This window comes from Neobacillus sp. FW104-15D2 (assembly GCF_058790155.1).
On the sequence record NZ_JBYTCJ010000014.1, the window covers coordinates 1,064 to 116,406 of the forward strand.

General features: G+C 39.2%; 95 protein-coding genes and 2 tRNA genes (1 of these 97 cut by a window edge). 68 read left to right on the forward strand and 29 right to left on the reverse strand.

What is annotated here, in order from left to right; genetic code table 11:
• Positions 1–218: 218 nt before the first annotated feature.
• The 8 genes from AC3WR0_RS12530 to AC3WR0_RS12565 all read left to right on the forward strand — a co-directional run bounded on the left by AC3WR0_RS12530 (position 219) and on the right by AC3WR0_RS12565 (position 7,847).
• Positions 219–294 (forward strand) — tRNA-Asp (locus tag AC3WR0_RS12530).
• A gap of 9 nt (positions 295–303) precedes the next feature.
• Positions 304–376: transfer RNA gene (locus AC3WR0_RS12535), tRNA-Phe, on the forward strand.
• Positions 377–818: 442 nt separating this feature from the next.
• Positions 819–2,204, forward strand: a complete 1,386-nt coding sequence (locus tag AC3WR0_RS12540; protein ID WP_492552631.1) for a peptidoglycan DD-metalloendopeptidase family protein — start codon at positions 819–821, stop codon at positions 2,202–2,204.
• Positions 2,205–2,400: 196 nt separating this feature from the next.
• Positions 2,401–3,108 (forward strand): response regulator YycF, encoded by a 708-nt coding sequence (yycF, locus tag AC3WR0_RS12545; RefSeq protein WP_492552632.1) that lies wholly within the window; start codon positions 2,401–2,403, stop codon positions 3,106–3,108.
• A 9-nt stretch (positions 3,109–3,117) separates the two neighbouring features.
• On the forward strand, positions 3,118–4,944 hold the full coding sequence (gene walK / locus AC3WR0_RS12550) for a cell wall metabolism sensor histidine kinase WalK (RefSeq protein ID WP_492552633.1): 1,827 nt from the start codon (positions 3,118–3,120) through the stop codon (positions 4,942–4,944).
• On the forward strand, positions 4,941–6,263 hold the full coding sequence (locus tag AC3WR0_RS12555) for a YycH family regulatory protein (protein ID WP_492552634.1): 1,323 nt from the start codon (positions 4,941–4,943) through the stop codon (positions 6,261–6,263). Before walK ends, AC3WR0_RS12555 begins: the two co-directional genes overlap by 4 nt.
• Entirely contained in the window at positions 6,250–7,038 is a 789-nt protein-coding gene (locus tag AC3WR0_RS12560; RefSeq protein ID WP_492552635.1) for a two-component system regulatory protein YycI, read from the forward strand. The genes AC3WR0_RS12555 and AC3WR0_RS12560 overlap by 14 nt, the downstream gene beginning before the upstream one ends.
• Before the next feature lie 14 nt (positions 7,039–7,052).
• Positions 7,053–7,847 carry an MBL fold metallo-hydrolase gene (locus AC3WR0_RS12565; protein WP_492552636.1) on the forward strand — a complete coding sequence of 265 codons (795 nt, stop codon included), beginning with the start codon at positions 7,053–7,055 and terminating at the stop codon, positions 7,845–7,847.
• A gap of 189 nt (positions 7,848–8,036) precedes the next feature.
• Here the strand turns inward: AC3WR0_RS12565 and AC3WR0_RS12570 are convergent, their stop codons facing one another.
• On the reverse strand, positions 8,037–8,534 hold the full coding sequence (locus AC3WR0_RS12570; RefSeq protein WP_492552637.1) for a GNAT family N-acetyltransferase: 498 nt from the start codon (positions 8,532–8,534) through the stop codon (positions 8,037–8,039).
• 221 nt (positions 8,535–8,755) lie between these two features.
• Here AC3WR0_RS12570 and AC3WR0_RS12575 point away from each other — a divergent pair, with 221 nt between their 5' ends.
• From AC3WR0_RS12575 to AC3WR0_RS12620, 10 genes are all read left to right on the forward strand, one after another.
• Complete coding sequence (locus AC3WR0_RS12575; protein ID WP_492552638.1) at positions 8,756–10,024, forward strand: S1C family serine protease; 1,269 nt, start codon at positions 8,756–8,758, stop codon at positions 10,022–10,024.
• A 166-nt stretch (positions 10,025–10,190) separates the two neighbouring features.
• Entirely contained in the window at positions 10,191–10,349 is a 159-nt protein-coding gene (locus AC3WR0_RS12580) for a CxxH/CxxC protein (protein ID WP_492552639.1), read from the forward strand.
• 101 nt (positions 10,350–10,450) lie between these two features.
• Positions 10,451–10,930: a 23S rRNA (pseudouridine(1915)-N(3))-methyltransferase RlmH gene (rlmH, locus tag AC3WR0_RS12585; RefSeq protein ID WP_492552640.1), complete on the forward strand. Its 480-nt coding sequence runs from the start codon at positions 10,451–10,453 to the stop codon at positions 10,928–10,930.
• 101 nt (positions 10,931–11,031) lie between these two features.
• Positions 11,032–11,712 carry an N-acetylmannosamine-6-phosphate 2-epimerase gene (locus AC3WR0_RS12590; RefSeq protein ID WP_492552641.1) on the forward strand — a complete coding sequence of 227 codons (681 nt, stop codon included), beginning with the start codon at positions 11,032–11,034 and terminating at the stop codon, positions 11,710–11,712.
• Between the two features lie 21 nt (positions 11,713–11,733).
• Positions 11,734–12,096: a hypothetical protein gene (locus tag AC3WR0_RS12595; RefSeq protein ID WP_492552642.1), complete on the forward strand. Its 363-nt coding sequence runs from the start codon at positions 11,734–11,736 to the stop codon at positions 12,094–12,096.
• Between the two features lie 306 nt (positions 12,097–12,402).
• The gene (locus AC3WR0_RS12600) at positions 12,403–12,774 is read left to right on the forward strand and encodes a DUF956 family protein (protein ID WP_492552643.1); all 372 of its coding nucleotides are present in this window, start codon (positions 12,403–12,405) and stop codon (positions 12,772–12,774) included.
• Positions 12,775–13,157: 383 nt separating this feature from the next.
• Positions 13,158–14,129 (forward strand): mannose/fructose/sorbose PTS transporter subunit IIA, encoded by a 972-nt coding sequence (locus tag AC3WR0_RS12605; protein WP_492552644.1) that lies wholly within the window; start codon positions 13,158–13,160, stop codon positions 14,127–14,129.
• Positions 14,130–14,163: 34 nt separating this feature from the next.
• Positions 14,164–14,970, forward strand: coding sequence for a PTS mannose/fructose/sorbose transporter subunit IIC (locus tag AC3WR0_RS12610; RefSeq protein ID WP_027323624.1), 807 nt, complete (start codon positions 14,164–14,166; stop codon positions 14,968–14,970).
• A gap of 18 nt (positions 14,971–14,988) precedes the next feature.
• Positions 14,989–15,900 (forward strand): PTS system mannose/fructose/sorbose family transporter subunit IID, encoded by a 912-nt coding sequence (locus AC3WR0_RS12615; protein ID WP_027323623.1) that lies wholly within the window; start codon positions 14,989–14,991, stop codon positions 15,898–15,900.
• A gap of 196 nt (positions 15,901–16,096) precedes the next feature.
• The gene (locus tag AC3WR0_RS12620; protein WP_492552645.1) at positions 16,097–17,113 is read left to right on the forward strand and encodes an oxidoreductase; all 1,017 of its coding nucleotides are present in this window, start codon (positions 16,097–16,099) and stop codon (positions 17,111–17,113) included.
• Between the two features lie 198 nt (positions 17,114–17,311).
• On the opposite strand, the gene rluF is transcribed toward AC3WR0_RS12620, so the two are convergent.
• The gene (rluF, locus tag AC3WR0_RS12625) at positions 17,312–18,028 is read right to left on the reverse strand and encodes a 23S rRNA pseudouridine(2604) synthase RluF (RefSeq protein WP_492552646.1); all 717 of its coding nucleotides are present in this window, start codon (positions 18,026–18,028) and stop codon (positions 17,312–17,314) included.
• An 824-nt stretch (positions 18,029–18,852) separates the two neighbouring features.
• Here rluF and AC3WR0_RS12630 point away from each other — a divergent pair.
• A complete protein-coding gene (locus AC3WR0_RS12630; RefSeq protein ID WP_027323615.1) occupies positions 18,853–19,209 on the forward strand; it encodes a nucleotide excision repair endonuclease in 357 nt (118 codons plus the stop codon).
• Positions 19,210–19,303: 94 nt separating this feature from the next.
• Here the strand turns inward: AC3WR0_RS12630 and AC3WR0_RS12635 are convergent, their stop codons facing one another.
• Positions 19,304–20,134 (reverse strand): TetR/AcrR family transcriptional regulator, encoded by an 831-nt coding sequence (locus tag AC3WR0_RS12635; protein WP_492552647.1) that lies wholly within the window; start codon positions 20,132–20,134, stop codon positions 19,304–19,306.
• A 99-nt stretch (positions 20,135–20,233) separates the two neighbouring features.
• Here AC3WR0_RS12635 and AC3WR0_RS12640 point away from each other — a divergent pair, with 99 nt between their 5' ends.
• Positions 20,234–23,317, forward strand: coding sequence for an efflux RND transporter permease subunit (locus AC3WR0_RS12640; protein ID WP_492552648.1), 3,084 nt, complete (start codon positions 20,234–20,236; stop codon positions 23,315–23,317).
• A 239-nt stretch (positions 23,318–23,556) separates the two neighbouring features.
• Here AC3WR0_RS12640 and AC3WR0_RS12645 read toward each other — a convergent pair whose 3' ends face one another.
• From AC3WR0_RS12645 to AC3WR0_RS12665, 5 genes are all read right to left on the reverse strand, one after another.
• Positions 23,557–24,531: a hypothetical protein gene (locus AC3WR0_RS12645; protein ID WP_492552649.1), complete on the reverse strand. Its 975-nt coding sequence runs from the start codon at positions 24,529–24,531 to the stop codon at positions 23,557–23,559.
• Positions 24,531–25,472, reverse strand: coding sequence for an ABC transporter permease subunit (locus AC3WR0_RS12650; protein WP_492552650.1), 942 nt, complete (start codon positions 25,470–25,472; stop codon positions 24,531–24,533). The genes AC3WR0_RS12645 and AC3WR0_RS12650 overlap by 1 nt, the downstream gene beginning before the upstream one ends.
• 112 nt (positions 25,473–25,584) lie before the next feature.
• Entirely contained in the window at positions 25,585–26,013 is a 429-nt protein-coding gene (locus tag AC3WR0_RS12655) for a DUF1284 domain-containing protein (RefSeq protein ID WP_492552714.1), read from the reverse strand.
• 190 nt (positions 26,014–26,203) lie between these two features.
• The gene (locus tag AC3WR0_RS12660) at positions 26,204–26,908 is read right to left on the reverse strand and encodes a DUF421 domain-containing protein (protein ID WP_492552651.1); all 705 of its coding nucleotides are present in this window, start codon (positions 26,906–26,908) and stop codon (positions 26,204–26,206) included.
• Positions 26,909–27,048: 140 nt separating this feature from the next.
• Positions 27,049–27,966, reverse strand: a complete 918-nt coding sequence (locus AC3WR0_RS12665; protein ID WP_492552652.1) for an aldo/keto reductase — start codon at positions 27,964–27,966, stop codon at positions 27,049–27,051.
• Between the two features lie 321 nt (positions 27,967–28,287).
• Here AC3WR0_RS12665 and AC3WR0_RS12670 point away from each other — a divergent pair, with 321 nt between their 5' ends.
• Positions 28,288–29,352: a tellurite resistance/C4-dicarboxylate transporter family protein gene (locus tag AC3WR0_RS12670; RefSeq protein WP_492552653.1), complete on the forward strand. Its 1,065-nt coding sequence runs from the start codon at positions 28,288–28,290 to the stop codon at positions 29,350–29,352.
• Between the two features lie 133 nt (positions 29,353–29,485).
• Here AC3WR0_RS12670 and AC3WR0_RS12675 read toward each other — a convergent pair whose 3' ends face one another.
• Complete coding sequence (locus tag AC3WR0_RS12675) at positions 29,486–30,760, reverse strand: YeeE/YedE family protein (RefSeq protein WP_492552654.1); 1,275 nt, start codon at positions 30,758–30,760, stop codon at positions 29,486–29,488.
• 85 nt (positions 30,761–30,845) lie between these two features.
• Positions 30,846–31,679, reverse strand: a complete 834-nt coding sequence (locus tag AC3WR0_RS12680) for a hypothetical protein (RefSeq protein WP_492552655.1) — start codon at positions 31,677–31,679, stop codon at positions 30,846–30,848.
• A 335-nt stretch (positions 31,680–32,014) separates the two neighbouring features.
• Here AC3WR0_RS12680 and AC3WR0_RS12685 point away from each other — a divergent pair, with 335 nt between their 5' ends.
• From AC3WR0_RS12685 to AC3WR0_RS12700, 4 genes are all read left to right on the forward strand, one after another.
• Positions 32,015–32,206 carry a hypothetical protein gene (locus AC3WR0_RS12685; protein WP_027323604.1) on the forward strand — a complete coding sequence of 64 codons (192 nt, stop codon included), beginning with the start codon at positions 32,015–32,017 and terminating at the stop codon, positions 32,204–32,206.
• 244 nt (positions 32,207–32,450) lie between these two features.
• Positions 32,451–33,647 carry a class I SAM-dependent rRNA methyltransferase gene (locus AC3WR0_RS12690; RefSeq protein ID WP_492552656.1) on the forward strand — a complete coding sequence of 399 codons (1,197 nt, stop codon included), beginning with the start codon at positions 32,451–32,453 and terminating at the stop codon, positions 33,645–33,647.
• A 362-nt stretch (positions 33,648–34,009) separates the two neighbouring features.
• The gene (locus tag AC3WR0_RS12695; RefSeq protein ID WP_492552657.1) at positions 34,010–35,293 is read left to right on the forward strand and encodes a GntP family permease; all 1,284 of its coding nucleotides are present in this window, start codon (positions 34,010–34,012) and stop codon (positions 35,291–35,293) included.
• Between the two features lie 26 nt (positions 35,294–35,319).
• Positions 35,320–36,096: a 3-hydroxybutyrate dehydrogenase gene (locus AC3WR0_RS12700; protein ID WP_492552715.1), complete on the forward strand. Its 777-nt coding sequence runs from the start codon at positions 35,320–35,322 to the stop codon at positions 36,094–36,096.
• Between the two features lie 105 nt (positions 36,097–36,201).
• Here AC3WR0_RS12700 and AC3WR0_RS12705 read toward each other — a convergent pair whose 3' ends face one another.
• From AC3WR0_RS12705 to AC3WR0_RS12720, 4 genes are all read right to left on the reverse strand, one after another.
• Positions 36,202–36,741, reverse strand: a complete 540-nt coding sequence (locus AC3WR0_RS12705) for an NAD(P)H-dependent oxidoreductase (protein WP_492552658.1) — start codon at positions 36,739–36,741, stop codon at positions 36,202–36,204.
• 137 nt (positions 36,742–36,878) lie between these two features.
• On the reverse strand, positions 36,879–37,415 hold the full coding sequence (locus AC3WR0_RS12710) for an NAD(P)H-dependent oxidoreductase (protein ID WP_492552659.1): 537 nt from the start codon (positions 37,413–37,415) through the stop codon (positions 36,879–36,881).
• A gap of 93 nt (positions 37,416–37,508) precedes the next feature.
• Positions 37,509–38,156: an SDR family NAD(P)-dependent oxidoreductase gene (locus AC3WR0_RS12715; protein ID WP_492552660.1), complete on the reverse strand. Its 648-nt coding sequence runs from the start codon at positions 38,154–38,156 to the stop codon at positions 37,509–37,511.
• Positions 38,157–38,327: 171 nt separating this feature from the next.
• Entirely contained in the window at positions 38,328–38,750 is a 423-nt protein-coding gene (locus AC3WR0_RS12720; protein WP_492552661.1) for a MarR family winged helix-turn-helix transcriptional regulator, read from the reverse strand.
• Between the two features lie 896 nt (positions 38,751–39,646).
• On the opposite strand from AC3WR0_RS12720, the gene AC3WR0_RS12725 reads away from it, so the two are divergent.
• The gene (locus tag AC3WR0_RS12725) at positions 39,647–40,819 is read left to right on the forward strand and encodes an Alp7A family actin-like protein (protein WP_492552662.1); all 1,173 of its coding nucleotides are present in this window, start codon (positions 39,647–39,649) and stop codon (positions 40,817–40,819) included.
• 14 nt (positions 40,820–40,833) lie between these two features.
• Entirely contained in the window at positions 40,834–41,439 is a 606-nt protein-coding gene (locus AC3WR0_RS12730; RefSeq protein WP_492552663.1) for a hypothetical protein, read from the forward strand.
• 90 nt (positions 41,440–41,529) lie between these two features.
• Here the strand turns inward: AC3WR0_RS12730 and AC3WR0_RS12735 are convergent, their stop codons facing one another.
• On the reverse strand, positions 41,530–42,447 hold the full coding sequence (locus tag AC3WR0_RS12735; protein ID WP_492552664.1) for a MerR family transcriptional regulator: 918 nt from the start codon (positions 42,445–42,447) through the stop codon (positions 41,530–41,532).
• Positions 42,448–42,597: 150 nt separating this feature from the next.
• On the opposite strand from AC3WR0_RS12735, the gene AC3WR0_RS12740 reads away from it, so the two are divergent.
• Together AC3WR0_RS12740 and AC3WR0_RS12745 are read left to right on the forward strand one after the other, a co-directional pair.
• Positions 42,598–42,798, forward strand: coding sequence for a DUF378 domain-containing protein (locus AC3WR0_RS12740; RefSeq protein WP_492552665.1), 201 nt, complete (start codon positions 42,598–42,600; stop codon positions 42,796–42,798).
• A gap of 146 nt (positions 42,799–42,944) precedes the next feature.
• Positions 42,945–44,459, forward strand: coding sequence for a methyl-accepting chemotaxis protein (locus tag AC3WR0_RS12745; RefSeq protein WP_492552666.1), 1,515 nt, complete (start codon positions 42,945–42,947; stop codon positions 44,457–44,459).
• Positions 44,460–44,580: 121 nt separating this feature from the next.
• Here AC3WR0_RS12745 and AC3WR0_RS12750 read toward each other — a convergent pair whose 3' ends face one another.
• Positions 44,581–45,489 (reverse strand): Gfo/Idh/MocA family protein, encoded by a 909-nt coding sequence (locus AC3WR0_RS12750; RefSeq protein ID WP_492552667.1) that lies wholly within the window; start codon positions 45,487–45,489, stop codon positions 44,581–44,583.
• A gap of 121 nt (positions 45,490–45,610) precedes the next feature.
• A complete protein-coding gene (locus AC3WR0_RS12755; protein WP_492552668.1) occupies positions 45,611–46,489 on the reverse strand; it encodes a LysR family transcriptional regulator in 879 nt (292 codons plus the stop codon).
• A 493-nt stretch (positions 46,490–46,982) separates the two neighbouring features.
• Here AC3WR0_RS12755 and AC3WR0_RS12760 point away from each other — a divergent pair, with 493 nt between their 5' ends.
• The 19 genes from AC3WR0_RS12760 (at position 46,983) to AC3WR0_RS12850 (ending at position 73,570) form a co-directional block, all read left to right on the forward strand.
• The gene (locus tag AC3WR0_RS12760) at positions 46,983–47,918 is read left to right on the forward strand and encodes a 3-hydroxyacyl-CoA dehydrogenase family protein (protein WP_492552669.1); all 936 of its coding nucleotides are present in this window, start codon (positions 46,983–46,985) and stop codon (positions 47,916–47,918) included.
• A gap of 229 nt (positions 47,919–48,147) precedes the next feature.
• Positions 48,148–48,807, forward strand: coding sequence for an acetate CoA-transferase subunit alpha (gene atoD / locus AC3WR0_RS12765; RefSeq protein WP_492552670.1), 660 nt, complete (start codon positions 48,148–48,150; stop codon positions 48,805–48,807).
• Positions 48,807–49,463, forward strand: a complete 657-nt coding sequence (locus AC3WR0_RS12770; RefSeq protein ID WP_492552671.1) for a 3-oxoacid CoA-transferase subunit B — start codon at positions 48,807–48,809, stop codon at positions 49,461–49,463. The genes atoD and AC3WR0_RS12770 overlap by 1 nt, the downstream gene beginning before the upstream one ends.
• 61 nt (positions 49,464–49,524) lie before the next feature.
• Complete coding sequence (locus AC3WR0_RS12775; protein ID WP_492552672.1) at positions 49,525–50,709, forward strand: acetyl-CoA C-acetyltransferase; 1,185 nt, start codon at positions 49,525–49,527, stop codon at positions 50,707–50,709.
• 256 nt (positions 50,710–50,965) lie between these two features.
• Positions 50,966–52,399 (forward strand): GntP family permease, encoded by a 1,434-nt coding sequence (locus tag AC3WR0_RS12780; protein ID WP_492552673.1) that lies wholly within the window; start codon positions 50,966–50,968, stop codon positions 52,397–52,399.
• Positions 52,400–52,448: 49 nt separating this feature from the next.
• Positions 52,449–53,234, forward strand: coding sequence for a 3-hydroxybutyrate dehydrogenase (locus AC3WR0_RS12785; protein ID WP_492552674.1), 786 nt, complete (start codon positions 52,449–52,451; stop codon positions 53,232–53,234).
• A 187-nt stretch (positions 53,235–53,421) separates the two neighbouring features.
• Positions 53,422–54,834: a sigma-54 interaction domain-containing protein gene (locus tag AC3WR0_RS12790; protein WP_492552675.1), complete on the forward strand. Its 1,413-nt coding sequence runs from the start codon at positions 53,422–53,424 to the stop codon at positions 54,832–54,834.
• A gap of 124 nt (positions 54,835–54,958) precedes the next feature.
• Positions 54,959–56,611, forward strand: a complete 1,653-nt coding sequence (locus AC3WR0_RS12795) for a M20/M25/M40 family metallo-hydrolase (protein WP_492552676.1) — start codon at positions 54,959–54,961, stop codon at positions 56,609–56,611.
• Positions 56,612–57,286: 675 nt separating this feature from the next.
• On the forward strand, positions 57,287–58,294 hold the full coding sequence (locus tag AC3WR0_RS12800; RefSeq protein ID WP_492552677.1) for a sugar-binding protein: 1,008 nt from the start codon (positions 57,287–57,289) through the stop codon (positions 58,292–58,294).
• Positions 58,295–59,767: a sensor histidine kinase gene (locus tag AC3WR0_RS12805; RefSeq protein ID WP_492552678.1), complete on the forward strand. Its 1,473-nt coding sequence runs from the start codon at positions 58,295–58,297 to the stop codon at positions 59,765–59,767.
• Positions 59,736–61,331, forward strand: a complete 1,596-nt coding sequence (locus AC3WR0_RS12810; protein ID WP_492552679.1) for a response regulator — start codon at positions 59,736–59,738, stop codon at positions 61,329–61,331. The genes AC3WR0_RS12805 and AC3WR0_RS12810 overlap by 32 nt, the downstream gene beginning before the upstream one ends.
• A gap of 266 nt (positions 61,332–61,597) precedes the next feature.
• Positions 61,598–62,653: a galactose/glucose ABC transporter substrate-binding protein MglB gene (gene mglB, locus AC3WR0_RS12815; RefSeq protein ID WP_027323584.1), complete on the forward strand. Its 1,056-nt coding sequence runs from the start codon at positions 61,598–61,600 to the stop codon at positions 62,651–62,653.
• A gap of 203 nt (positions 62,654–62,856) precedes the next feature.
• Complete coding sequence (gene mglA, locus AC3WR0_RS12820; RefSeq protein ID WP_492552680.1) at positions 62,857–64,359, forward strand: galactose/methyl galactoside ABC transporter ATP-binding protein MglA; 1,503 nt, start codon at positions 62,857–62,859, stop codon at positions 64,357–64,359.
• 12 nt (positions 64,360–64,371) lie between these two features.
• A complete protein-coding gene (gene mglC, locus AC3WR0_RS12825; RefSeq protein WP_492552681.1) occupies positions 64,372–65,385 on the forward strand; it encodes a galactose/methyl galactoside ABC transporter permease MglC in 1,014 nt (337 codons plus the stop codon).
• Positions 65,386–65,710: 325 nt separating this feature from the next.
• The gene (gene lacZ / locus AC3WR0_RS12830) at positions 65,711–68,752 is read left to right on the forward strand and encodes a beta-galactosidase, LacZ type (protein WP_492552682.1); all 3,042 of its coding nucleotides are present in this window, start codon (positions 65,711–65,713) and stop codon (positions 68,750–68,752) included.
• A 101-nt stretch (positions 68,753–68,853) separates the two neighbouring features.
• Positions 68,854–69,906 (forward strand): aldose epimerase family protein, encoded by a 1,053-nt coding sequence (locus tag AC3WR0_RS12835; protein ID WP_492552683.1) that lies wholly within the window; start codon positions 68,854–68,856, stop codon positions 69,904–69,906.
• 192 nt (positions 69,907–70,098) lie between these two features.
• A complete protein-coding gene (htpG, locus tag AC3WR0_RS12840; protein WP_492552716.1) occupies positions 70,099–71,979 on the forward strand; it encodes a molecular chaperone HtpG in 1,881 nt (626 codons plus the stop codon).
• A gap of 146 nt (positions 71,980–72,125) precedes the next feature.
• Positions 72,126–72,986, forward strand: coding sequence for a KPN_02809 family neutral zinc metallopeptidase (gene ypfJ, locus AC3WR0_RS12845; protein WP_492552684.1), 861 nt, complete (start codon positions 72,126–72,128; stop codon positions 72,984–72,986).
• Positions 72,987–73,273: 287 nt separating this feature from the next.
• Positions 73,274–73,570 carry a hypothetical protein gene (locus tag AC3WR0_RS12850; RefSeq protein WP_492552717.1) on the forward strand — a complete coding sequence of 99 codons (297 nt, stop codon included), beginning with the start codon at positions 73,274–73,276 and terminating at the stop codon, positions 73,568–73,570.
• A gap of 257 nt (positions 73,571–73,827) precedes the next feature.
• On the opposite strand, the gene AC3WR0_RS12855 is transcribed toward AC3WR0_RS12850, so the two are convergent.
• The gene (locus AC3WR0_RS12855; RefSeq protein WP_492552685.1) at positions 73,828–75,552 is read right to left on the reverse strand and encodes an ABC transporter ATP-binding protein; all 1,725 of its coding nucleotides are present in this window, start codon (positions 75,550–75,552) and stop codon (positions 73,828–73,830) included.
• Between the two features lie 67 nt (positions 75,553–75,619).
• Entirely contained in the window at positions 75,620–76,072 is a 453-nt protein-coding gene (locus AC3WR0_RS12860; RefSeq protein WP_492552718.1) for an RDD family protein, read from the reverse strand.
• 295 nt (positions 76,073–76,367) lie between these two features.
• Between AC3WR0_RS12860 and AC3WR0_RS12865 the strand changes: the two genes are divergently transcribed.
• Together AC3WR0_RS12865 and AC3WR0_RS12870 are read left to right on the forward strand one after the other, a co-directional pair.
• Entirely contained in the window at positions 76,368–77,585 is a 1,218-nt protein-coding gene (locus tag AC3WR0_RS12865; RefSeq protein ID WP_492552686.1) for a MerR family transcriptional regulator, read from the forward strand.
• A 113-nt stretch (positions 77,586–77,698) separates the two neighbouring features.
• Positions 77,699–78,979 carry an MFS transporter gene (locus tag AC3WR0_RS12870; protein ID WP_492552687.1) on the forward strand — a complete coding sequence of 427 codons (1,281 nt, stop codon included), beginning with the start codon at positions 77,699–77,701 and terminating at the stop codon, positions 78,977–78,979.
• A gap of 51 nt (positions 78,980–79,030) precedes the next feature.
• Here AC3WR0_RS12870 and AC3WR0_RS12875 read toward each other — a convergent pair whose 3' ends face one another.
• From AC3WR0_RS12875 to AC3WR0_RS12885, 3 genes are all read right to left on the reverse strand, one after another.
• Positions 79,031–80,677, reverse strand: coding sequence for a M4 family metallopeptidase (locus AC3WR0_RS12875; protein WP_027323571.1), 1,647 nt, complete (start codon positions 80,675–80,677; stop codon positions 79,031–79,033).
• 309 nt (positions 80,678–80,986) lie between these two features.
• On the reverse strand, positions 80,987–82,513 hold the full coding sequence (locus AC3WR0_RS12880) for a solute symporter family protein (RefSeq protein ID WP_492552688.1): 1,527 nt from the start codon (positions 82,511–82,513) through the stop codon (positions 80,987–80,989).
• 2 nt (positions 82,514–82,515) lie between these two features.
• Positions 82,516–82,860, reverse strand: a complete 345-nt coding sequence (locus tag AC3WR0_RS12885; RefSeq protein WP_492552689.1) for a DUF485 domain-containing protein — start codon at positions 82,858–82,860, stop codon at positions 82,516–82,518.
• 286 nt (positions 82,861–83,146) lie between these two features.
• Here AC3WR0_RS12885 and AC3WR0_RS12890 point away from each other — a divergent pair, with 286 nt between their 5' ends.
• The 6 genes from AC3WR0_RS12890 to AC3WR0_RS12915 all read left to right on the forward strand — a co-directional run bounded on the left by AC3WR0_RS12890 (position 83,147) and on the right by AC3WR0_RS12915 (position 89,379).
• The gene (locus AC3WR0_RS12890) at positions 83,147–84,358 is read left to right on the forward strand and encodes an MFS transporter (protein WP_492552690.1); all 1,212 of its coding nucleotides are present in this window, start codon (positions 83,147–83,149) and stop codon (positions 84,356–84,358) included.
• Between the two features lie 439 nt (positions 84,359–84,797).
• Positions 84,798–85,964: an ABC transporter substrate-binding protein gene (locus AC3WR0_RS12895; RefSeq protein ID WP_027323567.1), complete on the forward strand. Its 1,167-nt coding sequence runs from the start codon at positions 84,798–84,800 to the stop codon at positions 85,962–85,964.
• A gap of 88 nt (positions 85,965–86,052) precedes the next feature.
• Positions 86,053–86,931, forward strand: coding sequence for a branched-chain amino acid ABC transporter permease (locus tag AC3WR0_RS12900; RefSeq protein ID WP_027323566.1), 879 nt, complete (start codon positions 86,053–86,055; stop codon positions 86,929–86,931).
• A 12-nt stretch (positions 86,932–86,943) separates the two neighbouring features.
• Complete coding sequence (locus tag AC3WR0_RS12905) at positions 86,944–87,918, forward strand: branched-chain amino acid ABC transporter permease (protein ID WP_027323565.1); 975 nt, start codon at positions 86,944–86,946, stop codon at positions 87,916–87,918.
• The gene (locus AC3WR0_RS12910) at positions 87,893–88,672 is read left to right on the forward strand and encodes an ABC transporter ATP-binding protein (protein WP_492552691.1); all 780 of its coding nucleotides are present in this window, start codon (positions 87,893–87,895) and stop codon (positions 88,670–88,672) included. Before AC3WR0_RS12905 ends, AC3WR0_RS12910 begins: the two co-directional genes overlap by 26 nt.
• Positions 88,672–89,379 carry an ABC transporter ATP-binding protein gene (locus AC3WR0_RS12915; protein WP_492552692.1) on the forward strand — a complete coding sequence of 236 codons (708 nt, stop codon included), beginning with the start codon at positions 88,672–88,674 and terminating at the stop codon, positions 89,377–89,379. The genes AC3WR0_RS12910 and AC3WR0_RS12915 overlap by 1 nt, the downstream gene beginning before the upstream one ends.
• Positions 89,380–89,469: 90 nt before the next feature.
• On the opposite strand, the gene AC3WR0_RS12920 is transcribed toward AC3WR0_RS12915, so the two are convergent.
• From AC3WR0_RS12920 to AC3WR0_RS12935, 4 genes are all read right to left on the reverse strand, one after another.
• On the reverse strand, positions 89,470–90,213 hold the full coding sequence (locus AC3WR0_RS12920) for an amino acid ABC transporter ATP-binding protein (protein WP_492552693.1): 744 nt from the start codon (positions 90,211–90,213) through the stop codon (positions 89,470–89,472).
• An 11-nt stretch (positions 90,214–90,224) separates the two neighbouring features.
• Positions 90,225–90,890, reverse strand: a complete 666-nt coding sequence (locus tag AC3WR0_RS12925) for an amino acid ABC transporter permease (RefSeq protein ID WP_492552694.1) — start codon at positions 90,888–90,890, stop codon at positions 90,225–90,227.
• A 58-nt stretch (positions 90,891–90,948) separates the two neighbouring features.
• Complete coding sequence (locus AC3WR0_RS12930; protein WP_492552695.1) at positions 90,949–91,731, reverse strand: transporter substrate-binding domain-containing protein; 783 nt, start codon at positions 91,729–91,731, stop codon at positions 90,949–90,951.
• Between the two features lie 1,360 nt (positions 91,732–93,091).
• Positions 93,092–94,879, reverse strand: a complete 1,788-nt coding sequence (locus tag AC3WR0_RS12935; RefSeq protein WP_492552696.1) for a TIGR04190 family B12-binding domain/radical SAM domain protein — start codon at positions 94,877–94,879, stop codon at positions 93,092–93,094.
• Between the two features lie 502 nt (positions 94,880–95,381).
• On the opposite strand from AC3WR0_RS12935, the gene AC3WR0_RS12940 reads away from it, so the two are divergent.
• The 11 genes from AC3WR0_RS12940 to AC3WR0_RS12990 all read left to right on the forward strand — a co-directional run bounded on the left by AC3WR0_RS12940 (position 95,382) and on the right by AC3WR0_RS12990 (position 112,268).
• Positions 95,382–99,866 carry a glycoside hydrolase family 2 TIM barrel-domain containing protein gene (locus AC3WR0_RS12940; protein ID WP_492552697.1) on the forward strand — a complete coding sequence of 1,495 codons (4,485 nt, stop codon included), beginning with the start codon at positions 95,382–95,384 and terminating at the stop codon, positions 99,864–99,866.
• 544 nt (positions 99,867–100,410) lie between these two features.
• Positions 100,411–102,276, forward strand: coding sequence for a GAF domain-containing sensor histidine kinase (locus AC3WR0_RS12945; RefSeq protein WP_492552698.1), 1,866 nt, complete (start codon positions 100,411–100,413; stop codon positions 102,274–102,276).
• Positions 102,251–102,895 (forward strand): response regulator, encoded by a 645-nt coding sequence (locus AC3WR0_RS12950; RefSeq protein ID WP_492552699.1) that lies wholly within the window; start codon positions 102,251–102,253, stop codon positions 102,893–102,895. Before AC3WR0_RS12945 ends, AC3WR0_RS12950 begins: the two co-directional genes overlap by 26 nt.
• Before the next feature lie 251 nt (positions 102,896–103,146).
• A complete protein-coding gene (locus AC3WR0_RS12955; protein ID WP_492552700.1) occupies positions 103,147–105,606 on the forward strand; it encodes a S8 family serine peptidase in 2,460 nt (819 codons plus the stop codon).
• A 667-nt stretch (positions 105,607–106,273) separates the two neighbouring features.
• Positions 106,274–106,726: a hypothetical protein gene (locus tag AC3WR0_RS12960; RefSeq protein ID WP_492552701.1), complete on the forward strand. Its 453-nt coding sequence runs from the start codon at positions 106,274–106,276 to the stop codon at positions 106,724–106,726.
• Positions 106,727–107,058: 332 nt separating this feature from the next.
• Entirely contained in the window at positions 107,059–108,720 is a 1,662-nt protein-coding gene (locus AC3WR0_RS12965; protein ID WP_492552702.1) for a glycoside hydrolase family 13 protein, read from the forward strand.
• Between the two features lie 153 nt (positions 108,721–108,873).
• Positions 108,874–109,350, forward strand: coding sequence for a Cys-tRNA(Pro) deacylase (gene ybaK, locus AC3WR0_RS12970; RefSeq protein WP_492552703.1), 477 nt, complete (start codon positions 108,874–108,876; stop codon positions 109,348–109,350).
• A 216-nt stretch (positions 109,351–109,566) separates the two neighbouring features.
• Positions 109,567–110,670: a PRK06851 family protein gene (locus tag AC3WR0_RS12975; RefSeq protein ID WP_492552704.1), complete on the forward strand. Its 1,104-nt coding sequence runs from the start codon at positions 109,567–109,569 to the stop codon at positions 110,668–110,670.
• A 211-nt stretch (positions 110,671–110,881) separates the two neighbouring features.
• Complete coding sequence (locus tag AC3WR0_RS12980; RefSeq protein WP_492552705.1) at positions 110,882–111,331, forward strand: hypothetical protein; 450 nt, start codon at positions 110,882–110,884, stop codon at positions 111,329–111,331.
• Positions 111,332–111,343: 12 nt separating this feature from the next.
• The gene (locus AC3WR0_RS12985) at positions 111,344–111,652 is read left to right on the forward strand and encodes a DUF2653 family protein (protein WP_492552706.1); all 309 of its coding nucleotides are present in this window, start codon (positions 111,344–111,346) and stop codon (positions 111,650–111,652) included.
• 133 nt (positions 111,653–111,785) lie between these two features.
• Positions 111,786–112,268 (forward strand): hypothetical protein, encoded by a 483-nt coding sequence (locus AC3WR0_RS12990; protein ID WP_492552719.1) that lies wholly within the window; start codon positions 111,786–111,788, stop codon positions 112,266–112,268.
• Positions 112,269–112,593: 325 nt separating this feature from the next.
• On the opposite strand, the gene AC3WR0_RS12995 is transcribed toward AC3WR0_RS12990, so the two are convergent.
• Positions 112,594–112,743 carry a hypothetical protein gene (locus tag AC3WR0_RS12995; protein WP_492552707.1) on the reverse strand — a complete coding sequence of 50 codons (150 nt, stop codon included), beginning with the start codon at positions 112,741–112,743 and terminating at the stop codon, positions 112,594–112,596.
• Positions 112,744–112,999: 256 nt separating this feature from the next.
• On the opposite strand from AC3WR0_RS12995, the gene AC3WR0_RS13000 reads away from it, so the two are divergent.
• Positions 113,000–113,857, forward strand: a complete 858-nt coding sequence (locus tag AC3WR0_RS13000) for an HAD family hydrolase (protein ID WP_492552708.1) — start codon at positions 113,000–113,002, stop codon at positions 113,855–113,857.
• 227 nt (positions 113,858–114,084) lie between these two features.
• Here the strand turns inward: AC3WR0_RS13000 and AC3WR0_RS13005 are convergent, their stop codons facing one another.
• Together AC3WR0_RS13005 and AC3WR0_RS13010 are read right to left on the reverse strand one after the other, a co-directional pair.
• Positions 114,085–114,735 carry a TetR/AcrR family transcriptional regulator gene (locus AC3WR0_RS13005; protein ID WP_027323546.1) on the reverse strand — a complete coding sequence of 217 codons (651 nt, stop codon included), beginning with the start codon at positions 114,733–114,735 and terminating at the stop codon, positions 114,085–114,087.
• A 20-nt stretch (positions 114,736–114,755) separates the two neighbouring features.
• A protein-coding gene (locus AC3WR0_RS13010; protein WP_492552709.1) for an ABC transporter permease crosses the window boundary here: on the reverse strand, positions 114,756–115,343 show its 3' portion. Its footprint extends 441 nt past the window's final position; only the last 588 of its 1,029 coding nucleotides appear in the window; the start codon falls outside the window, past its right edge — the gene reads right to left on this strand; the stop codon is at positions 114,756–114,758.

Consider the following 115,343-nt stretch of genomic DNA (forward strand, 5'->3'; position numbering starts at 1 on the left):
TCTATGAATTGACTGGAAGAGGAAGAGACAGTAGGGCTCTATAAATGAGCATCTCATAATATTTTTTTATTAAAATGGTCCCGTGGTGTAGCGACGAGCGAAGCTTCGGTGAACAACAGCGAGTTGTCTCGACGCATCCGCTTCTATGAATTGACTGGAAGAGGAAGAGACAGTAGGGCTCTATAAATGAGCATCTCATAATATTTTTTTATTAAAATGGCCCCGTGGTGTAGCGGTTAACATGCCTGCCTGTCACGCAGGAGATCGCCGGTTCGATCCCGGTCGGGACCGCCATAAATAATTGGCTCGGTAGCTCAGTCGGTAGAGCAAAGGACTGAAAATCCTTGTGTCGGCGGTTCGATTCCGTCCCGAGCCATTACAAAAAGAAACTGTCTCAGTTAATTGAGGCAGTTTTTTTGTATATTTAAACCCAAGAATTCACAAGATCTTCAAATATTACCTAATTTAATAGATTTGAAAACGGGCCATTTTATTTATTTTTAGAATTTGTAATCATTTTGCAAAAAATAATCCAGTTTAATTCCAAATATAAGGTAATTTGTCTAATTTAGGTTTACGCTGACAAAAACCTCTTCAAGCCTTGGTATTGTAAGGGTTTTCTTTTATATGGAAAAGCTAACCGGCACTTTTAACTCCCATTTCCCTCCCACGAAATGTATAAAAATGTAAGTTTATATACATTTTTGTTACATTCATTGAACATATAATTTATTCAGGAACTTTTATGATAAAGTTTTTAATAGATAAAAAGAACTATAGAATAGAGAGTTTGTTTCATGGTATTAGGGAGGAAAGATATGAAAAGTCTTAGTAAAATGTTGCCAAAAATTAAAAAAGCAGCTTTTATCAAAAAAACTGCAGTAACGATCCTTGCAGCCGCCGCTTTAACTTTTAGTGTGGATTATGCCGTACTTGCTGATAATAATACAACACAGACAAATACATATTTAAATGATTCTTATATCGGATCTATTACCCACAAAGATATTATTAAAAAAATGAAAGCGGGTAAAAAGGCAGAAACGGTTCAGGAAACTAATTACATAGAAGAACATACAGCAAAAAAACAGGAAAAACAGGAGCTTCAGGTTGACGCGGTTGCGATCGCAGTAGATGACCAGCCTGTTGTATACGTAGCAAACAGTCAGACTGCTGAAAACGTGGTTAAAAAGCTAAAGCTTACATATGTAACAGAGGAACAGTTAGATGAGCTAGAAGCTCGCAAGGCAGCTTCTAATCCGGTTTTGCCAGAGTTGAAAGAAAATGAATCTCGTATATTAGACGTTCACTTTACCAAAAGTGTTTCTGTAAAAGAGGATAAAACTGTTGCTAGTAAAATTTTAAGTGCAGAAGATGCTGTTACTTACCTTGAACGCGGTACTTTAGAGGACAGAAAATATAAGGTTCAAGAAGGCGATGTTCTTGGAGACATTGCTAACCGCAATAGTCTTAAGCTAAGTGACTTACTAGTTTTAAATCCTGGCATACAGGAAGATTCTGTACTTAAAATCGGTCAGGAATTAAATATTACCGTAACAGTTCCGTTTGTAGAGGTAGCTGTAGATAAACAAGTAAGCGAGAAACAAACGATTGCCTATCAAACAGAGGTAAAAGAAGAAAATTCTCTTCCTAAAGGGGAAACGAAGGTTCAGCAGGAAGGGCAGACTGGCAGCAAGCTGGTAACATATACGATTTCACAGCAAAATGGCCGTACTTTGAAAAAGGAAACTCAAAAGGAAGTCATTCAGGCTCAGCCAGTCAATAAGATTATCATTAAAGGGACAAAGGTAATCCCCTCCCGTGGACAAGGACATTTTACCTGGCCTGCAGTTGGCGGTTATATTTCCAGCAAATTAGGTTATCGTGACGGCAAGATGCATAAAGGGATTGATATAGCACGCCCAAGCAACCGTACAATAAAAGCAGCAGACAATGGAGTTGTTGTGTCAGCTGGCTGGGATAATGGCGGATATGGAAATAAAGTAGTAATTGATCATCAAAATGGTTTACGTACAGTCTATGGACATATGGCATCCCTCAGTGTCCATGCTGGGCAGAATGTTGAGCAAGGAACAGCAATTGGAGTAATGGGAGCAACCGGTGACGCTACTGGAATCCATCTTCACTTTGAAGTTTATAAAAATGGAGCTCTCCAAAATCCGTTAAATTACATTGGAAAATAAAATTACTAGATTAAAAGCCTCCGGTTTACCTGGAGGCTTTTTCATATAATCCGCTGTACATGCTCTATCATACTGACAACTTTTGTTAAAAGGTGAATTCATTCGTATAAAATGGTAAAGTAGACTAGAGGACATATGACTTTTTACTTTCATATGAAATGAAATAGATTTATTTTATGTAAAGGAGACAGGGGCCATGGAAAAAAAGATTCTTGTCGTTGATGATGAAAAACCAATTGCAGATATTTTGCAGTTTAACTTAAAAAAAGAAGGCTACGATGTTTATTGCGCATATGATGGAAATTCTGCTATCAGCATGGTGGAGGAGGTTCAGCCGGACTTAATCCTGCTGGATATTATGCTTCCGCAAAGAGATGGCATGGAGGTTTGCCGGGAGGTCCGGAAAAAACATGAAATGCCAATCATTATGCTGACAGCTAAGGATTCAGAAATTGATAAAGTTCTTGGACTTGAGCTTGGAGCAGATGACTATGTAACAAAGCCATTTAGCACCAGGGAACTAATCGCACGGGTAAAAGCCAATCTGCGCCGCCATCAGGCTGCATCTCAGGCTGGTATTGAAGAAGAATCAAATGAGATTGAAATTGGTTCACTTACAATCCATCCAGATGCTTATGTAGTTTCAAAACGTGGTGTAACAATTGAACTTACCCATCGTGAGTTTGAATTATTGCATTATCTTGCAAAACATATTGGACAGGTTATGACAAGAGAACATTTATTGCAAACTGTCTGGGGCTATGATTACTACGGAGACGTAAGGACAGTTGACGTTACCGTAAGAAGATTGCGTGAAAAAATAGAAGACAGCCCTAGTCATCCGGCATGGATTGTAACCCGAAGAGGAGTCGGGTATTATTTGCGCAATCCAGAACAGGAGTAATGGGCTGGAATGAGAAAAGTAGGTTTTTTCAAATCCATCCATCTTAAATTCGTTATTATATACGTTTTGCTCATTCTGATTGCCATGCAGATTATTGGCGTTTATTTTGTGCGGCAGCTGGAGGAGACCCTTCGGACGAATTTCCAGACATCCATAAAAGAACGGGTTAACCTGCTCGCCTATAATGTTGTACAGGCAATGGATAAGGACCGTACTAAGGAAGATCCGCCTCTTGAAGATGATGTAAAAAAGATGCTGAGAGACTTTGCAGCAGGTGATATTACAGAGGTTAGGGTCATAGACGCACAATCTCTAAAAGTACTGGGTACCTCAGAAGCCAATAATCAGGGTATCGTTGGACAAAGAACAACGGAACTTAGGGTAAAGCGTTCCATTGTCATGGAAGAAGAGCAAAGCAGCATTATGATCGATCGGCAGACGGGAAACAGGATTTGGGTGTTGTCCTCCCCAATTAAATCCGGTCACAAAGTCATTGGTGCCATTTATCTTGTTGCAAAAATTGAAAGTGTTTTTGAACAGATGAAAACGATCAACAGTATATTTATCAACGGCACGGCTATTGCATTAGTAATAACCGCAGTTCTTGGTATTTTGCTTGCCCAGACGATCACCAAGCCAATTTCTGATATGAAAAAGCAAGCTTTGGCTATGGCCAAAGGAAATTTTTCAAGGAAAGTAAAAGTCTATGGCAATGATGAAATAGGAACGCTTGCCATGACCTTTAATAACCTGACTAAAAAATTGCAGGAAGCACAGGCGACGACAGAAGGCGAGAGAAGGAAGCTATCATCCGTCCTTTCATATATGACGGATGGGGTTATTGCAACGGACAGAAAAGGCCGTGTTATTTTGATAAATGACCCCGCAGCCGAAATGCTGGGTGTTTCACGTGAAACAGTCCTATCACAGCCAATCGTGTCCTTGCTTGATGTCGAAGAGGATTACACCTTTGAAGATTTACTAGAGGTAAACGATTCGTTAATCCTGAATTATAGTACAAAAAATAAACCTTACGTTCTAAGGGCCAATTTATCAGTCATACAAAAAGAAACAGGTTTTGTAAATGGTTTGATTACTGTTCTCCATGATATTACCGATCAGGAAAAAATTGATGCCGAGAGAAGAGAATTCGTAGCGAACGTGTCTCATGAGTTAAGAACACCTTTGACAACCATGAGAAGCTATTTGGAGGCGTTGGCTGAGGGAGCATGGAAGGATGAAGAAATTGCGCCTAACTTCCTCGAGGTTACACAAAATGAGACAGAGCGGATGATTCGTCTTGTTAATGATCTTCTCCAGCTTTCTAAAATGGACAGCAGAGATTATCGACTAACAAAGGAATGGGTGGATTTTGTCGATTTCTTTGATAGGATAATTGACCGGTTTGAATTAACCAAAGATGAAACTATTTCTTTTAAGAGAAATTTACCTGATGCACGAATGTTTGTAGAAATTGATGAGGATAAACTCACCCAGGTTCTTTATAATATCATTTCGAATGCATTAAAGTATTCTCCTGAGGGAGGCCAGCTAACCTTCTCTGTTGAGGAACGGGAGGAGCATATCCTGGTGAGTGTTAAAGATCAGGGTATGGGTATTCCAAAGGAGAATATCGGAAAAATATTTGAACGTTTTTACAGGGTTGATAAGGCCCGGACAAGAAAACTGGGCGGAACAGGACTTGGGCTTGCAATCGCCAAAGAGATGGTTCAGGCCCATGGGGGAAGAATCTGGGCAAACAGTGAGGAAGGAAAAGGAACTGAGATTGCCTTTACCCTTCCATATGAACGGTCTGATGAGGATGAATGGGAATGAGATATGAAAATATAAAATCTGCCATTTTGATTTTTTTGGTATTGTTCAGCATCGTTTTAACGTGGAATCTTTGGACATATCAGCCCGATTTTAAAACGATAGATAATAAAAACTACGTTGAACAGGTTTCTATTAGCGAACAAAAAGAGTTAAAGAAAATTGTTAAGCCGGACAGGATATATTTCCATGTAAATGGAAAGCATTTTGGCACCGAAAACAGCTTAGAAATTGACAGGCTTGTGAGGGAAATTGGCCGATGGGTAGTTTCCGATGTGAAAAACAATTCAGAGAAGGCTGGAAGTATAAAGGATTTACCTGAAAAGGGCCGGGCAGTTGAAATTGCTTTTCCTGCAAAGGTTCCGGTTGAAATTTACCGGAATATCCTCAATATTGACCAGAAGAAAATTCCACCTTTTAACTTTGATAGAATAGTGGTTAATATGGACAGTACCAACAAGGAAAACGGAAGTGTATACTTTGTTTCTTCTGAAACCCAGCAGGTTTATTCCGCCCAGATCCCACTTTCCTTTTTAAATGATTTTAATAAAAATTTCTTTAAAAATGCGACCAATTATCCGGCGTACTTTGCATTTAAACCTACGGACAGGCGGACCATCTACCTGCCAGAGAAAGAAACCAATATGTTAGTTTACAAATATCTTCCCGCTAAGCTTGATTCAGAATTATTCAAGGAAGCCCTATTCCGTGATCCGAGCTTTGTACGAAAAAGCGTGATCGATGGAGGGGAAGAGTATACAAATGACTCCAGTAAAATGAATATCGATGATTCAACTAATATACTCACTTATGTTAATCCGACAGAAAATAATACGTATGTTGGAAATTCCTATGATCTTTTGAATAAAAGCATTGACTTTGTTAATGGGCATGGTGGATGGACTGATTCCTATAGGTACGTTTCAATGGATGAGCTTAATCAAAAGGTGACATTCAGGCTATATAGTACTGAAGGATATCCTGTTTTTAATGAAAGAGGAATGTCTGAAGTTACTGAAGTATGGGGAAGAGATGAAATAAACAAATATATCAGGCCAAGCATAGCTCTTGATTTTGCCATTCAGTCTGAAATGGCAACTGTTTCTCTTCCTTCCGGCCATCAGGTATTGGAATATCTGCAGACAAAAAAGAACTTTAAAATCAGTCATTTAGAGGATATTGTCCTTGGATACCAGATGCAAAAGGATTTGAAATCAGAACAACTTATTACACTTGAGCCAACCTGGTTTTATCAATATAATGGCTCCTGGGGACAAGTTACTTCTGAGGATTTGGGAGGTTTGAAGCATGGATTGGAGTAAGATAAAAACCATCTTTATTCTAACCTTCCTCATTTTGGATGTTTATCTGTTATACCAATTCTTATCGATTACGGATACAAATAAATACGAATTTATTACAGAAGCCTCTACTGAAGATAAATTAAAAGCTGATGAAATTAAGTATGTTGACATGCCAAAGGTACCTCTGAAGGACCAATATATTAGTGCGAAAACGAAAACCTTTAAGCAGGCAGATACAGAAAAACTTGAGGGTCAGACGGTTACACTTCTTGAAGAAGATAAGGAAATTTATTCGAAATTTAAGAATCCTCTTCAGCTACCTGACAAAATACAGCCGTCTGATGTCGATGCTTTTTTAAAGGATAATATACTTTATCCGGAACACTATCAATTTGGAAAACTAGATAGGGATAAAAGGGAAATCATATACTATCAGGTATACGAAGGCAGACCTTTTTATGAAAATGATAGTGCTATGGTAAAATTAACTTTTAATGATAAAAATCAGATTATCTCATATGAGCAAACTTATCTGGAAAGTATCGAGAAAATGAAGCACAAAGAAGAAATCCAGCAGGCTCTAGAGGCAATGGAGACACTTCATAAGCAAGGGCTTCTAAAGGCCAAAAGCAAGGTTACGAAGGTAGAATTGGGTTACTCCACTCTTATACCACTGGCGGCTTCACAAGTAATGGCACCAACCTGGCACTTTGTTGTGGACGACAAGAAGAGTTTATATGTCAATGGATTTGAAGGGCAAGTTATAGATTTAACAGCCAAGAAAAAAATGTAGTGGAGTGAATGAATATGTCTTTGCATTTTAGTGTTCTTGCAAGCGGGAGTACAGGAAATGCGATTTATATAGAGTCGGATCAGCATTCTTTTTTAGTAGACGCGGGGTTAAGCGGAAAGCAAATGGAAGGTCTTTTTCAAAAAATAGACCGTGATATGAGCAAGCTTTCCGGTATCTTTGTTACTCATGAGCATAGTGATCATATAAAGGGATTGGGCGTTGTTGCAAGAAAGTACAAGCTTCCGGTTTACGCCAATGAAAAGACTTGGCAGGCAATGGACGGATTAATTGGTGAAGTGCCTGTTGGGCAAAAATTTGTTTTCAATATGGAAACAGTTAAAAGCTTTGGGTCAACAGACATTGAATCATTCGGGGTTTCACACGATGCGGCTGAGCCAATGTTTTACGTCTTCCATAATGGCGATAAAAAGCTGGTGCTTATTACTGATACAGGATATGTAAGTGACCGGATGAAGGGGATCATCTCCAATGCTGACACATATGTCTTTGAAAGCAATCATGATGTCCAAATGCTAAGAATGGGCCGTTATCCATGGAATATTAAGAGAAGGATTCTAAGTGATGTTGGCCATGTATCCAACGAGGATGCTGCCATTGCCATGAGTGACGTAGCAGGGGATCATACGAAAAAAATCTACCTGGCCCACTTAAGTCTAGATAATAATATGAAAGAACTGGCACGAATGTCTGTAGCACAGACGCTAGAAAGCCAAGGAATAAAGATTGGTGAACAGTTTGATATTTATGATACGGATGCAAAAACACCAACAATTTTAACTGCGGTATAAAATAAAGAAGGAATGAGAGCAAAGGCTCTCATTCCTTCTTTATTTTGACATTGTTTTATAAAAATCTCTGTTAACTTGCCTGTTGATTTCCCGCAGGACATTGAACTAGCATCCTTGTATAATCACCGCACGAATGAATTTTCTAGTCAGAGATCACTTTGTCAACAGCATCTTTTATATGAGCTTTATTTAAAAATATATGGCCATGAGGTCTTCATCGTAGTATCGGTTATTTATTTTTAACGCTTTAATATCTTTGCCATAGGTTGTAAAGCCTAATGACAGGTAAAGCTTTATAGCAGCTACATTGGTGGAAGTAACAGATAAATATATCTGTTCAATCCCTTCAAGCTCCTTGGCCTTCTTGATTGCTTCCTCCAGCAATTTTTTTCCTGTTCCGGATCGTCGGTATTCAGGATCAACATACATCGCTGCAATAGTTGCTCTATGTTTCAGTTTGTTTCTTCGTTCTGTTACCAGTGTGACTATCCCGATTAATTGATCCTCCATTATGGCGCCAAAGGTGAAAGAAAAGTCTTCATTTAATCTGCTTGAGAACCGTTCCAGGGTGTATGCTGATTCTTCTTCAAAACTCGAACTAAATGCTTCCGGGTGGACCTTTAATGCTTGCAAACGGATATCTCTATATAATCCTGAATTTTCCGGACCTAAAATGATGATTTTCACCGACTCTTCCCCCTTTTTCATTTAATTTATCATATCAGTCAGTCTTTAATTTTGTAAATATACGAAGGTTCATGAAAAGTAAGACTAAACTATGAACAAACGTTTAAAAAAATCATAAAGATCGCCTTTTTTTTAGAAAATTGGATACGAAAGAGTATAATGATGGGTATAGAGCCAGAATAAAACTTAGCTATTCTTTTAAGAGAGAGGGATGGTATAGAATGGGTTATTATGACCAGGATGATCAAAGTCGTTATAAGGAGACTAAACAAAGGAGAGGCGGAGTTTTTCTCCCAAGTCTGTCAGGAGCAATTATTGGTGCTTTACTCGTAGTTCTTGCAGTGCCTGCTTTATCCGATTATGGTGTCCTTCCATATAAAATTCAGTCATCAGAGCAGCAGGTCGCCGATCAATCAGCTATTCCAGATACAAGTAATCCTGTAACTCAAAAGGTTTCATTGGATGTCGAAAATGACACGACTAAAGCTGTTAATAAAGCAGGCGATGCGGTTGTGGGTATTACTAATATTCAATCATCAGGCGGCGGGGGCAACGGCTTCTGGTCTGATGGCAATGGTCAGCAGGATCAGCAGGGTCAGCAGGAACAAGCCGCAGGTACTGGATCTGGGGTTATTTATAAAAAAGCAGGTAATAAAGCATATGTAGTAACAAACCATCATGTTGTTGAGGATGCAACAAGGCTCGAAGTAACTTTTACGGATGGATCAAAGGTTCCAGCAAAGTTGCTTGGCAGCGACGTATTAACAGACTTAGCAGTTCTGGAGTTTGACGCCGCCAAAGTAAAAAAGGTTGCTGAGTTCGGTAATTCAGATAAATTAAAGCCAGGTGAACCTGTTATCGCAATTGGAAATCCACTAGGAACAACATTTTCAGGTTCTGTAACAAAAGGGATTGTATCAGGTCTGCAAAGGACTATTCCCGTCGATATTAACCAGGATGGAGTGGTAGACTGGCAGTCAGAGGTTATTCAGACTGATGCTGCGATAAATCCTGGAAACAGCGGTGGTGCGCTTGTTAATGCTGCCGGCCAAGTTATTGGGATTAATTCGATGAAAATTTCTCAGGAATCTGTTGAAGGAATCGGGCTTTCCATTCCAATCAATTCAGCTATACCAATTATTAATGACCTAGAAAAGTATGGTAATGTAAAACGTCCATATATGGGACTTGATTTAAAATCAGTAAATGAAATTCCTGCTTATTATCAGCAGGAAGCACTCAAGCTGCCAAAGGATGTGGATTATGGTATTGCCATTCGCCAGGTAGTACCAGGCTCACCGGCAGACAAAGCTGGACTAAAGGAAATGGACGTTATTGTTGAGCTTGACGGACAAAAGGTAAAAGACGTTCTTGAGCTTCGGAAGCATTTGTATACTGATAAAAAAGTAGGCGATAAAATGACATTGAAATTTTATCGTGAAGGTAAATTACAGGAAGTTACACTTAAGTTATCAGGTGAAAGCTTATAAGTGAAAGGAGGGGGCATGTATAATGCCTCCTTTTTTGTTGATAACTTTTTTTCTGAAATTATTTTGTCGTTTACAGGTTATATTGTGGATAAGTTGAAAAGCATGTCCTGTAGAAGAATAGTGTACAATAAGAAAAAGAAAACGAGACTTAGGAGATGAATAAAAGTTGATTTATTGCTGTGAAGAACATATAGACCTAGCCCTTGATACGATCGTTGATGAGTATGAAACCTTTCCAGTTATGACAAAAATGGATGTGGATAATTTATCAACAGCCTGTGAATATTGTCGAAATATGGCTGTATATATTGTAGCAAACAAATGATCCCATACAAGATGTGGATAAAAAATGTGGATATGTGGATAAACCCTGTGGATATCTTGTTTGTAAACTGTTTGTAATCTTTTTGTAAAGGGCTGTGGATTGTGAATATCTCTATTGTTACTGTCGGGAAATTAAAAGAAAAATACTTAAAACAAGGAATAGATGAATATCTAAAGAGACTGACTTCCTATGCAAAGGTGGAAGTGATAGAAGTTTCCGATGAAAAAGCGCCTGAGGAATTAAGTGAAACGGAAATGGAGCAGGTCAAACAAAAGGAAGGGGAAAGAATACTAGCTAAAATTGGCGATGACGTACATGTCATTGCCTTAGCTATAAATGGGAAGATACGCTCTTCTGAAGAGTTAGCGGACACACTCGATAAACTTGCAACCTATGGAAAAAGCAAAATTGCTTTTGTGATAGGCGGATCACTGGGTCTCAGTGATCAAGTCCTGACTCGTGCAAATGAAAAGCTTTCTTTTTCGAAAATGACCTTCCCCCATCAGCTTATGAGGCTGATATTAGTCGAACAGATATACAGGACATTTCGGATTAACCGGGGAGAACCTTATCATAAGTAGAGGGAGTTTTTTTGTTTATTTTTATTTTGCTATTAAAAATTCTGCAGTACCTGAGGAAACCAATATCATAAATGAAGTGGAAGAAATGGAAGGTGAATAAGATGCTGAATGAAATTAAAGGACGATTAGTTGTTTCTTGCCAGGCATTGGACGAAGAACCCCTTCACAGTTCATATATCATGGGGAAAATGGCCCTGGCGGCAAAAGAAGGCGGTGCCTCTGGAATTCGAGCAAATACAACAGAGGATATTATCGCCATTAAAGGGGAAGTTTCACTTCCTGTCATCGGTATTGTGAAAAGAAATTACGAAGACAGTGAAATCTATATAACGGCTACAAAAAGGGAAATTGATGAATTAATTGAAAGTTGCTGTGAAATGATTGCCTTGGATGCTACCATGAGAATACGTCCGGGAAATCTTTCACTTGCGGAGCTTGTTTCCTATGCTCGGGAAAAAAGCCCGACCGTGGAGCTTATGGCGGATATTGCATCCATTGAAGATGCCATAAATGCTGAAAAACTAGGGTTTGATTGTGTAGGAACGACCCTTTTGGGATATACAAAAGAAACTAATGGCCGTAAACCATATGATAATGACTTTGCCTTTTTAAAAGATGTTTTAAAAGCAGTGTCGATTCCAGTCATTGCTGAGGGGAATATCAACACACCTAAAATGCTAAAAAGAGTCCTTGAAATAGGGGCACATGCTGCGGTTGTTGGAGGAGCGATTACACGTCCGCAGCAAATTACGGCACAGTTTGTGGCAGAAATTTCAGAATAAAAGGGATTTTGGTCATTCTTCGTGCCTAATGAGGTTCAGAGTAAATTCTACAAAGTTCCGGCAGGACTGAAGAACGCAGCGGCAAGTTCCACTGAATCTCACCAATCGGACTTTTACGGGCTGTTTATTTCAAAACTTGATGAATACACAAAGGATAAAGATTTTGATGAGATTCAAGCTAATGTAATGATTTTGGTTTATCTAAATAAAAATGAATATATAACTCGTAAAGAAATAGAGAGACTTTGCGGATTTTCACCAGCAACAAGCACACGAATATTAAAAGATTTAAGAGAGCAAGAGAAAATAGTTTTAGAAGGTCAATCTAAATCCAGTAAATATAAATTAAAGAAATGGGCCGCAAATGAGCCCGTAAGGCCTTAAAATGTATTAGTATAATTTGGCGAAAATTTAACTGTAAGCCCTATCCTATGAATACTCGGATAGGGCTTTAATGCACTTTTTTACAGGACTGATCCGCAAAAATAAAATTGAGCAGGATCTATCCAACTAACAAAGGTATTTACCACTAAGAATTTAACAATGTTGTGTTTCTACGTGAATGAGAAAACACTTAAACATATGATGAGGAGGGCTTTCTATAGTGGAAGGCGTCCCCAGTATTTTTTGCTTAAAGTGAAAAAGTGCGTATAATAATTATTATTAAAAGAAAGAAATGGAGTACATCAAATGGTCCAATCAATCAATACAAAAGTAGATTTAGTTATTGATGCAACCGCACATATGGGAATTTCGGAATATGGTAAAATCATGATTGGAGACAAAGGATTTGAATTCTTCAATGATCGTGATGCTCGTAAGTTTATTCAAATTCCTTGGGAAGAAGTTGACAATGTGATCGCTTCAATCATGTTCAAAGGGAAATGGATCCCGCGTTATGCTTTCAAAACTAAAAGAAATGGGACGTATACATTTTCTTCTAAAGAGCCGAAAAAAGTTTTGCGAGCCATTCGTGAATATGTTGATCCGAATCATATGGTTCAATCATTAAGTTTCTTTGATATTATTAAACGCGGCTTGAAGAGAAATTTTAAAAAGTAAAGGTTTACATATAAGGCAGGTCGGCACTTGTCTAAAAAAATAGCTTCCCTCTTGAAAGAGGAATATCGGTGTGCTATAATCTCACGTGTAAGCTCAATAAAGTGATGCAGCAAACATAGTATTTGATAAAGATGCTGTTTATTTAACACTCTATTTACAGCATTGCAAAATAAATTTAAATAGCCATTATTTTTTACGTGTTACTGATTCGATCAGGCATGAGTGAAAAGTAGGATTGAAATGAAGTAAAAGGGGTAATCTATACCCTAACTCTCATTCAATTAACTTTTTGCTCATGTCTTTTTTGTTGTTTATTTTGTTGAAACTGTAACCGCTTTAGATGAGCTGAAAAAGCTGTATCAATAATAATAGGAGGTAAAAAGATGGTAGGGATTATCATTGCTAGTCACGGCGAATTTGCCAATGGTATCTTGCAATCTGGAGCGATGATCTTTGGAGAACAAGAAAATGTAAAAGCTGTTACATTGATGCCGAGCGAAGGACCTAATGATGTAAAGGCAAAAATGGAAGAAGCAATCGCCTCTTTCGACAACCAAGACGAAGTATTATTCTTAGTCGACCTTTGGGGTGGAACTCCTTTCAACCAAGCTAACAGCTTGTTAGAAGAACACAAAGACAAATGGGCAATCGTAGCTGGTTTGAACTTGCCAATGGTGATTGAAGCTTATGCATCGCGCTTCTCAATGACCACAGCTCATGAAATTGCCGCGCATATCTTGGGCACGGCTAAAGAAGGGGTTAAAGTAAGACCTGAAGAATTAGAACCAGCAGTCGTCACTGCAACAGATGCTGCTAAGCCAGCAAATGCAGGCGCCCCTGGTAAATTTGAATACGTGTTAGCACGGATTGACTCTCGTTTACTTCACGGACAAGTAGCGACTGCTTGGACAAAAACTACACAGCCTACAAGGATCATCGTTGTATCAGACGTAGTAGCTAAGGATGAGCTTCGTAGGAAATTGATTCAACAGGCTGCACCTCCAGGTGTAAAGGCACACGTTGTTCCTATCGATCAAATGATCAAACTTGCAAAAGATGATCAACACTTTGGCGGCCAGCGTGCATTACTTCTTTTCGAAAACCCACAAGATGCGCTTCGAGCAGTTGAAGGCGGCGTTCCATTGAAGACTATCAACGTTGGCTCCATGGCACACTCACCTGGTAAAGTTCAGCCGAATAAGGTGCTGGCCTTTAGCCAAGCGGATATTGATACTTTCGCTAAGTTAAAGTCGGCCGGTTTGAACTTCGATGTACGTAAAGTTCCGAACGATTCAAAAGGCAACATGGACGAAATTGTCAAGAAGGCCCAAGAGGAATTAAACAAACAAAAGTAATCCTAATTATTAAAGAAAACGGAGGATTAATATCATGGATTTGAATATTATTCAAATAATATTAGTCATTATCGTAGCATTTTTAGCTGGTATAGAAGGAATTTTAGATGAATTCCAATTCCACCAGCCAATCATTGCTTGTACGTTAATTGGCTTAGTTACAGGAAACTTAGTACCATGTCTTATCTTAGGTGGTACTCTTCAACTGATTGCTTTAGGTTGGGCAAACATCGGAGCTGCCGTAGCTCCAGATGCTGCGTTAGCATCCGTTGCATCTGCCATTATTTTAGTTTTAAGTGGACAAGGTAAAGCTGGTGTGGCTTCCGCAATTGCGATTGCTGTTCCGCTCGCAGTTGCTGGCCTTTTATTAACAATCATCGTCCGTACTCTTGCTACAGCATTGGTGCATTTTATGGATGCAGCGGCTAGTGAAGGGAACATCAGAAAAGTTGAATTCTGGCAAATCATCGCTATCTGCCTGCAAGGGTTACGTATTGCAATCCCAGCTTTATTAATTGTAGCGATTGGCGCAGCTCCAGTTAGAGACTTACTTACATCTATGCCAGCTTGGTTGACAGGCGGTTTAGCAATCGGTGGGGGAATGGTCGTAGCGGTTGGTTATGCAATGGTTATTAACATGATGGCTACAAAAGAAGTATGGCCATTCTTCGCGATTGGTTTCGTATTAGCGACTGTTTCACAAATCACACTTATCGGTCTAGGTGCTATCGGTGTGGCTCTTGCACTTATCTATTTAGCGCTTTCTAAACAAGGCGGTTCAGGTAATGGCGGAAACACAAACTCTGGTGACCCGCTAGGCGATATTATTGATAGTTACTAAGAAGGAGGGAGCATAAAAATGGCTAATGAATTGAGATTATCAAAAAAAGATCGTGTTTCTGTTTGGTGGCGTTCAACCTTCATTCAAGGTTCTTGGAACTATGAACGTATGCAGAACGGTGGTTGGGTATATGCGATGATTCCTGCAATCAAAAAATTATATAAAACAAAAGAAGATCGTGCTGCTGCACTAAAACGTCACTTAGAATTCTTTAATACACACCCATATGTAGCTTCACCTATTATTGGTGTAACTTTAGCGCTTGAAGAAGAACGTGCAAATGGTGCACCGGTTGATGACACAGCCATTCAAGGGGTTAAAGTCGGTATGATGGGGCCTTTAGCAGGTATTGGGGATCCAGTTTTTTGGTTCACGGTTAGACCAATCCTTGGTGCGTTAGCGGCTTCTCTTGCTTTGACCGGTAACATCCTTGGGCCGATTATTTTCTTTGTTTTATGGAACATCATTCGTATGGGATTCACGTGGTATACGCAAGAATTTGGTTATAAAGCGGGTTCTAAAATTACGGAAGACTTATCTGGCGGACTACTTCAAGATATTACTAAAGGTGCATCAATCCTAGGTATGTTCATCCTGGGTGCATTAGTTAACCGTTGGGTATCTGTAAAGTTCACGCCAATTGTATCTACAGTAAAACTTGCCAAAGGTGCTTTTATTGATTGGAGTAATTTACCGTCTGGCCCACTCGCGATTAAATCTGCGTTGGAACAGCAAGCTGCTGGTCTTTCATTAGAACCAGTTAAAGTAACTACTTTACAAGGCAACTTAGATAGCTTAATTCCTGGTTTAGCTGGATTGGTGATAACACTTCTTTGCATGTGGCTGCTTAAGAAGAAAGTTTCTCCAATCGTTATGATTCTTGGGTTGTTTGTGGTTGGTATTATATTCCACCTAATTCACTTAATGTAATAAACAAAGAATCATGTCTAGGTTTATCAAAGATCAAATGTAAGCCTGTATTCGAACAACTCATACAAATAGTACAGCACCTCCTAGTATGATAAACTTATCATTTTAAGAGGTGCTTTTCATATTTAAGATAGTTATGAAGTCTAAACAGTTGCAACAGAAGATAATAAATATAAATAAATTTCAGGAGGTTGCTATGCTTACTATTGGGTATATTGGAAATGGGAAAAGTACGAACAGATATCATCTGCCGTTCGTACTGCAAAGAGAGAATATAAAGGTAAAAACAATTTATCAAAGAAATCCTAAGCATGAAAGCTGGGTTAGGATTGCAGGAGTAAATTATACTTCTGATTTAGATGAATTATTAAATGACAAAGACATTCAACTCATTGTGATTTGCACAAGAACTGACAGTCATTATGAATACGCAAAACTAGTGTTAGAACATAATAAGAACTGTTTAGTTGAAAAGCCTTTTATGGAAACCTCAGAACAGGCAAAAGAAATTTTTGCATTGGCAAAAGAGAAAGAATTAATTGTTCAGACGTATCAAAACAGACGTTTTGATAGTGACTTCTTAACAGTTCAAAAGGTCATTGAAGAAGGAAAAATAGGAGACTTGCTGGAACTGGAAATGCATTATGACTATTATCGACCCGAAGTACCTGAGTCTGTTCATTCCTTTAATCCTGTTGAGTCATTCTTATATGGACATGGCTGTCATACACTGGATCAGGTTATTAGCTATTTTGGTAAGCCGGATCATATAGATTATGATGTAAGGCAATTACTAGGACAAGGAAGAATGAATGATTATTTTGATTTAGATTTATATTATGGCAAGTTAAAAGTATCTGTAAAATCCAGTTATTTTAGACTTAAAGAAAGACCCAGCTTCGTCGTTCATGGCAAAAAGGGATGTTTTGTGAAAGAAACCAAGGATCGTCAGGAAGAACATTTAAAGGTATTTTACATGCCTGATAACAAAGATTTTGGTATAGATACATTAAAACATTATGGTGTACTTACATATGTTGATGAAGAAGGTACAATTCACGAAGAAAAAGTGAAATCCGTAAATGGTGATTATGGAAGAGTATATGATGATTTATATGAGACAATCATAAATGGTAAAGATAAAACCATTACAGACGAACAGACACTACTGCAAATGGAAATATTAGAAACTGGAGTTAAAAACTTAAAGTAATATTAAAGGTGATTCTGTTGTAGATGTTCTTGATTCATGAAAAACTGCCGGTATCGTAGGTGCGGTGAACCGTATCATAAGTAAATGAGGGTTTTTTATTATAGTTTTGAGAAACCTCATAAAGAAGTAACTAGCATCCTTTAAAAACAAAAGAGAGTGGGCCGAAACTGTTTTATTCCGGCCGACTCTCTATTTATTTCACCATTCTTTTGGCTCGTAATTTAGATCGTTAAATAATTGAGTGCGTTCTTTCTTTGATAAATCCCTCCATTGTCCAACTGGAAGGTTACCTAAAGGAATATTCATAATACGAGTTCGTTGCAGGCGACAAACCTCATATCCAAGTGCTGAACACATACGGCGAATCTGCCGGTTTAAGCCTTGTGTTAAAATGATTTGAAAAACATACTTAGATAGCTGTTCAACTTTACAAGGCAGCGTTTTTGTATCTAGTATTTCTACTCCTCCTGCCATTCTTTTTAAAAACTCTGGAGTAATTGGCTTGTCTACTGTAACGATATATTCCTTTTCATGCTTATTTTCAGCACGTAAGATTTCGTTAACTATGTCTCCGTCATTAGTTAGGAGGATAAGACCTTCTGAATCTTTATCAAGCCGCCCAATATGAAATATTCTTAATGGATGGTTGACTAAATCAATAATATTTCCTTTTATATGTCTTTCTGTCGTGCTAGTAATACCAACGGGTTTATTTAGGGCAATATAAACGTAATTTTTTGCCACTTTGATCGGATTTCCACCGAGACGAACATCATCCCCTGGCTCAACTTGGCTTCCTAATGTGGCCACTTTTCCGTTAATAGTGACTTTTCCTTCACTAATCAATTTATCTGCTCCGCGCCTGGATGTTTTTCCAGACTCTGAAATAAATTTATTTAATCGCAGATTAAACACATCCTTAAAGGAGATATTGATATAAGAATATCCAACTAATCCTGTATTTTCAAGAGGTTATTAAAACTTCATTTAGAAGGATAGCGGTGAACCCTATCATAAGTAATTGCGAAAAAGCTTGTCATAATTAGAGAGAAACCTTATATAAGTGTAGCCTATATTAAAATAAATGAAACCAACTCTAAAAGTAGAGTTGGTTGTTACATTATATATATAATGGTTTATGCAAAACAATACTCTCACCTGAAAAACTATACAGCAGGATTCAAAAAAAGATGCTCCCTATCTAGTGCAGGGACCATCTTTTCGTATGGTGTAACGCTTTTCTAATTAATTTTTCTTAGCTGCAGTTGCGGTGTAGGTTCTTGTATTTGAATTATAATTTACTGTTATAGTGTAAGTTAATCCATCAATTGTATAATCTTTGGTGCTAGAATTCTGTTCAGAGAGGTTGGGTTTGCAATATTCTCATCTAATATTGTATGTGTCACCGTCCTTAGGTGTTAGAGCTGGTTTCATACTTTATCGGTTCTTACCCAATGTTTTGTCCATCAAGTCTTTTCATTGCTCTAATTAAATTCCTAAACCGAAAAAGAAAAACACAGAAGCTATCGATAATTAACACAATATCAAATTAAACTTTATGTGCAGGAAAGGAGAAAGGAGGGATATTTCGCTAAATTCTCTTTCGATGTTAGAAGGGTTCCAGTGAACCTTACAATAAATAAATGTGCTTTTTAACATTGACTAAGTAACAAATACAAGGTAAATACTACTTATTATGGTAACATAACAGTAAATAAGGAAAGAGGAAGTGAATGTAGTTGATAAATATAACGATTCCAGACCCAAGTGTTACAATTACAAAACAGAATAATCCTGAGCTCAGCGATATTTATGGGTTTACTGATTTTCATCTTATCCCTCGGGATAAGGGAGGGATTTTTATGTTTTATAACAATAATAAGGAGCTATTGTTTGTTGGGAAGGCTAGGAAGTTAAGACAAAGAATCAAAAAACATTTTGAGGATAACGTATCTCCAATGAAAATGCACAGAGATGAGGTTGCTAAAATTTCTGTTTGTATAATTGAAGATCCTGTACATAGAGAAATTTACGAAACGTATATTATTAATGAACTCGAAGCAAAGTACAATATAGATAAAGTGTTTTTCAAATAAACAAGATTAAATAAAAGCAATAAGTGCAGTCAGTCCAGACTTCACTTATTGCTTTTTTCTTTTTAGCGGTATTCTGCTTAAAGTTTATAGTTTTTTAAAACCCATAATAACTTTGAAGTAAATAGGCAGTCCATTTACAATGTGGATGATTTCGTATATTTTCTATTAATCCTTTCACAATAGCAGGACTAAGGGTCGGTTCTAGCAGCTGCTGCTTTAGTAGTTGTAAGGATTCTTTTTCAATTGACTCTTCCATTTCTTCTATCTTTGTTTGAATGTTTTCGAGAATCTGTTCCTTAGAGTCTTCTTCAGTCATCGGCTGCTTTATCACTTGCATCAGTTCCTCTGAAATAAACGGCAGTTTTGTATGGCGCGCTAATAGATTTGTTTTTTCCACAAGTGATTCTGACAATAGATTGAGATTTAACGGAACATTATAGAATAGAAACAAGTGGGAATATGTATTTATAAAGCCTTTAATACAATACATCAAATCATATTTAGTCTGTCTGACCTCTTCCCCATAAAACCGTTCAATCATCAATAAGATGATTTTTTCTGTCTGCCGGTCGTAGTAATGCATTTTTTTAATTAGTTCTTCATTAAAAGTTTGCGTTTGCTCTTTCATAAGAATTTTTGCAAAATCAGAATGCTGGTGAAAGGAATAAAAGGCTGCAAAATAAAATTCATATAAAAGATTTTCATTGTTCGTTTTTCTGACTGTGTAGTCAATGTCAGAAGTGAATTGCATCATAAAGTGATCAATCAATCCTAAAATCAATTCATCTTTGGACTTGAAGGATAAGTAAAAAGCACCTTTGGATATACCGCAGTATTCTGTTATTTGTTGAACAGTTGTAGCCTCAAACCCTTGTTTAGCGAAAAGTTCTAAAGCTTTTTCCATAATTAATTGTTTTTTTATCATTTTATTTTTTCGCTCCTAAGGTAATTCGTTGACAATTGACTGGATGGTCATTATTATAAGTAAATGAGCTCGATAAGTCAATTTAGGGTAGGTGTAGTAGTGAAAGGTGTAGTCAATTTTGTCCTAAGGAATAAATTAGCCGTATGGCTGCTGACCATTATCATTACAGTGTCTGGAATTTACTCTGGTACACGTATGAACATGGAGACAATTCCAAATATATCTATACCATACTTAATGGTCATGGATGTATATCCTGGTGCCACTCCAGAAAAAGTAATGGAAGATGTGTCCATGCCGATTGAGAAAGCGGTAGAAGGACTTGAAGATGTAAAAGCTGTTTACTCAAATTCATATTCTAACATGTCCAGTCTTCAAGTTGAATATGAATACGGTATTGATATGGCTGAGGCCAAGAGAGCCTTAGAATCTGCGTTAGATTCAGTAAAATTACCCGATGGAACACAAGAGCCGAAGGTGACGGCAATTAACATGAATATGATGCCTGTTGTGGCTCTCAGTGTAAGTAGTTCAAAGGAAGATATTGTTGGATTAACCTCGACAGTTGAGGATAACCTTCTTCCAAAAATTGAAAAAATCGACGGTGTGGCGTCTGCCACGACTACTGGCCAGCATATTGAAGAAGTAGACCTTACGTATAACAAAGCAAAGTTAACTGAGTTTGGATTAACCGAAGATAAAGTGAAGCAAATGATTCAGGCAAGTAATATGGCCGTTTCACTAGGACTTTATCAGTTTAAACAGGGTGAACAAGCTGTCGCTATTGACGGCAAGTTCATGACAGCTGAGGAATTAAAGAATATGCTGATTCCTGTTACTCCATCAGCAGCCCATCCATCCCCATTTGTAAAGCTCAGCGATATTGCCGCGATTGATGTAGTGGGTAAAGTTAAATCGTTATCACGCACAAATGGTAAAGAGGCTATTGCTATTCAAATTGTTAAAGAGCAGCAAGCCAACACAGTGGATGTGGTCAACAATGTGAAAAAGGTAATCAAGGAACAAAAAACAAAAATTGATGGACTGACCATTGATGTAACACTTGACCAGGGTAAACCGATTGAAGAATCCGTTAGAACCATGGTGGAAAAGGCTTTATTTGGTGGTTTGATTGCGGTGTTAATCATTCTGCTATTTCTTCGTGATTTTAAATCTACGATTATTTCGATCGTGTCTATTCCAGTCTCCATTTTCATGGCCTTACTGATATTAAACTGGATGAATATTACGCTTAATATTATGACCCTTGGTGCAATTACGGTGGCCATTGGCCGTGTTATCGATGACTCAATAGTCGTTGTTGAGAATATCTACCGTCGCCTTCATTTAAGGGAAGAAAACCTAAATGGACGCGCCCTTGTTCGCGAAGCGACAATTGAAATGTTCAAACCAATTCTTTCATCGACGTTAGTAACGGTTGCGGTATTTGCACCACTTATTTTCGTTGGCGGCATGGTCGGGGAGCTGTTTACCCCATTTGCCTTAACAATGACCTTTGCGCTCGGCGCTTCATTACTAGTGGCGATTACGGTTGTTCCGGCACTTTCTCACTTCTTATTTAAGAAAAAGTTATATGGTGAAAAAACAGAAAAAAGTCATAAAGAGGCAGGAAAGCTAGCTAACTGGTACAAAGGGGTTCTGAATAAGGCATTAAACCATAAAGTGATCACTTCAATCATTGCTATCGTCCTATTAGCAGGAAGTTTGGCGTTAACACCATTAATTGGTTTTAGCTTTATGGGCAGCGAAGAAGATAAAGTGATGTATTTAACGTACACCCCGCAAGCAGGCGAGCTGCCTGATGAAACCATGGCAAACGTTAAAGTGGTAGAAGAGAAAATGCTCAAACGGGATGATATTAACATCGTTCAAATGTCACTCACCGAAAAGGGCGATGAAATGGCTGCGATGATGGGTGGCGGAGGAGGCGGTGCCTTAATGTACCTCATCTTTGATCCTGACATGGAAGATTTCCCTAAAGTTCGTGATAGAATTGAAGACTATGTTAAAAATCTCGGCCAGTCAGGAGAGTGGAAGTCACAGAACTTCTCTCCAACTTCGATGAATTCAAATGAGGTCAGCTATACCTTCTACAGTGATAATCTAGATAAACTAAACAAGTCGGTTAAGATGGTAGAAAACGTACTGGATAAGAGAAAAGATTTAAAAGACGTTACTTCTAGTGCTGAGGATGCTTACGTTGAGTATACCTTTAATGTGGCACAGAACGATTTAATCAAGTATGGGTTAACGACAGGGCAGATTGTCATGATGTTAAACCCTAATAAAACACAGGATGTTCTAACCACAATTGAAAAGGATGGAGACACTTTAGATGTCATTGTCCAGCAGGAACAATCTAAAAGACCAGAATCCATTAATGATATTCTGTCAACGCCAGTTCCAACAGCGCTTGGTACAACCATGCCTCTTTCTGATCTTGTAACCGTGAAGAAAGGTACAACACTCAATACGCTGGCCCGTAGTAAGGGTGAATACTACGCCAATGTATCAGGAACGATTCTTGGTAAGGATGTTTCAAAAGTAACTTCTAAAGTCGATAAAGAAGTTCATAAGCTGGATTTACCGAAAGGTGTTACAGTTGGAACGGCCGGTGTACAGGCGGATATGACAGAAACCTTTACACAGCTTGGGGTAGCGATGCTTGCGGCAATCGCAATTGTGTACTTCATCCTTGTTGTAACCTTCCGTGAAGGTGTTGCACCATTTGCGATTCTATTCTCGTTGCCATTTGCGGTAATTGGTTCATTTGTTGGTTTATTAATAGGCAAGGAAACAATTTCGGTATCTGTCATGATGGGTCTATTAATGTTAATCGGTATAGTGGTAACGAATGCCATCGTGCTGGTAGACCGTATAATTCATATGGAACGTGATGGTATGGCTATGCGAGAGGCGGTTCTAGAAGCCGGTGCAACGCGTCTGCGCCCCATACTAATGACAGCAATTGCCACAATCGGTGCATTAGTTCCATTAGCACTTGGCTCAGGCGGAGGCGGATTAATCTCAAAAGGTCTTGGTATTACTGTCATCGGTGGTTTAACAAGCTCAACGTTATTAACGTTAATTGTTGTACCAATCGTTTTTGAAGTACTATCTAAGCTATTCAAGAAAAATCGCCGAGAAGAAGAAGAAAATTAATTCATTGGCCCTGCAAGTTGATTCGTCATCTTGTAGGGCTTTTTTTGGCTAATAAGAATTTATATACATAACTTCTGAACGCACGACGGACAGGTTAAGGAAAGCTTCGGCATTTTAAAGAAAAGGAATAGGGGTTAATTGAATAATGGAAAAGCAGATAATAAGGACAATACGATAACCTGGTGGGGAAAGAATACAGCAAATAAACAAAGGGGTAGTAGGCCCCTTTGTTTTTTTAATTAAAGTTTTATGTTAGCTGTTTCCTTTTTTCTTAAACGTGGTAAAAAGGGTTTCCTCGGTGGTCCCATAGAAATTAATCCTCTTTGTTTTCTTAAATGGTAGTCTAATATACCCTCGCCCAAACAAACGAAAGAAAACATGGATAAGGTAATAAATAAAGAGCTAAATAAAGGTATCCATGGAAATGCATCAAAGTCTATTAAAACATCGAATAAAAACATTGGCCAAACAAGAGCTGTATTATCGATTGAATACGAAGGATGTTCCCCTTGAGCCAAAGACTGAGAAATAAAAATTCCGAAAATCCCTAACTGTCCCAGTAAAAATAGCATACTGCCCAAATGCTGAACAAAATAGGCAACCCACTGCGGATAGCAGCCCGGCCAATAATATCTTTTCCACAGTCCATATGGCTTAGAGCCAGATATAATTCCAGCCTCATAATAAGTTGTTTTTTGAATAAGACTGACACCTTTGTAAACAACGTCACCAACTTTTCCAAGTTCAAATATTATTAAAAAACTAACCATCCAAATTGCCCGGTGAGGGGAAAATATAAAAAAGGGAATGGTAGAAACGATAATGATGTAAAAAAATACAGGTATTCTTGAAAATAAATAATTCCATGCCTGTAATAATAGCCGGAAAAAGGTCAAATGTGCTGCCGCGATGCCAAAAGGAAGTGCCAATAAAAAGGTAGAAAGGGAAATGGCAAAAACGGTTGTTAACGTCCCGCGTGTGCCCATAATTAAGGCACTGTATATATCTCTTCCATGTTTGTCTGAACCTAATAAAAAGTCTTTATTTGGTGTATAGGGAGGGAGAATAAAATCAAGATTGCTCTCTGGACCTACAACATAACTATGAGGAGGAACGTTTTTATCAACATGTGGCAAATAAGGACCAAAAACAAAAAAGATGGCGAGCATACTGCACCCTATTATACCAATCCATAAAGAAGGTATTTTCTTCATTAAAAATCCCCTCCTCTTTTTGGATCCAGGACATAATTTAGGATTTGGTTTATCCATTGTGCAAGAAGCAATAGAACCATTAATAATAGGCTAAAACCTATAACAGCAGGTGCATCAATCGGCAAAGGTTCGCCTGCCATGATTGAATATCTAATGTGTATAGCAGTGATTAAACGCCATCCAATGCCGTGATATAAGGTTAAAAATTCCACAACAAACATACCGGAAAATAACATTAATATAATAGGCATAAAGTGCTGAAGTAATTTAGGATAGCAGTTTCCAAGAATATGTTTCCAAAGTACTACTCGGTCAGGAACACCTTTTGCTTTTGCTGTTTTAATATAATCCATTTCATCTTCCTCTTCCAATGCCTGGAAGGTGTATCTTGCGATAACAAATGCAGGATACATGGATAAAAAAATGATTGGAAAAAAGAAACTATACCAAACATCATTACCGAACATATGTATTTTTGGAAAGCCATGGTTCATTGCCACAGATAAAAAAGTCTGGAATAGGAAAATCAGAAAAAAGTCAGGTACTGCCTGGCCCATCCAGGTAGAGCCTCTTCCAAAAAACTGTCCTAATTTATGGGCTTGAAACCGGTAATCAAAAACACCTTTGCATATCCCGAAAAATATACTCAGAACCATTGCAGGAAGCAAAACAATAATACTCCTCTTAAAGTAAAATAACAGCTCAGATTCCACAGGCTGATCAAATTTAGTGGTCCCGAGGCTTTTTTTCGTTTTTACTTCCTCAAAATAATCATCAATATTTTTTTCATAGTTTTTCCAGGTGAAATGATAGGACATAATATCCTTCACACCAACCCGGTGTGATACCGTATCCCGTGGCAGTAAAACGATTAATATAACAATTGTTGCCATACAAACCCAAAGTAACAGACTGCTTAATAAGCGTAAAAAAAGATTCAATTCATTTTCCTCCCCTAGGAAAGCAAGGTGGAGTTCCCTATATTAATAGTATTACAAATTATTGAATTATTTCAATATATTTTCCAAAAAGCTAAAGTCTTACTAAAAAAGGTTATCTAAGTTCTTGATAGTCATATTTCTCCCGAAGCTCTGAAATTCCCTCTTTACAAACTCCATAGGGAAGCCAGGAGCAGCCTTTACATATAAGATCCAAATCATTTGGCTTCACTTTTTCTGCTGTTAATTGAACTAAAAAGGATTTTTTATAAACAGTACCTTCGCTTAAACCAAGGTGCTGAATAACATTGTGGTCCATTGATAATACATGTTCATTAGAGTCTTCGTTTGCCTCACAGGTGGTTTTTCCTTTATGAGGGCAAGCTCCGCAAGTATCGTCTAATGCTGCCACCACTTTTATTTGAAAGTCGTTACTATCATCTCTTATTTCTTCTACAACACTGCTCATTTTTTTTACAAACTCCGGGCTATATCCCATACCACGAAAACCATGAACGCATAATAAATGGTGACCTCTTAACATCAAATCCAACCCTATCACTCCTTATATAAAATTATATCAGTTTTTTCTGACACCTTTATATAATTTATGAAGAGATTATTTTAGACTGGATTTTCTTTTTGCGGGGAAAGCCGATAAAAGGAGACCCCGCTGCACATAGCGCAGAGGAGTCTCCTTTTCCAGGAATCAATATGCAAATCTAAGTGCCTAACTACTTATATAAAAAAACCTTCAAGTTATCTTTTCCATCAAGAGTTGCAAGCAGAACGTTTTTTACTTCAGTATGATATAAACTTTCTAACCTGGATGTAACCCAGACTTCGTCTTTCTTAATTTGTTTTAATTCCATGGAGTTAATTTTACCTTCCTTAATAACTATACACGGCAGGTTGAAGGGTTCTGTCTCCATATTGAAGGATGCAGGTGTAAGTGGCTGGTATTTTGGATTTAAAAAAAACGAAATTTTTCCATCCGCTTCCCAAATTGCAAGGGATACTTTCTTTACATCATCTACTTTTTCTTCACGAAGCTCTTCTAAAAGAACATCAATTGATATTCTTGCTTTTTTTAATCCTTGATAAATAATTTCTCCGTCTTTCACAATGGTGACTGGCGCATGGTTAATTAGTTTTCTAAACCATGGACATTTAAGAGTCATAAAAATGCCCCCGAGATACAGCACCACCAATACAATGGTTGATATAACAGAACCTTTAAGTCCAATATGTTCATCTGATAATGGATGAGCAATAATATTTCCTATTACCAGGGCAATAACAAAATCAAGAAGTCTTAATTGGGAGATAGCCCGCTGGCCCAAAATTTTTGCAACTAATATTAAAAATAGAAAAGCTACTAAAGCCCGAAGAACCCACTCAAATGCGGTAAGCGTATCCTGGCTTTGAAAAAAATCCATTTAGGACACATCCTTTAACCCAATAAGCTATCAATTAGTTTAACACTAATGTTATTTTTATAACCCTCAATCGCCGGTAAACAGTCCTTTGAGCCAATAAAAAAACGAGTCACTATTGTGCCTCGTTTAAAAAACTATATTTACGGAAGGATATTGCCTGCAGCGCGATAAATACTATACCATTCTTCTCTTGTAAGACGTACTTCGCTTGCTTTTACGCAGTCCTTTAGCCTGTCAACATTCATAGTGCCGATAACGGGCTGCATTTGAGCAGGGTGGCGTAAAAGCCAGGCAATGGCGATAGTCGTGTTGCTTACCCCGTATTTTGCGGCAACTTCATCAATCTGTTGGTTTAATTCGGGAAATTTATCATTACCAAGGAATACACCTTCAAAGAATCCATATTGGAAAGGGGACCATGGCTGAATAGTGATATCGTTCAGCCTGCAAAAATCAAGGATACTGCCATCCCGGTTTATGGCTGAATCATTTTCCATATTTACATTGATTCCATTAGAAATCATATTGGCATTAGTAATACTTAATTGCAGCTGGTTTGCAATAATAGGCTGCTTTACAAATTTCTTTAGCAGCTGAATTTGCATTGGATTTTGATTAGAAACTCCAAAATGACGTACTTTACCTGAAGTTTCAAGGATATCAAAGGCTTCAGCCACTTCTTCGGGTTCCACAAGAGTATCCGGACGGTGCAAAAGCAAAACATCAAGATAGTCAGTTTTCAAACGCTGAAGAATTCTATCTACAGATTCTAAGATATGTTCTTTTGAAAAATCAAACATTCCCTTGCGAATTCCACACTTTGATTGGAGAATAATTTTCTCTCGAATATCTGCGTTCATATGGATGGCATCTGCGAAAATTTCCTCACATTCTCCTCCACCATAAATATCCGCATGGTCGAAGAAGTTAGCACCTTCTTCTAAAGCTGTTTGGACGAAGCGCTCAGCCTGTGGTTTTTCTAGCGAGTTAATTCGCATACAGCCAACGGCTACTACAGGAACCTCTAAAGAACTACTTCCCAGTTTCATTTTTCTCATGGACCATTTCCTCCAATGTTTAGAGTTGGTTGACTTAGTGGAATGGTAAAAAGATTTATTGATCCTTTTACATCCAGCCTAAATACCTGAATGATTGAAACACTTAGATATCGTACCTATTTTGACACACTAGTATGATAACTATCAATATTTATGCTGGGAGGAAAATCTTTTCGTGAGAACATGATGAAAAAACGTTAATATCTAACCAGTTTTATCCTCACGGAGCAACTTATAAACTGTGATAAAATAGGCATAGAGTTTGAAAAAATCTTTACTATTATTTTAGATAAATAAAAACTTATATTTAGGAGTGAGAAAGTGTTTTCCTTTTTAAAACAAAAAGCTGTAAATCTTTCTCCAGGATACTTTGCACTCGTGATGGCAACGGGGGCATTATCAATAGGAACCTTTCAGCTTGGAATGGAATTACTTCCAAAGATATTATTGTATATTAATATAATTGCTTATCTTTTATTATGGATACTTACTCTTATCCGTCTTTTTGGCTACTTTCCCAGGGTATTAGAGGATCTAACAAGCCATACAAAGGGACCAGGTTTTTTTACGTTAGTTGCAGGGACCTGTGTTCTTGGCAGTCAGCTAATTATTGTTGATAGAAACTATTCTGCAGCGATTTATTTATTGGTCCTTGCTGTACTTTTATGGCAAATTATTATGTATACTTTTTTTGCGGCCGTTACAGTAAGAAAGGATAAGCCGGCCATTGCAGATGGAATGAATGGGACATGGCTGATTGCAGTGGTGGCAACACAGTCCATTTCAATACTTGGCACGCTCGTATCATCCCATGTGGATGCTGGACGGGGAATAATCCTGTTTGTTACTTTATGCATGTACTTTCTTGGATGTATGTTATATATCAACATGATTACTCTTATTTTTTATCGTTTTACTTTTTTAAGACTTGAATACTCTGAACTTACGCCACCTTACTGGATTAATATGGGGGCAGTGGCCATTACCACACTGGCTGGTTCAACACTGATCTTAAATTCGCGGCTTTGGCCCTTACTTGTTGAAATTACGCCATTTTTAAAAGGGTTTACTTTATTCTTCTGGATCATGGGTACATGGTGGATCCCATTGTTATTTATACTTATGATTTGGCGTTATCTTTATCATCGTTATCCGCTTTCTTATGATTCGCAGCTTTGGGGAATGGTTTTCCCACTTTCGATGTACACAGCAGGCACCTTTCAGCTATCAAAGGCCTTAAACATTCCTTTTTTAATAGTAATTCCCCATATTATGGTCTATATCGCAATGGCAGCATGGATATGGGTATTCCTTGGATTCACCAAACATTTATTTGATAGTTTAAGAAACTCTTCAAAATCAATGGCTAAAAAAGAGAAATCATAAAAAGGAGACCATTAAAAAGGTCTCCTTCGTTTTTGCTATGCCTTTACCTCACTTAATAAGGCATTGTAGATATTAGCTAAAAAAGGCTTGCAGAGTTAACTTTCTGCAAGCCAAAATCCTAATTATTATTTCATTAACAGAATGTGTCTTTAGAAGATGGAACTTTCAATCCAAATAATGGGCGAATAAATAACGCTGCAAATGTTCCAAGCATCGCCATAATGGCCCAAACCCATCCGTGAAGACTAAAGGAAGAGATTCCGCTGAAATAGGCTCCTATGTTACAGCCGAATGCAAGGCGGGATCCATATCCCATCAATAATCCTCCAAGAATGGCCGCTCCAGCTACACCCAGCTTAATTTTTTTAGGTTTAAAAGTACCCTGGAAAGAAGCTGAAATAAAGGCTCCCAAGATGATTCCAAAGTTCATGACACTTGTAGAATCAGCTAAGACTGTGTTTTTAAGTGCCTGTCCATTAGGTCCAGCAAAATATCCCCAGCTGGAAACATCGACACCTGCTGCATTAAGGAATTTTCCACCCCATAGAGCAAAGGCTGAGGTTATTCCCCAAGGATTTCCGCGAACAGTAAGAACTAAAGCATTGAGTACTGCCAATACAATCGCAGCAGTGAATAATGGCCATGAACCACGTAAAACCTTTTTCCATCCTGTTGTTGTCGGAAGTGGTTTCATCATTGGCGGATTTTTCTTTTTAGCAATTTTTACAGTAACCCAGTAAATGGCGATGAACACTACCATTTGAAGGAGCCAGGCACCAAAATACCCCAGACCTGTTGTTTCAGCTAAAGAAATAGCTGGGAGAGTCGGAGTGTTATTCCAAAACGGAAGGTGATAAGCTCCAAGAGTTGAACCCGCAATAAAGGAGATAAGAGTAAAAATCATGGAAGATGAACCTCCACCTAAGCTATACAAGGTTCCTGAGGCGCAGCCATTTCCAAGCTGCATGCCTATTCCAAAAAGAAAGGCACCGAATATTACGCTGACACCAACAGGGGAAACGTAGCCCTTTGGTGCAATTCTGGTAAAGCTAAAACCGGTACTTAATATAATTGCAAATAATGTAGTTGAGACAGCAAACATAAGCATATGCGCTTGAAGCCCTTGGACATTTCCTACTGAAACAAGTCTGCGGAAAGCTGATGTGAAACCAAAGCGGGCATAAAGCAATGTTGCACCCAAAAGTAAACCTATAATGAATAAGCTGCCTTGTGTCCAATTGGATGAATGGACAATAGTAAATAATAGTATAAGAGATATCATAATCCCGACAGCTACCAATCCCTTTTGCATTGGGCTTAAGTTAGTTACAAAAGTGGTTGATTGGGATTTTTGATTTAATGGTTTAGTAGTACTTGCTACTGTTTGTGACAATTTATTTACCCCCATAACCGATAGATTTAGTATGAATTTATGACTTAACTATACTAATACAATTTTAATTAAAAGTAAAGGAGTAAGAACGTTCCAAATTTTAGGTTGCAAAAACAGGGTAAAAAGTTCGAATGCTTTTTCCATCAGGGCTTTTAATTAGTTCAAGCGTGTAAGTGGCACCGTTAATTATTGAGTCAACAGGAGCATTAGGCATAGCCCGAACAGTTCCTATTGCTAAAAGTCCCTCAGGGCTCAGGCCAACAAAGAATGCACATTTTTTCTTTAATACCTTTATAAAACGTCTTTTGGCAAAATCGTAAGCCTTTAAATGGCAGCCAATTGTAACTACAATGGGTGCTGCGGGATTTTGTTCCTGTTGATTGACAGCAGTATCTAGTTGTTTCTTATTATTTATAACATTACTATCTTCAAGCCAGTATTTATACCAAAAATGATGGCCTACCAGCTTTCTTCCTTTTTGTTCCCCAATAAAGACATGCTCAAAGCCAGATAAATCCTTGCCACTATCCCAATCAAATTGCCGAAACCATAGTTCGTAAAGAAGTGAATACCACTCGGAGGAAGTTAATTCAATTTGGTTATTGTCCTCAATAAGCTTTTTAGCTATTACCATTGGAGGAGAGCTTATGGCCATTAATAAAAAGTCTTCCACCTCCTTAGCTTCATTCTTTGTATTTTTTTCTTTACTTGTTTGATTTAGTGAAAAGTTATCCAGAAGCTTTTCGAACATAAGGTAGCTGCTTCTTTTTTTATCCGGTATATGTATATCTCTTAAAATAAAATGTTGAGAATGGCCGTCTTCCCTATCTATAACAACGAATCCTTTTGAAATATCACCTTTTTCATTAGGCAAGATTGACGGGATACCATTGCCTCTCATATCTGCGTCCCAAATAGCCTGGTAGATATTCATATCAGATCCTCCTTAATCACGCGCTGAACTTAATTAAAAATTAAGCCGATTTACTTTATATAGTAGTTAAAAACAATTAGTCTAAAGGTAATCCTTTTTATTTTGGCTGATATTAACCCTTTCATTCAGACGAGTAATAATGGTAAAGATTGTCCTGTATTTAATTAAAAGGTAAATTGAATGGTGATATCCTTCCTTGAACAGTATTATGAGCCCCTAATTCGGGTAGTATATCTTGGAGTTCAATGCTTAAGGGACTAATCGACGTTATTAATATAAATGAACTGGGGTCAAGGCTGAGATAAATTTGAAGTTGGAAGGGAGTTTGGTAAGTAATGAAATATGTACAAACACAAATGCAAAAGCTTGTTAAGGATAATAAAGAATTACAAAAGAGACTAAAAGAGATGATGAAAGAACATGAGCTGGAGAAAAGCTTTGCTCTAAAAGCGCTGTATCACGCAGAAGTGGCTGCAGGCGGAAAATTTCAGTCAGCATATCAAGCACTTGACTTGCCTAAAGGGTAAGTCGTTTTTTTTAGTACTCTTGTGTTAGCTAACTATAGTTGTACGTAACTTTCAATAAACGTAACATCTCTAATTTCTGGATCTGTGGTAGAGCCATTAGATTCTGGTGTATTTGCAACTAAATTCCTTCAAAAGGTATAATTAAGAGGAGTTATTGCAATAGATATTGCCCAGATCTATAAGGTTTTATAATAAATAGATTAGTTTTTCCGTTATGATCGGTGTCTTCAGAAGGGATGACAAGATGAATAGAGAAATTACGTTAAAGTTAAAAGGTAAGTTTGTAAATAAATATAAAAATGGTTATCCGCTCATTATGAAGGAAGCAATAATAAACCTAAACGATGCTTCTGAAGAGGGGGACATTGTCCAGCTTGTCGATGAAAAGAATCATTTTATAGCAAAAGGCTATTATGGCAAACAAAATAAAGGTTATGGATGGGTTCTCAGCAGAAAAGAAAAGGAACAAATCGACCAAGTTTTTTTTACTAATAAAATCAGAGATGCGATTGAGTTGAGGGAGCCGTTTTTTCAAAGCGAGGATACTAATGCCTTCCGGATTGTGAATGGCGAAGGTGATGGTTTGGGTGGGTTAACCATTGAATATTTTGATGGATACTATTTAATCAATTGGTACAGCAAAGGTATTTACGAGTTCCGAGACTATATTATAAATGCTTTGAAAGAGCTAACTGAATTTAAAGCCATATATCAAAAGAAAAGATTTGATGTCAGTGGAAAATATATCGAAGATGATGATTTTGTAACAGGAGAAAGAGGAGCTTTCCCGATTATTGTAAAAGAAAATGGTGTGAATTTTGCTGTTTATTTAAATGAAAGTGCCATGGTCGGTGTATTTTTAGATCAAAGGGATGTCAGAAAAAGAATCCGGGATGCTTATGCGAACGGTAAGAATGTTCTAAATACCTTTTCCTATACGGGTGCTTTTTCGGTGTTTGCTGCCTTGGGGGGCGCTGCAAAAACAACAAGCGTTGACTTAGCAAACCGAAGCCTAAGCAAAACCATAGAGCAGTTTAGCTTGAATGGAATCGATTATGAATCACAGGATATAAAAGTCCAGGATGTCTTCCATTACTTTAAATACGCAGTAAAACATCAGCTGAAATTTGATATGGTCATACTTGATCCGCCAAGCTTTGCCAGATCTAAAAAGATGGTATTTAGCGCGGAAAAGGACTATAAGAATCTTTTAATGGAAGCTATTGCTATTACTGAAGATCAAGGAATTATAGTAGCTTCCACCAATTCAAGTGCTTTTAATATGAGTAAATTTAGAGGCTTTATTGACCAGGCATTTAAGGAAACAAATAAAAGTTATAAGATAGTAGAAGAATTTTCTCTGCCGAAAGATTTTAAAACTATTAAAGAATTTCCGGAAGGCAGCTATCTGAAGGTTGCGTTTATAAGGAAAATGTCATAAGGAAAAAGTTACCCACATTTGAATAGTATTCCTCCTTTGGAAATACAGCCAAAAAGAAAGTCTTACTTATGGTAAGGCTTTTTCTATTTCCCAAAATCCCTAAAAATAGGAATGGCCTAAAAAATCCCGATGTCTCCGGTATGAAAATTTTATATTTGAAGATTGTATAAAACAAGTCAATAGGAGGATAACGATCTTTTAGTTTCCAACCTTTTTCCTATAGATATATTGAATACCTATTATAGAAATAATTCATTTTACTTATTTATTTAGTAGGAGTAAAATCGCCTTTGTTCCTTTTAAATGCGAGGGAACAACAAGGGATGGTAGGAAAAAAGCGGAATAGATTAGGGGGAAAGTGAATGCTAAGTATCGTGATAGGCTTAGTGCTGCTAATGGTTTTAGCCTATCTAGGTTGGTCGATTATATGGGTCGCTCCAATTGTAGCTGGAGTTGTAGCCTTACTAAGCGGCTTAGATTTAATGCATACCTATACAGACACCTATATGGGAGGATTCGTGGATTTCACGAAAAAGTGGTTCCCAATATTTTTACTAGGCGCTGTTTTTGGAAAATTAATGGAAGAAACAGGTGCAGCCAAGTCTGTTGCCTATCAAATCACCAAATTTATAGGAAAGAAACGTGCTATATTAGGGGTTTTGGTTTCCTCAGCCATTTTAACATATGGCGGAGTAAGTCTTTTCGTGGTGGTTTTCGCGATTTATCCTATTGCGATTGCTTTATTTAAAGAAGCAAATATTTCACGTACATTGATAGCACCGACCATTGTTTTAGGAGCCTTTACCTTTACGATGACGTCTATGCCAGGTACCCCACAAATACAAAATTTAATCCCAATGGCTTATTTCCATACAACACCAATGGCAGGTTCAATTATGGGAATAGCAGCGACGATTGTTATGGCTGTTGGAGGATATTTATGGCTTACCTTCCGAGAGAAAAGGATGACTAAAGCCGGGGTTACTTTTAAAGATATTGAAGGAATAGCAGAAAGCGATTCAGAAACTGAATCTATGCCAAACTGGATTTTATCTTTAATTCCACTGCTTCTAGTCGTTGTTTTACTTGATATTGTAAAGCTGGAACCAATTCCTTCTTTATTGGCAGGTATCATTGCCATTTTTATTATCAATGTTAAACAGTATAAAAAGTTTATTCCTTCCATTAATGAAGGCGGCAAGGGATCAGTTATGGCGATTATCAATACAAGCGCCGCAGTTGGTTTTGGTGCTGTTGTCACTGCTGTACCAGAGTTTAAACATATTACTGAAATGCTGTTAGGGATTTCCAGCAACCCACTTGTTTCAGAGTCATTAATAGTTCAGATTCTGGCAATGATTACCGGTTCTGCTTCAGGCGGAATGGGGATTGCTCTGCAGGCCTTGGGACATACTTATGCTGGTTTGGCGCATTCTACTGGAATTAATCCTGAAGCCTTCCACAGAATGGCTTCAATTGCTTCAGGGGCGTCTATTCTGCCTCATAATGGTGCATTGTTAACATTGCTTGCTGTTACAAAGGTAACACATAAGGATTGCTATAAAGATGTTTTTATGGTTGGTCTTGTTATTCCTACTATCTCAATGATTGTTGCAATAATCTTAGCAAGTATTGGCCTTATTTAATTTGAATTAAAGGAGAGATTTACATGTTGGTTGAAAATAAAGTTGTAGTTATTACAGGTTCTGCAAGCGGAATTGGTTACGAAATTGGAAAAACATTTGCTGAAAATGGAAGTAAAGTGGTTTTAACAGACTTAAATGCAGAAGGTGTAGAAACAGCTGCTGAAAATCTTCGCAGCCTTGGATACGAAGCAATTGGTCTAAAAGCAGATGTAACAAGTGAAGAAGATATTAAGAACATGATCGAGACTGCCCATAAAAAATATGGCCGTGTAGATGTATTGATTAATAATGCAGGCTTACAGCATGTATCTCCAATTGAAGAGTTTCCAACTGGTAAGTTCGAATTAATGATCAAAATCATGCTTACAGCACCATTCATTGCAACAAAATATGCTTTCCCTATCATGAAAGAACAAGGCTTCGGACGTATTATCAATGTTGCATCCATTAATGGACTAGTAGGATTTGCAGGAAAAGCTGCTTACAATAGTGCGAAACACGGCGTTATTGGCCTGACAAAAGTAGCTGCATTGGAAGCTGCACCGTTTGGCGTTACTGTTAATGCTATCTGCCCAGGATATGTTGATACACCACTTGTTCGTGGTCAGCTTCAGGATATTGCTAATACAAGAAACGTTGCTTTGGACAAAGTTCTTGAAGAAGTTATTTATCCATTGGTTCCACAAAAACGTTTATTAGATGTTAGTGAAATTGCTGATTATGCAATGTTCATTGCAAGTGATAAATCTAAGAGTGTAACAGGACAGGCTATTGTAATCGATGGCGGTTACACAGCACAATAAGTTTAAACTCAATCTATATTCTGTGGTAAATCGCCACAATTAAAAACCTCGGCATAGTTTTATGCCGAGGTTTTTGTTTATAAAGTATTAATTGCGAAGGGTAGTTTAGCGTCCTGCACGCAAATTTGGGTTAGTTACATAAGCAGCAAGGGTTTCTGCGCTTTCTTGAAGTCGTTCTTCAGTTAATGTCATCATTCCTTGTAAAAGGAATGAGGGCAGGAAATGCATACCGCATAGGTTTGCTGTTGCTTGGAATGGCCGGGTTAACTCACTCATGGAATATTGGTTGTAACCACCTGCCTGGTAAGCCTCAGCTGGACCGCCAGAGGAAATCACTAACATTAACTCTTTCCCTTGCAGTCTGGTTCCTTTTGAGCCGTAAGCAAAACCGTATGTTAAAACGACATCCTCCCACTGCTTTAATAAAGCAGGGGAGCTGTACCAATAGAATGGGAATTGCAGAACAATACGATCATGTTCCAATAATAGCTGCTGCTCTTTTTCTACATCGATTTCAAATGTTGGGTAATGTGCATATAGATTATGGACTGTTACATTTTCTTCTTGTTGAAGACGGTTCATCCACGTTTTATTTACTTTTGAGCGCTCCAGGTTTGGATGAGCAACGATGACTAAGGTTTTCATAAAAAAACACCTTTCTGGTTGAGTTGAGTTGAGTTATAACTTGTTTGTACATGCAATTAAATATTGATTTTAAATGAAAATATTTTTTTATTAAATGTATTTTTGAGAAAGAAATATCGCTCTTTCGTACTTTAAAATTAAGCTTCCATCAAGGAAGGCTGAAGAACGTAATCAACATATGCTTTGGCGTTATCTGTAAGCTCTGTATCTGAAACATGCATAACACCATTCAGCACGAATAATGGCATAAATCGAGTACCAATAAGATTGCTAGTTTGTTGTAAAGGAGTGGTTAAGGTCTCCATGGTAAAATGATTATACCCAGTCTGCTGATAAGAATTTGTTGGACCAAAGGTTGAAATCGCAAGGCCTAGTTCTTTCCCGTGAAGCTTGTCACCGCCTTCTCCATATGCCCATCCGTAGGAAAGAACTTCATCCTGCCATTGTTTCAGCAAAGGCGGTGTGCTGTACCAGTAGAAAGGGAATTGAAGAATAATACGGTCATGTGATGCTAACAGGCTTTGTTCGTGTTCTACGTTTATTTTTCCATCTGGATATGCTTGATAAAGAGTATGAAGTGTAATCTCTTCATGCTTTTGCAATTCCTCCATCCAGGCACGATTAATTCTCGATTGATCAAGATTAGGGTGAGTGATGATGACGAGTGTTTTCATAATTTAGTCTCCTTTTGAACTTCTTGAATAGTTTTCGATTCGTTTTTTCTTCCATACATCTAATTTCTGGCCGAAGTTATTAGTTATCCAATTTTACTTTTCTTCAAAGATAATTTCTGGTTCTGTTTGATTTTCAAACATGCTAAAAAACGAATTCGCAATATTTTCAGGGGAGAAATAGGTACCTGGTTTAACAAATCCTTTAATTGTTAATGTGCCAACATAAATACCTTGCTGATTCAACTCCTGATGCAAGCTGTATGCTAGACTGCGTAAACCTGCTTTTCCAATAGATAATGAAGAAAAATCAGCATATGGATAAAGTGCCAGCCCGCCGCCTGTTAAAAGGATAGTTCCTTTTTCCATATGAGGGACAACTTCTTTAACACTTGTTAGTGCTCCAGCAACGTTAATGTTAAAATCATTAATTAAATCATCTGCACTTAATTCTGTTGGTTTGCCTGCCTTTCCTGAAAACGCATTGTATAAGAGAACATCAACTTTTCCGTAAGTTTCAAAAACAGCTTCCATCGCTGCCTTTAAGGACTCTGCTGAGGATACATCTCCAGCAAATCCTTTTGCCTCAATTCCATCACTCTGCAGTTCTTTTTCATATTGCTGCAATGCTGTTAAACGACGTGCAATGAGAGCTACTTTAAAACCTTCCTTGCCAAATTTCCTGGCAGTACTTAGGCTAATGCCTGATCCTGCACCCACAATGAGTATTACTTTTTCTGACATGAATGGACCTCCTGCTTTCAATATTTGTATATACAAATGAAAAAACAAAAAAAATCAAATTAATTTTATAAAGATCATTGCCCTCCTAATCTCCTTGTTTGTACAAGCAACTATAAAGGAAAATCCTTTTAATGAATACATTTTTAATATTCATTAAAGGATAATGTACTACTATTTTTCAAGTTTAGAGCCTGCCTCATTGACTAATTTATTTAATGCTTTTCCTTCTTCTTCACCTAAAACATCCGAGTAAGCCCGATATAGAATTTTCCAGCCATCCTTTATATCTTTGAGAATAGCTTCTCCATTTTCAGTTGGAAAATTTAAAGATCTCTTACCCTCTGTTTTTCGCTCAATCAAACCTTTTTCGACGAGCTTATCAACAAATCGAGTAATAGTAGAAGGCTTCAAATGCAGAGCGTCTGCTAACTCTGACTGTGAGATGCCTGGCTTATCAATAACTAGCATCATTAAAAATGCATGAGTGGGAGATAAACCTGTTTTTTTAAAGGAATCTTCAGCCATTTTTGTAATGGCACGAGAAAGCTTATTGACTGTGAAATACAGGCAATTGTCAAAAAAGTCATCTATCATAATTAAAACCCCTTACGTTTTGCTTGTACATACAAATTACATCAATCCATACTTTTTGTCAAACAGGCATTAACAGCACTTTACAAAACAATCTTTTCTTAAAGACAAAAAAAGAAGGGGCAGGTTCTGAATCACTTGTTGAGGAACTGAATGACAGCAACGCAACTGTTACAACCCTATGCCCGGGTAATGTGTGCTTGAAAAAGGAGGATTAAATAAGGCAGGTTCTCTTTAGAGCAAAGCTTATGCCAAGAAGCCTGGCCGCCAAGCTTGCTAAGTATGGTGCAGGGGAAAACTAATATTTTGAACAAAAGTTGATAAATGAATTATAGAGCAAATGGCAATTGATGTATTCAGAGCGTGGATTCTTTAATTCTCTATTTTTGAATACTTCCCTTTTGATCTGAACCTTCTTCTTAGAGACTTACATTTTGGTGAGGTCTTTTTTTATTAATGGGATTGGGTATATGGTTAAAACTTCGATAGTAAATATCAAAACTAACTTTTTTATTTTATGAGAAAAAGAAAAGTAGGGAGCAACCCTCCTAATTCATACAATGCTCGATTGGTAGAAAAAAGAAAACAAACACTTGTTTACGAAATTGTATACACGTTTACGAAATGTAAACATCGTGTATACAATTAGGTTTACGTGTATACAAACATGTATACATCCCGTAAATACGCTATGTATACGGTTATGTAGACAATGTTTACAAAATTGTATACCATAACACTTTTTAGTTTACAAGGTGTTTACAGGTTTACATTTTTATTTCTTTTCACATAAGTTTATTGAAGTAACTAGTAAACTCCTATAACATTAAAATAGAAACAAATATACATAACCGCCAATAAACATAAATCTATTAATTGAAAAGGAAGGATGTATTTTTATGTCAAATACTAGAATTGCCGCTGTAGATGTTGGAAACGACTCAATTAAAGCTTTATTTGGAGAATTAGAGTACGAATTAAACATTCCTAACATTGTTGCGAGAGATACAGAAGATCGACCGGTTATTGGAATAGAAGAATTAGATAGTAAGAATCCACTGGATGGAATTCATATCAAGGTTCACTCCCCTGCCTTGAAAGAGAATAATGCTATTTATCGTGTGGGTAATTTGGCAACCAAGAGCAGCAATGCTACAGAATTAGATCCAGGCAGTGCGAAATCAGAAGAGGATCAGACATTGGTAATGCTTTTTGCTACTTTGGCATTAGACGCCGTCAAAGATGAAACATCAGAAATTTTTCCGCGTGCCAAAAATGTAATCGATGCAAACTACACCCTTGGAACAGGTCTTCCACTTCGAGAAGTAAAGGAAGGCAAGGATGCTGGATACCGCTCTAAATTGGTTGGTTCTGTCCATCAGGTAGAATTCCTTGTAACACCAAAGTATCAGGGATTAAAAGTAAATATTAAATTCAATGAAGTAAAGATTTATCCTGAAGGATTTGCTGCGTATATTAATCTTGTCATGGATAATCAATTGAAGATCATAAATAAGGATTTAATTGATAAAAGAATTTTAATTCAGGATATTGGCGGATTATCAACTGATATCGCCGTCATTAAAAACAGAAATGTGGATGATGATAAGGCACAAGGATTTAATCTAGGGGTTTCTGAATCGTTAGAGGCTATTAGAGAAGAAATCAGAACAAAACATGGGGTTGAATTAGACAGCCGCCGTGATGTGGTTGAAATTATAACACGTAAAAATGACCGCAATCATATTATGGTTAAAGGCAGCAGGACAAGCGTTCATGATATTACAGACCGCATTTTGCTAGAACTTGCTAAAAAAGAATATCGTTTATTACGCAATGTTTGGCAGAAAAACTCTCAAACCGAAATCTGCTACTTTGTTGGCGGCGGGGCGAATGTTCTAAAGGAATATCTTAAAACATTAAATAATAATTTAGATGGTTATAATATCGAATTCTTTGAAGATGAAAAAGAGAGTATTTGGATGATGGCTAACGCTTATTATAAGCTTATCACTGACTTTGTCAGGAAAACAGAAAAGCCAAAGGCAGTCAAAGAACCAGTAAAGAACTAATATAAGGTGATTATATGAAAAAGTCTGCCTCAATTGAGAGGGGCCAAGCCATTTCGTTTAGGGTTCCTTCTGATACACCGGATCATTTATTAAAGCATTTGCAAAAGCTAAAGGAAGTAGAAAGAAGGAACTTTTCCAGTAAGATTGCTGAGTTTGTGATGCAGGGAGTTGGCCATTCTTCTAAAAGGGAACGGGAAACCATTGCGATTCCCCTTCCCCATAAATTAAGTAAATCGCAACGAGACTGGTTAAAGCATGAACATTCAGAGGCGCTGCTTGGCAGCATTATTTACCAGCTCTTAACAGATCCCGTACGTGCTACTTCTTTACTAGCTTCTTTAAATAGCAGCTCATTGGATATAGATGAGGCCTTGTACCTCCAAGAAGATGTACCGATAGAAGAAGATTCTGTTATACCATCGGCTATTTCAGATAATGTGAATTCCTTAGAAGAAACAGCTTCTTCACAAGAATTAGATGACTTTGATGATGATTTGGATTCATTCGATTGGGAAAAAGCAAAACAAAACGAACCAGATATGGTGGAAGATGAAAATGAAGAGGAGGAAAATGACCTGGATAGTCTTTTAGGGGATTTTCTTTCTAAGATGAATAAGTAAAAAAACAAACAAAATTAAAGGACTACTTAGAGGTATTGTTAATAAACAACCTTTGAGTCAGTCCTTTTTTGTTTATTTTTTAATCAATCTTTATGACTGCTTATGATCGGGGTTACTGGATCTAGAAAGGAGAAAGGAGTAATACCAGTCATCCCAATCTAAATGGTTATCAAGAATCGTTGTTTTTGAAGGAGGTTCCTTGATATCTTTATGGCCTTTGCCGCCAAGTATAAAGGCTAAATCTAAATTTTCATGCTGGCACTTTTGTATCCACTTCATTAACGGCTTAACATGTTTTGAATGAGTAAGTGAAGCAGCAACAGCAGAGATATTCTTTAGTTTAATAAGATCTATTAAACCTTCATATGGTGTATTTGCCCCTAAATACATAACATCTAAGCCCCTTTTTTTCAAAAATAAGCTAAAGAGGAGGAGACCCATTTGGTGAGACTCACCTTCCGGGCAAAAAGCCACCACTTTTGGAAGCTGGGGATTAGTGGGCAAAATTCTAAAAAAATGTGTGACTCTTTGCATGATTAACTCGGTAGAGAAGTGTTCCTGTGCTACGGTAATTTTTCCGGATTCCCATTCAGTTCCAATCAGGTGAAGCACCGGCGTCAGTACTTTATGAAAAACATCTTCATAGGAGTAAAGGGAAAATGCCATATCAATGATTTGGTTGGCTTGGTTGGCATTTAAATTAACCAAGGCATGATAAAGCCTTTCTTTATCCTCCTTATAATTTGGGACAGATATATGTTCAAAAGGAGTAAGCGCAGGAAGTGATTTTGCATTATCATTTAATAACCGCGCAGCCTCACCTATTTTTAGTCCTCTTGTTTCTAATTGCTCCTTAAGCCATTTAAGCTTATCGATGTCTGTCTGACTATATAAACGATGGCCTCCATCGCTTCTTTGTGGAGTTATGATATGGTATCTGTTTTCCCAGGCCCGTATCGTAACGGTGGGAATACCCACCAATTCAGAAACCTTTTTAATGGTGTACATATCCTCTTCTCCTTTCAAAAATAATTATACACAAATTATACAAAAACATTAATTTTAAAAAAATATATTTAAATATTGCATTTTTTGTATAAGTTTTGTATATATAGTATATATAAAGTTATACAAAAACTATACAAAGGAGTGTTTAGAATGAAGACGTTAAATATTGTTTCCTTGGTATTATTAATTATTGGAGGATTGAATTGGCTATTGGTAGGGCTTTTTGAATGGGATTTAGTGGGGGGACTCTTTGGCGGGATGGACAGTGTCCTGTCGAAAATCATCTATATTCTTGTAGGGTTAGCAGCTATCTACAGCTTGCGCCTAATTCCTAAAATGAATAAAGAATAGATTAGTAGCAAAGATGAATTTTAGAAGAGCCCATTAGGTTTTAACTGTAAAGGTTATTGCCTAATGGGTCTTCATTATACTTTGTCGGAGAGTTTAATAAAGAATGAATGTTTATTGGGCTCGTTTTACGAAGAAAGGTTAAGAAAATGGATATTAGTAAAAATCGATTAATGATTATATTATCTCTCGGAGCTGTAATTTTTACCGGAGTAGTATTTACACTCCATAGATTTAACATAATGAATTTAATGAGCACAGAGTCCGTCAGCAGCCATTCCATATCGATCGTAAGTTTGTTGGTCCTTATTGCATTGGCAATTTTAACAATAATTTTTTATAAAGTAGACAAAGACCATCCTATGGTTCCCTTACTTGTTACACTCACACTCACCTTTTCGAGTATAGGTACAGTTATTAGTGGAGAAGGAATGGTGGAGTACCATTTCTCTATTTTTATGGTAGTGGCAATTCTATCCTATTATGAAAATGTTAAATTGATTTTTTTAATGACAGGCATTTTTGCAGTTGAGCACATTACAGGATATATCGATCCTTTTTTCACAAAAATAATCTTTGGTGTTCCACATTATACATTCTCCATGCTTTTAATCCATGTGGTATATCTGCTGGTTACATCAGGAGCAACCACTTGGCAAATCCTTAATAAAAAGAAATATACAAATCGCCTGGAAAAAGAGAATGAAGATAAACAACTAACAATCGAAGAGATAATAAACAAACTTTCAGATACGGGGCAGAGTGTTCTGCAAACTGTGAAGAACCTAAAAGGAAATTCTGATCATTTTCAGCATGAAATCCATCAAATAACGGCGGCTATTCAGCAAATGGCTGCAGGTGCGGATACACAACTTAGAATGTCGTATGATAGTGGAAAGTTATTAGGTGATATGACAAAAGGTATTAACCAGATGGCTTTAAGCGCTTCTGTCGCAGTAGAAGCCTTTAGTCAAACATCAGAAAAAGCTGATTATGGAAAGGTTACAGTTCAAAAGTCAATTGAACAAATTGATACTATTTTTAAGTCTTTCGGAAGTTTATCAGAAATCATTAATAACTTAGAAAAACGTTCCGCTAAAATTAATGACATCATTCAAGTTATTTCAGATATTTCTGTTCAGACAAACTTATTGGCATTAAATGCAGCTATAGAAGCTGCCAGGGCCGGAGAATTTGGAAAGGGCTTTTCTGTGGTTGCTGACGAGGTAAGAAAGCTTGCTGTAAACTCAAATGATTCTGTTGAAAAAGTAGCCAAGTTAATAAACGAAATACAACAAGATACTAGTGATGCCATAGATGCTATGAAAATAGGGACCGAAGAAGTGAATAATGGGATAGTATTAATTAATCAAACAGAGGAAGTGTTTGAAAGAATTCTTAGAGAAACTAAAAATGCTTACGAACAAATTATTAAAACATCCACGATATCAGAGAAGCTTTCTACTGGCTCTGAACAAGTAGTCGTAGCCGTTCAGAATATGACAGAAGTTGCTAAAGAGACAGCTTCGAGCAGTGAAAGTATAGCCAAATCCTCCGAAAAACAATTGGAGTCGATTTCAGATATCAATCAGATTGCAGGCTATCTTAAAGGCCTTGTTGACGAGTTAAACAATCTTACCTCTGCACTACATAAAGAGCCTTAGGGACAGCAGAAATACTTATAAAAAAAGCAAAGCTGCTAAGTAAGGATTGATAACGATTTGCAGTCAAAAGAAGACAGAGATACAGTGATATCTCTGTCTTTCTTATTGGGGAAACCCTTTATTAAACTTCCGAGTCTATGGATTTAACGATTCTTTCGCAAATTTCATGAGTGATATAAGAATCATCAATTGATGGATTGGGGGTCTTGTTATTTTGCACGCAGTCGATAAAGTGGTCAGTAATTTGGTAGAAGCCACGTTTGTAAAGTGTCGGCTCCCAGTCACCAAATTTAGTAAAACTTATTTCTTTATTATGATAATGAGTGGTTTCAACAAGACTGTTTACAACATATTTATCATGGCCAGTCATATATTCAATGATTTCCTCCGTTACACCGCCATTTCTGTTCATTACCCCTATAGCGATACAGCCCTCACCAATAAGCTGGATGACCAGATTATCAAGCATTTCACCATTCCTAAGGTACTCTACTTTTACATCCTTGACCTCTGTATCCATCAGGAATCGAAGAGTATCGATTACATGAATGAAGTCCTCTACAACGAATCGTCTTACATAGTCAGGAGATGCAAATCTATTTTTTTGCATGATAATCAGGCTTGCTTTGCCATGCTCCTTCAGCTCTTTCACTCTTGGTATAAATCTTCTGTTGAAGCCTACCATCGCTATGACACCGTTATCCTTTGCCAGCTGAACAATTCTCTCAGTTTCCTGGAAACTCATTGATACCGGCTTGTCTATGTAAATATTTATGCCATTTTCAATTAACTTTTCAGCCATTTCAAAATGCGCCTCTGTCGCAGAACTCACAAAAGCTGCATCAATGTCCTTTGTTAACAGTTCATCAACTGTCTGGACCCTTTCCAGAATTCTATATTTCTCGGCCAATCTGTTCAGAGTATCCTCATTTCTAGTACAAAGCACAAGCTCTATACCTTCTTTTTCAGATAGTACAGGTAAATAGGCCTTTTTCGCAATATTGCCCAAGCCTATGATTCCGATTTTCAAAATAAACACCCCATCCTGTTAAAGAATTTTGATATAATTCATAATTTAAATGAGTATACAATTAGAAAATATCTTAGCACCTTTAAAATTACTTTTCCAAGAACAGGCCTTTCAAAAAGGTTTATTTTTCCTGTAATAAATTAATAAAGTTCTCCACACTCCGCTTATGTTTCATGATGGGAGAGAATACATAGGAAAGTGTTCTGGTAAAAGACTTATCCTTAATGGGAATTACAGAAAGGTCTCCATTCTTTACTTCTCTTTTAATAACGCTGCGGGAGAGTAGGGAGAGACCCATCCCCTGTATGACACTTTCTTTAATGCCCTGGTTACTGCTTATTGTAATTAACGACTTAACGGTTAAACCAGTGGAACGGATGACATGGTTTAAGTATTCTCTCGTTCCAGATCCTTGCTCTCTGGAAACCCAGGCTTGATTTTGGAGGTCCGCAATTCCTAATGGTCCCTTAGATGCAAGAGGATGTTCATTAGATGCAATAATAAATAACTCATCCTCCATAAATGGATGTACAGATACTTCGGTGTCGTTGGTTTGGCCTTCTATTAATCCGATATCCACTTGCAAAGAACGCACACTTTCGACAATTTCATGAGTATTCCCAATGATAATCTGAAGCTCAAGGGCAGGGAAATCTTTTTGCAGCTTTGATAGTAATGACGGCAAAATATATTCGCCGATTGTAAAGCTTGCTCCAATAATTAATTCTCCCTGTACGGAGTTATGATGTTCGAGAATGTCTTCCTTTGCCTGCTCGTAAATGGCAATAATTTGCTTAACGCGCTTATATAATATCTCTCCCGTTGGTGTTATTTGCACCAGCTTAGGAGAACGAACAAATAACTCTGTTTGAAACTCTCTTTCTAAATTCTTTATGTGTAAGCTGACACTTGGCTGGGATATGTGGAGTATTTCTGAGGTCTTTGTAAAATTACCTACTTCGCAAAGGGTTACGAATGTTTTTAAAGAATCATATTGCATCTATAATCACACCTAATTATTAAAAATATTAATAGCAATTCTTATTGATATACATTTTACTAATAATATTCCATTAAGAAAAGAACAAACCCACTTAGCATATGCGAAGTGGGTTTGTTGTTTAGCATTGTTTTGGATAACGCCAGGCATAACCAAATTCCAGGGTAGTGATTCCATTAACATCTATAAAGCTTACCAGTCCGTATTCTATTGTTAAGAACTGGTTTCCCAGGTTATGTTAGAGCACATTAGTGATTTTGACACCATGGTGATTGGAGCGGAAAGCGAGCGCCAGAGTGAAAATCAACAGGCAAGTCTAACAGAGCCAAACTGAAAGTAATTCCATAAAAGACCAAAGAATTCCTGTTTAAAATGATAGGCCTTTCCCAAATTTTTACCTGTTATAAAGAAAAACTAAATACTGGTTAATTGGCATAGATTTTGCAAGAATTAGAGAGAAAAGACGACATAAAAAAATCGGGGAGGAAGAATTATGACTAAAAATATTGCGGTTATTGGTTCAGGGGTTATGGGGAGCAACATTGCCCTGTCTTTTGCAGTGGGTGGTTATCATGTGACGGTAAATGATATAAAAGAAGAGTTCTTAACAAAAGCCAAGTCCCGAATCGAGGAAAATCTCTCTTTGCTCGTGGAAGAGGATAGCTTGAGTGAGGAGAGTAAGGAAGCAGCTTTAAGAAATATTACCTGTACTACGGATTTAGAGGAAGCAGCTCATGAAGCTGATTTTATTATTGAGGCGATACCTGAAGTGATTGAGCTGAAGTGGGATCTTTTTTCCAGGCTTGCGGAGATCATTAAGCCGGATACTATCGTGGCATCTAATACATCTACTTTTCCTATTTCCCGATTAGCGGAAAATTCCTCATTTCCGGAACAAATGGTGATTACTCATTTCTTTAATCCTGCCCATTTGGTTCCTTTGGTTGAAATTGTTCAGCATCCGAAAACAAGATCTGAGGTGACTGATTCCGCAATGGAACTTATCCGCAGCATTGGCAAATCGCCAATCCTTCTTAAAAAAGAAGTGACAGGCTTTATTGCAAATCGTCTCCAGACAGCATTAATGCGTGAGGCATTTTATTTATTAAAAGAAGGCGTAGCGAGTGCACGCGATATTGATACGGCTATTACCGCAGGTCCTGGATTCCGCTGGGCATTTACGGGGCCAATTGAAATTGCTGATTTTGGCGGCCTCGATACATGGCAGCGGGTATTTGATAATATTGCTCCCGAATTGGATGAAAGCAAGGAAGCACCTGCACTGATTCGCCAGCTGGCAGAGGCAGGGAAGCTTGGCACAAAAACTGGAGAAGGCATTTATTCATATTCAGAGGAGACAGTATCTGAAAAACTTAATCAGCAAAGCAGAGACTTTATTAAGCTTGGTAAAATCAAGGGTAATAAGTAAAGAAGAAATAAAGACAGCTCTTTAAAAAAATATTTTTGAATAGTCGAGATAAAGCCTGCTGTTGATTTTTTTCACTATGTTGACTAGAGCGGGTGTAGTGAGAAAATCAACAGTCAATTTTTAAAAGAGTGTTTTTTAAAAAGAAATCTATCAACTTGGCACACTTCTTGCATTAAGAAAAGGGTGTAAGGGTTTACATTTCCCTTTGATTATTTAGGAGGTGCTGTAAGTGGATAAAATCATTTCTAAGGAAGAAGTTTCATCTATTTTCAAGGATGGAATGAGTGTTATGGCTGGAGGATTTATGGGAGTAGGAACTCCGCAGGGTCTTGTATCTGCCATACTAGAGGCTGAAGTGAAAGATATTACTTTAATTGTAAATGATACCGCTTTCATAGAATCGGGCGTTGGACCGCTAATTTCTAACGGACGGGTGAAAAAGGTCATTGCTTCACATATAGGTACAAATCCGGAAACAGGAAGACAAATGATTGCTGGTGAATTGGATGTAGAATTGGTTCCCCAGGGTACACTGGCTGAACGTGTACGGGCCGGCGGGTCAGGTCTTGGCGGTGTGCTGACACCAACCGGAGTTGGCACGGTAGTAGAAGAGGGTAAAGAAAAGATTACTGTGGACGGAAGAGAGTTTTTGCTGGAAAAACCATTGCGTGCAGAAGTAGCACTTCTTAAAGCATACAAGGCGGATAAAGCAGGAAACCTGATCTATCATCGTTCCGCAAGAAACTTCAATCCGTTAATGGCCCTTGCTGCAGACTTGGTGATTGTACAGGTAGAGCAAGTAGTTGAAATCGGGGAAATTGACCCTGATGAAGTTATGACGCCGGGAATCTTGGTCGATAAAATTTTTGTTCAGGGAGGTTGCTGTTAATGGTTAGCACTCAATTAAACTCAAAACAAATTATTGCGGCCCGCGTTGCAAAGGAAATGAAGGACGGGGATGTCGTAAACCTGGGTATTGGTCTTCCAACAATGGTACCAAGCTTCCTGCCGCCAAGTGTAAATGTTATTCTACAGTCTGAGAACGGTTATATTGGGCTTGGACCACTTGATGGTGAAGTGGATCCGGACCTTGTTAATGCAGGTGGACAGCCGGCAAGTATCCTTCCTGGGGGAGCTTTCTTTGACAGCCTCTTCTCCTTCGAGCTTATCCGTGGCGGGCATGTAGATGTTACGGTTCTTGGGGGTCTTGAAGTAGATGCAGAAGGAAACCTAGCCAACTGGATGGTTCCGGGAAAAATGGTTCCTGGCATGGGAGGTGCAATGGACCTTGTAACCGGTGCCAAGAAGGTAATTGTAGCAATGGAACATACAGCAAAAAATGGCTCATCTAAGATTTTAGAACAATGCAGATTGCCTTTGACTGGTAAAGGTGTCGTTGACCTTATCGTAACTGAACTGGCTGTATTCAGAGTAACCGATGAAGGGCTGGTTCTTGAAGAATTGCAGGATGGGATTGACCTGAAAACTGTACAAGAAAAGACAGAAGCTTCTTTTAAGATCAACCAGGCTATTTTAGAAAACTAAAATACTATTTTCATAGAAAATGTCTTGAAGACATATCAAACCAACAGGGGGATCATTTATTATGCGTGATGTAGTAATTGTAAGTGCTGTTCGTACAGCAATCGGTAGCTTTATGGGAACTTTAAGCAGCACACCTGCAACAGAGCTGGGCGCACTTGTTATTAAGGAAGCTGTTAACCGTGCCGGAATTACGGGTGAACAAGTCGACGAGGTTATTATGGGTAATGTACTTCAAGCGGGGCTTGGCCAGGGACCAGCCCGTCAGGCAGCTCTTAAAGCAGGATTGCCAATTGAAACAACATCAATGGCAGTTAATAAGCTTTGCGGGTCCGGTTTAAAGGCAGTCCATCTCGGAATGCAGGCAATCCAAACAGGAGATGCAGAGATTGTGGTAGCTGGTGGAATGGAAAATATGAGTCTCGCACCACATCTCTTAAAGGGAGCACGTGATGGCTTGCGTATGGGAGATGGAAAACTAAGTGACAGCATGCTTGAGGACGGCCTTTTGTGTGCAGTGAATTCCTATCATATGGGTGTAACAGCAGAAAATATTGCCGAACAATACAGCTTAACACGTGAAGAGCAAGATGAGTTTTCTGCCTGGAGCCAGCAAAAAGCAGAAAGTGCTATAAATGAAGGCAGATTTGCAGATGAAATTGTGCCAGTCGTGATTCCTCAGCGTAAAGGTGAGCCAATCGTTTTCGATACGGATGAGTTTCCTCGTGCAGGTGTAACAGCAGAAAAGCTTGCTAAATTAAAGCCAGCTTTCAAAAAGGATGGAACAGTAACTGCAGGTAATGCTTCCGGTATTAATGATGGAGCTGCTGCGCTGGTTCTTATGAGCCGTGAAAAAGCGGAAGAACTTGGAATTAAACCAATGGCAGTTATTCGCGGAAATGGAGCAGCCGGTGTAGATCCACGAATCATGGGTATTGGCCCTATTCCAGCTACCAAAAAGGCACTCGAAAAAGCAGGCTTGTCCATGGAGGATATCGACCTGGTTGAAGCAAATGAAGCTTTCGCTGCACAATCTCTTGCGGTTGGCCGCGACTTGGAGATTCCACGTGAAAAATTGAATGTTAATGGCGGTGCGGTTGCACTGGGCCATCCTATTGGAGCAAGCGGCGCTCGAGTGCTTGTAACCCTTCTCCATGAAATGAAGCGAAGAGGCTCACAATATGGCCTTGCTACACTTTGTATTGGCGGCGGCCAGGGAGTTGCCACAATTGTAGAGATGGAGAAGTAATAAATAGCCATCATTCCGCAAAATAGGAAAATTCCTTTTTTGCGGAATATATTAATTCCCAAAAACGGGAATGTAAATATGAATTTAAGCTTTATTCCCAAGCTTAAAGATAAACATCTCAGATTTTCATCTTGGCACGAAAATTGCTAGAAATAAAAGAGAAGAGATTTTTCAAAAGAGAGGCAAGAATATTTTTGAAAACGCTTACCTTGGGAGGGGTACAGCGTATTGTCCAATTATCTAGAGGGGGATTTATATGGAGTTATTCGTTATTCTTTTGTCGCTGGGTCTATTAATGTTTGTGGCCTACCGCGGTTTTTCGGTTATTTTATTCGCACCAATTTGTGCACTCCTTGCTGTTGTATTAATTGATCCAAGCCATGTATTGCCGTTCTTTTCCGGTGTATTTATGGAAAAGATGGTTGGTTTTATTAAATCTTATTTCCCGGTCTTCTTATTAGGTGCAATCTTTGGTAAGGTTGTAGAAATGTCCGGAATTGCTGAATCAATTGCAAAAACAATTGTTCGTTGGCTTGGAGCAAAACGTGCAATGCTGACGATCGTTTTATTGGGAGCTATTTTAACATACAGCGGCGTAAGCTTATTCGTAGCTGTTTTTGCTATCTATCCATTTGCAGCTCAAATGTTTAGGCAAGCTGACATTCCTAAAAGACTTATTCCTGGTACAATCGCTTTAGGTGCTTTCACCTTTACCATGGATGCATTGCCAGGTACACCCCAAATTCAAAACGTTATACCTATCGCTTTCTTCAAAACAGACATTTATGCAGCACCCACGCTGGGTATCATTGGGGCTATCTTCGTATTAGTAGTTGGTCTTTTATATCTTGAAATGAGAAGAAGAAAGGCTGAAAAAGCAGGCGAAGGATATTACGGCTTAAAATCAGAGACAGCTGCAGCAGCTGAAGCATATAAGGTTGATGAAGTCGCTGCTCCGGATTTAACTACTCAAGTCTCTGTCGGCAAACAAATCTTGGCATTTATCCCGCTCATTCTGGTGGGTGTAACAAATAAATTATTCATCACTTATATTCCTAAGTGGTATCCAAATGGATTTGACTTCTCTGCTATTGGATTAAAAACGTATACCGTTGATGTAACTGCTAGTGCTGCAGTCTGGGCGATTGAAATGGCGTTGGTTGTCGGAATAATAACATCACTGGCCTTTGATTGGAAACGTGTAACATCAAATCTTAAAGAAGGTTTAAATCTAAGTATTGCTGGTGCTTTACTAGCAACAATGAATACTGGATCTGAATATGGATTTGGAGGAATTATCTCTTCTCTTCCTGGATTTAGTAAAATCAGTGATGGAATTTCTCACACTTTCACTAACCCGCTTGTAAATGGAGCCGTTACAACCAGCTCATTAGCAGGTATGACAGGATCCGCATCCGGTGGAATGGGTATTGCTTTGGGAGCAATGGCTGATAAATATAATCAGGCAATAGCTGCCGCAAATATTCCGCCAGAAGTTATGCACCGTGTTGTTGCGATGGCATCAGGCGGTATGGATACTCTTCCTCACAATGGAGCGGTTATTACGCTGCTTGCTGTTACTGGATTAACACATAAGCAATCCTACCGTGATATATTCATGGTTACACTTATTAAAACATTGGCAGTGTTTGTTGTTATCGGTATTTACACATTATTCGGTATAGTTTAATAGAAAAGTATTCTTACAGATAAAACAGTCACAGAGGAGGATATAAAAAGTGCAAAAATTACTAGAAGGCAAAGTAGCATTTATTACTGGATCTGCGAGTGGTATTGGGCTTGAAGTGGCAAGGAAATTTGCCCAGGAAGGTGCTAAGGTTGTTATTTCCGATTTAAATAAGGAAAAGAGCAATCAGGTAGCAGAGCTTTTGAAGGAAGAGGGCTTTGAAGCTTTTTCTGCTCCTTGTGATGTTACGGATGAGGAAGCTTTCAAAAATAGCATTGACCAGACGGTTAAAACATTTGGAACTATTGATATTTTAATCAACAACGCTGGCATGCAGTATGTATCTCCAATCGAAGAGTTCCCAACTCAAAAATTTGAGCTGCTTGTAAAAATCATGCTGACAGCACCATTCATCGGCATTAAGAACGTGTTCCCTTTTATGAAAAAGCAGGGATTCGGAAGAGTTATCAATATGGCTTCTATCAACGGAGTAATCGGTTTTGCTGGCAAAGCTGCTTATAACAGTGCCAAGCATGGTGTAATTGGTTTAACAAAGGTTGCCGCTCTTGAAGGTGCAGCCAATGGAATTACCGTAAATGCTTTATGCCCCGGATATGTAGACACTCCATTGGTTCGCGGCCAATTGCAGGATCTTGCTACAACAAGAAATGTACCACTTGAAAGTGTACTGGAAGAAGTAATCTATCCGCTAGTTCCTCAAAAAAGGCTTTTATCCGTTGAGGAAATTGCTGATTATGCAGTATTCTTAGCAAGCGATAAAGCAAGAGGCGTTACAGGCCAGGCTGTTATCATGGACGGAGGATATACAGCTCAATAATAGCTTTACAGAAATCCTATTCGGTTCTGCTGAATAGGATTTTTTTAGTCCATTTCTCATTTTTGAAGTTGACCAAAAAGTTAGGTAAACCTCCTTATGTTGTTTCTGTGAACGTCAGCCCGATCTGCCACATACCCTTGACTTCCTTTGATATAATAAAGGTTATCAATTGTTTAAGGGTGATAAGATGGTATATCAAGGCTTTGATGAGATCCCCTATAATTGGCATGAGCAAATTATGAATCTTCTCGCAGAACGTATAGTCATCGTTGATCGGGATGGCATTATTCTTTATATAAATGAGTCATATTGTGAGTTTTTAGGCACAACCGTTGAAGAGGCCCTTCACAAGCCTGTCGATGAGGTTATAGAGAACTCACGTATGCATATTGTTGCCAAAACGGGCCAAAAGGAATTGGCTGCCATTCAACCTATTAATGGGAGCGAAATGATTGCTAACCGTTTTCCTCTCTTTGAAAATAGCGAGGTAGTCGGAGCCCTTGGAACAGTTATGTTCCGAAACCCGGAAGAGTGGCGGATGTATAGGAGTAAAATTCAGCATCTTGTTGAAGAGCTGAAATATTATAAAACAAAAGTTCAGCCGGATTTAAAAAGCAAACATCATTTTAATGATTTAATTGGGAACAGCCCCTCTTTCCTGTCAGCAAAAAAATTGGCCAAGCGGATTTCCGGCAGTGATTCATCAGTCTTATTAATCGGAGAATCCGGAACAGGAAAAGAGTTATTTGCCCATTCTATCCATAACGATAGCAGCCGTTCAAGTTTGCCATTTGTGGCGATCAATTGTGCTTCCATACCGGAGCATTTACTTGAGTCTGAACTGTTTGGATATGAGGAAGGTGCCTTTACGGGGGCAAAAAAAGGCGGTAAAAAGGGTCAATTTGAAATAGCCAATAATGGAACACTTTTTTTGGATGAAATTGGAGATATGCCTCTCTCCATGCAAAGCAAGCTTTTAAGAGTGCTTCAGGAAAAAGAAATCCAGAGAATTGGCGGACAAAAATCTATTCCTGTTAATGTCCGGATTATAGCCGCAACACATCGGGATCTGGAAAAGATGGTGGAGGAAGGAAAGTTCCGTCAGGACTTATATTACAGGCTCAATGTAATAAAAATTGACATTCCTCCTCTTAGAAAACGTAAAGATGATATTGAATTAATTTCCATGAGCCTGCTTAAAAAGCTGGAAGGAAGGTTTTATCGAAAGGGAATTGAACTTTCCCCAGAGGTAATGGAGAAGCTAATGCAGCATTCATGGCCCGGAAATATTCGGGAGCTCGAGAATGTACTGGAACGCTGTATTAATGTGTTAGATGGGAAAACAATCGAATTAGAACATCTGCCTCTATATTTAAAAGACCAGGAAGGAAAAGGGCAGGGATCAAAGAAAACGATGGTTCATAACCCTGACCTGCCTTCATTTCCTGTTCAGCCTTTAAAAGAAACACTCGCTGCAGTCGAAAAACAGGCCATTGAAAATGCACTTGGACTCACAAATGGAAATAAATTAGAGGCAGCTAAACTATTGGCAATCAGTAAAACAAATTTTTATGAAAAATGTAAAATGTATCATTTATAGTATCTAAAAGGGCCGCAGGTTTTTACTGCGGCTCTTTTTATAAAAACAATGAAGTATTATAATGAAAAAAGAATTCTATTAATTTAAACTGTTAAAACTATATTTTACTCTAGGGGGCCGCAGTATGTTCCGATGCCGTGAAGAGGTTCTTGCCTTTACTAAACAACTTGTAAATATTGAAAGTATTGTTAACACCGATGGTGAAAAGGTAATTGCCCATTCTCTTTACACCTTAATTTCTTCGTTGCCCTATTTTGCTCAAAATCCAGCACAGGTGGTCATTGAAAAAACAATCGATGATGAACAGGAAAGATATAATGTACTGGCTTTTGTGAAAGGGACAAAAGGAAACAGCAACCGGGCTGTCATCCTAATGGGGCATATGGATACAGTCGGCATTGAAGATTTTAATCAGTTAAAAGAGTTAGCCTGTTTTCCTGAAGAGCTTATGGATGCATTAAAGAATGAAGAACTTTCCGGTTCTGCTAAGCAGCATTTGGAGTCAGATGATTGGCTGTTTGGCCGGGGTTCTCTTGATATGAAGAGCGGTGTGGCCAGCCATTTATACCTATTAAAATATTATTCTGAGCATCCAGAGGAGCTAGATGGCAGCCTTGTTCTTGTCGCCGAGTGCGATGAAGAAGACAGCTCGCATGGAATTCTTTCTGCATTAAAGGTGTTAAAAAACTGGAAAGAAGAACACCACTTTGAATATGTCGCAGCCATAAATGCTGATTTTGTATCTCCCCGTTATGCAGGGGATGATAACAGGTATATCTATAAGGGTACTGTTGGAAAGCTGCTTCCTTCATTTTTTATTACAGGAGCTGAAACGCATGTGGGCTCCTGTTTTGAAGGGCTGGATCCCAATTTCCTGGCGGCTGAATTGACAAAGCAAATTAACTATAATCCTGAGCTCTGTAATGAGGCTCTCGGCGAAACCACAGTTCCGCCTGTTTCACTGAAACAGACAGACCTGAAGCCTTCCTATACTGTTCAAACTGCTCTTTCCGCCTATGTTTACTATAACTTTTTTATTAACTCCTGGTCGCCGAAGGATGTACTTGAAAAACTAAAAGAACAGGCCTATATTGCTTTCGGCAATGCTTTAAGTTCCTTTGAGGAAAGATACAGGCAATATTGTGTGATGAGCGGGGAAACTTATGTAGATTTCCCATGGAAACCAAGAGTTTTTACTTACGAGGAAATGGAAGAGTTGCTGATCAGTGAAAATGGAGAAGTGTATAAAAATCATATGGACCAATTTAAAGAATCCCTTTTACAGCAAAAGGATTTGGATATCCGTATGTTTGCTGCACGTGTAGTGGAGGAAGCCTGGAAATGGATGAAGGACAAAAATCCAGCTATGATTCTTTTCTATTCTTCCCTCTATTCTCCAAGGATTGAACTTACGGGAAGGACAAGTAATGAACAGATCCTAATAGAAGCACTGGACGAAGCGGTGGAGGCTGTACAGCCATCCTATGAATATCCGATTGTGACACGGAACTTTTTCCCTTATATCTCTGATATGAGCTTTGTCGCACTGAGTGATGATGAAGAAGGCACTAATGCGGTTTCGAAAAATAATCCAGGCTGGGGAACCAAACACTTTATAGACTTTCAGGACATCCGGGATATTAATGTTCCAGTAATCAATATCGGCCCATATGGCCAGGATGCACATAAGAAGTACGAAAGAATGGAAATGACTTACTCCCTTGAAATAGTGCCAAATCTAACAAATCTGGTTATCAAAAAGGTTCTAAATTCCTAATAGGTTAAAAGGTTATCTAGTGATAACCTTTTTTTTGATCTTATGGATAAACCGAAACAAAGTTATTGGAGGCCAGGTTCAGCACTCAGTTTTCCTTGGGAATATGCTTCTTTGAATATCTTGTGAGGGAGATTAGAATTGCTAGGATGACTGCGTGATTCGTCTGATGCCTGTCGGAGGCCTAAAATACGTGGGAATTTTATTCATTCATCATCTGATCTGGGCGCTTGCGGGATTTTTTCAGTATACCCATCTGGGTAATTTGGGAGTGCAGCAACTATTTTTTGATGTTTTTCAATCAAAAAAGCAATTCTTATTAAGGTTTTTATAAAAAAAGAGTCATTTCCTTTTGTAACTGGCTGTAAAAATGGAGTTGCAAAGGGGTATTGGCAGCTGAATACCCCTCTGCGAAAATTTAAATGCACGATTTCAGTGACAGAATGCACGAAATCAGAGAGTAAATGCACGAAATCAATAAGTAAATGCACGAAATCAACGTGTGAATGCCCGAAATAACAGTGGAATGCCTGCCGGCAGGTAGATATGCCCGGCCGCAGTTTGACATCCACGTGTTCCTTCGGATTGTCCACTATCAGAAAATAAATCTCATTGCCGGCTTCCACAATTGCTTATATAATAGCCTTAATCTTACGAATAATTAGATTGGGGAAATTTATGAGCAGACTATCTATCACTGCATACTCCTTAGGGATTTTACTTTTTTTAATAAGTTGCTCATTATCTATTTTTTACGGATATAAAGTTGTCACTCACCACTTGCCACAAGAGCAAGTGGCTAATAAAAAATACCAATATCATTTTGTTCTCATACCTGAAGAACTGGACAATGAATATTGGCGGCTTGTTGAAAAAGGTGCCAGGGCCGCTGCAAAGAAACATGGTGTCCTGCTGGAGTATGTGGGCCCTAAACAGGCGAACTTGGATGATCATTTGAAAACGATTGAAATGTCCGCAGCCTCCAAGGTGGATGGCATTCTCACACAAGGATTGAGTGATGCTCAATTTAATCCGCTGATTAATAAGGTAGTTGAAAAAGGAATACCGGTTATTACCGTTGATACAGATGCACCAAACAGTAATAGAATGGCCTATATAGGAACGGATAATTATTACTCCGGTTTTTTGGCAGGCAAGGAAATGATAGCGGATACAAAGGGTAAGGTTAACGTTAACGTGGCGATTATTACGGGAAGCTTTTATAAAAACCATCAGCAGCAGAGGGTAAAAGGCTTTAAGGATGCTGTGAAATCTGAAAAAAATATTAATATTATTGATATAGAAGAATCTGAGATTAGCAGAGTAAGAGCTGCTGAGAAGGCTTACCAGATTATCGCTGAACATCCTGAGGTTAATGCTTTTTTTGGGACAAGCGCCCTTGATGACATTGGGATTGCGCAAGTAGTAGAGAAATATAATAAGCAAAAGCAAATTACTATTATAGGGTTTGATACATTACCGGAAACACTTGATTACATAAAAAAAGGAACGATAAAAGCAACTGTGGTTCAGGAGCCCTACAAAATGGGATATGGGGCCGTGGAAATGATGCTCAACTTGCTTAAAGGAAAAACGGTGCTTCCGATTGTTCATACAAAGACTAGTATTCTAACAGCAGAAGATTTGCCTCTTGGTCCCTTAGGCAGACTGGAGGAGAATAAATAAATGTTATTCCGGATTCGATCAAAGCTCCTTCTTTACTTTATTGTCCTTGTTGTTTTATTAACGTCTGTGGGCCTCTTTTTTTATAACAGCAGTGAGAAGCTTGTTAGTGAGTATGATAACAGCTTTGAACGCTTTCTGTTGCTTAATGATATTTCACAAAGAACCAATCTGGTTACCGAAAAGCTCCATGCTTATATTTTAGATAAAGATATACCATATTTAGACCAATATCGAAAGGAAAAGGCGAAGCTTCTTAATGACCAGAAAAGACTAAATAAGGTAATGGAATCAAACGATATTACTCTGGTTAACTATAAAAATATGATAGACAGTTTTTTAAAGGAAAGCGATGAAACGGTAAAAGCCTTTGAAAAGGATGATATCAATCAATACCCAGACCATTTTAACGAGGTATTAAAAATAGGATCCTTTTTGCATGAGAGTACTCTTGGCCTTTTAAATAATAAACTGACTGATTACCGAAAATTTTATAATCAAATGGAAGAGCAAAACCGCTATTATAAATATCTTTCCTTTTCATTATTTGCAGCAGCCTTTTTTCTAAGCACACTGCTGGCCTTATGGATTTCAGGAGGAATTACGAAACCGATCAGCCTTCTATCAAAAGCGGCCAAGGAAATTGCAGGAGGCAATCTGTCAGGAGAAGAAATACAAATAGCTTCGAAGGATGAATTAAAACCATTAACCGAGACCTTTAATCAAATGCGGACAAATCTCAGAAAACTAGTATTGGAAATTAAACAGCAATCCGAATTGGAGAAGCTGTTGAAAGAACTGGAGCTAAGGAGCCTGCAAAGCCAGATCAATCCCCACTTCCTGTTCAATACACTGAACACAGTTTCAAAAATGGCTTATCTGGAAGAGGCGGAACAGACATCAAGACTAATTGAAGCGGTTGCCGCTCTTCTTCGCTATAATCTCGGAGACCTTCATGGAGCATCCACTCTTAGGGACGAAGTGAGAATTGTAAAAGAGTACTTTTTTATCCAAAAAACAAGATTTGGAGAACGAATCCAATTTGTTACACAAATTGAAAAGGATTGCCTTGATATTGAAATACCGAGCTTAATACTTCAGCCTTTAATTGAAAATGCCTTTATCCATGGGGTTGAGTCACTGGAGGAAAATGCGATAATTCGCCTTCACATTCATCGCCATCGAGACAATATCCATATAGAGGTGATTGATAATGGGGCCGGGATGGATGAAGCGACAAAAGAGAAATTGCTATGGCATGGTGAAGGAACACATGCGATTGAAACGGAAAAGGCAACTGGGCAATCCAATGGAATTGGTGTTAAAAATGTTATACGAAGGCTTCAGCTCTTTTTCCAAAAAGATGACATAGTTCAAATTGAATCTCAAATAAATATGGGAACTACCTTTAGATTAATCATTCCGGGCGGTGCAGGAGGGGGAAATGACCGTGTTGAAAATTTTAATCGTGGATGACGAGGTGCTGGAACGAAAGGCATTGACGAAAATTATAAATAGCAGCACTCCCAATGTGGCTGTAATTGGTGAAGCCCCAAACGGAAGAAAAGCGATCGAAATGGCCCTGGAGCATAAGCCTGACATTATTTTTATGGACATTAAGATGCCGGGGATTGACGGAGTCCAGGCAGTGAAGGAAATAAAAAAAGTAGAACCGGGTATCCGCATCATTATGGTTTCAGCCTTTAATACATTTGAATACGCCAAAGAGGTCATGCAGCAGGGAGTAAAGGAGTACATTCTAAAGCCGAGCAGCAAAAAAGATATTCTTGCAAGTCTTGGTCGTGTTTCCGATGAAATTACAGAAGAACGCAAACAAAAGGAAGAGCAGCAAAACTTAAAGAAAAACCTGGACCGTGCTGTATCTATTGCCCAAAAAGAATGGGTTTCATCGTTATTAGTAAACCAGGTACAGGACATTACCTTTGAAGAATGGAGCCAGCTGCTGGGTGTGGAGATTACCTATGGATATATCATGCTTATCTCCCTGGCGCCGCAGCAAACCGACCCTTCAAGGGAGGAAAAGCAGGAAAGGTATTTATGGCTAAAGGAAGAGCTTAAATCCATATCCAAAAAGTATGAGACTGTAGTTGGCCCCATGACAGATATGCAGACTGCAGTTTTATTTTTGGGCAAGAAGGCGACAGAAAAGGCAAATTTTAAAATAAGTGCGGTTGCGATAATCGACAATCTTAATAGTCTATATCAAAAAAGATTCCAATCCGAACTTAGGATAGGAATTGGCCTTCCTTACAACCATGCAAATGAATTAAATAAGTCCTATCAGGAATCAGTAAAAGCCCTTCATGAGCTTTTAAAAGTTCCTTTCCGAAAGTACTTATTTGGTGATAAACAGGGATCAACAGAGAATGCTGGTGATGCAGGCATTTTGGAGGCTGAGAAAAGATTGCTCGATGCATTGCGTGAGGGGGATGCCAGCCAGGTTCTGTTTGACTTTGATTCCTTTGTTAAAAAGCTTACAGGTAAGGAAACAGATAGATCTTTTATTAAAAAGTCCTTTGAGGAAATGTTTATCCTCATTTCCCGAATGCTCCATGAACTAGGTATAAATTATGAACGGACTCCTTCCATTGAGGAGGGGGATAATATAATGACAGTTATTGACACAGGAAAGTCATACTTAATGTCAGTTGTCCATCACATCCAGGTTTGGAGAAATAATCAGGCAAAGGGAATGCTCCACAAAGCAAAAGAGTATATTGAAAATCATTTTGGAGATTCTCTAACATTGGAATTTGTTGCAGAATATGTTGGCCTCAGCCCTTATTATTTTAGTAAACTCTTTAAAGATCGTTTTGGCATGACCTTTATCGATTACTTGACTGAAATAAGAATAAAGCAGGCGAAAACGGCTTTGCTGGATCAGGAAAAAAGTTTAAAAGAGATTTGTTATTCAATAGGCTATAAGGACCCTAATTATTTTAGCCGTGTATTTAGAAAACAGACTGGCCTGTCACCCTCAGAATTTAGAAAGACAGCGGCTGTGGTTGCTGAAAATTAACGAAATGGCCCGGTAAATGGAACCGGGCTTTTTCAGTTTTTACGATATTTATAGTGTTTTCCACTTTTTTGAAATAATATTTGTTACAAAAATATTTCATGCTTGGCAAAATAATCTAGAAAATCACAATTTAGTGCTATAGATTTTAGGACTTATTAAAAATCTCTCATGCTACTATATTTGTAAGGGCTTTCAGCAAGAACGGCGGTGCTGTCAAAAACAGCTTGCCAAATGTCTTTATAAACATATAGAAGGAGAATGATGACATGTTTAAGAAAAAAGGTTTAGTTTTGTCCTTAACAGTAGCATCCAGTATTCTGTTAGCCACTGGCTGCAGCAGTACAACTGGCGGATCTGGGGGTTCCGGCAAAGACAGCGGTAATCCGGCAGTTGGTGCCACAATCTACAAGTTTGATGATAACTTTATGTCTTATGTTCGCCGTTCTATGGAGGATGCAGCAAAAGGAAATGTAAAGCTTATGCTGAATGACTCCCAAAACGACCAGTCCAAGCAGATTGAACAAGTTGATACGCTGATTGCCAAGGGAGCAAAATCTCTTGCTATTAACCTAGTAGACCCTAAGGCAGCTCAAACGATCATTGATAAAGCAAAACCTAAAAACATTCCTGTTATTTTCTTCAACAAAGAGCCAGATGAAAAAGTATTAAAAGGCTACGACAAAGCTTATTATGTTGGAACAACTTCCTCAGAATCAGGTGTTCTTCAGGGTGAAATGATTGCGAAGGCATGGGAAGCAAATAAAGATAAGTGGGACAAGAACCATGATGGCAAGCTGCAATATGTTTTGCTTAAAGGCGAGCCTGGACATCCAGACGCAGAAGCACGTACCAAGTATGCTGTAGATACAATCAAGGAAAAGGGCATCCAAGTAGACGAGCTTGCAATGGATACAGCTATGTGGGATGCAACAAAAGCAACTGAGAAAATGGATGCTTGGCTTGCAAAGTATAGCGATAAAATCGAATTCGTCATTGCGAACAACGACGGTATGGCTTTAGGAGCAATAGCTTCACTTGAAAAGGCTGGCTATTTCAGCGGCGACAAGTACATGCCGGTTGTAGGTGTTGACGCAATTCCGGAAGCTCTTGAAATGATTGAAAAAGGAAAAATGGTTGGATCAATTCTGAACGATGCCAAGAACCAGGGTAAAGCAACTGTTCAGCTTGCTGCTAATGCTGCAAAAGGCAAGGATGTTCTTGATGGAACTGAGTGGAAGCTTGATGATAAAAAAGCTGTCCGCGTTCCGTATGTTCAAGTTGATAAAACGAACATCCAAGTTGGAAAAGACGCATACAAGTAAGAGAAGACAAAAGGAGCAGGCGCCCGAGGGAAAGCTTTCCCCATCCGGGCGCTCCTCGAACGAAGGAAAAGAATTTAGGTTCTTTTCTTTCGTTCGGGGCTGTAAATCCAGAAACGGTACCGAAATGAATAGCGACTAAAGTATGGGATGCACTTATATAGGGTTTCTTATATTTTTTAATAGTATAGCGAGGAGGTTCGCTCATGTCAGAAGCAGGTAATACTTATTTACTTGAGATGCAAAACTTAACTAAGAGATTTCCTGGGGTTGTTGCTCTTAATAATGTTTCGCTTAAAGTAAAGGCCGGCTCAGTCCATGCCTTAATGGGCGAAAATGGTGCAGGAAAATCCACTTTAATGAAATGCCTGTTTGGCATTTACTCTATGGATGAAGGAAAAATTTTCTTTGACGGACAGGAAGTCCAATTTACCAGTTCAAAGCAAGCGCTTGAAAATGGTGTTTCCATGGTTCACCAGGAGCTGAATCAGGTTCGCCAGCAGAATGTAATGGATAATATTTGGCTGGGCCGATATCCCCATAAAGGGATATTTATTGATGAGAAGAAAATGTATGAAGATACGAAAGCAATTTTTCAAAGCCTTGATATTAATATTGATCCGCGCAGCAAGGTAAGCACTTTGTCTGTATCTGAGATGCAAATGGTTGAAATTGCAAAAGCTGTTTCGTACCATTCAAAAATTATTGTGATGGATGAACCAACTTCATCGTTAACAGAGACTGAAGTAAATCATTTATTTAAAATCATTAAAAGGCTCCAAAGTGAAAATGTGGCTATTATCTATATCTCTCACAAAATGGAAGAAATACTGAAAATTTCGGATGAAGTGACCATCATGCGCGATGGCCAGTATATCACCACCAAAGATGCAAAAGAACTGACAACCAATGAAATTATTAAACTGATGGTTGGACGTGACTTATCTCAGCGCTTTCCTGAAAAAATTAATGAACCTGAAGAGGTAATTTTAAAGGTTAAGGATTTCACAGCTGAAACCCAGCCATCCTTTTCAAATGTTAGCTTTGAACTGAGAAAAGGCGAAATTTTAGGAATAGCAGGGCTCGTTGGATCCAAACGCACAGAGGTAGTAGAGGCATTATTTGGATTAAGGTCATTAAAATCCGGGACCATTGAGCTTAATGGCAAGGCGGTTAAAAATGATACACCACAGAAGGCTATCAAAAATGGATTTGCCCTTGTGACAGAAGAAAGAAGAACGACAGGAATATATCCTGAATTGAGTATCAGCTTTAACTCTATCATTGCAAACCTAAAGCAGTACAGAAAAGGTATTTTCTTATCTGATAGTAAGGTGCATGACGATACAAAGTGGGTCATTGATTCTATGAAGGTTAAAACGCCATCACAGAAAACGTCAATAGGAAGCCTGTCGGGAGGAAATCAGCAAAAGGTTATTATTGGCCGCTGGCTATTAACAAGACCTAATATCCTATTGCTTGATGAACCGACAAGGGGTATTGATGTTGGTGCCAAGTTTGAAATTTATCAACTTATCAATAACCTGGCAGCAGAAGGAAAGGGAATCATTATGATTTCTTCAGAAATGCCTGAGCTATTGGGAGTAACAGATCGCATTTTAGTTATGAGTAATGGAAAAGCAGCTGGAATCGTCAATACAAAAACGACTTCACAAGAAGAAATTATGCGATTGGCAGCATTGTATTAGGAGGGGAAATTAATGGCAACAAAAAGATCGAATATATCCAAATGGCTATTTGATAATGTAATTTATGTGTTTTTAGTACTGCTTGTCATAGGAATCGTTATTGCTTCGCCAGACTTTCTATCGATGACAAACCTGATTAATATTTTAAGCCAATCCTCATCAAGGATTATAATTGCGCTCGGAATGGCCGGTATCCTGATTACTGCTGGTACGGATTTATCCGCAGGACGTATGGTTGGTCTTGCAGCCGTTGTTTCAGCATCGCTTTTACAGGCATCTGATTATGCCTATAAAATGTATCCGCATCTTGCCGAATTACCATTAATCATACCAATTCTTGTAGCAATGGCTGTGACAGGATTGATTGGTGCTGTTAACGGGGTAATTGTCTCAAAACTGCATGTACCACCCTTTATTGCCACTTTGGGTATGATGATTGGCGTGTACGGAATTACTTCCATTTATTTTGACCGCCCTCCATACGGTGCGCAGCCAATTGGGGGATTAAGCCAAACCTTTACTACTTTTGCACAGCGCGGAATTCCAATAGGACAATATGAAATTCCTTATCTTCTGTTATATGCTATTATTGCGTCAATTTTAATCTGGGTAATGTGGAATAAAACACAGCTTGGAAAAAACATGTATGCTATTGGCGGTAACCCTGAAGCAGCAAAGGTTTCCGGTGTAAACGTTGCTAGAAACATTATTATTATCTATATGATTGCCGGTCTTCTATATGGTTTCTCTGGTACGCTTGAAGCTGGGCGTGTTGGCAGTGCGACCAACAATACAGGTAATATGTATGAGCTAGATGCCATCGCAGCCTGCGTAGTAGGCGGTGTATCACTATCAGGAGGTATTGGAACAGTTCCTGGAGTTATTACAGGGGTTCTTATTTTCCAGGTAATTAACTATGGTCTTGCCTTCCTGGGGGTTAGTCCATATATCCAGTACATCGTTAAAGGATTAATCATTGTTGTGGCTGTTGCCTTTGACATGCGCAAACACGCGAAGAAAAAATAATTTGATAGTTTTATATTTAAAAGGCCCCTTTAATGATCAGTGCATAAATTGCACCTCATTGAAGGGGTTTTCCGCTTTAGCCATTATAACGTGACCCCAAATGGGGGGAAGGTGGCGAAAGGGGTAACAATACCCGCAGTATAGTGACCTCAAATGGGGGGGGAAGGTGGCGAAAGGGGTAACAATACCCGCAGTATCGTGACCCCAAATGGGGGGAAGGTGGCGAAAGGGGTAACAATACCCCTGTATAGTGACCCCACATGTACCGAATATAGTAAAAAGGGTAACAAAATCAATCAAAATACTAATAGAAAGAGGAATTAAATTGACTATACATCCAACAATAGATTGGCTGAGTGACTTGCAGGTTTTTGCTGTTAACCGCCTGCCTGCCCACTCCGATCATTCCTACTATGAGACTTTGGGGGAAGCGAAGAATGCCGGTCCCATGAAGCTAAGGTACGATTTAAACGGAAATTGGAAATTTAATTACTCCGTCAATCCTGATAATCGCCCGGAGAAATTTTACCGTCTTGATTTTGCTTGTTCAAGCTGGGAAGATATAACCGTTCCAGGACATATTCAGCTTCAGGGATATGGAAAGCCTCAGTATGTTAATACCATGTATCCCTGGGATGGCCATAATGATATACGTCCGCCTGAAATTCCGATGGACCATAATCCGGTAGGCAGCTATGTTAAATATTTTACTGTTCCGGAGCATATGCAAAATAAGCCGCTGTTTATCTCTTTTCAGGGAGTAGAATCAGCCTTTTATGTTTGGTTAAATGGAGAGTTTGTTGGCTATAGTGAGGACTCCTTTACACCATCGGAATTTGACCTTACTCCTTATCTAACTGAAGGGGAGAATAAGCTGGCAGTTGAGGTTTATCAGCGCAGCACGGGCAGCTGGCTTGAGGATCAGGACTTTTGGAGACTTTCCGGCATTTTTCGTGATGTTTACCTTTATACAGTTCCGCCCATACATATTCAGGATTTATCGATTCTTACTGATATGGATTCATCTTTTTCGAATGGCTCGGTTCGCGCGAATCTTAAATTCTTAACCATTCCGCCAGGCGGAACAAAAATTACTGCCGACTTATATGACCAGAAAGGGACTCTTGTAGGGCACACTGAAGGAGGATTTACTAATACAGATAGCAGCTTTGCTTTAGACCTAGAGGAGCCGGAGCTTTGGAGTGCTGAAAATCCCTATTTATATAAATTATATATTCAAATCATAGATCAATCCGGAAATTTAATAGAAGTTGTACCGCAGAAGATTGGCTTTAGAAGATTTGAGATGGCTGATAAAATAATGCGGCTTAATGGCAAGCGAATTATTTTTAAAGGGGTAAACCGGCATGAATTCAACTGCAGGACCGGACGTGCCATTACAAAAGAAGACATGCTGTTCGATATTAAAACATTAAAACAAAATAATATAAATGCAGTCCGTACGTCCCATTATCCAAATCAAAGCTATTGGTATGAATTATGTGATGAATACGGGATTTATGTAGTAGATGAAATGAACCTTGAAACTCATGGTTCCTGGCAAAAGATGGGGGTTGTAGAGCCATCATGGAATATTCCGGGAAATCATCTGGAGTGGCAGAATATTGTTATGGACAGAGCTGCTTCTATGTATGAACGGGATAAGAATCACCCTTCAATCCTAATATGGTCATGCGGTAACGAATCTTACGCGGGCGAAGTTATTCTTAATGTTTCCCGTTATTTTAAATCGGTTGATTCAAGCCGGCTTGTTCATTATGAAGGTGTCTTCTATGTTCCTGAATATAGAGAGACAAGTGATATGGAAAGCAGGATGTATGCCAAACCAGCAGATATTGAAAAGTATTTAAACGAAGATCCCGACAAGCCTTATATCAGCTGTGAATATATGCATGCTATGGGGAATTCTCTTGGAGGGATGTATAAATACACAGATCTTGAAGGTAAATATCTGATGTATCAGGGCGGATTTATTTGGGATTATATTGATCAGTCCTTAATTAAAAGGGACCGTTATGGTAAAGAATTTTTGGCATATGGCGGTGACTTTGATGATCGCCCAACCGATTATGGGTTTTGTACCAATGGCATTGTCTATGCAGACCGTAAGCTTTCGCCTAAAATGCAGGAAGTAAAATATCTTTATCAAAACTTTAAACTCCTTCCGGACAAAACAGGAGTAACCATTACGAACGAGAGCCTTTTTATAGATACATCAGATTATTATTTAGAGTACTCTCTCAATCGGCAGGGGAAAGAGTTATTTTACGGCAGGGTTGAAGTTAACGTTGCGGCCCAAAGCAGTTGCCGAGTTGAATTTAACTTGCCAGCAGGGCTTTCAGAAGCTGCTGGAGAGTATTATATAAATTGTTCTCTTAAACTTAAAAGAACCACAGTTTGGGCAGAATCTGGATATGAAATTGCTTTTGGACAATTTATTTTCAATGGAGAAAAAGAAGAAACGAATCAAATTAAACACCCTATTGAAGACATTCGTATAGTTAAAGGCGATATCAATATTGGTATCCACGGCAGGGACTTTTCTATCCTATTTTCAAAACAGGCCGGAAGCCTGATTTCACTTAATTATGCAGGCCGGGAAATGATTGCGGCACCACCTGCACCGTTGTTTTGGAGAGCCACAACGGACAATGACAGAGGTTTCTCGCAGGACTACTATTCGGGCTTATGGTATGCAGCAAGTCTTGCAAGAAAGTGTATTGGAACAAAGGTGGACGTTTTACAAGATAAGGTCAGCGTCATGTTTACTTATAAGCTCTCTATCAGTGAAAAGGCTGAAGTCTTAGTTACTTATTCTGTTTATCCGGATGGAAGCTTACGAGTCAAATCGGCTTATTACGGTACTGAAAACCTTCCCCCAATCCCGGCCTTTGCTTTGTCCTTCAAGGTGCCTGCTGATTATGATCAGCTTGAATGGTATGCTTTTGGACCCGAAGAGAATTACGCAGATCGATCAAAGGGTGCCAGACTGGGAGTATTTAAAAACAAGGTTTCCGAGAATGTTTCGGGTTATGTAAATCCGCAGGAGTCCGGGAACAGAACCGGTGTCCGCCAACTGGGTATCATGAATCAAAACGGCCAGGGGATAAAAATAGTATCAGCTGGCTTACCGCTTGAGTGTAATGTTTCACCTTTTACTGCTTTTGAACTTGAAAATGCAAAGCATCATTACGAGCTTCCGAATGTCCATTACACAGTTGTGAATATAGCAGGCAGACAGATGGGTGTAGGCGGCGATGACAGCTGGGGCGCACCCGTCCATGAGGAGTATCTTATTCCTGCTAATCAAAATTTGGAATTTGAATTTGGTATAAGCCGTATTTAAAAAAAGGTTTTAAATGCATGCTGGGGGCTATAGAATAGTAGTTATTTTAATCGATGATCCTATCATTAAAAGAACGAATAGGATGAAGGAGTGGAGAATCGATGGAAGTTAAAGAGAGACAGCTCGGCGATTACGAGGGAGAACCGGTTATAGAATATACATTGGTTAACGATAATGATATGTCGGTATCCTGTTTGAACTATGGCTGTGTAATTACGAAACTATTTGTTCCCGGCCGCAATGGAGTTATTGAAAATGTTGTCCTGGGTTTCGATGAATTCGAAGCCTATCCAAAATGGTCCCCATATTTTGGAGCCGTTGTCGGAAGGGTAGCGGGAAGGATTGGAAAAGCAGAGTTTGAGCTCGATAGCAAGACATACCATTTGACTGCCAATGACTCCTCCAACCATTTACATGGCGGTGAAAAAGGGTTCAGCTTTGTAATATGGGAAACTGAGAAAATAGAAGAAGCAGAGTCGGTGGGTGTGAAGTTTTTTTACAAAAGCCCTGATGGTGAAGAGGGCTACCCAGGAAATTTGGAAACAACAGTTAAGTATCTTTTAACCAACGATAATGAATTAAGTATTACTTATGAAGCTAAAACAGATCAAAAAACGCTGGTGAACTTTACGAACCACTCTTACTTTAACTTAAGCGGAAATTTAAAAAGGGACTGTTCCGAACATGTTCTGAAGTTCGATAGCGACCGTTTTTTGGGGATGGATTCCGATATGCTTCCGACAGGAAAAATGATTGAATCAAAAGGAACACCTTTTGATTTTCGAAACGGCAAAAAAATAAAGCAAGGTATTTATTCGTCCAATCCTCAGAATGTGATGGTAGGAAACGGCTATGATCATCCGCTTCTATTTACAAACCCTGGGGAAAACATGATTGAGCTAAGGGATGAAGAAAGCGGCCGTTCATTAGTGGTAACAACCGACCAGCCCTGTGTGGTTCTTTACTCGGCGAATCAGCTTGAGGAGGAACCTTATACTCTTTCAGGCAATTTACCAACTAAAAACTATTTGGGTGTCTGCCTGGAGGTTCAAGGCTATCCGGACGCCATTCATCATCCCGAATTTCCTTCAATCGTATTAACCCCAGAGGAAACATTCAAATCTACTACTAGGTATCGCTTTTTATCACAGTAAATTTAACAGATAAATAAATGAGCAATAGATAGGGAGATAAGCCGGAAACGCTATCTTCCTTAATTTTTACATATTGACACAAACAAAGAAAATATGATAAATAAATATTGATTAGCACTCTCTTATTATGAGTGCTAATGATATGCTTATCTACTACTAAAAATAAACGTTTTACGAAAGGAGAATGCAATGATGGAAACAAAGCAATTCCAGGCAGAATCGAAAAGATTATTGGAAATGATGATTAACTCCATTTATACCAAGCGTGAAGTATTTTTAAGAGAGCTGATTTCGAATGCAAGTGATGCAATCGACAAAATCTATTACAAGGCCTTAACAGATGATTCTTTAATCTTTGAAAAAGACAGTTACTACATAAAAATTGAAGCTAATAAGGAAAACCGGACTCTAAAGGTGACAGACACCGGAATCGGTATGACGAAGGAAGAACTTGAAAACAATCTTGGAACTATTGCTCAGAGCGGCTCCCTGGCATTTAAAAATCAAAATGAGCTAAAGGACGGCCATGATATCATCGGTCAATTTGGCGTGGGATTTTATGCAGCCTTCATGGTGGCAGATAGTGTAACGGTTAACAGTAAGGCATTGGGAAGCTCCGAGGCCTTCAAATGGGAATCAACTGGTGCAGAGGGGTACACCATTGAGCCAGCTGAAAAAGAAACAATCGGTACAGAGATTATTTTAAAAATAAAAGAGAATACCGAAGATGAGAACTACGATGAATTTTTGGAAGAGTACAGCTTAAAGTCAATCATTAAGAAGTACTCCGACTTTATTCGTTATCCAATTAAGATGGATGTTACCTCAAGCAAGCTGAAAGAAGGCAGCGAGGACGAGTGGGAAAGTGTCCAGGAAGAACAAACCGTTAACAGCATGGTTCCGATTTGGAGAAAGAATAAAAATGAATTAACAGAAGAGGATTATACGAACTTTTATAATGAAAAGCATTACGGATTCGACAAGCCACTTAAGCATATTCATATCAGTGTGGACGGTGCGGTCAGATATAATGCCATTTTGTTTATTCCGGAAAAAATTCCGTTCGACTATTACTCTCCTGAATATGAAAAGGGCCTTGAACTGTATTCTAATGGCGTTTTAATTATGAATAAGTGTGCTGACCTGCTCCCTGACTATTTTAGCTTTGCAAAAGGGATGGTAGATTCAGAGGACCTATCACTTAATATTTCCCGAGAAATGCTGCAGCATGACCGCCAGCTCAAGCTGATTTCAAAAAATATCAGCAAAAAGATTAAAAGCGAACTGCTAAGCCTTCTAAAAGATGAAAAAGAAAAATATGAAGAGTTTTATAAATCCTTTGGCAGACAGCTAAAGTTTGGTGTTTATAGTGACTTCGGAGCCAATAAGGATTTGCTTCAGGATTTATTAATGTTCTATTCTTCCAAAGAAAAGAAAAGTGTTACTCTTGATGAATATGTCTCCAGAATGCCTGAAGATCAGAAATATATTTACTATGCATCAGGTGAATCTGCGGAAAGAATTGAAAAGCTGCCGCAAACAGAGCTTGTAGCTGAAAAAGGTTATGGAATTCTTTACTTTACTGATGATATTGATGAATTTGCAGTAAGGATGCTGAACACATATAAGGAAAAAGAATTTAAGTCTGTTTCTAGCGGCGATCTTGGTATTGATTCAGAAGAGGACAAGAAGGAAAACGAGTCAGAGGAAAAGGAAAATAAGGAACTTTTTGAAGCCATGAAAGGTATTCTTTCCGGCAAAGTAAAAGAAGTAAAAGCGTCTAAACGCTTAAAATCCCATCCTGTTTGCCTCTCTACGGTTGGTGAACTGACGATTGAAATGGAAAAAGTTTTAAAAGCAATGCCGAACAGCCAGAATGTCGAAGCGGAAAAGGTTTTGGAAATTAATCCAAATCACGAGGTATTCGAGTCATTAAAGGCTGCTTTTGAAAATGATAAACAGAAGCTAGAACTGTATACCGAGCTTTTATACAACCAGGCGCTTCTGATTGAAGGTTTGACCATTCAGGATCCAGTAGAGTTTACAAATAATATCTGCAAAATCATGGTCTGATTCAATTATTGATAGAGCTATCTCTCAAAGGGGTAGCTCTTTTTATGCTATTTACATACTTTACATATTTTAAATCTCTCAGATTGGGGTATAAGACTATAAATTTAATTGCTGCTAAAGTATTTAACCCTAAGGGAGGAAATAACATGAAATGGGAAGGAAGAAGAGGGAGTTCGAATGTTGAGGATGATAGAGGATCGGGGGGCGGACTCGGGGGAATCCCGCTGATAGGGGGCGGAATTGGGAGCGTTATTATTGTACTTCTCGTTGCCCTGCTTGGCGGCAACCCGTCTGATGTGCTGAACGGTATGACCAACAATTCTTCTGCTCCGGCAGATCCGGCACCATACCAGGAAACTGCTAAGGAAAAGGAATTATCACAATTTGTATCCGTTGTTCTTGCTGACACCGAGGATGTTTGGTCCGAGGTATTTAAGGAAGAAGGAATGACTTACAAAAATCCAAAACTTGTATTATATACCGGGAGTGTCCAGTCTGCCTGTGGAAATGCAAGTTCTGCAGTGGGGCCATTCTATTGTCCTGGTGACCAAAAGCTTTACATTGATTTAAGCTTTTATGATGAACTTCAGCAAAAATTCCATGCGCCAGGTGACTTTGCGATGGCTTATGTAATTGCCCACGAGGTTGGACACCATGTTCAGTACCTTCTTGGAACAAGTGACAAAGTAAACGCAATACGCAATAGAGTTAGCGAGGAAGAATTTAATAAATACTCGGTTCGCCTTGAGCTTCAGGCTGATTATTATGCAGGTGTTTTTGCTAAACGTGACCAGGGAAGGGGTGTCCTGGAAAAAGGAGATATTGATGAAGCATTGAACGCGGCAAATGCTGTAGGTGACGATACACTTCAAAAACAGGCACGAGGTTATGTGGTTCCTGAAAGCTTTACACACGGCACATCCGAACAGCGAAAACGCTGGTTTAATAAAGGGTTTGAAAATGGAAAAATTGAAGGTGGAGATACCTTTAAAGCAGCAAATCTATAAAAGTATATTTGAGGGTTAATGCTTCATTTCAATAGAGTAAAGATTTACGTATGAAAGGAATTCTAAGAGAAGGAGCAGTTCATAATGGAAATGAATGAAAGGTCTTTTTTCTTAAGGATGATGGAGAGATACCAAATAACCAGGAGCTGCCTGTTATTATTTATGAAGGCATCTTCAGTGAGAATCCGAATGAAATAGAAGCTTCGTTTAAGCGCAATGGCTGGGGCGGCAACTGGGAGGGCGGTATATTTGATTACCACCACTATCATAGCAACTCTCATGAAGTCCTGGGTGTAAGGTCTGGCCGCGCTGCCGTTCTTGTCGGAGGGAACGCAGGTGAACGTGTGGAATTGAAAAAGGGAGATGTAATAGTACTCCCTGCAGGCACCGGACATAGGATGGTGGAAAGCAGTGAAGATTTCGAAGTGGTCGGGGGCTATCCGGAAGGAATGACAGCCAATCTGTTAAAGCGTGGCCCGACTGCGAGGGCGCAGTCTCTTGCTGAAATCCGCAATGTTCCGGTTCCCGACAAAGATCCTGTCTTTGGTGAGGAAGGTCCACTTCTTCGGAAGTGGAAGAATTAATGATAAATGGTGCGGGTCACCGTAAGGCCGCCCTTTTAAAAAGCAAAAGAAGATGAAGGGATTCCCCTCATCTTCTTTTATTTCCTTGGCTATAGAATTGATAACCCTAAATTCAGACCGCACGACGGACAGGACAAGGAAAGCTTCGTCTGCTTTGCCTCTCACGAAAAACCATAGCTTTTCCGAGGAAGCGGCCTTTTGAGCGCGATAAGGGCACTTCCGGCTCTGCGGACCAGCAACCGCAATTTTCTTAAAAATTATATTTCTATCTTTTGAAACTGTGCATTATGCAGGCTTGCAAAAGTGCCACCCAGCGCAAGTAACTCATCATGGCTTCCCTCTTCTGCGATTCCGTCTTCCGTAACCACCATAATGCGGTCGGCATTACGGATAGTTGCAAGTCTGTGGGCGATAACTAGAGTCGTTCGGTTTTGGGCCAGCTCCATTAATGCCTCCTGAATAATTTGCTCAGTTTCAGTATCCAAAGCAGAAGTAGCTTCATCCAGGATAAGGATGGGCGGGTTCTTGAGGAACATTCTCGCGATGGCTAGCCTTTGCTTTTGGCCTCCAGAAAGCTTCAGCCCCCGTTCTCCAATTTCCGTTTCATAACCGTCTGGCAGCGATTCAATAAATCCTTCAAGATGAGCAAGCCGTGCGGCCTCTCTCACTTCCTCTTCGGAAGCCCCCAGCTTTCCATAGGCAATATTTTCTCTAATTGTTCCTGTAAACAGGAACACATCCTGCTGGACAATCCCAATCTGTGATCGCAAGGATTGTTTCGTCATATCCCGTATATCTATTCCATCAATGGTAATTGCCCCGGCATCTATGTCATAGAAACGAGGAATAAGGGAGCAAATGGTGGTTTTTCCGGCCCCTGAGGGACCCACAAAGGCAACTGTTTCGCCTTCTTTTATAATAAGATTAATATTTTCCAAAGTCCGTATCTTTTGGTCATAGCTAAAAGAAACATTCCGAAATTCAATATCACCTTTCAGGGAGGGAACCTCAACAGCATCCTCTGAATCTTTAATATCCGGTTCGGAATCTATAATTTCTGTAAAGCGCTTAAAGCCGGCCATTCCCTTTGGGTATAGCTCCATAATCGCACTGATTTTATCCACTGGCTTGAAAAGGACATTAACATATAAAACGAACCCTACAAGCTCACCATAGGTAAGAACACCTTTAAAGCTCAGCCACGATCCATATACAAGGACGGCAAGAATAATAAATCTGGTCATCATGTAAATACCAGATAAACTGAAAGACATAACCTTATAGCCTCCAAGTTTAGCTAGGCGGAATTTTTGGTTATTTTTTGTGAAAAGCTTAATTTCGTGCTTTTCGTTTGTAAATGACTGTACGACCCGGACACCGGATACACTATCCTCCACACGGGCGTTAACATTGCCAATTTCCATGTACATTTGGTTCCAGGCTTTGTTCATTCGCAAGTTACAAAAGATAATCAGCCACATCAATAAAGGAAGAATACAAATGGCTACAAGTGCCAGTTGGACATTGACGGTTAACATAATCCAAAAAGCTCCCACAATGGTCATTAAAGCAATAAATAAATCTTCAGGACCATGGTGGGCGAGTTCCCCAATATCCAGCAGGTCATTGGTAATGTGACTCATTACATGCCCTGTCTTTGTATTATCAAAAAAACGGAAGGACTGTTTTTGCACATGCCCGAACAGCTGCTGGCGCATATCTGTTTCGATGTTAATACCCAGCTTATGCCCCCAATAATTGACGATGTACTGAAGAAATGTACTGCCAATATAGAGGGCAAGGAGACCAGCGCTAACAGAGACAATAGCAGACCAGTTTTCTGAAGGCAGCAGCCTGTCGATGAACCACTGGACGGCAAGCGGAAAAGCAAGCTCCAGCAATGCCACGATCACGGCAGAACTAAAATCGAGAATAAATAATTTTCTGTGTGGCTTATAGTAAGAAAAAAATCGTTTAATCAAAGAAATAACTCCTTATTGTTTTAATAAATAGAACGGCTTTTCCTTTAAAAGAAAGCCGTCCAGTATCTTATTTTTTTACAACCACAGTACTTGCAATGTAATCATGCAAAGCCTGCTTTTTCTCGGTAAAGCCAGCGATTATATAGCCGATATACAAAATGCCGGAAAGAAAGGTGGCAAAGTAGCGGCCGATTGCTCTTCCGAAGGATATCCGATTTCCATTCATGTCAGTAACTTTTACCCCCACTATCTGTTTTCCAAGTGTGCCCTGCCATTTGGAGGCATGCATGCCCGAATAATAAAAAAGGTTGGCTGCAATGTAAATCAGATATAAGATGGCCTGCAAACCAAATGCTGCATCGACAGCCCCCGGATTGCTGCTTTCTGAATAAAACGCGGTAACCCCTGCGAGTATAAGGGCACCAATAAAAATTGGAATCCCGAGAATAAGAGAATCTATCACTCTCGCTGCAAAACGAATCCAAAATCCTGCGTATTCCTTTTTTTCAAATGACACCATAATCGATCCGCAAGAAGTACAGAGCTCCTGCAATCGCTTTGTTTCAGCACCGCAATGATTACAAAATCTATGGCTGTTCTCCGGCCGGAAACCACAACTTTCACAAAACTCCCCATTCGTTTGATGTCCGCATTCTCTGCAATACAATGGTTCTCCCCCTAAAAAAATACTATTATCTTTTTATTTGAATTTACTTGATTTATAGTTGAATCATATCACAAATAATTCAGAAATATGACGAGTATCCTTATATATTACATATTTACCTATTTTGTGGAAAACAGGCGGTGATGGTATGAAAATCGGTAAGTTTGCTGAAACCAATCGTTTAAGTATCGATACTATTCGTCATTACATGGATTTTGGTCTTATTGTTCCAGAGAAAAAAGGAGGCCAATATGATTTTGATTCCCGCTGTCAGATGAATTTAGAGAATATCCTTGAATTAAAAGGAATGGGCTTTAGTTTAAATGAGATTAAAATGATCTTTTTTTATAAAAATTTTGGGCGGTTAACAGATTACGAAGCAGACCATTATTATAAAATGATTTATTTAGATAAATTAAAAAAGCTGGAGGAAGAGATAAAGGATTTAGTAAATTCGAGGGAAAAACTAAAACAGAAATTAGATCAATTAAAGACGAAGAAATCTGGTTCAGATTCTGTAATGGGAGTTGATTTAAAGGTCCTTGATTTATTAAGATGTACGAAATGCAGCAGCCCGCTTACACTTCAGGATGGAAGTATAAGCCGGAATCAGGTTATGGAAGGCAAACTTGAATGTGAATGTGGACATTCATATACAATTTCATCTGGAGTGTTAATGGCAGAAGGTGCCTTGGAGCATGCTGCAGGGATGCCGGAGGATAGCCATATAACAGAATACATTCTTGAGACAGATCAGAGTTATCTGGAAAACCTCCATCTGGGACTCGAGTGGTCGAAGAGGAAGATGGAAAAATTGAAGCTTGATAATAAGATACTTCTTGAGCTTGGTTCTGGAGTTGGTTTTTTCCTTCGCAATATCCTCCAGGATTTACCGGAAAACTGCCTGTATATTGCAGTGGACCGCAGCTTTCCTCGCCATTTGTATTTAAAAGGATTGCTGGAAAGGTCAGGATTAAAAAGAAATATCTTGTTTATTTGTTCAGACTTTTTAAATCTCCCCTTAAAAGACGGTATTTCCGATGTGCTCATCGACCATGCTGGCACTAGCAACTACAGCTTCGAGCATACAAGCTTTTTACTTAAGGATATAGATCATTTAATTAAAAATGATGCTTATTTAATGGCTTCCTATTTAGTTTTTAAAAACTTCAGCCATAAAAGTAAAATTAAAGAAGCATTTCGGGGGAATTTTATGCCTGAAAAAGTGAAGGAAAAGGTTAAAGATCTGGGTTATACAATGCTTGATGAAAGGAAATCTGGTTTGGTTGATAAAGGTGGAAGGTTTGAGAACTTTTTTGTTGAAGGGGAAGAAATTTATTCATACGCCATATTTGGAAAAAGGTAGGGTCAGCCCTATCTTTTTCTTTTTTTATATTAAAATTTAGTGAAATTTGCTATTGCCGTTGGCTTAAGCCAATTGAATACCATAAGGGTAATAAAGAAGCCGGAGGTTTTTATATGCAGGCAGTAGCAATTAATGCAATCAATCCTAAGGAACAAAAGGAAAAAAGAAACCTATACCTATTTTCAGCAGGAAAAACGATCTCAATTGTTGGTACGTCCATCTACAATTTTGCGCTCAGCCTTTATGTACTCAAAATAACCGGGTCTGCTTTAAGCTTTGCCATAACTCTGTTGCTAGGGGTCATTCCCATGATCCTGCTTAATCCTTTTGCCGGTGTTATTGCGGATAAATTTAATAAAAAAAGACTTGTTCTTTCAATGGATGCATTAAATGGGCTTTTGCTTGCACTGGTATATGGTTTAAGTATGATATATGAGCTTCATCTTTATCTCATTTACGCAGCAACCTTTTGTTTGACTGTTTTCACGACTTTTTATGGAGTAGGGCTTGAGGCAGCGAAACCAAACATGGTTTCCGGGGACAGGTTAATGAATATAAATTCGGTCAGCAGAATTATTGATTCCATTGCAACCATTGCAGGACCAATGCTGGGCGGCATGGCCTTCGCGATTTTTGATATAAGGTTATATATATTATTTAATTCTGTTTCATTTATTCTTTCGGCCATATCTGCCTGGTTTATTGATTTTAGCCTTTACCAGGAGAAGATGGACCCTGCGAAGGAAAGCGTTAAGCTTCAATTCTTCACTGATATAAAGGAAGGATTCACTTATTTAAAAAACCAGAAAAACATGATCCATCTATTTAAAGTTCTAATTTCAATTAATTTTTTTCTTGGCTTTGCTCTTACCATTCCGCTTCCTTATATAGTGAATAAAGTCCTGAGCCTGAGCCCTAAGCAATTTGGAGTTATTGAAGCAGCTTTTCCTTTGGGAATGATTGTTGGGGCATTAGCAGTAAAAAGAGTCACTGAAACATTAAATTACTCAGTCCTTTTATACCGCCTCTGCATCTTTTTAGCTGGAGCGATGGTTTTAATTGGTATTCCTGTTTTGATTAAAGACCATTATCTAAATCATCAGGTCATTGTTGGGTACTTTTGCCTGGTAATGTTTATCTTTGGGGTGGTTATCGCCTTTATAGATATTCCTCTTGCCTATTACATGCAAAAAATGATTCCAGATGAGTATAGGGGAAGGGTGCTTAGTATTGTAATCAGCATAGGGAAGACCATGCTTCCTCTGGCAATGCTTACTGCAGGAATGCTTTTAGGCCATATTCCTTCCTATGTCATGCCAATCGCCGGTGGAGCCTTGTTTTTCCTTGTTAATATTAGGACAGCGAAAAAACTTGATTTTGATCTTAATAAATAAAGAAAAAGGAAGTTGGGATAGTTCCCAGCTTCCTTTTTTGGTTAAAAATTTTTATTTAACTCCAACTGCATCAAAGGCATTATTTACAGTTGTTACTTCAGCAGAAGTAGCACCGTAGAGATCCTTAGCTGCCTGAACCAATCCAGCACGGGCCTGGCTGAAGTTTGTTGAAGACGTGAAATAAGTAGTATTGGCACGGTAGAAGATAGCTCCCAGCTTAGCATTTCCGATTCCTGTAACAGTGACTCCGTATGCAGTTCCACCCTGGGTGATCAGGTAGGCAGCTTTATTGATAATTCCGCTGTTGGTATGGACGCCGCCATTATCAGATGTGCCAGTATAACGGTTTGCATAGTTGTCAGGATCTCCATACTTGGTTGGATCACTCATGGATCTTAGTGCATCATTTGGAGTTCCAGGCGTGTAAATATCTTCACCAATTTCAAAGTCCGGGTTGCGGTTGTCATAGAATTCTACTAAAGTTCCGAAAATATCGGAAATAGCTTCATTTAGGGCACCGGATTCATTTGAGTAGGTTAGATTGGAGCTTCTTTCTGTCACAGCATGTGTAAGCTCATGGCCGATAACGTCAAGTCCGCCGGATAATGGAATAAAGGTTACGCCATCCCCATCTCCATATACCATTTGAGAGCCGTTCCAGAAGGCATTATTATAGTTTCTTGAATAATGAACGGTTGACTTTAAGGCAGCTCCATTATTGTCAAATGAATTTCTATTAAAGGTTGCCTTATAATAATCATAAGTAACTCCAGCATAGTAATGTGCATCAACAGCTGGCTTATCATATGTGGCATTCAAATTGTTATCGGCATCCTTCCATTGAGTTCCAGGAAGGATTGAACGGTTTTTGCCATCATAAGTCAGGATTCCCTGTCCGCGCGTATTATCCTGGAGATAATAGTAACCGCTTGATAGCAGGGTTCTAATAGATTTGGTGTCTCCAAGAACACCAATGCCAGTTCCAGTTGTGTTTGTGCCGGTTAAAGCAGCAGGCGGCTGGTTTCCAGCAGTATCAATTGCATTAAACTTATCAATTACCGCGCCGTTTTCTGCATTAATAAAATAATTATAATTGCCTGGTGACGGGCTTAGGAAATTAAGGTTTACATGGTAGGCGTAAACAGCTTTATCGCCTGTAGTATAGACAACAAGCTCTGAAGTCGGATTTTGCTCATATTGAGGTTTGAATCCCAAATCGTTTTCCGAAATTTTGATCGCTTCGTTTGCAGACTTATTTTTCAATAGGTTTTTTAAGCCTTTTTTATCAAGGTCAGGAGCAACCACTCCGCTGATTGCCTGTAGAACACCAGAAGCATCAACACGTGCAGCCTGAGTTGAATTCCAGACAGGAACTCCTTCAAATACCTGCTGCAAGCGGACGATCTTGCCGCCAAGCGGATCGGCTTCCTCTGATTTTACTTTAAAAGAATTATAGGCAGATTGACTTCCAAGCTTGTATTCCTGTTTGTGATTTTCAAGGTATTCAAGGATAACATCCTTTGGAGATTTTGCTGAAGCACTTGTAAGCTTGCCCGCTACAAAATCAGGTGTGCCCGTTACCTTGCTGAATTGCTTGGTTTCATTGGCTTTTGAAGTACTGGCAAATGCGCTTGCACCAGCCATGCCGCTTAAGATTAAACCTGCCGATAGAGTAATAGAAACAGCTTTTTTCTTCAATAAAATTCCTCCTTGATTTTGGGGTTTGATTCTTAAAAATATAAAACTTAATTATTTATAACAATATATTCAGAAAATTTCCAATAAAAAATAAACGTTTAGTGAAATAAAGTTCTAAAGTAGCATATTAGGATTGATAAATAGGTATATAGGTACTTGTTGGGAAAATTTTAAAATAGTTCTTGGGACTATTGTGGGGATGGGGGCTCTGCCATTTAGGACTTTATCAATAAGTGAAACCTAAAAGAGAATCATAATAAAAAATTAATAGGCTGCCAGGTGGCAGCCTATTAAGATTGAATTTAAATGTTACATTCCAGTATTCGCTTTAACAAGTATTTCATTGAATTTTTCTTCATTGACCTTTTCACGTGAGAGAAGGGTTCCCACAAAAGCCCCGATAAAGCCGAGTGGTATGGAAACAATACCTGGATTAGCAAGATTGAATAAAGGCTTTCCAACAAGAATTGCCTTTCCGGCTTCCTCAGCCCAGATATTAGGGCCAATCGCTACAAGAATGAGAGAACTGGCAAGACCAACAATCATACCAGTAACAGCACCAGAGGTATTAAAACGCTTCCAGAAAATCGTTAATAGAATAACAGGCAGGTTTGCACTGGCTGCCACGGCAAAGGCCAGGGAAACCAGGAAGGCCACATTCATCTTCTGAGCGAAAAGGGCAAGAAGAATCGAGAGGACAGCAACACCAATAGAGGCCCAGCGAGCAGCTACTATTTGCTGTTTTTCTGTTACATTTCCTCTTTTTAAAATATGGCTGTAAAAATCATGGGCAAAGGCCGATGCTGCTGAAAGTACAAGTCCTGCTACTACCGCAAGAATGGTTGCAAAGGCAACTGCCGAGATAAAAGCAAACAGGAATTCTCCTCCTAGTGCCTTAGCGAGAAGTGGTGCTGCCATATTACCGGCTGGATTGGCTGCCACAATATTATCAAATCCTACAAAGGAGGCTGCCCCAAAGCCGAGAAAGATCGTCATAATATAAAAGATTCCAATAATCCAAGTAGCATAGACTACTGACTTTCTTGCTGTAATGGCATCTTTAACGGTAAAGAAGCGAATCAGGATATGCGGAAGACCCGCTGTACCGAGAACAAGCGCAAGGTTCAGTGAAATGGTATCCAGCGGGTTTGTAAATTTATTGCCTGGATTGAGAAAGCCTGCTCCCATTGGTGTTGCTGATTTCATTTCAGTGAACATTTTCGCAATACTAAAATCAAACTTCGCAAAAACCATGAAAGAGATAAGGAAGGTTCCTGTCATTAAAAGGACAGCCTTGATAATCTGTACCCAGCTTGTGGCCATCATTCCTCCAAAAACTACATAAACCGTCATTAGCGTTCCAACAATGAGAACGGAATAAATATAATCGATTCCTAAAAGTAATTTAATAAGTGCACCAGCTCCGACCAGCTGCGCGATCATGTAAAAGGTAGAGATAGCAATTGTATTTAAGGCCGCAACTCCGCGAACCTTCTTGTCATTAAAGCGGGCTGCAATCATATCGGCCATCGTGTATTTTCCCAGATTGCGTAAAGGTTCTGCTACAAGATACAGTACGACCAGATAAGCTACAAGAAATCCGATGCTGTAAAAGAAACCATCAAACCCGGAGAGGGCGATCATGCCTGCAATTCCGAGGAAAGAGGCAGCCGACATATAATCACCGGCAATAGCCCAGCCATTTTGCCATCCAGTCAGGCTGCCATCAGCTGCATAAAAATCACTGGTCGTTTTTGTCCGCTTGGAAGCGAAATAAGTGATAACCAAAGTTAGTCCAACAATTAAGAGAAAAAGGGTAAATGCCAATTTATTCATGACTAAACCCCTCTTCCTGTTTGTTTAACTTTTTCAACTAAATGATCAAATTTGACGGCTTTGTTCGTGTAAAGAATGCATAAGGCCCAAGTCATAATAAACTGGGCAAATCCAAACACCCATGCCCAGCTGACAGGCCCGAATGCAGGTTTATTTAATACGGTGGAGTAAGCGGTCAATACTGGTAATGTAAAGTAAAATACCAGGAAGAATAAAGTAAGCGGAAGGATAAATGCGCGTTTAACTTTTAGAAGCTCTTGAAACGGCTGTGACTTAACAATTTCAGTATAGTCTCTCGGAGATGATTCAAACAGGGAGTTGCTGAGGGATTCCTCTTTTACTGCCATTAAATTTCCTCCTTTAAAATATAAAGATAATTACAAGCATCATTATATATTTATCTGAATAGTTTGTAAAATTGGAAAATAGTACTTTTTTCGACATAGAACCAGCTGAGTATAACAACGGGAGATGAATTTTCCTTTCCATTAACAGAGCATAATACGAAAAAATAGAAGTATGACAAACAAGTATAATGACAAGTGTAAAGACACCTGATATGATAGTATAGTTAATACATATTAACTGAGAAAAGAGAGAAAATAACTAAATATATTTGGCAGGGGGTTCCTTATGAAGAAGGAAAACGAAATTTCCAACCGCAAATTGCTAGGAATTGCGGGCTTGGGCTGGATGTTTGATGCCTTGGATGTCGGCATGCTTTCATTTATTATTGCAGCGTTAAAAGTTGAATGGAATTTGTCGACAGAACAAATGGGCTGGATAGGAAGCGTAAATTCAATTGGCATGGCCGTAGGGGCATTAGTTTTTGGAGTAATGGCTGACAGAATTGGCCGAAAAAAGGTCTTTATTCTTACATTATTATTATTTTCATTAGGAAGCGGAGCGTCTGCTTTCACCTCTTCGCTTGCTATCTTTTTAGTGTTTCGCTTTATTATTGGAGCAGGCCTTGGAGGAGAACTTCCGGTTGCTTCTACACTTGTATCCGAAAGTGTACCGGCTGAGAAAAGGGGCCGTGTTGTTGTTTTGCTAGAAAGCTTTTGGGCTGGTGGCTGGCTGATTGCAGCCCTCATTTCCTACTTCATCATTCCGAAATTCGGCTGGCAAACAGCTTTGATTATAAGTGCTATACCTGCCATCTATGCGCTATATCTTCGCATGGGGCTTCCGGACTCACCACGTTTTTCGGCAGTTAAGAATAAAAATAAGATAACTGTATTAGAAAGCATTTCAAAGCTATGGTCAGGGGAATATGCCCGCCGTACATTAATGCTCTGGATTCTGTGGTTCTGTGTCGTGTTCTCTTACTATGGAATGTTTTTATGGCTTCCAAGTGTTATGGTCATGAAGGGATTCAGCTTAATTAAAGGCTTTCAGTATGTACTGATTATGACATTGGCGCAATTGCCAGGTTATTTTACAGCCGCTTGGTTTATTGAAAAGCTTGGCAGGAAGTTTGTCCTAGTGACTTATTTAATAGGTACGGCTTTGAGCGCTTACTTCTTTGGGACAGCAGAATCTAGTGCAATGTTAATGATCTCTGGTATCTTCTTGTCATTCTTTAATCTTGGAGCCTGGGGAGCACTATATGCATACACTCCGGAACAATATCCAACCAACATTAGGGGAAGCGGTGCTGGAATGGCGGCTGCCATTGGCCGTGTAGGCGGAATCCTTGGACCTCTTCTTGTAGGCTATATGGTTACACAAAAAGTAGATATTTCGTCCATATTCCTCATCTTTTGCGTAGCTATTTTGGTAGGAGCTGTAACAGTGGTTTTTCTCGGAACCGAAACTAAAAAACAAGAATTAGCTGAAGCTTAATTGGTTAAGTGAGGAGATGCCGAGGCATCTCCTTATTTAATTGGTCATCAACAGCGTTCGCGGACAAAGCGCAACCAAATCAGCAAGAATTTGTCCCTGGATCACGTCTTATGGACAAATATCATCGATACCAACCAAGATTTTTCCCTTCTCTATTATTAAATACTAATCGTATTAAAAAAACATTTTAAGCAATCGCTTTCCATCATGATTAGTTTCCTTATATAATTTTTCGATTGCCGAAAGATAATTTCCATTACGAGTATAGTAGAAAGTAGCTTTGGTCAAATTATATTAAAATATGTTAGGAAAGTACTAGACGAATAGGAAAATATTATGTACAATATTTTCAGAATATTATCTTTATTTAAAACAGTCCGATTAGGTTGAAAACACGGATTGTTTTATACCCGAAAAAATATAAATAGGGGGAAAAACCATGGGTAAAAAAAGGTTAACAGGGGTGTTAATGTCATTAGCACTTGCAGGAGGAGTATTGGCTGGTTGTAATTCTTCAGCTAGCGGCGGAGGTGGCAGCGATACTATCAAAATCGGTGCGAATCTTGAATTGTCAGGCGGAGTTGCTTCATACGGACAGTCCGCATCTGAAGGCTTGCAGCTTGCGGTTGAGGAAATCAATAAAAAAGGAATTGATGGCAAGAAGCTGAAGCTTATAAAGGTGGACAATAAATCAGACGCAGCTGAAGCAACAAACGCGGCAATTAAACTTGTCAGCCAGGATAAGGTTGCAGCAATCGTTGGTGCTGCCACAAGTACAAATACATTGGCACAGGTTCAGGTGGCTGATGATAATAAGGTAGTGCTTGTTACTCCAACCGGTACTAACCCGACAATTACAAATAAAGATGGAAAAGTAAATGAATATGTATTCAGAACCTGTTTTATCGATCCATTCCAGGGTACTGTAGCAGCAAATTTTGCTTCAAAAGAGCTTAATGTAAAATCAGCTGCAGTCCTGATCGACAGCTCAAGTGACTATGCAAAGGGGCTTGCAGCTGCGTTTAAAACATCCTTTAAGAAAAATGGCGGAAAAGTTGTTTCCCAGGAAGCATACGTTCAAAAAGATACAGACTTCCATGCCATTTTAACAAGAATCAAAGCCTCTAATCCGGAATTTATCTTCCTTCCTGGCTACTATGAAGAGGTGGGCCTAATCGTTAAGCAGGCAAGAGAGCTTGGCCTTGATGTTCCAATCATGGGAGGAGATGGATGGGATTCTCCAAAGCTTGTGGATATTGCAGGCAAAGAAGCTTTGAAAAATACCTATATTACTAACCACTATTCTTCAGGAGATAAGGATAAGAAGGTTCAGGACTTCGTTTCAGCATTCAAAAAGAAATATGGAAAATCACCGGATGCATTTAGTGCCCTCGGTTATGACTCAGGCTACTTTATTGCAGATGCCATTAAACGTGCGAAGAGCAGTGACCCTGAAAAAATTAAAGACGCACTTGCCAAGACTGATGGCCTAAGCCTTGTTTCCGGTAAGCTAAAGCTTGATAAGAATCATGACCCAATTAAATCAGCGGTTATTCTGGAATATGTAAACGGGGAACAAACCTTTAAAACAAAGGTAAATCCTTAATTTCATAAGAAAATGAATAGGGAGAACAGTCGTATCTCCCTATTCACTTTTTGATAAAAAGAAGGCCCTTTCGGAGGAGTGTGAAGAGATGGAATGGATACAGCAGCTCGTTAACGGGATTTCTCTTGGCAGTATATATGCACTAATTGCATTAGGTTACACCATGGTTTATGGAATTGTAAAACTTATAAACTTTGCTCACGGCGATGTTTTCATGGTAGGTTCATTCGTAGGTTTTTATTCGATTACTATTTTTCATCTGGGCTTTTTTCCAGCTTTGCTGATAAGTATGGTGGTTTGTGCTATATTCGGTGTTTTAGTCGAAAGAATTGCTTATAAACCACTAAGGAACGCAACCAGGATTGCGGCTTTAATTACAGCTATTGGTGTTTCCCTGCTGATCGAATATACAACAATTTATGCGCGCGGAGCGCAGCCGGAAGCATATCCTGATAATCTATTACCTTTTAAAAATGTTGAATTTTTTGGTGTAAAAATCAGCAGCCAATCCTTATTTATTTTAGCTATTTCCATATTGCTGATGGTTCTGCTCCAGTTTATTGTTCATAAAACGAAAATTGGCAAAGCAATGCGTGCCGTTTCTCATGATATGGATGCAGCAAGGCTTATGGGCATTAACGTTGATAATACCATTTCTGCAACGTTTGCGATTGGGTCTGCTCTTGCAGGTGCTGCAGGCGTTATTTTTGGAATGTACTATACAAAAATCGAACCGCTTATGGGAATTATCCCTGGTCTTAAGGCCTTTGTTGCGGCAGTCCTTGGTGGAATAGGAATTATCCCTGGTGCAATGGTCGGCGGACTGGTGCTTGGTGTTATTGAATCGCTGGTAAGTGCGAGCGGATATTCTTTATGGCGTGATGGAGCAGCCTTTGTGGTGCTAATTCTGATTTTGATTTTCCGCCCTTCAGGTATCTTTGGCAAAAACGTCAGGGAAAAGGTTTAAGGGGGAGAGACGATGAAAAAACTTACGCATGGAAAGGGTTTTTGGACAGCTATTGTTGTTGTTGCCATTTTATCTGCCCTTATTCAATTTTTGATTTCTGGCGGTACGCTGAACTCATTTTATGTTAATACAATTTTTTATATTGGAATTAATATTATTCTTGCAACCAGTCTCCATCTTATAATGGGAATCACAGGCCAGTTTTCGATAGGCCACGCTGGCTTCCTAGCGGTAGGTGCCTATGCATCCGCCATTATGACAATGAAGCTTGACCTCCCTTTCCCGGTAGCGATCCTTGCTGGCGGCATTGCGGCTGGAGTGGCAGGCCTTATCATTGGAATTCCGAGTCTTCGGCTAAAAGGAGACTATCTGGCAATTGCCACTTTAGGCTTCGGTGAAATAGTTCGGATAACCTTTTTGAACATTGATTATATTGGCGGTGCCAGTGGGATGCAGGTTCGCCATTTAACTACCTGGCCATGGCTTGTAGCCTGTGTGGTTCTTACTGTAGTAGTTATTACAAACTTTACGAATTCGACACACGGCCGTGCATGTATCTCTATTCGTGAAAATGAGATTGCAGCTGACGCAATGGGTATTAATACGACTTATTATAAAGTAGCGGCCTTTGTAATTGGTTCATTTTTTGCAGGCATTGCCGGAGCACTTTATGCTCATAACTTTTACATTATCCAGCCAACCAACTTTGGCTTCTTAAAATCATTTGATATCTTAATCTTTGTCGTGCTTGGCGGTCTGGGAAGTATGTCAGGTGCAGTTATTGCCGCCATATTGCTCACAATTATTTCAACATTCCTTCAGGATTATTCGGAAACCCGGATGATTATTTACAGTCTAGTCCTGATTATTATGATGCTTTACCGCCCTCAGGGACTGATGGGTACAAAGGAACTTACTTCACTCTTTAAACATCGCGGGACTGGAAAGGGAGGAATGCCAAATGACAACAAACAAACTATTGCTTAAGGTAAAAAAGGCAGGAATCCGGTTTGGCGGGCTGAAGGCCGTTTCCGACGTGAATTTAGAGTTGAAGCAGGGCGAGCTGGTTGGTTTAATCGGTCCGAACGGTGCAGGTAAAACTACCTTTTTTAACCTGCTGACTGGGGTTTATGTTCCTACCGAAGGAAGCATTGAATTAGACGGAGATAAACTAAATGGACTTGCTCCTTTTAAAATTACGAGAAAAGGGATTAGCCGAACGTTTCAGAACATCCGCCTGTTTGGAGAGCTGTCCGTTCTGGATAATGTTAAAGTTGCCTATCATTCTCGGGCAAGGCATTCGATTTTAAGTTCCATATTCCGCCTGCCACCTCATTTCTCAGGTGAAAAAGAAATGGAAGAAAAGGCAATTGAGTTTCTAAAGATTTTTAAACTTGAAGATTTCCTTCATGAAAAAGCAAAGAACCTTCCTTACGGACAGCAGCGCCGACTCGAGATTGCGAGGGCATTGGCTGCTAATCCGAAGCTGCTTCTTTTGGATGAGCCGGCAGCTGGTATGAATCCTCAGGAAACGCACGAACTGATGAATTTAATTTCTTTTATCCGGGAAAGGTTTTCCCTTACCGTTCTCCTGATTGAACATGACATGCTTCTAGTTATGGGTGTATGTGAAAGAATTTATGTTTTAGACCATGGTCAGCTGATTGCTCAAGGTACTCCGGAGGAAGTCCGGAATAACCCTAAGGTAATTGAAGCATACCTCGGTGAGGAGGTTTCATGATGCTGCAAATTAATGATATTAACGTTTATTATGGAAATATCCAGGCATTGAAGGGAGTTTCTCTTGAAATAAATGAAGGTGAAATTGTTACTCTGATTGGAGCCAATGGAGCGGGTAAAAGCACCCTGTTAAAAACCATTTCCGGATTGGCGAAGCCCAAGCAGGGCGACATTATCTTTGAAGGAAGTTCCATTTCCGGCAAGGTAGCACAGACTATTGTTAAAAAAGGTATATCTCACGTTCCGGAAGGCCGCCGGGTATTCTCGAATATGTCTGTTGAGGAAAACCTTGAGCTGGGAGCATATTTAAGGAAAGACAAGCAGGGAATCCGGGAAGACTTTTCGAAGGTCTATGATCTTTTTCCAAGACTTCTTGAACGCAAAAAGCAGCTGTCTGGAACCTTGTCAGGCGGGGAACAGCAAATGCTGGCAATGGGAAGGGCTTTGATGGCCCGCCCTCGCCTCCTTCTGCTTGACGAACCGTCAATGGGTCTTGCTCCTTTACTGGTGAAAACCATTTTTAGGATTATTGAGGAAATCAATAATACCGGAACAACAATCCTCCTGGTTGAACAAAACGCCAATATGGCTCTTTCCATTGCTTCAAGAGCATATGTTATTGAAACGGGAAAAATTGTTCTTTCCGGTACACCTGATGAGCTCAATCAAAGTGATCAAATTAAAAACGCCTACCTGGGTGGCCACTAGTCGCTGGGTGCTGTAGCTAGACAATAATCGAAGTCAAAACTAAATTAAACAAATAAAAGGGCCGGAAGCGATTCCGGCCCTTGTTCTGTATTATTTTAACTGGGTAGTACTTAGGAATTCCCTGGTTCGTTCTTCTTTAGGGTTTTCAAAGAATTCCTCTGGATGTCCTTTTTCAATAATCATGCCTTCATTCATATAAATGATCCAATCCGCAACCTCTCTGGCAAAGCCCATTTCATGGGTAACGACAACCATTGTCATTCCGTCTTCAGCCAGTTCCTTCATCGTTGCCAGTACTTCACCTACAAGCTCGGGGTCAAGAGCGGATGTGGGTTCATCAAACAACATAATATCCGGTTTCATCGCCAAGGCCCTGGCAATGGCCACACGCTGTTTTTGGCCTCCGGATAATTTACTTGGATAGACGTCAGCTTTGTCCCCCAGTCCAACCTTGGACAAAAGTACCTTAGCTTCCTCTATTGCTTCCTTTTTTGAAACCTTTTTGACATGGACCGGTGCTTCAATGATATTTTCCAATACAGTCATATGTGGAAAAAGATTAAAATGCTGAAATACCATTCCAACCTTTTGGCGGATCTCATTAATATCATGCGTACTTGGGGTAATCTCTTTCCCTTCAATAATAATGTTTCCATTATCCTTTTTTTCCAAAAAGTTAAGGCAGCGGAGAAGTGTACTTTTTCCGGATCCGCTGGCTCCAATAAGGCAAACAACATCACTTTCAAAGACTTCCAAATTTATATTTTTTAAAACATGCAAATCACCAAATGATTTATTTAAATTTTCAATTTTGATCATTTCTCTTGTGGTCATTCAAAATCCTCCTATCGGTCGCTGACTGCTAATCGATTTTCGAACATTCTTACAAGAATTGTCAGCAATGCCACGAGTACAAGATAATAAACTGCTACAATCAACAGGTAGGTCATTTCGTCAAAGTTATTTGATCCAAGTGTTGTTGCAACATTGAATAATTCGTTCATTGAGATAAAGGCAGCAAGTGATGAGTCTTTAAGGCCAATAATAAATTGGTTGCCAAGGGGCGGAAGTGCACGCCTGAACGCCTGAGGTAAAATAATCCGGCGCATAGCAAGTCCCTTCGACATACCTAGAGAACGGCCTGCTTCCATTTGTCCTTTATCAATTGATTGAATCGTTCCGCGGAAAATCTCTGCAATATACGCGCCGTTATGAAAGGCCAAGGCCAATGCAGCAGCCCAGAAGTCAGGGATGAGGAAAACTCCGCTAATACCAAAGTATAAAATAAAAATCTGTACAATTAGTGGTGTTCCTCGAACCAGATACACGTAGGCATCAGAAATAAAACTTAGAATTTTACTGCGTGAGAGTTTTAATAGGGCGAAAAATAATCCGATTATAATTCCAAACAAGATGGATACAGCAGTAAGCTTTAAAGTTAGCAGCATCGCATCGATGAACAGTCCCTTGTTGCTTACAAGAGTTTCAAAAAAGTGCGAAAAACTAGGCAATGTAACAACTTCCTTTCTATTTATCTATCAGATAGTTTCTATTGATTTAAAAGCTAATTTATTCTGGTTTAGTGGTAATGTCTTCACCAAAATATTTTTCGGAAATTCTGCTTAATGTGCCATTTTTGCGAAGATGTTCAAGAGCTTCATTTACCCGTTTCAGCAATTGAGGGTTGTCCTGGGAAATGACAACGGCCTGTTCACTTCGTTCAATTAATTGCTGCCCTTTTATCTTAAAACCTTCTTTTGCCGAGCTTTTACCCGTAACAAAGTCTGTAATAACGGCATCATGTCTTCCAATACTTAAGGCTTTCAAAGCGGTTATATCACTATCATACATTTTGATATTGCTTGTATACTTTTTTGCGGTATCTGCATAAGTTGAACCTTTTGCAACAGCCACTTCTTTCCCCTTTAGATCATCGACAGTCTTGATTTTGCTGTCTGGACGGGTGAAAATCTGCGGTCCTGAATAATAATAAGGAGTTGAGAAAAGGACGTGTTTTGCACGCAGCGGATTAATGGTGTGGCTGGCAACAGCTGCATCAGCCCGTCCAGTCTTAATCCCTTCAACTATGCCCTTAAATTTCATTCTCTTTTGAACCGGCTTTAAGCCTAGCTCTTTAGCGATTGCATTACCAACCTCGATATCAAATCCGGTCATGGAAAGGTCGTCATTTTTCACGTAACTGAAAGGCTTGAATTCACCTGAAGCTGAAAAAACAAATGTATCTTTATCAATCAGCTCTGTCCCATCGGCAAGTTTATCTTTTTGAGCGCATCCGGACAGTAAGCCAGTAATTAATAAGCCCAATACCAAAAGCAATAATCTCATTTTCATGCTTGGATAAATCTCCTCTCTAAATAGGTACATAGGTGTAATTACCCTTATTAACAGAAAAATAACCGAAAAATAAAAATTGGAAAGGAAGATTAATATTAGTAAAACGAATTTTAAAAAAGAGCTCTGTTAAATATGTTTGTTGACATCTGCTTCAGGAACTTGCTTTCCGCGGATTCGTAGCTTTGCGCCTGTCGGGTCTCCTTGACTGGTTTTTTTACGGAGGAATGCTTCCCCGAATTCAAACCGCACGAAGGAAAGCGATTTCCCTTCGTAGTTCCGGACCTTCCGTTCCAACCAACTATGAAAAATAAACCAAGAGCTTTACCATAATCTAAAAAATAAAAAGGAACCCGATTAGTAACGGGTTCTGTTACCTATCACAAAACTTAAAAATGTATATGAAAATGACCATTAATTTGTATGTGAATTTGATGGTCATTTTTTATTGATATAACACTGAAAATCACAAAAATAGGCGTTAAACTGTAGTCCAATTTGTATATCAAAATGTAGGATTACAGAGACTTCTGTTACCTTACATTTTAGACTGCAAAATGCTGTTTTTTTTATTAAAAAACCACGCTTTTCTTTGGTCTTGGCTCTGTTATTATTCATTTTTGATTTTCGTGTAGGTGAGAATTCATAGGCGGAGAATTTCCGGTTAATGTATAAAGAGGAAGAGTAAGAAGCAGATATAAGCGGAGATATTCCGGTTAACTGCTCTAAATAAGACAATATCCAAAGATATTGATCATATAACCGGAAAAACTCCCTTTATTTTTAAGGAAATATGGGTATTTCCCAAGATAAACGGAATTTTTCCGTTTATTTTCCAAAGAAATCCACATCCAGTTGTAACCGAGCCTTGACTTTAAAATGCTCAATACATTAGGTTTAACGGCACTTTGTAATGTTTTTACATAACAAAAAGCCCTGCATTTAGCAGGACAAAATGTATAACAAATAGGAGCACATTTTTAAATACATTTTTATAAAATGTGACAAGTATCCGACCCGTTACCCGATTAGGTTCCTTTTCCTTAATTGTTAAGAAAGTAAAAAGTTTTACCTTTTAAATTGTCTAGTTCCAGCGCCCAGCGAGTTTTCATCTCTGAAATGCTTCCTTGAGTATCTTGCATCAAGTATGACCTCTAGGTGAAACTTGGTGCAGCTAGTGTGTCCATCCCGCTTCTCCCTACGATAAGTCAACATCGAACTCAAGTGCTCCTGCGCCACAGCTTTTTCAAAGAAGCTTATGTTCAGCTCGTCGCAAAGCTTCATGTCGTCTATTCAGAGAAGCCGTTACAGGAAGCTTCCTCAGGTAGTTGCTTCGCTGAACTGGTGCTTGCGCTTTTCTTTATACATGCAATTTAACCTGGTGGCGTGACCGGGGGTGAATTTGTTTATTGACTTTTATTGCATAATCTTTATAAAGAAGTTCCAGTCCGACAAAAGCAAGGGAGAAAATATTGGCATAGTTTTTCTGTACTTCCCATTTCAATTCATTTTTACCGCATATGCTGTGCCGATTTAGTTCTTCTATTTCCTTTTTGATTTTCAAAAGCTCTTCCGAATGGTGCTCCGGTGAAAGGGATAGAAGCTGGTCAATTTTTTCAATGTACTCTATGGATCTTTGAATCTTAGAATCTATATCCAGATATCCTTCACGATCAATTAGTCTGTACTGCAGTTTAAACTTATTTAGTTTGCTGGCGGCATCATAGGTGGCGCTAACAATATCATCCCTGGTCATCTCATTTGTTTCATAGCTGAGCATATGTTTCCAGGAAGGCTGGGCAATGGCCGCACGGTGGTCTTCAAGTGTATAACAAAACCGTTTATAGCCGTATTTTTCAGGATTTTCAAAGGCAGGGCTGGCAGGATCGAGAAAGGGGGCGAGAGGGGCAACGAAATAAAATAGTCGTGAATCCTTATTGCAGTTTAGATGAATAGTTTCACAGAAATCAATATTTTCTAAAGCACTTTGATAGGTTTGCCCGGGAATTCCCACCATGAAAAAAAGATCAATTTTTTTACAGTCATGCTTTAAGGCGAAATTCAAAGTATCTATTACCTTATCATTTGTACAGTGGAACTTTCCGTTTAGCTTTCTCAGCTTTTCGTCATGTGTTTCGAGTGTAATCTCAATGCTATACTTGGGAACTGCTTCATGTAATTGCCTAAAAAACTCTTCATCTGCATATTGGAATAATTCAAATACGATTTCATTTTTGAGTTTCATATTTTTTAATAGCGAAAAAAATTCGTTTACATACTCTGGTCCGCCTTGGCGGATATCATGAAGAATGAAGATGGGTGCACGGCTGAAACGCTGAATAAACTGGATATCCTCAGCAAGCTTTGCGGGCGACCTTAATGCGAGAGACTTACGGCCGCAATTTTGCAAATAGGCTTCCTTCGATCCACCGCATATGAGACAGTTTTGTGTGCAGCCGCGTGCGGTCAGCAGTGCAGTGTTAGGATATTGAAGCCAGCCGTTATAGGGGAGAGGGTCAAGGAAATTTTTATATTTGAAGACGGATTTAATTGTATATCTGTACCCGGGAACATCAAGGTCATCTAAATTATCCGGAACATAAGTAAGGGGATTAAAACCTGGTTTATTGTCCTTTTTCCACGTAAGGTTGGGAATCTCTTCGTAGTGAGTTTCTCCTGTTTCAAGCTTATTTAATAATAGAAGCATAAGCTTCTCAGTCGAATCTCCTCTCATGACAAAGTCAATAAAGGGATATTCTATTAATTCCTTGTGGTAATAGGTAGCGGACAGGCCACCAAAAATCACAGGGGTTTCAGGATGGAGTTTTTTAATAATCCTGGCAATTTCAATACTGCCATGCGCATGGGGAAGCCAATGAAGATCAATCCCAAACGCTTTGGTTTTAATCTTTTTTAACTTTTTTTCAACATCGAAATTCTGATTCATCAGCATTCGATTTGCAAGGTTGATAATTTTTACACGGAGACCGTAGCGTTCAAGATAATCGGCAATGCTTGTTATTCCTATTGGATACATCTCAAAAACAGGAGATGAGGGAACCACATCACTTATAGGACCAGCAAGTAATGAATTTTTTCTAAAATCATAGACGCTTGGAGCATGCAGAAAAACGAGGTCATACATCATTAGGCATTTCTCCTTCGAACAGCATTTTTTAATGCCCTATGTGTTTATATATGTTTAAAATTGAATGTCCGATTTTAAATTGTAAAAGAGTTCAGATAAAAGACAAAAAGAATATGTGAGTATATTCACATATGTTTTTGCGAAAATAGTTCTTTCGCATTATTTATTTTACAGTAAATAAATCCAAAAAAAGTGACATTTGAATGACAATTCCTGTTTTGCTTATTCTGTTCTCTAAATAATAATTAGGAAAATATATACAAAATTGTATTACTGATTTTTATTAATGGATACATTTCAATTTACTTTCCAACCTAATACCTAGTAAATAGCAATTTTTAAAAGGGATGTCATTTTATAATTAGATAATTTTTCCTGTATTTATATAAATAGGAAAAACAGCCCAAGGAAAAATACTTCTAGAGACGAAATAAATCTATATAAAATGCCAGGAGGAGGGAAGGGGATTTTTATTAATTGTGAAATACAAGGAGGGGTTAACTTGAAAAGGAAATTTCGAAAAAGGAAATGGGCATCTTTAGCCGCATCTACCATATTACTCTTGAGTTTATCAAATTTGAAAGGGTTTGCAGAAACGGATTTTTCTAATGAAGAATGGAATAACCATCCCGAAATCTTCCAAGTGAACAGGGAACCGGTACATGCGACCTTAATGCCTTACAATGATGAAAAGTCAGCGCTGGTTGGGAATAGGGAAAAATCCGAACGATATAAAACCTTAAATGGTAAATGGCGATTTAACTTGGTTAAAAATCCTTCTTTACGCCCAAATGATTTTTATAAAGACGATTTTGATGTTACCTCGTGGGATAAGATTGATGTACCAAGCAACTGGGAAGTAAAGGGCTATGACCACCCAATTTATACCAATATTACTTATCCTTGGACTGGGGTTGAAAAACCAGTACCGCCTGCCGTTCCTACTATAGATAATCCAGTTGGTTCTTACAAACGGACATTTACAGTACCTGGCAACTGGAAGGGTGACAAAGTTTTTATTTCTTTCCAGGGGGTAAGCTCCGCTTTTTATTTATGGGTCAATGGAAAAAAGGTAGGATACAGCGAAGACAGTTTTGCTCCAAAGGACTTTGATATTACCGAATATATTAAAAAAGGCGAGAATTCCATTGCCGTTCAAGTTTATAGATGGTCAGATGGAAGCTGGCTGGAAGACCAGGATATGATTAGGCTGAGCGGTATCTTCCGTGATGTCTACCTCTATTCAACACCATCTGTACATGTACGGGATTATAAGGTCGAAACAAATTTAGATGACCAGTACAAAGATGCTGAGTTAAGTGTAAAAACAAAAATCCATAATTACCAAAAAGATAACTCAAAGCCTGTTTCAGTAGAGGCGAAGTTGTATGATGCTAATAATAAGCCCATTTTAAAGGAACCCATAACAAAAGAAGTTCAGTTTAATGGAAAAGAGGAAGCCGAAGTTAATCTTGAACAGGCTATTAGTAACCCTTTAAAATGGTCGGCTGAGCAGCCAAACCTTTATAAGCTTGTTATCAGCCTAAAAGACAGTAATGGAAAACTCCTTGAAACAGAAAGTTCTAAAGTTGGTTTTAGAGAGTTTGAATTGAAAAATGGACAAATGTTGATTAATGGCAAACCAATTGTGTTTAAAGGGGTTAATCGCCATGAAATTGATCCGGACAATGGTAAAACAATTTCCATGGAAAGTATGATACAGGATGTTAAATTAATGAAACAGTTTAATATCAATGCCGTTCGTACTTCTCACTATCCAAATGATCAAAGATGGCTTGATTTAGCGGACGAATATGGTCTTTATTTAATTGACGAGGCAGACTTGGAATCACACGGGGCGAATGGAATTCTTCCTAAGAGTGATCCAAAGTGGCTCCCAACATCGATTGACCGAATCCAGAGTACAGTGGAGAGGGATAAAAACCATCCATCTGTTATGCTATGGTCTCTTGGAAATGAGGCTGGCAGTGGAGATACCTTTAAGAAAATGGCAGATTGGGTACATCAGAATGACCCAACCCGTCTTGTTCATTATGAAGGGGATAATCGCTGGACTGATGTTGAAAGCCATATGTATCCTTCTGTAGGTTCCGTAGAATCATACGGGAAATCGGGCAATCAAAAGCCTTATATTCTTTGTGAATATGCACATGCCATGGGTAATAGTGTGGGAAACCTCTATCAATACTGGGATGTAATAGATAAGTACCCAAATTTACAAGGTGGCTTCATTTGGGATTGGGTGGACCAAGGGTTAAGGACACCAACTCCGAAGAAAATAACAGTAGCGGACCTGAGCAACTCTGCCCTTACAGGCAAGGTTTATGGACAAATACTAGACGATAATGGAAGCAAGGCTTTAAAAGGATATGTAACCTTCCCTGATAATTCAAACCTGAACATAACAGGTAAGGAATTAACGCTGGAGACGTGGGTGAAGCCTCAGCCAACGAATACTTTCAGTCCGTTTATATCAAAAGGTGATACTCAATTTGCCCTTCAGCAAAATGGACAAAACCTCGAATTTTTTATCTACAGTAAGTCCTTGAGCAATCCATGGGTGACTGCCAGTGCTCCAGTTCCAGCTGACTGGAATGATAAGTGGCACCATATTGCTGGGGTCTATGATGGCAGCTCATTGAAGCTCTATGTGGATGGAAAAGTATTAGCGGAAAAGTCATTTACAGGCGATATTACGGAAAATAAATATCCTGTGAATATTGGGAAAAATGCTGAAAAAACTGACAGGGTAACCAATGCTGCGCTTGATAATGTCCATATTTACAATCGGGCCCTATCCGCTGAGGAACTAGCAAATGAAACCCGCCAGCCAGAGGCGCATTCTGTATTATGGGTGAATTTTGAGAAATATCAGGAAGAAAATTATGACCAGAAAGAATATTTTGCATACGGCGGCGATTGGGGAGATGTACCAAATGACGGGAACTTCTCGATGAATGGCCTTGTCTTCCCAGACAGAACGATTCAGCCGGAATTGTATGAGGTTAAGCAGGTATATCAAAGCATCAAAACGGCTCCTGTAGATCTGCTTAAAGGGGAAATAAAACTTACCAATCAATATTTATTTACTAATCTATCATCCTTTAATGGAACATGGGAATTGAAGGCTGATGACAAGGTTATCCAAAAAGGGAAAATTGATAATCTGGATGTTGAACCGCTTCAGAGTAAAACAATCCAGCTTCCGATTGAACATCCAAAGCTTGAAGCGGGTAAAGAATATTGGTTAAATGTAAGCTTTACATTACCAGAAGATACACTATGGGCTGATAAAGGCCATGAAGTTGCAAAGGAGCAATTTAAGGTTCCATATAATAATGAAGCATTAGCGCCTTTAAATTTATCCGAAATGCCAGATGTAGGAGTAAAGGAATCGGATAAGGATGTTTCCGTCAAAGGAAAGGATTTCGAGGTTAAATTTGATAAAGAATTGGGTACACTCTCCTCGTTTAAATATCAGGATAAAAACCTGCTTACAGCGGGTCCCGCTCCGGACTTTTGGAGGGCGCCAAATGATAATGATAAAGGCAATGGAATGCCGTCTCGGACAGCAACCTGGCGGAAAGCTGGTGAAAATCGAAAAATTGTTGATGTATCAGTTAACAAATTAGGTGAAAAGGCTGTTCAAGTAAAAGTGAATGCCACACTGCCAACTACAAATGAATCAAAATATCAGGCAACCTATACCATTTATGGAAGTGGAGATGTGGAGGTTAAAAGCACACTCCTGCCAGGCAAAAATCTTCCTGAGATACCGGCGGTAGGCATGGAAATGAGACTGCCAAAAGAATATGAAAATATCAGCTGGTACGGACGCGGGCCTCAGGAGAATTATTGGGACCGGCAAACAGGCGCTGATGTAGGTTTATACAAAGGAACTGTTGACGGGCAATTTGTTCCCTATGAGGAGCCATCTGAAACGGGAAATAAAACGGATGTCCGTTGGGTCACCTTAACGAATAATGAAGGAACAGGTCTAATGGCAACAGGTTATCCATTTATGGAAGTCAATGCGCTGCATTATGCAGAGAAAGACCTGGATAGTGTTGCACACCCATATGAACTTACCAAAATTGATGATGTTATCCTTACATTGAATGACAAGCAAATGGGAGTCGGCGGAGATAACAGCTGGGGTGCAAGGACACATCCGGAGTTTACTCTTTATGCTAACCATCCGTATTCCTATAGTTACCGTCTCCGTCCCATCTCTAAAGAAATGGGCAATCCAATGGATGTAAGTAAACAGGTTGTTTCGGATGACTTAGTCAAGGAAATCAAGGTTGATGGAAAACCATTACCTGGCTTCACCTCTGAGGTTACTGACTATTCTTATTCCGTTTTAAAAGGAAGCACAGCCAGTGTGCCACAGGTAGATGCAGCAGCGGCTAATTCTAATGTAAATATAAAGGTTACACAAGCAAATGATTTTGACGGGACGGCCGTTGTGAAAGCTCAATCAAAGGATGGGTTATTGTCAAAAGAGTATCAAATCCATTTTAGTGTCAACGGACAGATCTCCTTAAGTGACCTTGACTGGAAGAGCGGAACAACCGGGTGGGCATCCATACAAAAAGATAAATCAGTTGATGGCAATGCCTTAAGTTTGGCAACTGATTCAGGAGTCAGAACATTTGACAAAGGTATTGGCACACATGCTAATTCCGAAATTGTATATGACCTTTCGGGAAAAGGTTTTACAAGCTTTCAGTCCTACGTAGGAGTTGACCATGAGGTTGGTGGAAATGGAACAATCTCGTTCCAGGTACTCCTAGACGGTCAGAAGATTTTTGACAGTGGCAGAATGACTGGATCCACTCCAGCAAAACTGGTCGATGCAGATGTTACTGGAAAGCAGGAACTAAAATTAATTGTCACAGATGTCGGTGATGGAAACTCTATGGACCACGCTGACTGGGCAGATGCAAAGTTAACAATTAAATAATTAAAAGGGAGAATGGTGATCAGCCATTCTCCTTTTTATATCCATAAACTATAGCTCCCCACGCCTAAAGGCTAGGCAATTACCGAGTTAATTTTAAATATTACATCCAAAGTACTATCAAGGATATTCCGTTTGCTGAATAGAAAAGCAAGCTGCAGTTTGTGATAATAAAAGAAACAAACCAAATTAGGTTTGTCCCAGTATTGGTCAGTGAATAACATTCGACTGGTCTGGGTTTTTTCTTTGAAAAATTAGGCTGTCTTCGCAAATAATGTTGTTCTTGGTATATTAAAAGCTTTATAAAGATTGAACGGCTGATTCGGACTAGAAGTACCTCCGGTTTTCCTAGACTGTCCGAATGAACCGCTGATTCGGACAGCATGGCAGTTCTTTTTCCCTAAACAGTCCGAATGGTCAACAGATTAGTAAAAGAGCAACAATGGTTACGAAAAGAGCTAAAGTTTTTATCCTTCTAATTTGTCTTTCTACTACTAATGAAGTACATTATAATTAACAGAAAATTTAGAAATATAGGAGAGGGACTATGAACCGTTTTTCCTGGGGAGTTCGTTCGGAGCAGCTATCCCGTTTATCCCTGTTGTTTATTTCAATGATTGGCGGGTCAATTTTTATCCAGGAAGGGGTCCTAAAAATAGGAGCTCCGAAGGAAGGGCTTATTTTTGGGCTGCTTGTACTGTTTTTGGTTATTGTTGATTTATATCCTATGCCGGTTTCGAAAGGCCATACCGCCATTTCCTTCCCCCTTGTATATGCTATTTATGTAATGGAAGGCATGAGTTTTTCTATACTTGCTTTTGGGATGGTAAGCTTGCTTATTAATCTATTTAAAAGAAGGCCATTAAGGATAGTCTTTTTTAATCCTGCCCAGCTTCTGACAAGTCTGTATATTGCTTTTTTGGCGGGAGAGTACTTTAAAGGTCTTTATTTGGAGCATATCCAGTCTGGATTGCTGGCCGGTATCTGGCATCTGACTTTTACCATTATCCCCTTCTACCTTATTAACAATCTCATCGTTGATTTCATCCTGATCATTCGCCCCCAGCCATATACCTGGAAGGCATGGCGGCAGAAAACCATTCAGGAAGGCAATAGCTTTATAGTCTCATATGTTTACTTGATCCTCTTTTATGTCCTTGGAAGTCAAAACCGTGGCGAAATTGATGTCTTTTCCTTCTTTTTCTTTTTCTCACCGCTTGTAGCACTTGCCCTTTTAGGCTCAATCATTGTCAGATTAAAAAAGGAAAAATCCAAATTAAAAGCCATATTCAGCATTTCCTCTGAACTCAATAAAAAGATCGCAGCAAAAGACTGGCTCGATTTTTTGGCCGAAAATCTGCAGGAGTTCATTGATGTAGATGCGTGGATTTTATGGAAAAAGGCAGAAGATGGCTGGAATCTGCGTTTTGCTTCAGGACTGGTAGAAGAAAGCTTGGACCAGCTAGAGGAACGCACTCGTTTTTTTAACGAAATCAACGAGTTATTTCTTTACCACAACACGGATAGGGGAGTGGGCCCCGCGGCTGAGTTTTTCAGCAGTCAGGTAAAAACCCTGCTTTATGTGCCGCTTGTCCTTGATGAAGAGGTTGTAGGATTGTTTGTGTTCGGTAGAACCAGAACAAAAAGCTTCAGCCCGGAAGATGTGCAGTCTGCGGCGACTCTTGCCAATCAATTGGCCGTTCTTATCAAAACAAAATGGCTTTTTGCCGAACAGGAAAAACGGATAATTCTTGAAGAAAGAAACCGTATAGCCCGCGATATTCATGACGGAGTGGCCCAATCGCTTGCTGGGGCTGTGATGAATTTGGAAACGGCTGAAAGGAAATTTGTAAAAGTTCCAGACGAGTCCCTCCGGCTTATTCATGAGAGCAGGGAAACGCTTCGCTACAGTCTGAAGGAGGTAAGGGAATCTATTTACGCCTTAAGGCCTTATCCGACAGAAAGGGTAGGCTTGGTTTCCGCCATTTCCTCAAGGATAAAAACACTTCAAAGTATACAGTCCTTCCATATTATTTTTGATACAAGGGGTAAAGAGTTTCCACTAAGTTCTATGGCTGAAAAAATCATTTTTGATACGTTTCAGGAAAGTGTTCAAAATGCTATTAAGCATGCTAATGCAACCCGGATGGAAATCCTTTTAAGCTTTCAGAGGGAGCATTTGCTATTGAAAGTGAAAGATAATGGCTCTGGTTTTTCATTGTTTAAAGCGATGATAAAAGCCCAGAAGCAGCCGCACTTTGGGATTCTTCATATGAATGAGGCTGCAGAAAAAATTCATGCTTCTCTTCAGATTGACAGCAAAGAAGGAGTTGGAACCGAAATTACCTTAACGGTACCTAAAATAGGGGTTGAAGGAGGCATTTTAGATGATCAGGCTTATGCTGGTCGATGACCACGCCGTACTGAGAGACGGCCTGAAAAATATTCTCGACCTGGAGGAGGATATAGAAGTAGTTGGCGAAGCAGTGTCAGGTGATGACGCGATTTCAGCGGCAGAGACTTTACTGCCTGATGTTATCTTAATGGATATAAACATTCCTGGAAAAAACGGTATAGAAGTGACGGGTATAATAAAAAAGGCTTATCCTTCTGTAAAGGTATTAATGTTAACCATGTTTGATCATGATGAATATTTCATGGCTGCAATTAGGGAAGGGGCCGATGGTTATTTGCTGAAGGATGCACCGTCTCAGAATGTTATCGATGCAATCCGCTCGGTTGCAAAAGGCCATTCGGTTATTCACCCTTCCATGACAAAAAAGTTTCTTAGTTTTGAACAGCGAGTGGAACCTGAGCCTGTCAATAAAAGTTCAATTCTGACAGAACGGGAGAAAGAAGTTCTTCTGTGCCTTGTACAAGGAATGAATAATAAAGAAATTGCCAAAAGTCTGTTTATTAGTGACAAAACAGTCAAAATCCACGTTAGCAAGATTTTTAAAAAGCTTGAAGTTAAAAGCCGGTCTCAGGTCGTTATCTATGCCGTACAGAATCAGCTTGTTCCGCTTGGATAAGTAGAAAGACGCAAGGGCTGAGATGGATAGTAAGCTTGTCGGGATACTTCTGCTATCCATATCGTTTATGAAATTAAGGCCATTCCTATAAGAGGTATGGCCTTTTTCATGTCTTTTTCTATACAACTTTAGTACGACAAAAAGATAGTACCTTTTTTTAATAAAATTAGTCCCTTTGCTGAATGGAAGAAAGTTATGAATTTTTAGAAAATGGGTAATAAGTAAGTATATGACTGAAAGGGGATTAGAAGTTGAAAAAATGGCTGTCTGGATTTATTACGCTTATTTTACTAGTTTCATTGTTTGTGCCGGGAGTTTCAAAAACAAAAGCGGAAACCGCAGGAGCTGTTATAGAAGATGCGCTGTTAAAGCAGCTTGAAACAGCAACAGGAGCTTTACAGGTTATTGTTACTTTTGATGGCCAGGGGGCACCAACAAAAGATAATCTTAACTTGCTTTCCACTCTCGGGATCACCAAGGGTGTTTCCATGAAGGCATTGCCAATCGCAGGTGTATTAGCAACGAAAGATCAAATTACAAAGCTTGCAGCAGCACCAGGAGTAAAGTCTATTTATCAAAACAAGAAACTTATGTATTCAAACTATGACGCTACAAATGAAACGGGAGTAGACAAAGCCCGTACCGATTCTAACATGCAAAAAGCCAACGGAGGTCTTCCTGTTACAGGAAAAGGTGTAGGTGTACTTATCAATGACAGTGGGGTTGATGGGACTCATAAGGATCTCCAGTATGGCAGCCACCTTGTACAGAACGTTTTGGGAAGCACGAATCTGAACAGCCTTGATTCTACACTTTTACCAGTAACATATACAGAAAATGTACCAGATACGGACAATAATTCAGGGCATGGTACCCATGTGGCAGGTATTGTTGGCGGAACAGGAGCAGCATCCAATGGAAAGTATGAAGGAGTTGCACCAGGAGCTAATTTGATTGGTTATGGATCCGGTGCAGCTCTTCTTGTTCTAGATGGCATCGGCGGCTTCGATTATGCACTTACCCACCAAACACAATACAATATCCGAATCATTACGAATTCATGGGGGTCAAGTGGTGATTTTGATCCAAATGATCCAATCAACATTGCCAGTAAGGCTGCGTATGACCATGGCATGACAGTTCTCTTTGCAGCCGGTAATGAAGGCCCTGGAGAAAATACTCATAATCCATATGCTAAAGCACCGTGGGTAATTTCTGTTGCAGCAGGTGAGGTAAATGGAAAGCTGGCCGACTTCTCTTCACGCGGTACAAAAGGCGTCGGCGGAACATTTGAAATGGACGGCAAGACATGGAAATGGGAAGACCGCCCGACGATTACTGCACCAGGTGTTAATATTATTTCAACCCGTGTGATTGCTCCGGTATCTTCTCTTGGAACTACAGATGATGTGAATATGATTGAAACCGCCTATCTGCCGTACTACACGGTCATGAGTGGGACCTCAATGGCAACACCGCATGTAGCGGGAATTGCAGCCTTGCTCCTTGAAGCAAAACCAACGCTGACTCCAGATGAAATCAAACAGGTTCTACAGGATACAGCTACTAATATGCCTGGCTATGAAACTTGGGAGGCAGGAGCAGGCTATGTAAATGCATATGATGCTCTTGATGCGGTTATGTTTGGGAAAAAGTACGGTCAAACCGTAAATGCCTATCAAAAATTCAACAGCAGCGTAAATTCAACGACCGACCGAACAGCTTTCCAAGTAGATTATAATCCGATAACACTCGGATCAAATGCATATACCTTTACGGTTCAGAGCGGTGTTTCACAGCTGTCTGCAAGAATTGATGCTTATGGGCTGCTGGGCCAGACTGGCAACCCGGTGAATTTGATTTTGACTGCTCCGGATGGAACACAATACAGTTCAGGGGTAAGCCTGCTCTTCACTTTATATCCTGACCGTACGGTTGTAGTTAATTCACCTGCAGCTGGGCAGTGGAAAGCTGAAGTACAGGGTCTGCACGGAGATGCAGCTAATCCTGTCGGCACAGCGCTTCCGGAAACAGTAAACGGTACTCTTGCATTTACAAAAGTAAGCGGCTTTACCGGTTTAAATGATATTTCAGGAAACGCGGCAGAAGACGCAATCAAGATGGCAGTGAGCGAAAGACTTGTGGATGGTTATGCAGATGGCACCTATAAGCCTGGCCAGACACTTTTGAAAAAGGAATTGGCCCGTTATCTGGTAATGGGAACAGGAATCCGACAAAGCCAGGCAGCAGCAGTGAAAGACGTGACAGGAGCTGACCTGCCATTTGCTCAGGCTGTTGTTGGGAAGGGTGCTGCTATCCGTGATCAATTGCAGACTCAAAACGGAGTTATGCAGTTGGATTCCTCAGGGAATTTCAATCCGCTTGCAGGTGTAACAAAGCTTGATTTAGCTTACTCACTGGTTCAGGCTTTGGGACTTGAGAAAGATGCCAAGGATTTCACTAGTGAGGTAACCGTTCAATATAAAGATGAAAGGGTTACGTTAAAAGACAATGCAAGTATTCCGGATTCATTAAAAGGCTATGTACAGCTGGCGCTGGATTTGAATATTCTTAATGCAACCTTTAATGTCAAACAGGGGCCTTATGATTTGAAGCCAACAGTAGAAGCATCCTTTGAACCCGCTAAGAAAATAACCCGCGGTGATTATGCGGTTGCAGCAACACGATACTTTAATGCCTGGTTCAAATAAAGCTTAGGAATACATTAATAAAAGAGGAAGTGCCACAGGCTGGCACTTCCTCTTTGTTTTTTAAAGGCACACTCATCAGTCCGTGAACGACCAACGAGGTTCACGCGGTAGGAGAAAATTCTTTCATCCGATCTATTAAGGTCAAAATAGGGTCGTCTGCATGCAATAATATCTTTGAGAAAGGCTCTTTTCTAAGAGAGTGTTGCAATTTGAAGAAACTGTGAGCAAAAATAGGCGAGACTCCTGCGGGAAAAGCAAGCCAGGCGAGACCCCGCAGGTCGTAAGCGACCGAGGAGGCTCGCGGATTGCCCGCGGAAAGCGAGTCTGTTTTTTGCTTTTATAACCAACAAAGTATACGAAAAGAGCCTTGAAGAAAGTGTTCCAATTGGAACGCTTTTTATTTTAGCGAATCAGAATTTCTATATATTAATTCTGAGCCATATAGCAACTAAGGCACTGCAATCGCCGATTTTTCAAAAAGGGTACTAAAAAGTCTTTTTCAAGCCGATAATTATAAAAAAGGTACTAATACTTCAAATAGATAAAAAAGGTTCTAAAGAACTATAAAAACGGTGTTTCCCCAACATAAAATAGGGTAAATAGGTTGCTTTATTTTTGAGAACCATTCATTTATAATTGCTCAACGTACGAGAGGGGATAGAAGAAAGTGGAACATACAGAGATAGAGACAGTAATCCAATCAATTTTGCTGCGCTCCGGAAACAGTGTAGCGGTAAAGATTGATTCCCATTTTCCTGGTGGAAGGCTGGCAGGGGGCAAATATACAATGAGCACTCATACTATAACTTTATATATAGAAGAAATTAAAGAACAATGCATACAGCTTTTTGGTACTCTTGATCAATTTAAAGATTATCTGGCCGTTATTTTTGCCCATGAATTAGGCCATGCCCAGGATCGGCATCTATCTGCGCTAGCCGATTTATACGATCAAACGAGTAATGAATCTGACAAGAGCAAAATTGCCTTTTTAATTGAAAAGAACGCCTGGAAGTATGCCCAAAAACTGATTCCGGATATCAGCAGGGCATTTGTAAAGAAAATCATCTTCCATTCACTTAAACCTTATTATGAGAGTATTGAGCTTCAAACTGCCTAATCCAGTGCAAAGAGCACTGGATTTTTTAATGGTTAAGAATAAAATTTACCTTTTAAATTTTCCAGCTCCAGCGTCAAAGCCTACTCCAAGAAGCTAATGTTCAGCTCTACGCAGGATGTTTACTTAGGCAGTTGCTTCGCTAAACGGGCGCTTGTGCTTTTCTTCTTTATAAATGTCTAGTCATTGTTCCATTTTTCTTATTGATAAATTGCCATGTAAGCGTTAAACTATAGCTACTGGCGTGAAAATGCGCTTTTTTTAATAAAAGAAAATGCAAACGGTTGCGCGAATGCAGCAAAACTTGCAATTAGATAGATTTGGAAGGTGAAAGTATGAAGAAAATATGGTGGAAGGAAGCAGTTGGATATCAAATTTATCCTCGAAGCTTCCAGGATTCTAACGGGGATGGAATTGGCGACCTTAATGGAATCATTCAACGGCTTGATTATATAAAGGATTTGGGCATTGATGTTATTTGGATTTGCCCTATGTATAAGTCACCAAACGATGATAATGGCTATGACATTTCAGACTACCAGGCTATTATGGATGAATTCGGAACAATGGAAGATTTCGATCAGCTCCTTAAAAGTGTTCATGAACGCGGAATGAAGCTGATTATTGACCTGGTTCCAAACCATACAAGCGACGAACATAAATGGTTTGTTGAATCACGATCTTCCAAGGATAACCCGAAGCGGGATTGGTATATTTGGAGAGATGGTAAGGACGGAGCGGAACCGAATAACTGGGAAAGTATTTTTGGCGGATCAGCATGGGAATATGATGAAAACACTGGTCAATATTATTGCCATGTATTCTCCAGAAGACAGCCAGACCTTAACTGGGAAAACCCGGAGGTACGCGAGGCTATATACAGCATGATGAACTGGTGGCTGGACAAGGGAATCGATGGTTTCCGCATTGATGCCATAAGCCATATTAAAAGACGCCCAGGCCTTCCGGATATGCCAAATCAGAAAGCTGATAAATATGTATCTTCGTTTGACATGCATATGAACCAAGAAGGAATTCATGACTTTCTTACTGAAATGAAGGCTAAAACGTATGGAAACTATGATGTCATGACTGTTGGTGAAGCCAATGGTGTTACTGTGGATGAGGCCCATCTTTGGGTTGGCGAGGAAACAGGAAAAATGAACATGGTATTCCAGTTTGAGCACTTGGATTTGTGGGATGCAGTGAAAAAGAAGGATCTGGATGTAATTGGCCTGAAAAAAACACTGACTAAGTGGCAAAAGGGCAATGAAAAAGATGGCTGGAACGCTCTTTTCATTGAAAACCATGATAAGCCGCGAATCGTTTCCACCTGGGGAAATGATGCGGAGTACTGGAAAGAAAGTGCTACTTCCCTGGGAGCGATGTACTTTTTAATGCAGGGCATGCCTTTTATTTATCAGGGACAGGAAATCGGCATGACCAATGTGCATTTTCCTTCCATTGATGATTACGATGATGTGGCAATCAAAAACATGTATAGGATTAAAAGGGAAGAGGGAGTGTCCCATGAGGATATTATGCAAATCATCTGGACATCCTCACGCGATAACAGCCGGACACCAATGCAGTGGTCTGCAGAAGAAAATGCAGGATTTACAACTGGTACCCCATGGATGCAGGTAAATCCAAATTTTCCTGGGATTAATGTAGAATCACAGCTGGCTCAGGAAAAGTCTATTCTTTCTTTTTACAAAAACATGATCGCCCTAAAAAAGGGAAATAAGGTTTTCACCTACGGCCAATATGATTTATTAATGGAAAAAGATCCGCAGGTATATGCTTATACAAGAACAAGTCCGGATGATAAAGTAATTGTGATTGCTAACCTAACAAAAAATGATGCTGTGTTCCAAGCTGATGGTATCAGTCTTTCACATGAGAATCTGCTGTTAAACAATTATTCAATCGAAGAGCACCATGATCTTGAAGAACTTGAGCTAAAGCCTTATGAGGCAAGGGTATATAGATTATAATAAAGAAAAGTGGAAGTGGGTTCAGGAAACTGAACCCCTTTTTCAATGGCTAATCAGAATTTATATCCATAAATCCTGAACGCATAAAAAAAACTAGGGCATCCGCCAAAAAGACTTGGCGAATGCCAAGTTTTTCTAAGGAGGATGATGAACATGGCACAGGGAAAAACCAATGCAATGAGAAAATTAGATGCAAAAAAAGTCTCTTATGAATCGATTACATATGACAGCACTGATGGAAAAATTGATGGCATTTCGGTAGCCGGTAAAATTGGCAGGAAGACGGAAGAGGTTTATAAAACTCTTGTAGCCCAAGGAACAAGCAGAGAAATCTATGTGTTTGTTATTCCGGTTGAGCAGGAGCTGGACTTAAAAAAGGCGGCAAAGGCTGCAGGGGAGAAAAAGGTTGAGATGATTCCTGTAAAGGATATACAGAAATGGACTGGGTATATTCGGGGCGGCTGTTCACCTATTGGTATGAAAAAGGAATACAGGACCTTTATTGACAGCAGTGCCAATCAACTGGATTCCATTGTGGTGAGCGGCGGTAAAATTGGCGTACAGATTCATTTAGCGATTAAAGATCTGCAGCAGATCACACGGGCGGAAATGACAGATCTAATTAAATAAATAAAAGGCAAGGATAAACTGCAAATCTGTAATACTCCTCGGTGGTTCGTCCGCGGAAAGCGAGTCTATTTTTATGAAAAGAGCTTCTTAAAAATTGGTTGTTAACCATTTTAGAAAAAAATTAATTTTTTTTGCACTAGGCATTCACCCATTGCGTCCAACCGGCATAAGATAGTGAAGACAATAAGGCTATGTCATCTTAAAGGAGTGATTTAAGTGGCAGGAAAAATCAGAAACTATTTTGCTGGAGGAAACACATGCAGAGGCTTCTATAGCCTGTATGATTCCAACCTTGCGGGGCTTGAGCGTCTGTTTATTTTAAAGGGCGGCCCTGGGACGGGTAAGTCAACATTTATGAAAAACATTGGGAAAGAGTGGACCGAAAAAGGCTTTGACATTGAACTTCTTCATTGTTCCTCCGATAATAATTCGATAGACGGCATTATTATCCCCGCATTAGGAGTAGGCATTGTAGATGGCACAGCACCGCATGTTATTGAGCCAAGTGCGCCCGGTGCCATTGAGGAATATGTAAATCTCGGTGAAGCATGGGATACTGCCAGTCTCAGGGATAAAAAGGATACAATTCAAAAGCTGACCAGCCAAATCAGGGAATCGTTTAAAGGGGCCTATGCAGGCTTTGGTGAAGCATTGAAAATCCATGATGACTGGGAAAAAATCTATATAGGCAGTATGGACTTTGAAAAAGCCAATCATTTAACATCTAAGTTAATTACTCAATTTTTTGGAAAGATAAATTTAAATAAAAAAGCACTTATAAAGGATCGGTTCCTTGGAGCAGCAACACCAAAAGGTGCTGTGGACTTTGTGCCGAATCTAACCGAGGATATTCCAAAAAGATACTTTATTAAGGGACGTCCTGGATCCGGCAAATCGACCTTGCTGAAAAAGCTGGCTTCTGCCGCTGAAGAAAGAGGCATTGATACAGAAGTTTACCACTGTGGATTTGACCCTCACAGCCTGGATATGGTTATTTTCCGCGAACTGGGAATTGCGATTTTTGACAGCACTGCACCTCATGAATATTTTCCAAGCCGTGATGGCGATGAAATTATTGATATGTACGAAACATTAATCGCACCAGGCACAGATGAAATTTTTGCAGATGAAATTGCCAAGATTGCACTGGATTATAAAAACAAGATGAATGAGTCTACAGCCTGTCTTGCAAGGGCCAAAGCGCTTCATGATGAACTGGAAGAAATATATGTGGCTGCTATGGATTTTTCGATTGTTGAACAGATACAGCAAAAGGTTAGCAGGGAAATTGGAAAAATGGCAGAGGTTAATTCCTTATAATAAGCTAATCAAGCAATAACTTCACTTAAACTTAAAAATTATATTAATATAAAAGCATAAGCTTCCTTATGGGAGAACTTATGCTTTTTATTTTGTGAAGAAAGAGGGAAGATCTCTCTGTTGTTAGGAAAAAATAAGGACAAAAGCTTATGGCGGATGGAAACGGGTATATGTTAAAAAATATTAAAGACAACGAAGAGGAGTGTTGACAGTGAAAAAAGCATGGTTAATTTGGCTGGTGGCCTTTATGTTAGCCCTGCCAACGTTTGCTGAGGCAAAGAGATTCGGCGGCGGCAGCAGTTATGGTGGACACAGTTCAATAACACATTCAACTGGAAGCCTTAGCGGTACAAGAAGCGGCAGTACCTACCGATCAGGATATAAAAGGCCATCCGGAAATGTTACCAAAAATCCGAATACTAGGTCAAAATACAATAACAATAATCAGCAAAGGTCTAGAACCGGCAGTATCTTATCGCATGGGGCAGCCTTTGGTGCCGGAGCATTACTAGGAAGCATGCTGCATCCCTTCGGCGGCGGCGGATATGGCTGGGGAGGATATGGGACAGGTTTTTCTATCTTTCCGATACTGCTGGATATTGTAATTATTCTGATCATTGTTCGTATCATTAAAGGCATTTTTTCAAGAAGACGATATTAAGGAGAATTCAATATGGAGTTATTTTTGAATGAACAGGATGTTGTAGATAGCGTTTGTGTTTATGCGGCTTACAGGGACCGGACTGAACCGCAATATGTTGAGGCGGACTTACGTTATGAAGAAAATCGCGGAATTTCCGCTTTGGCTAAGGCGGAAGGTTCAGTGGAGAGACATCTTAATCAACAAGATGTGGTCGATGCTATCGCAGAATATCTACAGGAGTATCATAATTTTATAGCAGCAAATCTTCTTGTTGAGTTAATATACAATCCGGAGAAGGGAATTCACGCCTCAGTTATGGTACAAGCCGACGTTTATTAAAAAGCATGTTTAAAAAGGGCTAAATCACCAATTTGGGCTTTCTGAATACCCTAAAAAGAATATAGTTTTAGGGGGAGTACTTTTGGATTATCGATTTGGACCATTTATGCCCGATTGGCAATTTAATAATGATATGTTTCAAACCTACGATGTTTATAATAACGGCCAATTTCTAGAAGATGAAAGGCAGCATGGTGGTGGAACCCATGGAGGAGGTCAGTTTCCAGGAGGAGGTCAGTTCCCCGGAGGAGGTCAGTTCCCCGGAGGAGGCCAATTTCCCGGGGGAGGCCAGTTTCCTGGAGGAGGTCAGTTTCCGGGTGGCGGACAATTTCCAGGCGGGGGCCAGACAGGGGGCCATCATGCTGGTGGACCGCCATCCTCTCCTCCTCCATCCGTAATCCCGCATGAAACGGCTCAGACGTTTGCTGTTGATCCAGGAGGCATCAGGGGATGTCTATATAGGTTTACTTATATATGGCTGCGTACCGGAAGGGGCTTTTGGTTCTATCCAACCTATGTAGGCCGTACATCGGTTGCTGGTTATCGCTGGCAGAGAAATGGCTGGGTCTATTATGGAACAGATTTAAACAGAATCCGGTCTTTCAGATGTCAATAATGAAGCGGGTCGATCCTAATAGGGGTCGGCCTTTTCTTTTTTGGGGAGTACATAAGCTGTTTTAAGTGAATAGAGAGGTAAGGAGGCATTGTATGGAGGAAAAACAAGAAACAATCAAAGCAATTGAAGAAAAATGGAGCAATTGAAGGATGGAGAAATTCATACCACATTCAAAGGAAATAGAGAGGCGTAACAGGCAAAAACAGAGTTGAGAGATAAAATTGACAAGAAACAGCAGGCCGAAGTTGTCTCACCTGCTTTTGTTTTTAATCCAGCTTTTGAATTATATCCAGAGGAAGAATAAAAGCCGGCCTAGGCCGGCTTATTACTTGCTTGTCTTGCTGCTTTGGTCTTTATTGTGCTTATTTCCCTTACTATTGTCCCCGCTTATATATTCTTTCGCAAATTCTGTTTGGTAATGGCCCTTCTGTGGTGCATTTTGATTGCCGCTGCCCTTGTTTACTTCCTTGGTCACGCTTAATCCCCCCTTTATTCTTATGAGAAGTATCTTTCCCTGAAGGATAGGCTTTTATGACTCAAAATTCCTTAAAGGAAATCAGGGACAAGCTGATCGTTTCTCAGGTGTTTGAGGTTAACAGGCAATAAAGGTTCGTATGTATCCATACTGGAGAAATAGGAAAAAATGTATAAAGGTTAAAAGGGTAAAGATGTTACTTCTAAAATTAATCATGTTAGAATGGCATAGTGAAAAAAACAGAGAAGGTGACTACATGATTAAATGTATTGCAACAGATATGGATGGAACGCTGCTAAACTCCTCCCAAAAAATCAGCGATGAAAATCGGGAGGCCATTTTAAAAGCCCAGGCTGGGGGAGTAGAAGTAGTAGTAGCAACAGGACGCTCCTACCAGGAAGCCATTTTACCACTAAAAGAAGCTGGCTTGAATTGTCCTATAATAGGTGTAAATGGAGCGGAGGTTCGATCCGTTGAAGGTGAAATCCTTGCGGTAAACACAATGGAAAACAGGCTGGCAGAGAAAGCGGCATCTATTTTAACAGAAAAAGATGTTTATTTTGAGGTCTACACTAATAAAGGTACTTATACTAACGATGCTGAAAAATCAGTATCCATTATTGTAGATATCATTGTCAGTGCAAATCCCGATGCAAATTATGAAAAGGCAATAGAAACTGCAAGGCTGAGAGTAGAACATGGATTGCTTGAAACCATTGACGATTATGGAAAGCTGTTTGCAGATGAAGAAGTAAAAGTTTATAAGTTTCTTGCTTTTTCCTTTGATAATGAACGGCTTGAGGCTGCCAGAACCTCTCTCGAAAATTTGGATGGGATTGCGGCAAGCTCTTCAGGACATGAGAATCTTGAGGTTACAAGCAGAGATGCACAAAAAGGTATTGCACTTGAAGCCTTCGTCAATAAGCGCGGAATATTGCTGGAAGAGACGATGGCAATTGGTGATAACTTTAATGATGTCTCTATGTTTGAAAAAGCAGGACATTCAGTAGCAATGGGAAATGCCCCTGAATTGATTAAAGAACAATGCGATGAAGTAACAGCAACAAACGAAGAAGGCGGAGTCGCGAAAGCTATCATGGCTGTCCTGAGGTAAGTAAAAGGACGGGATTTATGAAAAAAATCTTTCCGCTGTGGTTCGTGGCTTAAACCAAAGCCGGCCAGTCATCACGGGGGTTGGCAGAATTCACGATGTTTATTGATGGAGGTTACCTTTATTTTGTCAGCAATAATACCGATGGCAGCGGGAAGCCTTTCAAAATGAGGATAAACTTTACAGAGTTCCTTTGGAGGACTTCACAAGAAAAGAGTAAGCCCCTTGGCTTACTCTTTTTTACTAATTCCGTGCATGATAAATTCAATAGTTCGTTCAATTTCCGCCGCATCGTCCCATTCTTGGCCAGATCCAAACACAGAGTTTATAAGCAAATATCCAATGATGGCAGAGGCCGCAAGCCGAACGGCACTTGCAGAGGGCATTTCAATAATTTGCCCTTTCGCCTGGTAATGCTCGACCAGCTTTGCAAACCGCCCGAAGGTTTTTTTGGCAATATGCTCCATAAATTGTTCTCTCAGTTCAGGCTGAAACGGTATTTCCTGGACCAGTATTTTAAAAATGGCAAAGTTATTTTTTAAAAATTCTTTTCGGTTTTCTATCATTGCCCGTAAAAAATCTTCAAATTTATCAAAGTCACGGTCCATAACCTTATTCAGATCTTTAATAATAAAGGGGGCAAGAAGCTTTGCCATAACAGGAGTCACGATTGATATGAGCAGCTCTTTTTTTGTTTTATAATGGCGGAAAATCGTTCCTTCAGCTACTCCTGCTTTCTTGGCAATTTCACTTGTTGAGGTAGCAGCAAAGCCTTTTTCTGAAAAGGATTCAATTGCGGCTATAATAATTTTCTTTTGCTTTTCTGTTAATTCCTCATCCTCATTAAGAACCTGCTGGAGGATTAAATCTTCTTCAGTCATTTTTTCTCCTCTTTAACTCATTATATTTTACGGTACTTTTTCAAAGCCGCTACGTTTAATACCATAAATAACACGGACAGGGCCAATAAGACAAACAAGTCGATATATATATGGCTCCAGCCATAGCCCCTAACCATTACCTCCCTCAATGCATCTGCGCCGTAGTACAAAGGGGTAAGCGGACCAATCCAGCTCAGCCAATCCGATATCGTGTCGAGATCGAACAGCCCGGAAAAGAAAATTTGCGGTACGATAACGAGCGGAATAAACTGGATCATTTGCATTTCATTATTAGCAAATGCCGAAAGTAAAATTCCAAGTGTCAAAGCTGAGAGGGATAATAAAAGGTTAATCAGAAGGACAAGCAGAAAGGACCCTTTCATCATCATATCGAGCACGTAGATCGAATACCAAGTGATTATGGCTGCCTGTATCATAGTGAAAACACCAAATCCAAGAACATAACCCGCAACAATTTCCCATCTTCTTAGAGGGCTGGATAACAGTCTCTCCAGTGTGCCGCTTGTTCTTTCACGTAAAAAGGAAACCCCTGCAATTAGAAAGACAAAGAAAAAGGCAAAATACCCAAGTAAAACTGGTCCAAAGTA

Bases quoted from the DNA above. Each gene is read 5' to 3' on its own strand.
- ypfJ (WP_492552684.1), top strand. From the start codon at position 72,126: ATGAAATGGGAAGGAAGAAGAGGGAGTTCGAATGTTGAGGATGATAGA.
- AC3WR0_RS12800 (WP_492552677.1), top strand. From the start codon at position 57,287: ATGAGCAGACTATCTATCACTGCATACTCCTTAGGGATTTTACTTTTT.
- AC3WR0_RS12645 (WP_492552649.1), bottom strand. From the start codon at position 24,531: ATGAAGAAAATACCTTCTTTATGGATTGGTATAATAGGGTGCAGTATG.
- AC3WR0_RS12565 (WP_492552636.1), top strand. From the start codon at position 7,053: ATGTCTTTGCATTTTAGTGTTCTTGCAAGCGGGAGTACAGGAAATGCG.
- mglA (WP_492552680.1), top strand. From the start codon at position 62,857: ATGTCAGAAGCAGGTAATACTTATTTACTTGAGATGCAAAACTTAACT.
- AC3WR0_RS12780 (WP_492552673.1), top strand. From the start codon at position 50,966: ATGGAGTTATTCGTTATTCTTTTGTCGCTGGGTCTATTAATGTTTGTG.
- AC3WR0_RS12770 (WP_492552671.1), top strand. From the start codon at position 48,807: ATGGTTAGCACTCAATTAAACTCAAAACAAATTATTGCGGCCCGCGTT.
- AC3WR0_RS12690 (WP_492552656.1), top strand. From the start codon at position 32,451: ATGAATAGAGAAATTACGTTAAAGTTAAAAGGTAAGTTTGTAAATAAA.
- AC3WR0_RS12715 (WP_492552660.1), bottom strand. From the start codon at position 38,156: ATGTCAGAAAAAGTAATACTCATTGTGGGTGCAGGATCAGGCATTAGC.
- mglC (WP_492552681.1), top strand. From the start codon at position 64,372: ATGGCAACAAAAAGATCGAATATATCCAAATGGCTATTTGATAATGTA.
- AC3WR0_RS12945 (WP_492552698.1), top strand. From the start codon at position 100,411: ATGAACCGTTTTTCCTGGGGAGTTCGTTCGGAGCAGCTATCCCGTTTA.
- AC3WR0_RS12575 (WP_492552638.1), top strand. From the start codon at position 8,756: ATGGGTTATTATGACCAGGATGATCAAAGTCGTTATAAGGAGACTAAA.
- AC3WR0_RS12900 (WP_027323566.1), top strand. From the start codon at position 86,053: ATGGAATGGATACAGCAGCTCGTTAACGGGATTTCTCTTGGCAGTATA.
- AC3WR0_RS12705 (WP_492552658.1), bottom strand. From the start codon at position 36,741: ATGAAAACCTTAGTCATCGTTGCTCATCCAAACCTGGAGCGCTCAAAA.
- AC3WR0_RS12775 (WP_492552672.1), top strand. From the start codon at position 49,525: ATGCGTGATGTAGTAATTGTAAGTGCTGTTCGTACAGCAATCGGTAGC.
- AC3WR0_RS12760 (WP_492552669.1), top strand. From the start codon at position 46,983: ATGACTAAAAATATTGCGGTTATTGGTTCAGGGGTTATGGGGAGCAAC.
- AC3WR0_RS12660 (WP_492552651.1), bottom strand. From the start codon at position 26,908: ATGGATTTTTTTCAAAGCCAGGATACGCTTACCGCATTTGAGTGGGTT.
- AC3WR0_RS13000 (WP_492552708.1), top strand. From the start codon at position 113,000: ATGATTAAATGTATTGCAACAGATATGGATGGAACGCTGCTAAACTCC.
- AC3WR0_RS12710 (WP_492552659.1), bottom strand. From the start codon at position 37,415: ATGAAAACACTCGTCATCATCACTCACCCTAATCTTGATCAATCGAGA.
- AC3WR0_RS12880 (WP_492552688.1), bottom strand. From the start codon at position 82,513: ATGAATAAATTGGCATTTACCCTTTTTCTCTTAATTGTTGGACTAACT.
- AC3WR0_RS12810 (WP_492552679.1), top strand. From the start codon at position 59,736: ATGACCGTGTTGAAAATTTTAATCGTGGATGACGAGGTGCTGGAACGA.
- ybaK (WP_492552703.1), top strand. From the start codon at position 108,874: ATGGCACAGGGAAAAACCAATGCAATGAGAAAATTAGATGCAAAAAAA.
- AC3WR0_RS12870 (WP_492552687.1), top strand. From the start codon at position 77,699: ATGCAGGCAGTAGCAATTAATGCAATCAATCCTAAGGAACAAAAGGAA.
- AC3WR0_RS12920 (WP_492552693.1), bottom strand. From the start codon at position 90,213: ATGACCACAAGAGAAATGATCAAAATTGAAAATTTAAATAAATCATTT.
- AC3WR0_RS12695 (WP_492552657.1), top strand. From the start codon at position 34,010: ATGCTAAGTATCGTGATAGGCTTAGTGCTGCTAATGGTTTTAGCCTAT.
- AC3WR0_RS12730 (WP_492552663.1), top strand. From the start codon at position 40,834: ATGAAAAAGTCTGCCTCAATTGAGAGGGGCCAAGCCATTTCGTTTAGG.
- AC3WR0_RS12665 (WP_492552652.1), bottom strand. From the start codon at position 27,966: ATGAGAAAAATGAAACTGGGAAGTAGTTCTTTAGAGGTTCCTGTAGTA.
- AC3WR0_RS12725 (WP_492552662.1), top strand. From the start codon at position 39,647: ATGTCAAATACTAGAATTGCCGCTGTAGATGTTGGAAACGACTCAATT.
- htpG (WP_492552716.1), top strand. From the start codon at position 70,099: ATGGAAACAAAGCAATTCCAGGCAGAATCGAAAAGATTATTGGAAATG.
- AC3WR0_RS12905 (WP_027323565.1), top strand. From the start codon at position 86,944: ATGAAAAAACTTACGCATGGAAAGGGTTTTTGGACAGCTATTGTTGTT.
- AC3WR0_RS12935 (WP_492552696.1), bottom strand. From the start codon at position 94,879: ATGATGTATGACCTCGTTTTTCTGCATGCTCCAAGCGTCTATGATTTT.
- AC3WR0_RS12680 (WP_492552655.1), bottom strand. From the start codon at position 31,679: ATGAATATCTACCAGGCTATTTGGGACGCAGATATGAGAGGCAATGGT.
- AC3WR0_RS12655 (WP_492552714.1), bottom strand. From the start codon at position 26,013: ATGTTAAGAGGTCACCATTTATTATGCGTTCATGGTTTTCGTGGTATG.
- AC3WR0_RS12860 (WP_492552718.1), bottom strand. From the start codon at position 76,072: ATGGTGTCATTTGAAAAAAAGGAATACGCAGGATTTTGGATTCGTTTT.
- AC3WR0_RS12675 (WP_492552654.1), bottom strand. From the start codon at position 30,760: ATGGGGGTAAATAAATTGTCACAAACAGTAGCAAGTACTACTAAACCA.
- AC3WR0_RS12835 (WP_492552683.1), top strand. From the start codon at position 68,854: ATGGAAGTTAAAGAGAGACAGCTCGGCGATTACGAGGGAGAACCGGTT.
- AC3WR0_RS12610 (WP_027323624.1), top strand. From the start codon at position 14,164: ATGGATTTGAATATTATTCAAATAATATTAGTCATTATCGTAGCATTT.
- walK (WP_492552633.1), top strand. From the start codon at position 3,118: ATGAGAAAAGTAGGTTTTTTCAAATCCATCCATCTTAAATTCGTTATT.
- AC3WR0_RS12590 (WP_492552641.1), top strand. From the start codon at position 11,032: ATGCTGAATGAAATTAAAGGACGATTAGTTGTTTCTTGCCAGGCATTG.
- AC3WR0_RS12740 (WP_492552665.1), top strand. From the start codon at position 42,598: ATGAAGACGTTAAATATTGTTTCCTTGGTATTATTAATTATTGGAGGA.
- AC3WR0_RS12720 (WP_492552661.1), bottom strand. From the start codon at position 38,750: ATGATAGATGACTTTTTTGACAATTGCCTGTATTTCACAGTCAATAAG.
- AC3WR0_RS12685 (WP_027323604.1), top strand. From the start codon at position 32,015: ATGAAATATGTACAAACACAAATGCAAAAGCTTGTTAAGGATAATAAA.
- AC3WR0_RS12895 (WP_027323567.1), top strand. From the start codon at position 84,798: ATGGGTAAAAAAAGGTTAACAGGGGTGTTAATGTCATTAGCACTTGCA.
- AC3WR0_RS12555 (WP_492552634.1), top strand. From the start codon at position 4,941: ATGAGATATGAAAATATAAAATCTGCCATTTTGATTTTTTTGGTATTG.
- AC3WR0_RS12620 (WP_492552645.1), top strand. From the start codon at position 16,097: ATGCTTACTATTGGGTATATTGGAAATGGGAAAAGTACGAACAGATAT.
- AC3WR0_RS12990 (WP_492552719.1), top strand. From the start codon at position 111,786: ATGTTTCAAACCTACGATGTTTATAATAACGGCCAATTTCTAGAAGAT.
- AC3WR0_RS12735 (WP_492552664.1), bottom strand. From the start codon at position 42,447: ATGTACACCATTAAAAAGGTTTCTGAATTGGTGGGTATTCCCACCGTT.
- AC3WR0_RS12635 (WP_492552647.1), bottom strand. From the start codon at position 20,134: ATGATAAAAAAACAATTAATTATGGAAAAAGCTTTAGAACTTTTCGCT.
- AC3WR0_RS12865 (WP_492552686.1), top strand. From the start codon at position 76,368: ATGAAAATCGGTAAGTTTGCTGAAACCAATCGTTTAAGTATCGATACT.
- AC3WR0_RS12985 (WP_492552706.1), top strand. From the start codon at position 111,344: ATGGAGTTATTTTTGAATGAACAGGATGTTGTAGATAGCGTTTGTGTT.
- AC3WR0_RS12805 (WP_492552678.1), top strand. From the start codon at position 58,295: ATGTTATTCCGGATTCGATCAAAGCTCCTTCTTTACTTTATTGTCCTT.
- AC3WR0_RS12605 (WP_492552644.1), top strand. From the start codon at position 13,158: ATGGTAGGGATTATCATTGCTAGTCACGGCGAATTTGCCAATGGTATC.
- AC3WR0_RS13005 (WP_027323546.1), bottom strand. From the start codon at position 114,735: ATGACTGAAGAAGATTTAATCCTCCAGCAGGTTCTTAATGAGGATGAG.
- AC3WR0_RS12795 (WP_492552676.1), top strand. From the start codon at position 54,959: ATGTTCCGATGCCGTGAAGAGGTTCTTGCCTTTACTAAACAACTTGTA.
- AC3WR0_RS12950 (WP_492552699.1), top strand. From the start codon at position 102,251: ATGATCAGGCTTATGCTGGTCGATGACCACGCCGTACTGAGAGACGGC.
- AC3WR0_RS12915 (WP_492552692.1), top strand. From the start codon at position 88,672: ATGCTGCAAATTAATGATATTAACGTTTATTATGGAAATATCCAGGCA.
- AC3WR0_RS12755 (WP_492552668.1), bottom strand. From the start codon at position 46,489: ATGCAATATGATTCTTTAAAAACATTCGTAACCCTTTGCGAAGTAGGT.
- AC3WR0_RS12790 (WP_492552675.1), top strand. From the start codon at position 53,422: ATGGTATATCAAGGCTTTGATGAGATCCCCTATAATTGGCATGAGCAA.
- AC3WR0_RS12600 (WP_492552643.1), top strand. From the start codon at position 12,403: ATGGTCCAATCAATCAATACAAAAGTAGATTTAGTTATTGATGCAACC.
- AC3WR0_RS12910 (WP_492552691.1), top strand. From the start codon at position 87,893: ATGACAACAAACAAACTATTGCTTAAGGTAAAAAAGGCAGGAATCCGG.
- AC3WR0_RS12745 (WP_492552666.1), top strand. From the start codon at position 42,945: ATGGATATTAGTAAAAATCGATTAATGATTATATTATCTCTCGGAGCT.
- AC3WR0_RS12560 (WP_492552635.1), top strand. From the start codon at position 6,250: ATGGATTGGAGTAAGATAAAAACCATCTTTATTCTAACCTTCCTCATT.
- AC3WR0_RS12890 (WP_492552690.1), top strand. From the start codon at position 83,147: ATGAAGAAGGAAAACGAAATTTCCAACCGCAAATTGCTAGGAATTGCG.
- AC3WR0_RS12540 (WP_492552631.1), top strand. From the start codon at position 819: ATGAAAAGTCTTAGTAAAATGTTGCCAAAAATTAAAAAAGCAGCTTTT.
- AC3WR0_RS12615 (WP_027323623.1), top strand. From the start codon at position 14,989: ATGGCTAATGAATTGAGATTATCAAAAAAAGATCGTGTTTCTGTTTGG.
- mglB (WP_027323584.1), top strand. From the start codon at position 61,598: ATGTTTAAGAAAAAAGGTTTAGTTTTGTCCTTAACAGTAGCATCCAGT.
- AC3WR0_RS12965 (WP_492552702.1), top strand. From the start codon at position 107,059: ATGAAGAAAATATGGTGGAAGGAAGCAGTTGGATATCAAATTTATCCT.
- yycF (WP_492552632.1), top strand. From the start codon at position 2,401: ATGGAAAAAAAGATTCTTGTCGTTGATGATGAAAAACCAATTGCAGAT.
- AC3WR0_RS12930 (WP_492552695.1), bottom strand. From the start codon at position 91,731: ATGAAAATGAGATTATTGCTTTTGGTATTGGGCTTATTAATTACTGGC.
- AC3WR0_RS12885 (WP_492552689.1), bottom strand. From the start codon at position 82,860: ATGGCAGTAAAAGAGGAATCCCTCAGCAACTCCCTGTTTGAATCATCT.